This is a genomic window from Acerihabitans sp. (genome assembly GCF_036398755.1).
GTDB lineage: Bacteria > Pseudomonadota > Gammaproteobacteria > Enterobacterales > Enterobacteriaceae > Acerihabitans.
This window is the reverse complement of sequence record NZ_DASWOM010000087.1, coordinates 1-115,343: the sequence shown is the minus strand read 5'-3', so window position 1 is coordinate 115,343 and position 115,343 is coordinate 1. Positions and strand designations below refer to the sequence as shown.

Below are 115,343 nucleotides of genomic sequence, written 5' to 3'. Positions count from 1 at the left end.
CCGGCGCCGACAGGACCAGCTCGGCCTCCAGCAGCCGATCCCTGCGCCTGACGGCCAGTTCCGCCAATGACCGGGCGCCCTCCAGGGCGCAGAGATTGTGCAGCAGGCGCCGCAGCCCGGGATAATCCGTGGTTACCGCCAACTGCCAGCGGTCTGAAACGCGCTCCCGGTCGCCGGCGGCGCCCAGCGTCCGCCAGGTGATTTTTCCCGCCCGACCGGGATGGATAACGGCGATAAAGGCGGCCGGATCCCGGCGCAGTGTTTCGCCCGCCGCGATAGAGCCGCGCAAGCGCCGGGTATCCGCCTCCAGGCGTTGCCGGGCGGGTAAACCGGCATGCGCCCGCTCCAGCCCGATAACCGCGCTTTTGCAACGGCCGATATCCTGACGCAGCATCTCCAGCGCCACCTGCCCCGGGCGCACAATCAGCAACGCGCCCAGCGCGACATAAACGCCCACCATGACCTGCGCCAGCGCCAGCGTGCGCCAAGGATGCTCCATACCGCGCCCGAACCAGGCATTAATGTAAGCCATCGTTCGCCACCCCGGCGGGCCACGCCGTCTGCAAATCAAAGCTGAAGCGACCGTTTTCCAGCTGATCAATCTGTCGCCAGCGCACGGGAGCAAACAGCGGATGCCGCGCCAGCCGGCGGTCCACCGTACTGATATGCTCATAGCGCTCGCTGCAACCGCTCAAGTGCAATTCCCCGTCGCGCAGCCGTAGCCGGGTCAACCACAGCCCCGGCGGCAGCAGGACCGGCAATTGCTCAAACAGCAGCCGATAGCGCTGGTTGGCGGCGCCGGCCTGGCGCTGGAGCCCCAGCGCGCGTTCCAGGCGCTGCCGCCGCGCCAGCAGAAGATCCATCCGCAGCCGCAGGCCGAGAGCCTGCTTTTCCCGCTGTTGCCACTGCGTGAGGCGCGCGCCCAGTTCGCCGCGCTGTTCATATGCGCGCCGCGCCAGGAAGCCCATCAGGCCGGAGGCCAGCAGCAGCTCGGTCGCAAGCAGCAGCGCCACCAGCCTTGCGCGCCGCTGCCGGCGAAGGCGCCGCCAGGGCAAAAGGTTGACCTGGCACATCATTCATCTCCACGGCGCACGGCCAGGCCGCCCGCGATGGCAAACGCCGCCGGCCAGGACGGTATCGGGGGATGCGCCTGCCACAGGGCGGCAAACGGCGACCACGGCAGCACGTCCGCCGGCGGCGCGCAGGTGTCGTCGCTGCTGAAATAGGCCGGCTCCCCCCTGCCGCAGGCGTCAGGATAGCGCTGGTCGATAAGCCCGCGCGCCGCCGGCAGCGCCGCGGCCTCGCCGGCGGCGATCATGCCGAACTCCAGGGGACGCGCCAGCGGCGAAACCCACTGCCATCCCATCGACGAGGCGTGGATCAGCAGCCGATCGCGCGCCAGCCCAGCGGCGTTTGCCATGCAGCGCAGGGCGCTGGGTGCGATATCCAGCACGTCGGGAGCCAGCCCGGCGCGCTCAAGGCAGGATAGCCACAGCGCCACGGTCGCCTGCCGGGCGGCGGTCACCAGCAGGGTGCCGGGCGCCCGCGGATCGTCGCGGTAGTCGAGCAGCAGCTTGTCGTGGCCGGCGGGAAAATGACGGCGGGCCTGCGCGGTGATATACCACTCCCGTTCCGGCTCGCCAAGGCGGTGATCCGGCGCGGCCATGCGCCGGTGCAGAAATCCGGCCGACGGCAAACAAACTCGTAACGAAATGCGTCCGGGCAACTGCCGGCGCCAGGTTGCCAACAGCCGGTCCAGGCCGGCCGGCGGCGCGCCTTCCGCCTCGCCCGGCGATGCTTCAGGCATGGGCTGCTGCCACCACTGGCGCAATTGCCAGCCCTGGCGCCGCCGCCGCACCGCCAGCGCTCTCGCGGTGCCATTTTCAAACGCCAACCCCACCTGCCAGATGCGAAAATCCATGTTTATCGAGCTCCTTCTCATTCGTTATCGTCCGTCATTAAAAGTACGTATCCAACGTGCTGGCTTACCTTTATACTAGCGCGCGGTTGTTTATAAACTGCCCAAATGACATGAAATGGGAAATCTCAGGTGAAGTTCGTAAAATATTTATTAATCTTTGCAGTGTGTTGCATTCTGTTGGGAGCAGCCTCGATATTTGGCATGTACAAATACATCGAGCCGCAACTGCCTGACGTCGCCACGCTGAAAGACATCCGGCTGCAGACCCCTATGCAGGTATACAGCGCGGACGGTGAGCTGATAGCGCAGTTCGGGGAAAAACGCCGTATCCCCCTGAAGCTGCAGCAGATACCGCCGGAACTGGTCCATGCTTTCGTGGCTACCGAAGACAGCCGCTTCTATGAGCACCATGGGGTTGACCCGGTGGGCATCATGCGCGCCGCCTCCATCGCGCTGATGTCCGGCCATGCGTCGCAAGGCGCCAGTACCATCACGCAACAGCTGGCGCGCAATTTCTTCCTCAGCCCGGAACGGACGCTGATCCGCAAAATCAAAGAAGCCTTCCTGGCCATCCGCATCGAACAGCTGCTGACGAAAGATGAGATTATCGAGCTGTATCTCAACAAGATTTATCTTGGTTACCGCGCTTATGGCGTTGGCGCGGCCGCGCAGGTCTATTTTGGTAAGAATGTCGACCAATTGACCCTGAGCGAAATGGCGGTGATAGCCGGGCTGCCGAAGGCGCCCTCGACCTTTAACCCGCTTTATTCCCACGATCGGGCGCTGGCGCGGCGTAATTTTGTGCTGTCGCGCATGCTGGACGAAAATTTCATTACCCGCGAACAGTTCGAACAGGCACGCGACACCGATCTGGTAGCCAACTATCACGCCCCGCAAATCGCATTTTCGGCCCCTTATGTCTCTGAAATGGTGCGTCAGGACATGATGAAACGCTACGGTGAAAATGCCTACACCGATGGTTATAAGGTCTATACCACCATCACCAGAAAACTACAGCTGGCGGCGCAGGACGCCGTGCGCAACAACGTGCTCGATTACGATATCCGCCACGGCTATCGCGGGCCAAGCAACGTGCTGTGGAAAGTGGGTGAAATGGCCTGGGACCCGAAACATATTGTCGACACCTTGAAAGCGTTGCCGGTTTACGGCCCGCTGTTCCCGGCGGTGGTCACGCAAGCCGACGCCGAACAGGCCACCGTCCTGATGGCGGACGGCAGCAGCGTCGCCCTGCCGATGGCAGGCGTGCGCTGGGCGCGCTTGTTTAAAACCGATACGCTGCAAGGCCCCCTGCCCCGAAAGGTATCGGACGTCATTCATCCCGGCCAGCAAATCTGGGTGCGCAAGGTAGGCGACATCTGGTGGCTGGCGCAGGTGCCCGACGTCAACTCGGCGCTGGTGTCCCTTAATCCGCAGGACGGCGCGGTCAAGGCGCTGGTCGGCGGATTCGATTTCAACCAGAGCAAATTCAACCGCGTGACCCAGTCATTGCGCCAGGTCGGCTCCAATATCAAGCCGTTCCTGTATACCGCCGCCATGGATAAAGGGCTGACCCTGGCCACCATCCTCAATGATGTGCCGATTTCCCGTTGGGATGCCGGCGCCGGTTCGGACTGGCGGCCCAAGAACTCGCCGCCGACCTATGACGGGCCGATCCGCCTGCGCCAGGGGCTGGGACAGTCGAAAAACGTGATGATGGTGCGCGCCATGCGCGCCATGGGCGTTGATTATGCCGCCGAATACCTGCTGCGCTTTGGTTTTCCGGCGCAGAATATCGTGCATACCGAATCCCTGGCGCTGGGCTCGGCGTCGTTCACCCCGCTGCAAATGGTACGCGGCTACTCGGTGCTCTCCAACGGCGGTTACCTGGTCGATCCCTACCTTATCACCCGCATCGAGGACGAAGCCGGCCATGCCGTGTTTGAAGCCAAACCGAAAGTAGTCTGCGATACCTGCGACCTGCCGGTGATTTACGGCGATACCAACAAATCCGCCGTCTTGTCCGACGACAGCATGGAAAATGTCGCCGTGTCGCGCCAGCCCGATAATAACGCCGCCGTGCCGATGCCCAGGCTGGAAACCGTTTCCCCCGCCCAGCAGGCCGCGGACGGCAACCAGCTCTATGCGCCGCACGTCATCAGCACGCCGCTGGCGTTTCTCATCCATGACGCGCTAAACAGCAACATCTTTGGCGAACCCGGCTGGATGGGCACCGGCTGGCGCGCGGGCAAAGATTTGAAGCGTCACGACATCGGCGGCAAGACCGGTACCACCAACGACTCCAAGGACGCCTGGTTCTCCGGCTACGGACCACAAACCGTTACCACCGTATGGATTGGCTTTGACGATCACCGCCGCAACCTGGGCCGGGCCACGGCGTCGGGCGCCATCAGCGATCAGATTTCCGGCGGCGAAGGCGGCGCCAAAAGCGCCCAGCCGGCCTGGGATGACTTTATGAAGGTGGCGCTGGAAGGCATACCGGAGCAAAAAGTCACGCCTCCGCCGGGCATTGTCACCGTCAGTATCGATAAAAGCAGCGGCAAACTCTCCGACGGCGGCGGCAACAGTCGCGATGAATACTTTATCGACGGTACCCAGCCGAAGGACCGGGTAGTACACGAAGTGGGCACCGTGGTGACCGACAACGGCGGCGAATCGCACGAACTGTTCTGACTATGGGGGCCAGCCGCGCAGGGCCCGCCATCACTGAACCTAAAGCAGGCGTGTTCAAGGAAGATTTGCGCAGGTCACCCGATATCACCGGGCCGTTATTTTCGCACCAGCCAAGCATGGGCCAGGAACAGCGCGCTGACATTGCGCGCCTCGCGAAAATCAGGCTCGTTCAGCAACTCCATCATACGATCGATCGGCCAACGCACCTGCGGCAGCGGCTCGGGCTCGTCGCCCTCGCGCCGCTGCGCATACAGATCCCGCGCCACCACAATATTCATTTTGCTGGAGAAATACGATGGCGCCATGGTCAGCTTGGTTAAAATATCCATGCGCCGCGCGCCGAAACCCACTTCCTCCATCAACTCCCGGTTGGCCGCCTCCAGGATCTCCTCGCCGGGGTCAATCAATCCCTTGGGAAACCCCAGCTCGTAATCCTCTATGCCTACCGCATATTCCCGAATCAACACCAGATGGTCATCGATTATCGGCACAATCATCACCGCTTCCCGATCGGAGGGCTGCATTCTTTCATAAATCCGCCGCGCTCCGTTGCTGAACTCGAGGTCGACGGTTTCAACGTTAAACAACCGGGAGCGCGCGACGGTTTCAACTTTATGAATTTTTGGTTTTTGCGGATGCTTATCCATAATGGTCCCGAGCTGACAAAATACTTATCACAGCATAACCGCGTATACGCGGAAACAACAGGGTAAGGCCGCCACGTTGACGCCCCGACCCTGGCGGCGACATCATCGGCTCACCGGACAGACGCCGCCCGCGTGCATATTTACCGCGATTCAAAGGCGAATCCGCCAGCGCCACGCCGGGTTAACAGAACGCAATTAGTTATAGCATGGCAAGTAAAAGAAAAGAATTGGGATTAAAATAGGAAAATACCGATATGTTGATAAAGGATGGATTGGTACCCTGTCGCTAGCATTGATAGTTGTCACGTTTTTTCTGCGCGGCGCATCAGTCAAACAATCGAATGTTTCGTTTCTCTATGACGAGCGTGGCGCCACGTCGCTTGCCGGGTGCGTATCATATTATCGATGTATCGTCACTTTTCCGTGTTTCGATGGGGATGGCATGAGCACAATAGTCATTGTATTGGCCTTACTGTTGACCTGTGCGATCGCGTTAGCCGGCTACCGGGCCTACCGCCGGCGCCACATCCCCGCGTCGATGAAGCACATGCCGCTGCTGCAGCCCTTGCCGCGAAAACTCACGCCGCAGGAACGCGAGGCCGTTGAGCACTATTACCAGCTCAATACCCATCTGCAGTACAGCCTGCCGCTGGCCTCGCCCCCGGTGCCGGTAGCGGAAACCCTGGCGTTAACCCCGCAAAGCGAAAATATTTATGCGGTAACCCACGCCATTACCCGATATGGGCTGGCCACCGACGCGCCCCATAAGTGGCGCTACTTCCTTGACAGTACCGAGGTGCATCTTCCCCCGCTCTGGGAGCAGTATATTGCCGACGATAACCATGTCGAGCTGATAAAGACCGCCGGTATTCCCCTGGTGATTGCGCTCAACGGCCACTCGTTGGTGGATTACATGTCCGCCGCCCCGCAGGCCGACAGCGCGCCGCTGGTGGTACCGAACTCGTCCATGCGCGAGCAGGAAACCGAACAGGTCGAATTGCTGAATATCCGCAAGGAAACCCCCGAGGAATATGCCCTCGGCCGACCCCGGGGCATCTATGAAGCCGGCTTATTAAGCGTGGCGCTGTTATTGCTGTTTACCAGCCTGCTGGCGCCGGTACTGGCGGTGCCCTGGCTGGTGGCCGTCGCCGGAGTGCTGATTGCCTGGGGCGCCTGGCGGCGGTTGCGCCGTCCCTGGGCCGGGGCGCTGCGGGACGTACACTGCCTGCGCGGCACGCCCAAGCGCTGGGGCCTGTTCGGGGAATCCGACCAAAGCCGCATCAGCGCAATCTCGCTCGGCATTATCGACCTGAGCTACCCCCCCCACTGGCTGCCTTTTATCGGCCACGACATGGGTAAAAAGACCGATGTCGACATCTATGTCAACCGACAGGTGGTGCGGCAGGGTAAATACCTTTCCCTGCACGATGAAGTGCGGCATTTCCCGCTCCAGCGCTTTGGCGGCAATCTGGTATTACTGTGCAGCTCGGTCCTGATCCTCTGCCTGCTGCTGGTATACGTGCCGCTGACCCTGCCGCTGACGCTAAGCACCGCCTGGTTAAAAGGCGCGCAGGATATCCAGGCGGCGGATGTCAATACGCTATCGGGGGCGCAGCTGCGCATTGGCGATACGCTGCGCGCCCAAGGCTCGGGCATGTGCTACGTCAATACCTCCCTGCCCGCGGACATCCGGGACCCGTTTGCGCCTTTCGACTGCTCCAGCATTTATTGGAATAACGCCGAACCCTTGCCTTTGCCGGAGTCCGACACGGTGGACAAGGCGATACTGTTGCTCAATACCGTCAACGCCCAACTGCATCCCGAGCAGGCTACCGACCCCAAGATCAATCCCGGCCTGGCGACCGCCATCCAGAAATCCGGCATGATACTATTGGATGATTTTGCGGATATCGTATTGAAAACGCAGGACCTGTGCCATAACGACAGCGCCTGCAGCCGTCTCAAGGCCGCGCTGGTCAACCTGGCCAACGGCCGGGATTGGCCGACGCTTGTGAAACGGGCGCGCTCCGGCACCCTTAAAGGCGTCAACGTCCTGCTGCGCCCGGTTAGCGCGGAAACGCTGCAAAATCTGGTGACCAGCGCCACCTCGTCCATTTTCACCGGCGAGACACGCCTGGCGACCAATGCCCTTAACAGCCCTTCCCCGGGCGGATTCCTCATTCACAGCGATGAGGGAAAACTGCTGGTGGACCACCCGTTGCCGGCCACTCCTTTAAATGATTATACCGGGCTGGCGCAATGGCGTGAACTACAGCGCCTTTCCACCCTGCTGTTGCATACCCCTTTCCGCGCCCAAGGGGTCATTACCAATATCAGCGTCGACGCCAACGGCACCCGCCATATCTCACTGCACAGCGAACCCGATGTCATCACGGTCTGGCGCTACCTTGGCACCAGCGTGCTGCTCTTCATGTTGATTGTCATCGCCTTGGTCAACGCCATAATGCTAAGCCGGCGCCTGGCCAAAAGCCGGCACCGCACCCAGGATATACAGCGTTATTATGAAAGCTGTTTCAATCCCAACCTGCCCACCGTCGCGTTAAAATCGCTGCGCTAACCCTTAACCCGCGGGGTCCCGGTTTTAACGGCGCGGCGCGCGCATGGAATTTGCATGTCACCCGCCAACCACTGGTATAATAACCAAAGGTATCCTGACACCCGCGGCATACCGGCGCGGCATCCACCAGGCGGACCGGGCGGCGATTATACCGTCCCCGGCCGGCACACAGGAGGCACGATGAAAAACCAGGACAAGGACCAGGGTGGGCGGGACGAAGCCGTCCGGCTCGATAAATGGCTCTGGGCGGCCCGTTTTTACAAAACCCGCGCCATCGCCCGCGAGATGGTGGATGGCGGCAAGGTCCATTACAACGGACAGCGCACCAAACCCGGCAAAATCATGGAGAGCGGCGCGGAGGTCACCCTGCGCCAGGGTGATGACGAACGTACCGTGGTGGTGCTCGCGCTGACGGTACAGCGCCGGCCCGCCAGCGAAGCGCAACTGTTCTACCAGGAAACGGCGCAAAGCGTGGCCAAACGCGAAAAGCTGGCCGCCGCGCGCAGAATCAATGCCCAGAACGTGACCCACCCGGACCGGCGACCGGATAAAAAAGAACGCCGCAACCTGATAAAATTCAAATACGGCGAGTCGGGAGAATAAACCCGCCGCCCCGGCAAGAGAGAGGATTATGACCATACAAGACCAGCTGCACCGTTATCTATTTGAAGATTATGCCGTGCGCGGTGAACTGGTTTCATTGCATGATACCTACCGGCAGGTCCTGGCACAGCATGATTACCCGCCCGGCGTCAAAAACCTGCTGGGTGAAATGCTGGTGGCCACCAGCCTGCTGACCGCCACGCTTAAATTCAACGGCGAGATAACCATGCAATTGCAGGGCGACGGGCCGCTGGGCATGGCGGTGATTAATGGCGACCACCGGCAGAATATGCGCGGCACGGCGCGGATAAAAGGCGACATCGCCGAAAACAGTACGCTCAGGCAAATGGTCGGCAACGGCTACCTGGTCATCACGCTGACCCCGGACGAAGGCGAGCGTTACCAGGGCGTGGTGGGTCTGGAGGGAGAGCATCTTGCCGACTGCCTGGAAAATTACTTCCTGCAGTCGGAACAGCTGCTGACCCGCCTGTTTATCCGCACCGGCGAGGTAAACGGCCAGGTCGCCGCCGCCGGCATGCTGCTCCAGGTGTTGCCCGCGGGCGACGCCAGCCGCGACGACTTTGACCATCTGGCGCAGTTGACCGCCACGGTCAAGACGGAGGAACTGCTCACCCTGCCGGCGGATGAAGTGTTATATCGCCTCTATCATCAGGATAAGGTGTCGCTTTTTCCACCGCAGGACGTGCATTTTCTTTGCACCTGCTCCCGGCAGCGCTGTGCTGACGCGTTGCTGACGCTGCCGGAGCATGAGCTTGACGACATGCTCGATCAGGACGAAAACATCGATATGCATTGTGATTTCTGCGGCAGCCATTATGTGTTCACCGCCGGGGATGTGGCGGCGATAAAGTCAGGCCGCGCCGGCCCTGAGACACAATTACACTAATACCGCCGCCGGCGGTTAAAAAACAAATATACTTGCCGATGTTAGCGCATGCTGAAGCTTTATTTATGCGTCAGCTCCCATATTGGTGTAAAAATTGCTGACGTAGGTTATTTCATGACCCACCTCTCGGTGAACCACCCGGTAAACCTTACAATCGCTACAGGTAATAATTTAAAGCTAAGGAGTCGTCTTATGGCAAGTCATGGTATCAACGCGCAAGACCTGGTCGGCTATGGCATTACTAACTGTAGCGAGGTGATTTACAACCCGGATTTTGCATTATTGTTCCAGGAAGAAACCGCAGGTTCCCTGCAAGGATTTGAGCGCGGCACCGTCACCAGCACCGGGGCCGTGGCCGTCGATACCGGTGTCTTTACCGGCCGATCGCCGAAGGACAAATACCTGGTGCGCGACGACGTCACGCGCGATACCTTATGGTGGTCGGATCAGGGCAAAGGCAACAACGACAATCATCCGCTCAGCCAGGAGACCTGGAGCCAGCTTAAGCAATTAGTCGGTAATCAACTGTCCGGCAAACGCCTGTTTATCGTTGACGCATTTTGCGGCGCCAACGAAAACAGCCGGTTAAAAGTGCGCTTTATTACCGAAGTGGCCTGGCAGGCGCATTTCGTCAAAAACATGTTTATCCGTCCGTCCGATGAAGAACTGATCGGATTCAAACCTGACTTTGTGGTCATGAACGGGGCCAAGTGCACCAATCCGGACTGGCAACAGCAGGGCATGCACTCGGAAAACTTTATCGCCTTCAACCTCACGGAGCGCATGCAGTTGATAGGCGGCACCTGGTACGGCGGCGAAATGAAGAAGGGCATGTTCTCGATCATGAACTACCTGCTGCCGCTAAAGGGCATCGCCTCCATGCATTGCTCGGCCAACGTCGGCGTCGACGACGATGTCGCCGTCTTCTTCGGTCTCTCGGGTACCGGAAAAACCACGCTCTCCACCGATCCGCTGCGCCGGCTTATCGGCGACGACGAACACGGCTGGGATGACGACGGGGTATTCAACTTCGAGGGCGGCTGCTACGCCAAGACCATACATTTGTCGCCAGAGGCCGAGCCGGAAATTTTCCACGCCATCCGCCGCGACGCGCTGCTGGAGAACGTAGTGGTCAGGGCCGACGGCAGCGTGGACTTTGACGACGGCAGCAAAACCGAAAATACCCGCGTGTCCTACCCAATCTACCATATCGACAATATTGTCAAACCGGTATCGAAAGCGGGCCATGCCTCAAAGGTCATCTTCCTGACAGCCGACGCCTTCGGCGTGCTGCCGCCGGTGGCCAGGCTGACCGTGGAACAGGCGCAATACCATTTCCTCTCCGGTTTTACCGCCAAGCTCGCCGGCACCGAACGCGGCATTACCGCGCCGACCCCCACCTTCTCGGCCTGCTTCGGCGCGGCGTTCCTGTCGCTGCACCCGACCCAGTACGCCGAGGTGCTGGCCAAACGCATGAACGCCGCCGGCGCCAAGGCCTATCTGGTCAATACCGGCTGGAACGGCACGGGCAAACGCATTTCCATCAAGGATACCCGGGCGATTATCAACGCCATCCTGAGCGGCGATATCGACGACGCGGAAACCATCACGCTGCCGGTATTCAACCTGGCGGTGCCGATGGCGCTGGCCGGCGTCGACAGCCATATACTCGATCCGCGCCAAACCTACGCCGAACCGGGACTGTGGCAAGAAAAAGCCGAGGATCTGGCTAAACGTTTTATCACCAACTTCGACAAATACACCGACACACCGGCAGGCAAGGCGCTGGTTAAAGCGGGACCGGCGCTCTAAGCACGGTAGGCCCGCCGACGCCGGACTTGAACCGGCGTTAACCTGCAAACGGAATGCCCCCGAAACCGGGGGCATTTTTTTGGCCGCTATGGGCGCTCACGCGCCGCGATCATGCCGTCTTGCGTGCCGAGGCCCCGGCAGGAACGTCATGGGTACTCACCGGCAACGGCAGATAAGCCCGAATGCGCAGGCCGCCGCGCTCGCTGACGCCGATATCCAGCGCGCCGTCGTGGGCATCGACAATCCGCTGCACGATAGCCAGGCCAAGCCCGGTGCCGCTGGTGCTGCGGGCGCTATCGCCGCGCACGAACGGCTGGAACAAATATTTTAGCTGTGAAGGCTCAATGCCCGGTCCGTCGTCCTCCACCTCAAACCAGACCCGATGCGTGTCCCGACCGCTGTTCACCCGGATCCAGCCGTTACCGTACCGGGCGGCGTTAACCACCATATTCACCGCCGCCCGTTTAATCGACAATGGATTGACGTTAACCACCAGCTCCTCATCGAACAGGGCGGTTTCAATAATACGCTCATAACCGCTTTCGGCCGCCACCACTTCCGCCAGAATGCCGTTCAGATCCGCAAGCTCAGTCTGCATCTCCTGCCCGGTGCGTAGATAATCGATAAATTGCTCGATGATGGCGTTACATTCTTCGATATCTTTATTGATAGACTCGGCCAGATAGCCGTCCCCGGCGCTCATCATCTCCGTGGCCAGCCGGATACGCGTCAACGGCGTGCGCAAATCGTGGCTGACGCCGGCCATCAGCAAGGTACGATCGTCGGCCAGCATCTTCACGCCGGAGGTCATCTGGTTAAAGGCCCGGGTCACCGAACGCACCTCCGAGGCGCCGTATTCGCGCAGCGGCGGCGGGATAATGCCTTTACCCACCTGCAGCGCGGCGTGCTCCAGGTCCACCAGCGGACGGTTTTGCATGCGGATAAACAACCAGGCGCCGCCTATCGCCAGCAGCATAATGGCCAGGGTATAGCGGAATAACGGCGAAAAATCGCCCTGATGGATTTCAGTTAACGGAATGCGCACCCAAATATCCGGCGACAGCCAGGTCTTAAGCCACACCACCGGAGAATTCTTGGTCACCTCCACGCGCACGTCGGTGGGTCCGCCAAGCTGCTGCGCCATCTGCTGGCTCAGGAATTCATAATGTTGCGCCCAACGCAGACCGCTGTCCTCGGCCGCCGCATTGGTATAAAGGGAAATGCCCAACTCCCGGTAAATCTCGCGCCGGAACGCCGGCGGGACTTCCAGCAATGTACCGTCCTCAAGCTGCAGACGATCGGTCATCAGCATGCGCACTTCGTACGCCAGCACTTTATTAAATTGTTGCAGGCTGGGTAATATCGCGAAGTTCAGTACCACAAGATAGGTCGTCACCAGGCTGACAAACAGCAGGGTAACGATCAACAGCAAACTCCGTGCAAAAGAACTGCGCGGAGAGAAGCGCCATCGCCTCATGCTTTACTGCCGTCCGGCACGAATACGTATCCCAAACCCCAAACGGTCTGGATATAACGCGGATGGGCGGGATCTTCCTCGACCATGCGGCGCAAACGGGAAATCTGCACGTCAATGGAGCGCTCCATGGCGCTGTATTCGCGGCCCCTGGCCAGGTTCATCAGCTTATCGCGCGAGAGCGGCTCGCGGGGATGGCTGACCAGCGCCTTCAGCACCGCGAATTCACCGCTGGTCAGCGGCATCGGCTCATCCTCGCGAAACATCTCGCGGGTGCCGAGGTTGAGCTTGAACTTACCGAAGGCGATAATCGCCTCTTCCTGCGAAGGCGCGCCCGGCAGCTCATTGGCCTGGCGCCTGAGCACCGCGCGGATACGCGCCAGCAGTTCGCGGGGATTAAAGGGTTTGGGAATATAGTCGTCCGCGCCGATTTCCAGTCCGACAATCCGATCCACCTCCTCGCCTTTGGCCGTAACCATAATGATCGGCATCGGATTGCTCTGGCTGCGCAGACGGCGGCAAATGGACAGTCCGTCCTCGCCTGGCAGCATCAGGTCCAGGACCATCAGGTGAAAGGATTCGCGCGTCAGTAGGCGATCCATCTGCTCGGCGTTGGCGACGCTGCGCACCTGGAACCCCTGCTCGGTTAAATAACGCTCCAGCAGTGCCCTTAAACGCATATCGTCGTCGACGACCAAAATCTTGTAATTCTCTTGCATTGTTCTCTCTCCCAAAGGCGATACGCCCGTAAGCGTATTGTTCAGAAACCTGTAAGGCACTGACAGCGGTTTCAGGTGTATATTCTAAGCAAAATTGTTACAAAGCATATGGAAATACGTAGTTATCCACACTTACGCCAAAAAAAAGCGCTTTATGACGATTATTGCCGGCCTTTACCGGTATTTATCCACAATTGCCGGCGTGACGATAATTAAACCGCCCGGGCAGGATGATTGTTCACTCTAGTCCCGGCAAAGTAAACCTTAGCGGGCTTATATTGCGCATATTTCATTTATTTCTCCAACGCCGCCTGATAGGAAATGTTATTCACATACCAGGTTTTCAGGCCGGTGGGCGTGGCGACCACCGCCTCGTCGTCCACCGCTTTTTTGATTAAGGCCCGCGCCATGGGCGAATCAATGGAAATATAGGATTTATGCTTGAAGATCTCATCCGGTCCGACTATCCGAAAGCGCAGTTGCTCGCCCTGCTCATTTTCCACCTCCACCCAGGCGCCGAAAAATACCCGGCCTTCCTGCTGCGGCGAATAATCCACCACCCGCGCTTCCTTCAGCACCCGGCGCAAATAGCGTACCCGGCGATCGATTTCACGCAGGATTTTTTTGTTGTAATGATAATCGGCATTTTCGCTGCGATCGCCAAGACTGGCGGCCCAGGAAACCTTTTCCGTGATTTCGGGCCGATAGCGCTTCCAAAGATGATCTAGCTCTTCCTGCAGTTCCTGATAGCCCTGACGGGTAATTAAATTGGTTTTCATCTGGACCGTTTAGCCAAAGTTAGAAGCCGGACAGGTGAAATATACCATAGTCCGCCGCCTCGCGGCGCGGCGCCGGCGCCCATGGCCGCATTCCCGACGCGGCTTGTTGAACAAACCGGCAATTTTCGCCGCTTACCTCCCGCGCATAGGTCAGATAACTGGCATTTTGGCGAAGCAATACGTATAACTGTCCACTGCATAAGTAACCCATAACGTGATGACGACCAAAACAGAATGATGAATGATCCTTTGAATCGCCTTATTGCCGCCGAGCTGAAAGCCCGCCCAGAGCAGGTCGACGCCGCTATCCGCCTGCTGGATGAAGGCAACACCGTGCCTTTTATCTCGCGCTATCGTAAAGAGGTGACCGGCGGGCTGGACGATACCCAGCTGCGCCAGTTGGAAACCCGTCTCGGCTACCTGCGCGAGCTTGAAGAACGGCGTCAGACCATTCTCAAAGCCATCGACGATCAGGGCAAGCTGAGCGAACAGCTGGCGACGGCCATCAACGGCACGCTGAACAAAACCGAGCTCGAAGATCTCTACCTGCCCTATAAGCTTAAACGCCGCACCCGCGGGCAAATCGCCCTGGAAGCCGGCCTCGAGCCGTTGGCCGAGACCTTATGGCAAGATGCCAGCCGGCCGCCGGAAGACGTGGCGGCGGCCTATGTCAACGCCGAAAACGGCGTGGCCGATGTCAAGGCGGCTTTGGACGGCGCGCGCTATATCCTGATGGAACGTTTTGCCGAAGACGCCGCGCTGTTGGCGAAAATACGCCATTATCTGTGGAAAAACGCCCATCTGGCGGCAAGCGTCATCACCGGTAAAGAAGAAGAAGGCGCCAAGTTCCGCGATTATTTTGCCCACCATGAGCCGCTGGCGCAGGTGCCCTCCCATCGCGCGCTCGCCATGTTCCGCGGCCGTAACGAAGGCATTTTGCAACTGTCCCTGAACGCCGATCCCCACACCGACGAGCCGCCGCGTGAAAGCCATTGCGAGCAGATGATTATCGATCATCTGCAGGTGCGCCTCAATCAGGCGCCGGGCGACGCCTGGCGCCGGGCGGTGATCAACTGGACCTGGCGCATCAAGATCCTGCTGCATCTGGAGACCGAACTGATGGGCAGCATCCGCGAAAAGGCCGAGGAAGAGGCCATCCAGGTGTTCGCCCGTAATATGCACGACCTGATGATGGCGGCGCCGGCGGGCCTGCGCCCGACCATGGGCCTGGATCCGGGGCTGCGCACCGGCGTGAAGGTCGCGGTGGTGGACGCCACCGGCAAACTGGTGGCCACCGATACCATCTATCCTCATACCGGCCAGACGGCAAAAGCCGTGGCGGCGGTGGCGGCCCTGTGCCTGAAGCATCAGGTGGAGCTGGTGGCCATCGGCAACGGCACCGCATCGCGGGAGACCGAACGCTTTTTTGCCCAGGTCAAGGAGCAGTTCCCCAAGGTTACCGCGCAGAAGGTGATCGTCAGCGAGGCCGGCGCGTCGGTCTATTCCGCCTCGGAGCTGGCGGCGCTGGAATTTCCCGACCTTGACGTATCGCTGCGCGGCGCGGTGTCCATCGCCCGCCGTTTGCAAGACCCGCTGGCGGAGCTGGTCAAGATCGATCCCAAATCCATCGGCGTCGGCCAGTATCAACACGACGTCAGCCAAAGCCTGCTGGCGAAAAAGCTCGATACGGTGGTCGAAGACTGTGTGAACGCCGTCGGCGTGGATCTGAATACCGCGTCCGTGCCGCTGCTGACCCGGGTGGCGGGGCTGACGCGCATGATGGCGCAGAATATCGTCAACTGGCGCGACGAAAACGGCCGCTTCCGCGATCGCAACCAACTGCTGAAAGTCGGCCGGCTCGGGCCTAAAGCCTTTGAGCAATGCGCCGGATTCCTACGCATCAACCATGGCGACAATCCGCTGGACGCCTCCACGGTGCATCCGGAGAGCTATCCGGTGGTCGAGCGCATCCTCAAGGCCACCGAGCTGTCGCTGGACGCCCTGTTGGGCAACGCCGGCGCGCTGCGCGCCATCGACCCGGTGCGTTTTACCGATGAACGCGTCGGCCTGCCCACCGTGACCGATATTATCCGGGAACTGGAAAAACCGGGACGCGATCCGCGGCCGGAATTCAAGACCGCCACCTTCGCCGAGGGTGTGGAAACCCTGCAGGATTTAACGCTGGGCATGATATTGGAAGGCACCGTCACCAATGTGACCAACTTCGGCGCGTTTGTGGATATCGGCGTGCATCAGGACGGCCTGGTGCATATCTCCTCGCTCTCGGCGAGCTTTGTCGAGGACCCGCATAAAGTGGTCAAGGCCGGGGATATCGTTAAAGTGAAGGTGATGGACGTGGATTTGCCGCGCAAGCGTATCGCCCTGACCATGCGCCTGGACGAGCAGCCGGGCGAAACCGCAAGCCGTCGCGACGGCGGCGATAAGCGGCGCGACGCGCCCGCGCGCCCGGCGGCCAAACCCCGCCCCGGCGGCCAGTCCGGCGCCGGCAACAGCGTGCTGGGCGATGCCCTGGCCGCAGCGCTCGGCAAAAAACGCTAGGGCCATCACCACGCGGTGCCGGTTATCGCTAACACGCCGGCACCGATTACGCCATGCGCAGCTTGCATGGCGGACCGCTCTTGGTTGGGATCATTATTTAACAATCTTATTTCATCCCGTCAATATTCGTTACCGGGTTCTGGGGTTAATAGCCTTTTGATATCACCAATTATTTAATGAATATATTATATTAATAATACATTAATATTATTTAAAAATAATTATGATTATTTAAATGCATCCAGCCCATCAGAGAAAAGCTATTTACGAATAATTTTCATTTGCCAATATAGGCTATTAATGTTAAAAAGAGACAATAATATAAAGCAAATTTACGGTTATTTGGCCCGATCTTGATTCCCGGCGCAATGCGAGACGAGAATAGTTAAAGAAGGTAATATGCATCTTTTACCCCACCACCATTATAAAATCATCGGCTATGCCGCAGAGATAAGCCCGGCATACCGGCAAAAACTATTGTCGCTGGGCATGCTGCCCGGTTCCTCATTTGAGGTCATCCGCCTGGCGCCGCTGGGCGACCCGATCCAAATAGAAACGCGCCGGGCGCAACTGGCGGTGCGCAGGAAAGACTTATCCCAGCTGAAACTGGCCGTCCAGGCCTGACCCGGCCGTCCGCCCCCCTGTCTTAACGCCAAGCGCGGTCCGCCCGACCCAGGGATCTTTGCTGTTTATGGATATTTACAGGCTATGAAAAAGCTCATCATGGGTTTAATCGGTAACCCGAACGCCGGCAAAACCACCTTGTTCAATCAATTAACCGGCGCGCGCCAGCGCGTCGGCAATTGGGCCGGCGTGACGGTTGAACGCAAAGAGGGCTTTTTTATCAGCGCGGGTCACCAGGTTAGTGTCATTGATTTGCCAGGCACCTATTCATTGACCACCCTGTCGCGCCAGTCCTCGCTTGACGAGCAAATCGCCTGCCGGTTTATATCCGCAGGGGAAGCCGATGTGCTGGTCAATGTGGTCGATGCCTCCAATCTTGAGCGCAACCTGTACCTGACCATGCAGATCCTGGAGCTGGGCATTCCCTGTATCGTGGCGCTGAACATGCTGGATATCGCCGAAAGCCAGCGGGTGGTGATTGACATCCCCATGCTGTCCCGGAGGCTCGGTTGTCCGGTGGTGGCGCTGGTTTCCACCCGCGCCAGGGGAATCGGCGCGTTGAAACAGGCGATAATCCTGGGAACGCGGCCGCCGGAGGCGCCGTTCCAAACGGTTTATCCCGCAGCCATCCTGCGCGCGGTGCGGCAGCTTATGCCCCTGCTGCCTCCCGATCTGCCCATGGCCCGGCGCGGCTGGCTGGCGCTGCAACTGCTGGAGGGAGACATTTACGCCCGCGCCCGCTTCAGCGCCGCTGACAATCCGCTAAACCGGATGACGGAACAGCTTGCCGGGGATCCGTCGCTGCTGATCGCCGATGCCCGGTATCGCGGCATCGCCGAGATCTGCTCCGCGGTCAGCAACAGCCATCTGACGGCGGCAAACGCCATGACCGCCAGGCTCGACGCCCTGTTGCTCAACCGCTGGCTCGGGGTGCCCATCTTCTTTTTCGTCATGTACCTGATGTTCCTGCTGGCCATTAACGTCGGCGGCGCGCTGCAGCCGCTGTTTGACATCGGCTCCGCCGCCCTGTGTATCGACGGCATCCAATGGCTCGGCCACACGCTGGCTTTGCCGCGCTTTCTGACGGTGTTCCTGGCCCAGGGCGTCGGCGGGGGCATTAATACGGTGCTGCCGCTGATTCCGCAAATCGGCATGATGTACCTGTTCCTCTCCTTTTTGGAAGATTCGGGTTATATGGCGCGCGCGGCGTTTGTCATGGACCGGATGATGCAGGCGCTCGGGCTGCCGGGGAAATCATTCGTGCCGCTGATTGTCGGCTTCGGCTGCAACGTTCCCTCGGTGATGGGGGCGCGCACGCTGGACGCCCATCGCGAACGCCTGATCACCATCATGATGGCGCCCTTTATGTCCTGCGGCGCGCGGCTGGCGATTTTCGCGGTCTTTGCGGCGGCGTTTTTCGGCCAGGAGGGCGCGACGGTGGTCTTTTCGCTTTATCTGCTCGGCATCGTCGTCGCGGTGCTGACCGGACTGATGCTGAAATACACCATTATGCGCGGCGAGGCCATGCCGTTTATTATGGAGCTGCCGGTTTACCACGTGCCGCATGTTAAAAGCCTGCTGTTGCAAACCTGGCAAAAACTGCAGGGATTTGTGCTGCGCGCGGGCAAGGTAATTATCGTCGCCAGCATGTTTATCGGCGCGCTCAACGGTTTTTCGCTGCGCGGCGCGGCGGTGGGTGATATCAACGACTCGGCGCTGGCGTCGGTCAGTAAAGCGCTGACGCCGCTGCTGGCGCCGATGGGCGCGCATGCCGATAACTGGCAGGCCACGGTGGGCCTGGTGGCCGGCGCCATGGCCAAGGAAGTGGTGGTCGGCACGTTGAATACCCTTTACACCGCCGAACATCTCGCCGCCTCGCCCTTCGAGCCGCAGGATTTTGATCTGGCGGCGGAGCTGACCCGCGCGCTGACCGAAACGTGGCGCAACCTGAAAGACACCTTCAGCGTCAGCGTGCTGGCCAACCCGATCGAGGCCAGCAAAGGCGACGGCGAGATGAACGGCGGTTCCATGGGCGTCATGGCCGGCAAATTCGGCACCCCGGTTGCCGCCTACAGTTACCTGATTTTTGTGCTGCTCTATGTTCCCTGCGTATCGGTCATGGGCGCCATCGCCCGGGAAAGCAGCCGGGGCTGGATGGCCCTGTCCATCGTTTGGGGCGTTAACGTCGCTTATTCCCTGTCCACCCTGTTTTACCAGGCGGCGACGTTCAGCGCGCACCCGGCTTACAGCGCGATCTGTATGGGCATGGTCCTGCTGTTCAACCTGCTGTTTATCGCGGCGCTTTATCTGACGCGCCGCTATTTTGCGGTTGGCTTGCCTTTGGCCGGCGAGCGGCTCCGCCGCCCCGCCGCATCCGGGTGCCGGCGCTGTCCCCAGGACGGTAAATGCCACACGCCGTTATACCGGCCGAACGCGCCGAATACCAAGCCGCCCGCCGACGCGGGTTGCCGGCGCGCGCCATCACGGGATTAACGGCGTCCGGCGCGTACACCGGGCCGGCGCCACCCCGCCTTCAGCGCCCTCCGGTATCGGACTGCTCCGCAAATGAGAATTCCCCTTTTCCGCCGCCACGGGGCCGCCGTGGCCATAACCCACTGTTAATTCGTTTGTTTATCGGCGCGGCGCTGGCGATATAGCCCCGCAGGCTGTCTAACGGATAAGGAACAGGGTTTGCGCTTTTCTTGCAAATGGCTACATTGACAACATGGCGTCAACGCCACGGTCATGCTGTTTCAGGACGTCGTCACTTTTACAAGGTGCCATGATGGAAGCCATTACCCGGTTACTTGCAGAGATTTACCCCTCATCCCTTACCCAGGCGCAGCTGGACACCATCAAGAGCAAAATCAGCTTTGCCAAGTCGACGCAACAGCAGCCGCGAAAATTACACTGGGATGAGCAGGACGTCGTGCTGATAACCTATGCCGATCAGTTTATGGCGGCGGAACAGCCCACCCTGGCGACCCTTACCACCTTTTTTGAACAATGGCTCCAGTCTACGTTTAACCTGGTGCATCTTTTACCGTTTTATCCCTATTCCTCCGACGATGGCTTTTCGGTTATCGACTACCACCAGGTCAACCCCATTGTCGGCAGTTGGCAACATATCAGCCGGCTTAATCAGTCCACCCGGCTGATGTTCGATTTCGTCTGCAATCATATTTCCGCGCACAGTACATGGCTTGCCGGCTACCGGGAACAGCAGACGGGTTTTGAGAATTTTTTCATCAATGTGCCCCCCGCCACCGATCTAACCAGCGTGACCCGTCCGCGCACCTCGCCGCTGTTAACGCCCTTTACCATGAAGAAGGAGGGTGAAACCCGCTATTTGTGGACCACCTTTAGCGCCGATCAGGTGGATCTTAATTTTGCCGATCCCAATGTACTGATAAGCATCATCGGGGTGTTGCTGCATTATCTGACGCAGGGAGCGGATTATATTCGCCTCGACGCGGTGGGTTATCTGTGGAAGGAAATCGGCACCCGATGCATCCACCTGCCCAAGACCCATTTGCTGGTCAAGCTGATGCGCGCTATCGTTAACGAAGTGGCGCCCGGCACGGTTATCATCACCGAGACCAATGTGCCGCATAAGGACAATATCAGCTACTTCGGCAATGGCCAGGATGAAGCGCAGATGGTGTATCAGTTCCCTCTGCCTCCCCTGGTGCTGCACGCCATCCACAATGGCAGCAGCCGCGCCTTGCGCCAGTGGGCGGCAACGCTTGATATCCGCAATCATCACATCACGTTTTTTAATTTCCTGGCCTCCCACGACGGCGTTGGCATGAATCCGGTGCGCGGCATCCTGCCGGAAGTGGAGATCAACAGCCTGGTGCGCGATCTGGAATCCGAAGGGGCGCTGGTGTCGTATAAACAAAATACCGACGGCACCACCAGTCCGTATGAAATCAACGTGACCTTTCTCGACGCCCTGAACCGCCGCCAGGACACCGACGATACGCGCCTGGCGCGTTTTTTGCTGGCGCACGCGATTTTACTGGCGTTTCCCGGCGTGCCGGCGGTCTATATCCAAAGCATCCTGGGATCGCGCAATGATTACGAAGGGGTAAAGGCGGCCGGTTATAACCGCGCGGTAAACCGGGAAAAATATCCGCTGAAGGCTATTGAAGCGGCCCTTGCCGACGAAACCTCACTGCGCTCGCGGGTGTTTCATCACTTAAGCGATCTGATCCAACGGCGCCGGGGACAGCCGGCCTTTCATCCGGACGCCGCCATGGAAGTGCTGGAATGGGATAACGCGCTGTTTGCCTTTTACCGGCGCGCCGCCCGGCAGGCTATTTTGTGCGTTTTTAACCTTGGCGGCAAAAGCATGGCCTGCACTTTACCGCCGGGACGCTACCGGGACGTGGTAAATTATCGGTTATTGACGGGCGATACTCCGCTTGACCTGGCGCCGTATCAATTTTTCTGGCTGGAAACCCTCGCCTGATCCACGCCGCCGGTTTCGCAGCAGCCCGTTCCCCACTCTTTTTCCCCGCCGGGATGGGACCCCTGTCATGATCGATAACGATATCACCTTCCGTAAGCTGGAGATTTTCCTGGCATTTATGGATAAGCGCAATATCAGCCGCACCGCCGACCTGCTGGGATTAAGCACGGTCAGCGTCCATCGCGCCCTGCATACCCTGGAAGAAGGCGTGCGCTGCCCGTTGTTTATCCATCAGGGACGTAATCTTACGCCGCTGCCCGCCGCCGAGACCCTGGCCGAGTATGCCCGCGAGGTCTCGGATCTGATGCGCAAGGGTATCGACGAAACCCGTAAATGCGGCGGCATCGGCCAGGGCCGGCTGAAGCTTGGCACCATGTATTCACTGACGCTTGATACCATTCCCCGGCTGATTATGGGTTTGAAACTGCGCCGGCCGGAACTGGAGCTGGAGCTGCTGATGGGGTCCAACCAGGATCTGCTGGCGAAGCTTGAGGATCAGCAACTGGACGCCATCCTGATTTCGGTCAGCGACACGCAGATCGATCCGGCCCGTTTTGAGACCCTGCCGCTGTTTATTGATGATATCTATCTCGCCGCTCCCGCGTCGTCCCGCCTTTATGTCGAGGGGCCGGCGGATTTGCGCGATTTCAAAGACGAAAAATTCGTTTCGCTCACCGAAGGATTCGCCACCTATCACGGTTTCCAGGAGGCGTTTCATATCGCCGGATTCGAGCCGCATATCGTAACCCGGGTCAATGATATTTTCTCGATGATTAACCTGGTGCAGGCGGGGGTAGGCCATACCCTGCTGCCGGGCCGCATGAAGCGCATTTATGAACACTCGGTGCGCCTGATGGCGCTGGCGTCGCCCTATCAAATGCGCCAGACCATCGCCCTGGTGTTTGCCCGCAGCCGCGAGCACGACCCCGATATGCTGGCGCTGGTGGCGGAAGGACGCATGTATGCGCTCGACCATGGCGGCACCGCTTAGCGGCGCGTCAGCCGCCCGGCCAGCGCCGCTATCAGCGACAGGGGATTCTGGCTGAAGGCAATGGCCTCGCCCTGTTCCATCACGCGTTTGGTCAGGCCGGTCAGCACCGCGCCCGGCGGCATTTCCACCGCCAGGCGCACGTCGCGCTCATAGGCGCTGACCATGGCGTCGCGCCAGTGTACCGGCCGCGCCATATTCAGCGCCAGATCCTCGGCGATACGTTCCGGTTGCCACAACACGCGACCGGTGCTGCCGCTCAGGTAGGCGATATCCGGACGCCGGAGCCTGACCCCGGCCATGGCCTCGGCAAGCTTTAGCGCCGGTTCGCCAAGCAGTGCGCAGTGCGACGGCACGCTGACCGCCAGGCGTCGGGTGCGCGCCGCGCCCTGTTCACGGCACAGGGCGCAGGTTTGCGCCATGGCCGCCTCGCTTCCCGCAATGACAAACTGGTCTTCGGCGTTGAGATTGGCCAGGAACACCGGATTATCCGGCCGATGTACCAGGGCGATAATGCGCTCAAGCTGCGGCTGGAGCAGTCCGCTGATGGCCGACAGGCCGTAGCCGTGGGGATAGGCCCGCTCCATCAGCTCACCGCGCAGGGCCACCAGCCGCAGTCCGGCATCAAACTCCAGCGCCCCGGCGCTGACCGCCGCCGGGAAGGCGCCGATGGAAAGCCCGCTGGTAAAATCCACCCGCACGCCGGCGCGCAGGATTTGCCGGGCGTAAACCACGCCCGCGATAAACAGGCAAATCTGTACGGCGCGCGTGGCGCGCAGCGCGTCCGCGCTGTCGAGGTCAAGCACCGGTTCGCCCAGGATGGCCGACGCGCTATCCAGCATACGGCGCGTGTCGTCATCCATGGGCAGGTGGTGCAGCATGCCGGGGACCTGCGGCCCCTGGCCGGGAAACGTCAGTAAAATTTTCATAGGCCGTTATACTCCGGTTGGGTGCTGATGGCCGGTTTCCCAGGGATCATCCGTCAGTTCGGGGCCGCGCGCGGTCTTTACCATCACCCTGCCGCCGCGCAGCCATTCCAGCAGCGCGCAGCCGCCGCGCGGGGTTTCCAGTTGGATATCCGCCCGGCAGGGCATCGACGGCAATATTTTCAGCAGCGCGGCGAAGTCCCCGGCCGCCACCGGATGAGGGCAACGTATCAGCAGATCCAGATCGCTGTCCGGCCGGCTGACGGGCAATCCGCTGGCCAGCATATAACCGCAACTGCCGGTAACGCCCCAGGTCCAGGGCCAGTCCGCCGCCGCCAGCAGGCGCAGCGCGCGCATCACCGGCAATGCCTGCGCGCCGGCGGGCAGGCCGGGTGATAAGCGGGCGAAAAGCGCCTCCGGCGTGGCGATGCGGCTGATGGCCTCTGCCGGTATCCAGGCCGCGGCGCGTTGCGACCGTCCCACCCCGCGCAGGCCGACCGGCACCAGCCCGCTCGGGCAGCTGTCGCGGCGCACCACCAGCGGCAGCGCCGCCGGCCATGGCGCCGCCGCCCAGTCGGGCACGGCCTGGCGCCAGATAAGCCGCCGCGGGCTATCAATCCATAACAGGTCGTGCGGCCGGGGCATCGGCATGGTCCCGCTCCCGCCGGCTACAGACCGGCGCTTAATGAAATAAACAGCGGCAGGGTCAGGATACAGAGGACGGAGCTGATTAATAACGTCGCCTCGGCATCCGGCGACTGTACGCCGAACCGGTTGCCGAACACGATGCCGAAAAAGCCCGCCGACAACGCCACCATCAGCACCGCGGTAACCGCCACCGTGCCGGTAATGCCGAACAGATACAGCAGTCCCAAGGTAATAAACGGCTGCACCAGGTTTTTGGTCACGCACGACAGCAATACCGGCGCGTTAATCTTTAATTGGCGCGCGGACAGGATCACCCCGGTCAGAAACAGCGCCGAGGCGGTGGCGGCCAGGCCCAGGGGCTTGATAGACGCCAGCACGATGTCCGGCATTTTTACCCCGACGGCCGAAAGCAACACGCCCAGCAGCGGGCCCCAGACGATGGGTTTGGTCACCGAGCGCCACATCAGCACCGGCAGCAGCATCAGCGTGGATTTCTGGTTTTCGCCGCCGGCGCGCGCCTTTTCCCGTTCAAGGATCAGCAGGCAGAACGGCGTCATCAACACCGAGCCGCAGGCGATGGAGACCGCCACCGACAGCGAGGTGCCGGGGGTTTCACCCAGCACGCTGCCTAAAATCGGCAGGCCCAGCGCGGCGTAGTTCGGCAGGGCCACCGTCAGGGTTAATACCGCGGCATCCTGTGGTGATTTCTTAAAGCCCAGCGTACAGATAAAATACAGCGCGGCGTAGGCAATCCACATGGACAGCACCAGCAGCAGGATCAGCGGCGACTGCGAGATAATGCCGTGCCAGGAGGTCTGCACCGTGGCGCTGAACAGCGCGGCGGGTAAGGCAAAGTCCATCACGAATACGTTAAGCAAGGAAACGTTGGAGTTCACCACCATTTTCGCTTTGCCGGCATAATAGCCCAGCAGCATGATCACGAAGATCGGCGCCAGGGCGTGAATAATAATATAGGTCATATAACCGCCTGAAATTAAGCAATAAAATACAAATTCAGCACCGGCGCGATGTGATTTTTATGGTACGTTCCCCCGCCGTCGGCGCGCGTCGGACCGGGACAGCGCCAACGCTATCCCGGACCCGCGCCGGACGGCGGGGAACGGCAGGTGTTACCGGTGCTGGTTCGGCACTACCATTCCTGGCGCATGCGTTCCCTGACAAGCGAAGAGCTGTGCCGGTTTTCCGCGCCCTGCCGGTGGCCCAGGCCCGTGCCCCGCTCCCGCGCCCGGTTGATGGCCTGGCAGAGCGCGGCGCGCACTTGGGCCAGCTCGTCATCGCCGGCCTTATCGGCATCACGGATATCCATCAGTTGAGCCAGCAGGCCCAGGGTGGCGTAGTTTTTAATGTCGTAGGCCATCGGCGGGATGGTCCGGGCCAGTTTTTCCAGCGCCTCCACCGAGCGCAGGGTGATGCGGGCGGCGGACTCCTTGCCCATGGCGTGTACCATTACCGCCGGATCGTTAAACGCGATCATTTCATTGGCCTGATAGCCGTGAGCCAGGAAAGCGCCGGACATGGCTTTACCGACAATTAGCGCAATCACCGGGTGACCGGCCAGGCGCGCCTGGGCATACGCCGCGGCGGCTCCCGCCAGCGCCTGGTGGATGCCGAAGGCTTCCTCACGGCGGCCGTAGGCCTGGCTGGGCACATCCACCACCGCCACGATGGCGCGTTTAACGGCATTATCCTTATCTTCGCGGACGGCCTCGTCTACCACCTCGGCCAGCGTCCAGCCTTCCAGTAAGCCGACCTCGCCGCGCGCCGCGCGCGGGTAGTGATTAGCGGCATCGGGCACCACGGCGATATAGCGCACCGGACCCTGGTTTAATATGCCGTCGGCGACGTTAACCGAGGCGCATTGTCCCTGACGCTTGCGCGCGCCGTCGGCCAGCAGGGAGAACCAATAATCCCCCCGGCTCAGATAGGTGCTGTTCATACGCGATCCTCCCGGGTAAACAGCGCCAGAACCTGCTGTTTATCCACTTGTTTGCGGGTATCGAATTGATTGAGCCGGTCCAGATAGGCAAGGTAGTCGTCGGTACGCAGCCGAGCGGGCACGCCCTGGCGCAGGAACGCCAGCGTGGCCTGTTTCACCTCGGCCAGGGAATCCGCCGCCAGCGCGTCGACAAAACCGGCCTGGTAACGCGTTTCGCCGCCGGTGAGGCTCCAGATAAACGGCCGATCGCGGGAATCGTATTCCTCAATACCGGCCTCCTGCTCAATGACCTGCGGCCCGTTCAGGCCCAGCCTGGCCTCGCGCGTGACGATAAGCCGGCTGCACAGCGCGGCGGCGATCGACATGCCGCCAAAGCAGCCCACGGTGCCGGCCACGATGCCGATAACCGGCGTATAGCGGCGCAAATCAACGATCGCGGCATGGATATCGGCGATGGCCGCCAGGCCCAGGTTGGCCTCCTGCAGGCGCACGCCGCCGGTTTCCAGCATCAACACCGCCTGGGTGGCTATGCCGTTGCGGTTATCCTCGGCCGCCAGCTCCAGGGCCGCGGCCATTTTAGCGCCGGACACCTCGCCCATGCTGCCGCCCTGGAACGCGCCCTCAATCGCCACCACCACGGTGGGTTTGCCCTCAATGGTCCCCTTGGCCACCACCATGCCGTCGTCCGCCTGCGGAACGATGCCCTGCGGCTCAAGCCACGGCGAGGTAATGTGCTCATACGGGCCCAGCAGCTCGCGAAAGCTGCCCTGGTCGAGCATGGCGCGGGCGCGCTGCCGGGCGCCCAACTCAATGAAACTGATGCGTTCAGACATGGCTGGCCTCCTCGAAAACCTGTTCGATTCTAAGACGGGCCACGCCCGGCGTGGCGCCAAAATCATTAATGTCCAGGCGTCCGGACGGGAGGGCGTGCGCATTGCCGACCCGTTCGAACAGGTGTTGCCAACGCTGTCCGCCGCCGTCCACCGATGTGGTGATGATAACGCGCAGCGACCGATCCGCGGCCGGCTGATATATCGCCTCCAGATCGCCGGAGCCCACCACGCCGGCCAGTGCCTTGGCGGGTAAGGCGTCACCGGCCGGAAAATGCAGTTCGATTCGTTCCATAACATCCTCTTGATGATGTAGATGATCAGGCGCTAACCCAATCGAGGAAAAAAGTGGCCGCCAGCAGGTCGGCCGCGCCGCCCGGCGAGGCATTGTCCGCCAGCATGCGCCGTTCAAGCGCCGCCAGCGCAGCTCGCCCGGCCGGATGACCGGTGCCGCCCGCCGCCAATACCGCCGCCGCGCCCTGGTGCATGGCGGTAAGCGCCGCCATGCCTCCCCGGTTCAGCACGCAGGTATCGGTCAGGGTGGTCATGATGGCCATGAGCGCGTCCAGCCGGGCGTGCGGTTCTTCCGCGCCGGCCAGCCGGCTGCGCCGCAGCTGCGGCAACGCCCGCCGTGTCACATGGGGAAACCCGTCGATGGCCTCCTCGCGCGCGCCGGGGACCTGATAACGTCGCGTGGCCCGTTGGCCTTTGCTGAAGCTTTTCGGCTGGGCGGTATCGGGCAGAACGGCCAGCAGCGCCGCACGGGCGGCGATGTCAGCCGCCGGGCCGCGTCCGCCCAGCATGGCGCAGGCGCTGACCAGTAACCCCAGCGCCCAGATGGCGCCGCGGTGGGTATTGACGCCGCCGGTGGCGCTCATCATATGCTGTTCGCCCAGCCGCCCCAGCCGGCCTATCTCCTGGCGCAACGCTATATCGGCCGGGCGCCGCCAACAGTGCAGCGCCAGACGGTAAAACGTCGGCCGCAGGCTGCGCGCCGAGCGTTCCATCAGCGCCAGGCTCAAATCCTGATGCGCTCCGGGGCCGCGGCTGTCCACCAGACCCGGCTTCGGACTGAGCCGCGCTTCCTCGATTAACGCCGAGACGGCGAGCGTCGCGAGGCAAGCGGCGCGCGCCTCGGCCTCGGCCGGCTGGCTTAAGGGCAAGGCTTTCATTACCAGCTCCGGAATTTAGCCGGCGGTTGATACAAGCCGCCGGACCATTCAACCAGATCGGCAATGCTGCCGGCGGCCAACAGGGAACGGCTGGCATCGGAACGCCGGATGCCCATATCTTCCGGGTACACCACCAGTTCGCGCTTACGCAGATCGGCCACCCGTTTAGCGTCGACACCCAGGCCGATATCGGTAATGCCCGCCACCGCCGCCACCATGGCGCGGCGTTCCTCCATCGAGCGCGCGCGGTAGAGATAGGCAATACCCTCTTCGGTCAGCACATGAGTGACGTCCTGGCCGTAGATCATCACCGGCGCCAGCGGCATGCCCGCCCCTTTACCCACGTCCACCGCCTCGAGTTTTTCCACAAAGGAGGGTTTGGCGCCGGCCTGGTAGGTTTCCACCATCTGCACCACCAGCTTGCGGCCGGGCAGCATCGGGTCCGGCTCTTCAATCATATCGAGCCAGGCCGGGGTGGCATGGCGCCGTCCGTGAGGATCGTGGCCCATATTCGGCGCGCCGCCGAAGCCGGACAGCCGTCCGCGGGTCACGGTGGACGAGTTGGCCAGCCCGTCGATTTGCAGGGTGGAGCCGATAAACATGTCCACCGCGTATTGACCGGCTAATTGGCAAAAGGCGCGATTGGAACGCATCGAGCCGTCGGCCCCGGTGAAAAAGACGTCCGGACGGGCGCGGATATACTCCTCCATGCCCAGCTCGCCGCCAAAGCAGTGCACCGTGTCCACCCAGCCGCTTTCAATGGCCGGGATAAGCGTCGGATGTGGGTTCAGGGTCCAGTGACGGCAGATTTTGCCTTTCAGCCCCAGCCGTTCGCCGTACGTCGGCAGCAGCAGCTCAATGGCCGCGGTATTAAAACCGATACCGTGGTTGAGGGACTGCACCTGGTGTTTGGCATAGATGCCTTTGATGGCCATCATCGCCATCAGCACATGCACCGGCTTGATTAAGCGCGGGTCGCGGGTAAACAGCGGTTCGATAAAGAACGGCCGGTCCGCCACCACCACAAAATCAACCCAGGAGCCGGGGATATCGACGCGCGGCAAATCGGTTTCGTCATCCACCAGTTCATTGACCTGGGCGATGACGATGCCGTCCTTAAACGCCGTCGCTTCCACCAGCGCCGGCGTGTCCTCGGTGCTGGCGCCGGTATACAGATTGCCTTTGCGGTCGGCCTTGAACCCGGCGATGAGCGCCACATTCGGCACCAAATCGACGAACAGGCGGGCATAAAGCTCGATATAGGTATGAATAGCGCCGATTTCCAGCTGCCCGTCTTCCAGCAATTGGGAAATACGCAGGCTTTGCGAACCGGAAAAGGCGAAATCCAGTTTGCGCGCAATGCCTTGTTCAAACAGATCCAAATGCTCCGGCAGGCTGACGCTTGGCATGATCATATGTAAATCGTGGATCTTTTGCGGGCTGACTTTCGCCAGCATGCGGGATAAAAAGTCCGCCTGCTTCTGGTTGTTACCTTCCAGCACCACCCGATCGCCGGGCAGGATCAGCGCTTCAAGAATGGCGGTAATATTGGCGGTGGGAAGCACTTTGCCGTCGGCAACGGCGCGGACTTGCTCAAGCCGGCGTTTTTTTTCACTACGGCGGGTATCCCAGACTCTGGCGGACGCTTGATGAAGCGGCATTATAGACCTCCGAGGTTCATAAACTGTCGCAAGATGGGACAGTGGTCATAAACGGTGAAGGGAGTGTAAGACGGGCATAAGGGGGCATCAATTAACCCCGGCGGTGAATCATTAGCCTAAGGCTAATGAACCCGGCATGCGGTCCCGGGGCGCAAACAGGTAAAAAAAATCCGGTATCGCATGTAAATCGATACCGGATTAATCGGGGAAGGTATTCTGCCGGGCCAATATCCAGGCGTCAGCCTTTATTTATACACATCGGCGGTGGCGCTGAATTTGCCATGTTGACGACCGGCGATGATGACATAATATTTACCGCCTTTTTCATCCGCCCGTTTGGAGAGTATGGCCTTGACGTCCATCGGCGCGGTGGCCTTGGCGGTGGTATGCACGGTGCCTATTTTCTCGTAGCCTTTTTCCTTGACTTCCTGCGGAGTAATTTCTTCCGCCGCCATGGCGCTTAGGGTTAAAAGCAGGCCGGCCAGCATCATTGCCATAGAGGTTATATTCTTCATCGGTAATCCTTAATAATTTTCTGCGGTGATACGTGCCAATAACTATAGAAGATTATTTTTAAATACCCGTTTAAACCCTGGACACGAAGTTATTAACCGCCGGCAAAATCGATAATATATTGGCAAAACAGGTCCGGATGGGAAATAAAAGGCGCGTGAGCCGCCTTGGGCATGACCACGCCGCGGCTGCGCGGCCAGCGCTGGTCCAGCAGGGCCGCCGCCCGGCGCGGCACCAGCCCGTCCAGATAGCCGTACAGGCGCAGCAGCGGCAGATCGAACGCGTCAAGGGATGCGCGCAAATCCGCGGTGCGCAGGATGTCCAATCCGCCGGTCAATACCGACACCGGCGGCAGCGGGTGAGCCAGCACCACCTGTTTCAACCGGCGGGCATCCTGGCGGGCGGAGTCGGTGCCCAGGGTTTGCAAGGCCAGGAAACGCTCCACCGTGCGGTGAAAATCCTGGCCCAGCTGCAGCCCGAAACCGGTCAGCACCTCGGGTTTGATGCCCGGCCAGTCGCCGTCGGCGCTGAACCTTGGCGAGGAGGCGACGGTAATCAGGCCGGCGACCCGCTCCGGCTGCGCCAGCGCCACCTCCGCCGCCACCAGCCCGCCCAGCGACCAGCCAAGCCACCACGCGCGCTCCGGCGCCCTTGCGGCCACTTCCCGCGCCATTTCACCCAGGGACAACGGCCCATAACCCTGGCTGCGGCCGTAGCCGGGCAAATCCACCAGATGCAGGCGAAAATGCGGCGACAGCCGCGCTTCTATGCAAGACCAGACGCCGGCGTTCAGGCCCCATCCATGCAGCAGCACAAGATCAACAGAACCGCTGCCGAGGGTGTGCCAATAGAGTGATGTCATCAGTTATAGTTCCAGGTACCCAGGTTATGGAAGACCCCCATGCTAACAATCAACGCCCTTTGTTGGCTATGCCAACAGCCATTATGGTTCAGCCACCAGGGAATCTGCCGCTGCTGCGCCGGGAACCTGCTTGACCTGCGCGAAACCTGCTGTCCGCGCTGTGGGCTGCCGGCCGGCAACCGCAGGTCGATCTGCGGACGCTGCCGCTTAAACACGCCGCCGTGGGACTCGCTGCTGTATGTCACTGATTACCGGCCGCCGCTGAGCCAACTGGTGAAGAAACTCAAGTACCAGGGCGGCACCGGGCTTGCGCGCGTGCTCGCCCGCCTGCTGGTGCTGCGCTTTCGCGAAGAACGCCACCTGTTCGGGCGCCATAAGCCCGATCTTGTACTAAACGTGCCTTTGCATGCTTACCGGCACTGGCGCAGAGGCTATAATCAAGCAGATCTTCTCGCCCGCCCCGTGGCGCGCTGGCTGGGCGTTGAATACCTTAGCCTGGGGCTGGAGCGCATCCGCGCCGTGGCGCCGCAGCAGACCCTGCACGCGGGCGCCCGCCGGCACAATCTGCGCGGCGCTTTTGCCTGCCATGCCGATGTGGCCGGCAAGACCGTGGCGCTGGTGGACGACGTGGTCACCACCGGCAGCACCATGGACGAAATTACCCATCTCCTGCTGGCCCGACGGGCCAGGGCGGTGCAGGTCTGGTCAGTTTGCCGGACCTTGTAGTGCTCAGGTTAATGGGAGTATTATAACCGACTAGATTAGTCAACTATTGAGTGAATGATATGATCCGGATTACCGATGCTGCCCAGGAACATTTTGCAAAATTGCTGGCCAATCAGGAAGCTGGCACCCAGATTCGTGTATTTGTCATCAATCCAGGCACGCCGAACGCGGAATGCGGCGTGTCATATTGCCCACCCGACGCGGTGGAGACCACCGATACCGAGCTGAAGTTCGACAAAATCAACGCCTATGTCGACGCGCTCAGCGCGCCCTACCTGGTGGACGCGGAAATCGATTTTGTCACCGACAAGCTGGGTTCGCAGCTGACGCTCAAAGCGCCGAACGCCAAGATGCGTAAAGTGTCCGATGACGCGCCGCTGATTGAACGGGTGGAATATGTACTGCAATCACAAATCAACCCGCAGCTGGCAGGCCACGGCGGCCAGGTGTCACTGATGGAAATCACCGACGACAACCTGGCTATCCTGCAGTTCGGCGGCGGCTGTAACGGCTGCTCCATGGTCGATTACACCCTGAAGGAAGGCATTGAAAAAGAGCTGCTGGAAAAATTCCCCGAGCTGAAGGGCGTGCGCGACCTTACCGAACACCAGCGCGGCGAGCACTCGTTCTATTAATGCCGGCGCGGCCCCGGCCTTGTCGTGAATCACCGGCCCGCGCCGACGGGCCGCCTCTCTTGGCCGGGACCGCCTAAACCATCCCCTTGCGCAAGCGGTCTACCTCTTTCAGCAGGCGCATCACGGTGGGATCGTCGAACATGTCGGCCACCTCGCGCGTCAGCTTGCGCCGCCAGTTGGGATATTGATCGGTGGTGCCGGGCACATTGACCGGCAGCGCCATATCCAGCCAATCCTCGGGCTGTAGACCCAGCAGCGCCGAGTTGCTGCGCGCCAGATAGCGATGCAAGCCCCGGTTCAGCAACGGCGACATGACCACCCGGGCGGCATTGGCGCTCATTTTCGCCGGCACGCATTTCCAGGCATGCAGGGCATCCAGCAACGCCTGGCGCGCCGTTTGGCGATCCTCGAGCAAGTGCTGGTATACCTCCGGCTCCGGATATATGTTGAGCTCCCGCCCCAGCCGCAGATCCTCCTGCTGCCAGAACCCGCGCAGGGTGGCCAGATCGTGGGTGGTCAACGTGGCCATCGCCTGCGCCACATAGTCATCCGGCGGACGGAAATGAGTGTCATCGGTGCGTTCGAACAACAATACCTTATAAGAATACACCCCGGCGGCCTGTAGTTTACCGGTAATCTCGGGAGGCACGGTCCCCAGGTCCTCGCCGATAACCATGCACTGCTGACGGTGGCTTTCCAGCGCCAGCACCGCCAGCAAATCGTCCACCGGATAATTAACGTAGGCGCCATGCTGCGCGGTCTGCCCGCGCGGGATCCACCACAGTCGTAGCAACGACATGACATGATCGATACGCAACGCGCCGCAGTGGCGCATATTGGCGCGCAGCATGGCGATAAACGGCTCATAGGCCCTGGCAATCATGACGTTCGGATCTTGGGGCGGCAGGCACCAGTTCTGGCCCTGCGGACCCAGCTTATCGGGCGGCGCCCCGACCGAGGCCGCCAGACAGTATAACGTGCGATCGCTCCAGGTCTCCATGCCGCCCTCGCTCACGCCGACCGCCAGATCGCGATACAGGCCGATGGGCATATCCAGGCGCCGGCTCAGACGAAAACAGGCATCGAACTGGCGCGCGGCCTGCCATTGCAGATAGCTGAAAAACAGGATTTCGTTTTGGTGCCGTTGGCAAAATTCCCGCACCGCGGCGCCGTCGGCCTGCTGATACTCCTGCGGCCACTGCTGCCAGCCCGCCGAGGGATGGCCCTCGCGGGTCAGGAAACGATGCAGCGCATCGAAGGTGGCCTGCAGGCGCAGGCTGTCGCCGCCGTCGTCGACAAAAGCGGCAAACGCCTGTCGATCGGCATCATCGGGCGCGCGGGTATTGAACTGCGCATAAGCATAGGTCAGGGCGGCCAGTTTGCACTCCGTCACCTGCGGATAATCCACCAGCTCTTCGGCGCGCAGGGCGGCAAGCCTTTGCTGGGTCCCCGGCAACGCCAGCCACTCCTGCGCCGCCCGGCTTTGCTGAAAATCCTCCAGCGCGCCGACATCGATATACAGGATATTGAGCCAGCGCCGGGAGGACGGGCTGTAGGGGCTGGCCCAGCCGGGCGCGGCGGGATACAGCGCATGAATGGGATTCAAACCGACAAAGGCGCCGCCGTGGCGCGCGGTGCCCTCGATCATCAGGGCCAGATCGCTGAAGTCGCCGATGCCCCAGTTATGCCGCGATCGCAGGGTATAAAGCTGCACGGTGGCGCCCCAAAGCTTATGCCCCGCCAGCAGCGCCGGCGGCTCATAACAGCGCGGCGGCGCCACGATAAGCCGGCACGACCATTGACCGACGCCGGCGCGCAGGGTAAGCCGGTGATAGCCGAGCGGCAGCGCGTCGGGCAGCGTCACCCGGCTATCGGCGGTTACGCCCTGATGGCGCCGGCCCGATTCCTCGGTCAGCTCCCACTCGCCCGCCGCCGCGGGCGCCACCGGCAGCGGCGTCATATGGCCGAGCCTGACCACCCAAACCGGCGGCAGCGGCGCCGTGCGTGCGCTATCGTCGCTCAGCCCCGCCATGGCGTCCAGCAGTTGCCGTTTGGTTTCCTGACTGATGATTTTGCGCTGTCCCCAGGCATCAACATATTCCGGAATAATACCCGCCCGCCCGGCGGCGTGATCCAATACCTTGGGCTCCATCAAAGCTCCTTAACGTTTTGCTTGCCAGATGCGTTGCTGATAATCGCGAACCGACCGGTCCGAACTGAAGAAACCCACCCGGGCGGTATTCAGCACCGCGCTGCGCGTCCAGTCGTCCGGACGGCGGAACAAGGCCTCCACCCGCCGCTGCGCCTCGCAGTAAGCGGCGAAATCCGCCAACACCAGGTAGGGATCGCCGCCATCCCGCAGGCTGTGCAGCAACGGCTCGAACGCATGTTTATGCTTATGGCTGAAAACACCGCTGCCCAACTCGGTTAACAGGCCTTTCAGCGCTTTATCCTTTTTCAGGTACTGAACCGGTTTATAGCCTCCGGCCAGCAGCGCTTTTACCTGCGGATCGGTCAGGCCGAAAATAAAAATATTCTCCTCGCCGACCTGTTCGGCAATTTCCACATTGGCGCCGTCCATCGTGCCGATGGTCAGGGCGCCGTTGAGCGCCAGCTTCATATTGCCGGTACCCGACGCTTCCTTGCCGGCGGTGGAGATCTGTTCCGATAAATCCGCCGCCGGGATCATCCACTCCGCCACCGATACCCGGTAATCGGGCAGGAAGATCACCTTAAGCCGATCGTTTATCCTAGGATCGCTATTGATCTTCTCCGCCACCTGATTAATGGCGTAAATGATATTTTTCGCCAGGGCATAGCCCGGCGCGGCCTTGGCGCCAAATAAAAACACGCGCGGCACCATTTCAAGCGCCGGATTATCGCGCAGCTGGCGATACAGCGACAGGATATGCAGCAGATTCAGGTGCTGGCGTTTATATTCATGCAGCCGCTTGATCTGGACGTCGAACAACGCTTCGGGGTTAACGGTGACGTCGGTCAATTGTTTGATTTTCGCCGCCAGATGATGCTTATTGTCGCGCTTGATCTGCTGGAAGCGCTGGCGGAAATCCGCCTGGTCCGCATAAGGCTCTAGCTCTTTAAGCTTTTCCAGCCGGGTTACCCAGCCCTTGCCGATGGTATCGTCGATAAGTTTCGCCAGGGCGGGGTTGCACTGCTTTAACCAGCGGCGCGGGGTAATGCCGTTGGTGACGTTATGGAATTTTTCCGGCCACAGTTGAAAATATTCGGGAAACAGATCGGTTTTCACCAGTTCGGAATGCAGGGCGGCCACGCCGTTGACCGCAAAACCGCACACCACGCACAGGTTGGCCATGCGCACCTGTTTATCATAAATCACCGCCACCTTCGGCCAGATGTCTTTATCATCCGGCCAGCGCCGCCGCACCACAGGCTTAAGTTCGCGGTCTATCTGCCTGATAATGGCGAAATGCCGCGGCAGCAGCTCGCGCACCAGCTTTTCGTCCCAGCGCTCCAGCGCCTCCGGCATCAGGGTATGGTTGGTATAAGCAAAGGTGCGCGAGGTGACCGCCCAGGCTTCTTGCCAGGAAAGCTGATGTTCGTCAAGCAGCACGCGCAGCATTTCAGGAATGGCGATGGTGGGGTGGGTATCGTTGAGCTGGATAACTTCGTAATCCGGCAGGCTCTGGATCGTCCGGCCCGCCAAATGGTGACGGCGCAGGATATCGGCTACCGCGCAGGCGCATTGGAAATATTGCTGCATCAGGCGCAGCCGTTTGCCTTCCGGGTGATTATCGTTGGGATACAGCACCTTGGTCAGCTTGGCGGCGTCGATGCCGGCCTGCTCCGCCTTAAGAAATTTTCCGTCGTTAAACAGCGCCAGGTCAAACGGATGGGGATGGCTGGCCTGCCACAGGCGCAACGGCAGGATAACGCCGTTTTCATACCCCACCACCGGCAGGTCCCAGGCCTCGCCGTTGAGGGTAAACGCCGGCTGCCAACTCACCCCGCCCTGCTCGTCTTTCACCAATGCGCCGCCCAGGCCCACCCGCACCGTGAGCGCCGGGTTATGCCTGAACCAGGGATAGCTTTCCCGGTGCCAGTCATCCGGCGTTTCGCATTGCCTGCCGTCGGCAAAATGCTGGCGAAACAGGCCGTACTGATAGTCCAGGCCGTAGCCGGTGGCATCTTGTCCCACCGTCGCCATGGAGTCCAGGTAGCAGGCCGCCAGACGCCCCAGTCCGCCGTTGCCCAATGCCGGGTCGATTTCCTGTTCCAGCAGGTCGGTTAACGCAATATCGTAGCCCGCCAGCACCTTGTTGACCGTATCGTACCAGCCCAGGTTAATCAGGTTGTTGCCGGTCAAACGCCCCATCAGGAATTCCATCGACAGATAGTTGACGTGCCGGGCGTTTTTTTTGACCTGCCGGGGCGCGGGCCCGCGGGCGATTAATTCATTCACCGCCGCGCTGACCGCGTGCCACCATTGATAGGGGGTCATTTCCCGCGCGTCCTGCAGGCCCAAACGTTGCCACTGACGGTCCAGGGCTGATTGAAAGGCGACTTTATCAAGTTTGATTTTTGGCATAAAACGTCTCTATCCTGTTGATAAGTTGGTCAACGCCGCAAACGCCCACCAGCCTGGGCGGACGGTCATATTCATCGGATATCGCTACCGGGCGGCCACCGTGGGGAACGGTGGACCCAAGTTATAAGTTATCGTAAAACAACGGGGTTTGTATGTTGTTGATCAAAGAATAGTCAAGGGTGTTGAAAAGCGGTGCGCCGGTAAAACATTTAACTTAATCAGCGAAGACAGACCCTGGCGGGCGCGGCCGGGTAAAGCCGCCGCCCTCCCGTTGGCCAGCCTGGCGGAATGGCGTCATCCGGGCGCGTCAGCAAAGCTCCAGCTTAACCTCGGACTGCTCGATAATGCTCATCACGCTCGGCGGCGGCAGCTCATCGGTAAACAGGAAGTCCACCAGCGACATTTTGCCCAGGTTGACCATGGCGTTACGGCCGAATTTGGAATGATCGGTGACCAGCATGACGCAGCGGGAGTTGTCGATAATCGCCCGTTTGGTGCGCATTTCATGATAATCGAACTCCAGCAGCGATCCGTCCATATCAATACCGCTGATGCCGAGGATGCCGTAATCCAGGCGGAACTGGGAAATAAAATCCAGCGTGGCCTCGCCCATGATGCCGCCGTCGCGGGTGCGCACCTCGCCGCCGGCCAGGATCAGGCGAAAATCCTCCTTGGCGGTCAGCAGCGTGGCGACATTAAGGTTATTGGTCACCACCCGCAGGTTTTTGTGGTTCAGCAGGGCGTGGGCCACCGCCTCGGGAGTAGTGCCGATATCGATGAACAGCGTGGCGCCGTCCGGTATCTGGCTGGCCACCCGCTGGGCGATGCGCGCTTTCTCCGCCGACCACATGATCTTGCGATCCTGGTAAGCCGTATTCACCGAGCTGGACGGCAACGCCGCGCCGCCATGATGACGATGAATTTTATTATGCTCGGCCAAATCATTCAGGTCGCGCCGGATGGTCTGCGGGCTGACCGAAAAATGCTCCACCAACTCTTCAGTACTGACATAACCCTGCTGCCGAACCAAATCAATAATGGCATCATGCCGCTGCGTTTGCTTCACGTTGAATCCTCTGCCGCCTGAACCCTACCGCCGGCGACCGGTCGCGGTCGTATGGCGCGTATCCCAGAAAGCGATTGATAATCCGATGACCAGCCCCGCCACATGGGCGGCATTGGCCATGGCGATACCGAAAATATCGAAATAACCGGCGATAAGCCACAGCAGGGCAAATACAATCACGCCGCGCGGCATCATCAGCGGGCCGTCGGGATTTTTCTCGCCATACCACCAGACATAGCCCATCAAGGCATACACCACGCCGGAAAGACCGCCGAACAGGGCGCCGCTGAAGTGGGACTGCACCACGCCGCTGACCACCGCCGATACCAGGGTCAACACCAAAAGTGTCGTCACGCCGCGATATTTTTCCACCGCGCCGGCGAGATACCACCACCACACTATATTGAACAATAAATGCAGCAGCGAAAAATGCAACAAAATATGGCTTACCCAGCGCCACAACTGCATATAGCGGGACGGACCGGAGGGAAACGCCAGCCAGACCATGACGACATCGTCGCCGAGAATGTTCATTAAAATAAACACCAGCACGCAACCGAGCAATATGCTGATGGTCACCGGCCCCGCCTGGTTGCGCAAAGCCGGCAGCCAGGCGGTACGCTGGTATTGAAACCGGTCCCGGTCGGCGCTGCCGGTGCGCCAGCTCGCCGCCTGGTAACGCGGGTGCGCCGGGTCGAGCAGGAAGATCTCCAGCGCGGCCTCGACCCGCGCCAACGCCTCGTCATCCGCAAGCCATAGCTCGGCTATCCTGCCTTGCTGCTGCATTTCCATCGTCACGCCCTGGGTTTTCATATAATCGATAAAAGCCTGGGCAAGGCGGGCATTGGATAAGGTCGTTACACGGATCATAGCGTTGGGGCGAGTCCTTTATTCATGATAAACCGGCGCCGGCACTCCCGGCGGCATAATATTGGCATAACGCGGGCGGCACGCGCGGCAACGGCGTAATCACCTGATTACAATCATAACATGATCCCGGCGGCTTCCCCTAAACGGCATCAAGGCCTTGGCGTTTTTCACCACCGGAAGAAAGGAAAAGGATTGTTAAGCAGAGGAACAGTATCCGCTCGTGGGAATGGAAAATCGCGAGCGCGTCACAATCGGCGCACCGGCGATTGTCTCCGGTAGAAAAAAGCGTCCCGGGCGGGGGGCAACGCCGGCACGCGGGCCGGGTCAGCCTGCGGTCGGCGCGTCCACGTCTGCGGGAAACGCTTTTTGCCAGGCGTCAAAACCGCCGTCTATACTATAGGCGGCATCAAAACCCTGTTGCAGCAGATATTGCGCCGCGCCTTTGCTGCTGTTGCCGTGATAGCACATCACCATCACCGGCTGGCTCAGGTCGGTTTGTTGCACAAAAACGCCCAAGGTTTCGTTGGTCAGGTGAATCGCGCCAGGCGCATGGCCGACGGCAAAACTCTGCGGATCGCGGATATCCACCAATATCGCGTCGCCCTGCCGCCAGCGTTCGTACGCCTGTTCCACGCTTATTGCCTCGAATTGTTCCATCGCTTGCGTCGCCTCGCTTGTTAACGTCTATTCCACATAATGTAAACATAAATTGTTAGCTGCGTCACGCGTAGACGTTTTTTTCAGCACGGTTCTTGGCGTTGATGTTGGTTTTCGATTACAATTATGAGCGAAAACGAAAATAAAAGAACTGTAACGAGCATCCGGAGGAAGGTAACGTGGAAACCAAAGACTTGATCGTGATCGGCGGCGGCATTAACGGTGCCGGCATCGCGGCTGACGCAGCCGGACGCGGTTTATCCGTACTGCTGCTGGAGGCGGAGGATCTGGCCTGCGCAACCTCTTCCGCCAGTTCAAAACTTATTCATGGCGGCCTGCGCTATCTCGAGCATTATGAGTTCCGCTTGGTCAGCGAAGCGCTGGCGGAACGCGAGGTATTGTTAAAAATGGCGCCGCATATCGCCTTCCCGATGCGTTTTCGCCTGCCGCACCGTCCGCATCTGCGCCCGGCCTGGATGATCCGCATCGGGCTGTTTATGTACGATCACCTGGGCAAACGCACCAGCCTGCCGGCCAGCAAAGGGTTGCGTTTTGGCGCGGATTCAATCCTCAAACCCTCCATCGTGCGCGGTTTTGAATATTCCGACTGCTGGGTGGACGATGCCCGGCTGGTGGTGCTCAACGCGCAGGAAGTGGTGGCCAAGGGCGGCGAGGTACGCACCCGGACCAAGGTCACCCGCGCCTGGCGTGAAAATGGCCTGTGGACGGTGGAAGCGCTGGACGCCATTACCGGGGAGACCCTGAGCTGGCAGGCCAAAGGCCTGGCCAACGCCACCGGCCCGTGGGTAAAGGAATTTATCGACGACAGCCTTAAATTGCCCTCCCAGTACGGTATACGCCTGATCAAAGGCAGCCATATCGTGGTGCCGCGTGTCCATAACGGCCAATATGCCTATATCCTGCAAAACGAAGACCACCGCATCGTGTTCGTCATCCCCTGGATGGACGAATTCTCCATTATCGGCACCACCGACGTGGAATACCACGGCGATCCGAAAGCGGTGCATATCGACGACGGCGAGACCGATTATCTGCTCAACGTGTATAACGCCCATTTCAAGAAACCGCTCAGCCGCGCGGACATCGTCTGGTCCTATTCCGGCGTGCGCCCGCTGTGCGATGACGAGTCCGATTCGCCGCAGGCGGTTACGCGCGACTATACCCTGTCGGTCACCGACGATCACGGCAAGGCTCCCCTGCTGTCGGTGTTCGGCGGCAAGCTGACCACCTACCGCAAACTGGCGGAACACGCGCTGGATAAATTACACAAGTATTATCCCAACGCCAAACACGCCTGGACCAAAGGCGTGGTGCTGCCGGGAGGCGATTTCAACGGCGACCGCGACGACTACGCCGCCCAGCTGCGGCGTAAATATGCCTTTCTGAGCGAAAGCCTGGCGCGCCGCTACAGCCGCACCTACGGCAGCCAAAGCGAGCACATCCTCAAGGGTGCGTCCGCGCTCGCCGAGCTTGGCGAGCATTTCGGCCACGAACTGTATGAAGCGGAGCTGCATTACCTGGTGGAAAAAGAATGGGTGGTGACCCTCGACGACGCCATCTGGCGCCGTACCAAGCTGGGTATGTGGCTGGACGAGGCCGAAAAACAGCATGTGGGCGAATGGCTCGACCAGCACGCCAAGCGAGACAGGAAACTTTCGCTGGCGTCTTGATTTTGCGGCTACAGTAACTTTCCCCCAGAGGGCGATTTAAAAAATCGCCCTCTGTTTTATTCTAAATGAGGGTCATATTACCGCGCCGGCTATAGCTCCCAATGCGGTGGCTGATACCATGGACGTCGGTCCCGGCGAGTGAACCGTATATCATCGTTTTAACCGGGTTTATTCTATCAAAATAGCCTTATCGTGCATTTAATAGGGTAAATCGGAATAACTCATACAAAAAAAGCCGCGCAAAACGCGGCTTGGTATATTTCGATATGAGTAACAGGCCAAAATCGCCAGGCGTTACCCTACAAGCGGATAGGCTTCACATGCCAAATTTCATCGGCATATTCCTGTATCGTCCGGTCCGATGAAAAATAGCCCATACTGGCTATATTCATCACCGTACGCCGCGTCCACTCCTCCGGCTGAAGGTAAAGCTGGTCCACCCGATCCTGGGTATCGACATAGCTGCGATAATCCGCCAGCAGCTGATAATAATCGCCAAAATTCACCAGCGTATCGAACAGATTACGGTAGCGATTGGCATCGCCCGGGCTGAACACGCCGGTGGCGATTTGGGTCAGGGCCTGGTTGAGCTCGGCATCCTGCTCAAAAAACGCCCGCGGGTTATAACCGTCGCGGCGCAGCGCCTCCACCTCCTCGGCGGTATTGCCGAAGATAAAGATATTCTCCTCGCCCATGCGGCTGCCCATTTCGATATTGGCGCCGTCCAGGGTGCCGATGGTCAGCGCGCCGTTAAGCGCGAACTTCATATTACTGGTGCCGGAGGCTTCGGTGCCCGCGAGCGAGATTTGTTCCGACAAATCCGCCGCCGGAATGATCAGCTGCGCCAGGCTGACGCTGTAGTTGGGAATAAACACCACTTTCAGGCGGTTCAAGACCTGCGGATCGCTGTTGATCACCGTCGCCACATCGTTGATTAAATGAATAATCTGTTTGGCCATATGATAGGCGGAGGCCGCTTTGCCAGCGAAAATATTCACCCGCGGCACCCAATCGGCGTCCGGATCCTGTTTAATCCGGTTGTAACGGGTAATGATATGCAGCACATTCATCAGTTGGCGTTTATATTCATGGATACGCTTGATTTGCACATCAAATAACGCCGCCGGATCGACCACCAGGTTAAGCTCTTTGGCCATATAAATCGCCAGCGCCCTTTTATTTTCCAGCTTGGCTTTTTGCACGTCCTGGATAAACGCCGGGAAATCAGTATGGGATTTGATTTCCTCCAGTTGGCTTAAGTCGGTGCGCCACATCTGGCCGATGGTGTTGTCCAGCACCGCCGACAGCGGCCGGTTAGCCAGCGCCAGCCAGCGGCGGGGGGTAACGCCGTTGGTTTTATTGCAAAATTTATCGGGATAGATGCGGGCGAAATCGGCAAACAGCGATTGCACCATCAGGTCCGAATGCAGTTCGGACACGCCGTTGACCTTGTGGCTGGCAATCACCGCCAGCCAGGCCATGCGCACCATGCGCCCGTCGTGTTCGTCAATGATGGATACGCGCGACAGCAGATCGCTGTCGCCGGGGAACCGCTCCTGCACGCCGTTAAGAAAATGATCGTTGATTTCGAAAATGATTTGCAGCTGGCGCGGCAGGATTTTGCCCAGCATATCCACCGGCCACCGCTCCAGCGCTTCGCTCATCAGGGTATGGTTGGTGTAGGAGAACACCTTGCCGACCACATCCCAAGCCTGTTGCCAGGTGAATTTATGTTCGTCGATCAGCAGCCGCATCAGCTCGGGAATGGACAGGACCGGATGGGTATCGTTAAGATGCACCGCGATTTTATCCACCAGGTTGTCGAAGGTCTGGTGCATCATCCAATGGCGGGTGAGAATATCCTGCATGGTGGCCGAGACTAAAAAGTATTCCTGGCGCAGGCGCAATTCGCGGCCTGAATAGGTGGAATCATCCGGGTACAGCACCCTGGAAACATTTTCAGAATAGTTTTTATCTTCCACGGCGGCGAAATAATCGCCCTGGTTGAACTTGCCCAGGTTGATTTCATTACTGGCCTGGGCGCTCCACAGCCTTAAGGTATTGGTGGCGTCGGTATCGAAACCGGGAATAATCTGGTCATAGGCGCAGGCCAGCACTTCCTCGGTCTCCACCCAACGGGTTTTCGCCCCCTCCTGCTGTACCCGGCCGCCGAAACGCACCTTATAGCGGGTCGAGTGGCGGGGAAATTCCCAGGGATTACCGTATTCCAGCCAGTAATCCGGCGACTCCGCCTGCTGGCCATTGATAATATTCTGCTTGAACATGCCGTATTCATAACGAATGCCATAGCCCCGTCCCGGCAGCGCCAGCGTCGCCATCGAATCAAGGAAACAGGCCGCCAGCCTCCCCAGGCCTCCGTTGCCCAGCCCCGGGTCATTTTCCTCCTGCAACAGGTCGTCGAGCTCAAAGCCCATATCATCCAGGGCGGCTTTGGTGTCGTCGTAAATCCCCATCGCCAGCAGCGCATTGGACAGCGTGCGCCCGAGCAGAAATTCCATCGACAGGTAATACACCTGGCGCACGTCCTGCGACAGCTGGGCGCGATTGGAGCGCAGCCAGCGCTCCACCATGCGGTCCCGAACCGCCAGCAGCGTCGCATTCAGCCACTCATGTTTATTGGCGGCGGACGGGTCTTTACCGATGGTGAACATCAGCTTATACGCGATTGAATGTTTCAGCGCCTCAACGCTGAGGGTGGGTGACGCATAAATAAACGGAGAGTTCATGGCATTCATTCCCAATCAGTGGATATCTACAAGCGTTGATAAAGAGACTGATAAGCCCGGGCGGCGACATGCCAACTGAAATCCAAACCCATCGCCTGACGCTGGACATAACGCCACAGGGCAGGCCTTGACCATAACACAAAAGCGCGGCGAATGGCCCGCTGCAACGCGCTGGCGGTAGCATCCTCGAACACGAACCCGCTGGCGATGCCGTCGGACAGATTCTCAAGCGAACTGTCGGTCACCGTATCCGCCAACCCGCCGGTGCGACGTACCAGCGGCAGGGTGCCGTATTTAAGGCCGTAAAGCTGCGTCAGGCCGCAGGGCTCGAAGCGGCTCGGCACCATAATCACGTCCGCGCCGCCGATAATGCGATGGGAAAACGCCTCGTGATACCCCAACTGTACCCCCACCTGGCTGGGATATTCCGCCGCCGCCGCCAGGAAACCCTGTTGCAGATTGGCGTCGCCGGCGCCCAGCAGCGTCAGCTGGCCGCCCTGATCCAGCAGGTCCGGCAGGACTTCCAGCACCAGGTCCAGCCCCTTCTGGCTGGTCAGGCGGCTGACCACGGCGAACAGCGGCACCTTTTCATCCACCGTCAGTCCCATGGCGGTTTGCAGATGGCGCTTATTGTTGACTTTCGCCTCCAGCACATCCCGGTTGTAGCGCGTGGACAGCATGGCGTCATGGGTGGGGTTCCAGATAGCGTCGTCCACGCCGTTGAGAATACCGGTAAGCCGCCCCTGGGACTGCAGCGATGCCAATAATCCCTCCATACCGTAGCCGTAGGCCGGCTGGGTGATTTCCCGCGCATAGGTGGGGCTGACGGTGGTGACGTGATCGGCATAGAACAGCCCGGCTTTCAGATAGGAAATCTGGCCGAAAAACTCCATGCCGTAGGTCTGGAAATAGTCGTCCGGCAGGCCCAGTTCCGGCATATGGCGGGCGTTGAACAACCCCTGGTAGGCCAGGTTATGCACGGTAAACACCGATTTCGCCGGCCGTCCCTTGGCCGCCAGATAGGCGCAGGTCAGCCCGGCGTGCCAGTCATGGGCCTGGACGATATCCGGTTGCCAGGCCCGATCCAGCCCGCCGGCCATTTCAGCCCCGACCCAGCCCAATAGCGCAAACCGCAGGTAGTTATCCATATAGGCATACTGATCCTGGTCATGGTATGGACTGCCGGGACGATCGTAGAGATCGGGCGCATCGATAAGATAGATGCCCACGCCATTGAAGCGGCCGTATAACAGCGTGACGCGGCGTGAAAACACGTCGAATTCGTTGACCACGCGGGTATCCGGGATACCTTTGCGCAAGTCTGGAAACGCCGGCAACAACACCCGGACGTCATCCCCTTCCACAATCTGAGCCGCGGGTAACGCCCCGACCACATCTGCCAGTCCCCCGGTTTTCAACAAGGGAAACAGTTCAGAACACACATGTAAAACCTGCATTATCGCTCCCGTTAAGGCTTATTATTTTTGACTGTATGGCTACAGGTCTTCCTAATTGACGTTTGCCAACATCTTTCGTGTTACCAGTACGATTCCTTCCTCAGAGCGATAGAATCGTCGTTCATCGTCCGCGGCGTTTTCACCGATCACCATGCCTTCAGGTATTTCGCAGGCGCGGTCGATAATGCACCGTCGCAGCCGGCAAGAGCGTCCCACGATCACATCGGGTAAAATCACCGCGCCGTCCAGCGTGCAGAACGAATTGACGCGCACGCGGGGAAACAGCACCGAATGCGTGACATGCGCGCCGGACAGGATGCAACCGCCGGAGACCAGTGAGTTCAGGGTGACGCCGTGATTACCGGCGCGGTCCTGGACAAATTTGGCCGGCGGCAACGGTTCCATATGCGTGCGTATCGGCCAGTTTTGATCGTACATATCCAGTTCCGGGGTTACCGAAGCCAGGTCCAGGTTCGCGCGCCAGTACGCGTCCAGCGTGCCGACGTCGCGCCAATAGGGCGGGGTCTCGTCATCTTCCGCGGAAGAGACGCAGGAAAGGGTAAAGGGATGCGCCCAGGCTTCGCCCAGGGCGGTAATCTTCGGAATGATATCCTTGCCGAAGTCGTGATTGGATCCTTCGGTGCGCATGTCCTCTTCCAGCAGGGCAAACAGGTAGTCGGCATCAAACACGTAGATGCCCATGCTGGCCAGCGCCAAATCCGGGAAGCCGGGCATGGCCGGCGGTTCAGGCGGTTTTTCGACAAAGTCCAGCACCCGGTATTCATCATCGACCGCCATCACGCCAAAGTCCCTGCCCTCCAGGCGCGGCACCGGCAGGCAGGCCACGGTGCATTTGGCGCCCTTTTCCACATGATCGATAAGCAGGCGGGAGTAATCCATTTTATAAATATGATCGCCGGCCAGGATCACGATGTATTTGGCGCGATAGCGCCGGATGATATCCAGGTTTTGCGATACGGCGTCCGCCGTGCCGCGATACCAGTGCTCGGTGGCAAAACGCTGCTGCGCCGGCAGCAGATCGACAAATTCGTTCATCTCCTCGTTGAGGAAAGACCAGCCGCGCTGGATATGCTGCACCAGGGTATGGGACTGGTATTGGGTGATGACGCCTATCCGGCGGATACCCGAATTCAGGCAGTTGGAGAGCGCGAAATCAATGATACGGAATTTACCGCCAAAATGGACCGCGGGCTTGGCTCGCTTGGCCGTCAGATCTTTTAACCGCGAACCGCGCCCGCCCGCCAGGATTAGCGCAACGGACTGGATCGGCAATTGTCTGGCCAGCATCACCGGGTCACTACCTTCATACCTAACCATCGCCGACTCCTTATTATTGTTTTACCAGCACATTAACCGTACGGGGCGCCACCGGTAAGCGGCGCTCCGGTCCCGGTTGCCATGGGCGTTGAAACGGTGCCGTCAGCGCCCAACTCCCTTCAGGTAAGGTCATTTCACAGGCTTTTGTAGTGGCGTTGATCACAAACAGGTAATCTTGTGACAGACGTATTTGCAATCGATGCTCGCCCCGCTCCCACTCCTGCGGGTCCAGCGCCTTGCCGTGCTCGTTCAGCCATTCGACCGTTTGCGGGTCGTTTTCCCGCCACCAGCGGTTTTCCGTGAGGGCGGGAATAGCTTGGCGCAGGCGGATAAGTCCGGCGGTATACCCTATCAATCCGCTATCCGCGCGTTGCCAGTCCAGCCAGGTCAGCGCATTGTCCTGGCAATAGGCATTATTATTGCCCTGCTGACTATGGCCGAATTCGTCCCCGGCCAGCAGCATCGGCGTACCTTGCGACAGCAACAGCGTCGCCAGCAGCGCGCGCTGGCTGGCGTTGCGTCGTTCCCGGATGTCCAGCCCGGCGTCCAGTCCTTCAAAACCGTGGTTATCGCTATGGTTATCCCAGGCGCCGTCGCGATTGTCCTCGCCATTGGCCTGGTTATGTTTTTCGCCAAAGCTGACCAGGTCGCGCAAGGTAAAACCATCATGGGCGGTCAGCATATTGACCGTGGCGCAGGGTAAGCGCCCCGCGCGGTCAAACAGGTCGCTGGAGGCGGCGAAGCGGCGGGCGAACGCCCCGGGCGCCAGGTCGCCGCGCAGCCAGAAACGGCGCGTCTCGTCGCGAAAACGGTCGTTCCATTCGGCGAACGGCGGCGGGAAAGCGCCGACCTGATAGCCGCCGGGGCCGATATCCCAGGGTTCGGCGATAAGTTTGCAGCCGTTCAGCGCCGGATGTTCGCGCAACGCCGCGAATAAGCGCGCTGCGGCGCTGAATTCAGGCGTGCGCCCCAGCACCGTGCCTAAATCAAAACGAAAGCCGTCGACGTGGCACGCCTGCCGCCAAAAGCGCAGGCAGTCCAGCACCCAGGCGGTGACATCGGGGTTATCGAGGCGCAGCGTATTGCCGCAACCGGTCCAGTTTTGATAATCCCCGCCCTCGTCGAGCCAATACCAGCCGGGGTTGTCAATGCCACGCATCGATAACACCGGGCCGCTCAGGTCCAGCTCGGCGCTGTGGTTGAACACCATGTCCAGGATGACTTCAATGCCCGCCTGGTGCAGGGCCGCGACCATGGCGCGGAATTCATCCAGCGCCGACAGGCCCTGGCGGCCGCTGGCGTAATCCGGTTCCACCGCAAAGGGCGCCAGTACGTTGTAGCCCCAGTAATTGCGCAGCCCCAGGCGTTGCAAACGCGGTTCATCCGCGTGCTGCTGCACCGGCAGCAGTTCAATGGCGGTAATGCCCAGCTCACGCAAATAGGCGATCATCACCGGATGGGCCAAGCCGGCGTAGGTGCCGCGCAGTCCCTCGGGAATACCGGGATGCAGCCGGGTCAGGCCGCGCACATGGGCTTCGTAAATCACCGTCTTGCCCCAGGGCGTCGCCGGCGGCTTATCGTCCCCCCAGTCATAGCGCTCATCCACCACCAGGCTTTTCGGCGCCGCCCCGGCGCTGTCGGCCCCGTTAAGCGTGGCGCCGGGGTCATACAACGACGGATGGTCGCCTACCGCGCCGTCCAGAGCGCGGGCGCAGGGATCGATCAGCAGTTTGGCGGGATTAAAGCGCAGGCCTTTTTCCGGCTCAAACGCGCCGTATACCCGATAGCCATAGCGCTGGCCGGGTTTGGCGCCCGCCAGGTAGCCATGCCAACGATTACCGCTACGCCCCGTCAGCTCGACCTGCCTTTCATTGCCATTCGCGTCAAACAGGCATAACACCACGCGTTCGGCATGGGCTGAATACAGGCTGAAGTTAACGCCATTGCCGTCAAAACTGGCCCCCATCGGGTCGGCGGAACCTGCGGGCAGTGTCTCCATTAACTCTCCCGTACCAGGAAGATCGTCGCCAGAGGCGGCACGGTCAGCAATAGCGAGTGTTCCCGATGATGGCAGGGAATATTTTCGCTGTGCAGCTCGCCGCTGTTGCCCATGTTGCTGCCGTTGTAGTAATGGGAATCGGTATTAAGCACCTCGCGCCAGCGCCCGGGAGACGGGATGCCGATGCGATAGCCCGGCCGCGGCACCGGGGTAAAGTTGCTGACCACGATCATTTCGCCGCCGCTGGCGTCGCGGCGCAGGAAAGCGAACACCGAGTTTTCGCTGTCGTCCGCCACCAGCCATTCAAATCCGTTATAGCGATAATCCACTTCATAGAGCGGCGCGTGGCTGCGGTAGCAATGGTTTAAATCGCGCACCAGCCGCTGCACGCCGCTGTGCATACCGTCCGGGTCGTCCAGCAGATGCCAGTCGAGACTCATGTCATGGTTCCACTCGCGCAGCTGGGCGAACTCATTGCCCATAAACAGCAGCTTTTTGCCGGGATGTCCCCACATAAAGCCGTAATAAGCGCGCACATTGGCGAATTTCTGCCACATATCGCCGGGCATGCGATTAAGTATGGAATGTTTGCCGTGCACCACTTCATCATGGGACAGCGGCAGCACGAAGTTCTCGCTGTAGGCGTATACCATGCTGAACGTCATCTGGTGGTGATGGTATTTGCGGTGCACCGGATCGAGCTGCATATAGTCCAGCGTGTCGTTCATCCAGCCCATATTCCATTTGTAATGGAACCCCAGGCCGCCGTTTTCCGGCGGCGCGGTGACGCCGGAAAACGACGTGGATTCCTCGGCCACGGTGATGGCGCCATCGCGCTGGGTGCCGACGGTATGGTTGGTATAGCGCAGGAAGGCTATCGCCTCGAGGTTTTCGTTGCCGCCATAATGGTTAGGCACCCACTGACCCGCCGGACGGCTGTAGTCCCGGTAGATCATCGAGGCCACCGCGTCGACGCGCAAACCGTCGATGCCGTACCTTTCCAGCCAGAACAGGGCGTTGCCCGCCAGGAAGTTGCGCACCTCGTTGCGGCCGTAGTTATAGATTAGCGTGTTCCAATCCTGGTGCAGGCCTTCGCGCGGGTCGGCGTATTCATATAAAGAGGTACCGTCAAATTTCGCCAGGCCGAATTCGTCGCCGGGAAAATGACCGGGCACCCAGTCGAGCAGTACGTTAATGCCCGCCCGGTGGGCGGCGTCAATCAATACCCGGAAATCCTCCGGCGTGCCGAACCGGCGGGTGGGCGCGTAGATGCCGAGCGGCTGGTAGCCCCAACTGCCGTCAAAGGGATGCTCGTTGATCGGCAGTAGTTCAATATGGGTAAAACCCATATATTTGACATAACCGACCAGTTGCTCCGCCAGCTCCAGGTAACTCAGCCAGAAATTATCGTCGGCATGGCGCCGCCAGGATCCCAGATGCACTTCATAGATGGAAATCGGCTGGTTAAAGGTATTGGCCGCGTTCCTGGCCTCATCCGTCGCCACCACCGGCGGCAAACCACGGGTCAGGGAGGCGGTTTCCGGGCGCATTTGCGCCTCGAACGCATAGGGGTCGGCTTTTAGGCGCGTTTCTCCGTTGCAATCGATAATTTCATATTTATACAGTTGCCCAATGGTCACGGACGGCAGAAAGAGTTCCCAAATGCCGTTTTCGCGCCGCTGGCGCATGGGATGCCGGCGGCCGTCCCAATAATTAAACTCGCCCACCACCGATACGCGCTGGGCATTGGGCGCCCACACGGCAAAACGGATCCCCGCCACGCCATCAAGCTCGTCGGGATGCGCGCCGAGACGTTCATAAGGGCGAAGATGCGTGCCTTCCGCCAGCAGCCAGCTGTCGATATCCTGTAATAGCGGCCCGAAACGATACGGGTCTTCGATAATGTAGGTATGTTCATGCCAGGTGACGGCTAATTGATAGGTAAAGGGTTTTTTACGCCGGCCTAATTGCGCCATAAACAGACCACGGGCGTCTTCGCAGGTTAATTCTGTGACCTTGCGCCCATTTTTTTTATCAATAAGCGTTACCGCGCTGGCGTCCGGTAATAACGCGCGCACCACCAGCCCTTCGCTGGTCTGATGCATGCCTAATAATGAAAATGGATCGGCATAACGGCCGGAAACCAATGCTGTAATGACCTCATGGTCGGGAAATCCTGACATGGCGTTATTCCTTTGATTACTCCATGAAATAAATGAATATTTCCAAAAAAAATTACCAAATGTTTAAACCACCCCATGGTTTCGTTAAGGCACGGCCCCCACGACGGCAGAGCCGGCGCGGGGGCATGGAAACGGTGCAGAGATCCCAGGAAGCATTGATTAGATCTTGTGCGTAATCATAGATCTCACAATAATAAGCATAGACAAAGGTTTAAAAGAAAGAATAACCCAAATGATGAAAAATTTAATTATTCAATAAGCTATTGAAAAACTTTGAGTTAGAAAAAAAGATTCTCATATTAATCATGGTAATATGAAAATAAGGCATTGCGAAAAAGTTAAAAAAGTGAAATTTTTAAACTTAATAATTTTGTTTTATGTTAACGCGGGGAAATAGCGGTAGTGGTCGACGCCCATCCGTCCGTGAACGGACAGGCATTTTTGTCGCAAGTGTCTTATCAGGCCAAAAAGCGCAGCATGCGCCGCAATGGTTCCGCCGCACCCCACAACAATTGATCGCCCACGGTAAACGCGGAAAGGTATTCCGGCCCCATGTTAAGTTTACGCAGCCGTCCGACCGGCGTGTTTAAGGTCCCGGTGACGGCGGCAGGCGTTAATTCCCGCATCGATAGCTCACGATCGTTGGGCACCACCTTGACCCAGTCGTTGTGGGTGGCCAGCATTTGCTCGATTTCAGGCAGCCCGACGTTGCGTTTCAATTTGAGGGTAAACGCCTGGCTATGGCAACGCAGCGCGCCGACGCGCACGCACAGGCCGTCCACCGGAATCACCCGGCTGGTGTTCAGGATTTTATTGGTTTCGGCCTGGCCCTTCCACTCTTCACGGCTTTGGCCGTTGTCGAGCTGCTTGTCTATCCACGGGATCAGGCTGCCGGCCAGCGGCACGCCGAAGTTATCGACAGGCAGCGTGCCGCTGCGGGTTAGCGTGGTCACTTTACGTTCAATATCCAAAATGGCCGAGGCGGGATCCTGCAACTCTTTAGCCACCACATTATGCAGTTGGCCCATTTGCACCAGCAGTTCGCGCATATGACGCGCACCGCCGCCGGAAGCGGCCTGATAGGTGGCGACGGAGACCCAGTCCACCAGATCGTGGGCGAACAGGCCGCCCAGCGACATCAGCATCAGGCTGACGGTGCAGTTGCCGCCGACAAAGGTTTTGACGCCGTCGTTCAGGCCTTGCTGGATCACCGCCTGGTTCACCGGGTCCAGGATGATGATGGCGTCGTCCTGCATGCGCAGCGACGAGGCCGCGTCGATCCAATATCCCTGCCAGCCGATTTCCTTGAGCTTGGGGTAGATTTCGTTGGTATAATCGCCGCCCTGGCAGGTAACGATAATATCCAGGGCGCTGAGCGCGTCCAGATCAAAGGCATCCTGCAACGTCCCCTGCTGCCCGCCGAATACCGGCGCGGCCTGGCCATGTTGGGAGGTTGAGAAGAATACCGGACGGATGGCGTCAAAATCGCGTTCCTGGTTCATGCGTTGCATGAGCACCGAACCGACCATACCGCGCCAGCCAATAAAACCAACGTTTTTCATGTTAACTGTCCTGCCTTGGAGGGTGACAAAGGATATTCAGGCATAAGCCGCGGCATCAACGCGCAGGCTATACAATGACCACCTTACAAAATGTGGTCGAATAGCTGCAAGCGAAATTAATCGATAAGGAAAACTTTTTCAGCAGCGATGCTAATAATCATCCCGGATGGAGGCGTCAGGGGAAAAAAAACTGGAAAAAAGAGGCAATAATGACTGAAATGATTTCGGCAACCGTGTTGCTGTTTTTAATTATGGATCCGCTGGGCAATTTACCGATTTTTATGTCGGTATTAAAACACCTTGAACCGAAACGGCGCCGCGCGATTGTGATCCGCGAGCTGCTGATCGCTTTATTGCTGATGCTGCTGTTTTTGTTTGCCGGGGAAAAGATCCTTTCTTTTCTTAACCTGCGTTCAGAAACCGTGTCGATCTCCGGCGGCATCATTATGTTCCTGATTGCCATTAAAATGATTTTTCCGTCGCAGGAGGGCAACAGCAGCGGATTGCCGGCCGGCGAAGAGCCCTTCCTGGTGCCGCTGGCCATTCCGCTGGTGGCCGGGCCGTCGATTCTTGCCACCCTGATGCTGTTGTCGCATCAATTTCCGCACCAGATTAATCATCTGGTGGTGGCATTGCTGATAGCCTGGGGGATGTCGGTATTTATCCTGATGCAATCGTCGCTGTTTATCCGCTTGTTGGGCGACAAGGGCGTCAACGCGCTGGAAAGGCTGATGGGTCTGCTGCTGGTGATGCTGTCCACGCAAATGTTCCTGGATGGCGTGCGGGTCTATTTGCGCAGTTAGCGACGTGACTCTCCACGATGATTATCTGCTGTGATTGCAGCCCAGGTCCAGTGTTGGGGATTTTCGCGCCAGCCACCTTATTCCACGCCAGATGCGTGTCATAGAATGGCTTCCAGCCCCTTATCGGCGATGACATTAAGCAGCTTGAGGGCCGGCCCGGCGGGACGGGTATCGCCCTGTTCCCATTTGCGCACGGTCGAGGCCGTGGTATTTAGGTGATGTGCAAATACCGGCTGACTAAAATTCAGACTGTCGCGCAGGCGCTTAATATCAATAGCGCTGAACTCCCGCACCTCGGTTGGGCAGATGGCGTCGAACTCGCGCATCGTCACCTTGCTGATGGCGCCTGCTTTATGCAGCGCGGCTAAATCGCCGCGCAAAGATTCAGTTATCTTGCTCACCGCAAAATACCTCCTGTAGCACGCCGGATTCAAGTGCTTTCACTACGTTTTCGGCTAAGAGATCCAAAAATACACTGCCGGCAAACTGCAGCGCCCTTTTTTCGTCCAGAGTAATGTTAGCTTTATCGTTTTTCGGAAACCCATGCAGAAATATATAACGACTGCCGGCCCGCGCCGAAAGGAGGGTGCGATAGCCACCGCTCTTGCCGCCGCCTGGACGCGCTACCCGCTTCTTAAAAAGCAATCCCCCCCGGTCCGCGTCAATCAGACCGCGTTGCATCTCCGCAACTGCCTTGCATAAGGCGGCATCAGGTAACTTTTCACCAGCTTGCCACCGCGCAAACTCCCTGCGCTTAAGAATGCTCATGTCATCTCACTCCAGAAGTGTACCCCTAACGGGCATGATTTGCCACTTTTTTTTACTCTGCCCGGTGTGCTGATATAGCGCTATAGTGGGTGGTAGGGATCATGGCGCACGTCCGATAGCCCAGGGCGATGGTCAAGTTTAACCGTTTTATCGTGAGGCTTGCATCGCGCTTCGTCGGGTTTGAAATGGAAATGCGATGCTCGTTAGGGTTAGCGTGAAACGATAGTTTTGTGAAATAAAAAAAGGGCCGCTGGATGCGCCCCTTCGGTTGCTGGCAAACCGGTGCTTAGGCTTGCCGCGGGGAGGATGGGTAAAGAGAGTTTACGAAATTGCCATATTCATCAGCAGGCAACCCGCCAGGCCGCAGACCGAAATAATGGTTTCCAGCGCCGACCAGGATTTGATGGTTTCCAGAATGGTCAGGTTGAAATATTCCTTGAACAGCCAAAAGCCCGGATCGTTAACGTGGGAGAAAATCACGCTGCCCGACCCGACGGCAATCACCATCAGTTCCGGGCTGGCGCCGGTGGTGGCAATCAGCGGCGCGGCGATGCCGCCGGCGGTGATGGCGGCAACCGTGGCGGAACCGAGGGCGATACGCAGCACGGCGGCGATGGTCCAGGCCAGCAGCAATGGTGAAACAGAGCTGCCTTCCATCAGCGAGGCAATATAATTACCGACGCCGCTGTCCACCAGGACCTGCTTAAATGCGCCGCCGCCGCCGATAATCAACAGGATCATGGCGATAATCTTGATGGAATCGCTGATGGTTTCCATTACCTGATCCACGCTACGGCCACGATTGATGCCGAAGGTGAAGATGGCGATAAGCACGGAAATCAGGGTTGCCATGATCGGATCGCCAAAAAATTCGGCGTAAGGCAGGATGGGATGCCCGGCCGGCAACGCCATCTCGGCCACGGCGCGCAGCGCCATCAGCACCACGGGGACCAGCGCGGTCCAAACGCTGACCGCGAAGCTCGGCATTTCTTTTTCGGTAAAGATTTTCGGATTGTACAAGCCTTCCGGCACCGGCTTATCAATCCCTTTCAGGAACCGGCTGTATACCGGTCCGGCCAGGATCACCGTGGGCACCGCCAGAATGGCGCCGTACAGCAGGGTCTTGCCCATATCCGCATGGAAGATGGTGGCGATGGCGGTCGGCCCCGGATGCGGCGGCAGAAAACCATGGGTTACCGATAACGCGGCCGCCATCGGCACGCCGACATACAGCAGCGGAATGCGCGCCGTCGCCGCCAGGCTGAAAACCAGCGGCAGCATCAGCACAAAACCGATTTCATAAAACAGGGCAAAACCCACGGTAAAACCGGTGACCACCACCGCCCATTGGATATTCTGTTTGCCGAACTTATCAATCAGCGTGGTGGCGATACGCTGCGCGCCGCCGCAATCCGCCAGCAGTTTTCCCAGCATGGCGCCAAAACCGATGATCAACGCCAGGCTGCCCAAGGTACCGCCGACCCCGTTCTTGATGGAAACCAGTACCTTGCTGACCGGCATACCCTCAAGCACGCCGACAATCAGCGCCACCAGAATTAGAGCAATAAAACCATTCAGTTTGAAACGAATCATCAGCAACAGCAGCAACGCCACGCCGATAGCAACGATAAAGAGCGGCATAAAAAGTCCTCAATGGCTTTTTCCCGGCAAGCATATGAAATGCCCTGCCTTCGAATAGTTATGCGTTTGGGTTAGTGATGCGCAAGACGGAGAAATCCCCGGCCAACCGTAAGAGCATAGTGTGTATCGCAATGTTACCGGTATCATGATACGGGTAACATCGGGATAAGGAATCCACCCGGCGGACAAAATTAACGTTTTGGGAGGTAGATCATAATTATGATGAGATAAAATGACGCAACGATGAATTAGCGGGGCGCAAAAACGCGATTAACACGAAAGTTTAAATACTATCGCCGGGCAAAAGCGTGAAACCGACATCGGTCTTCAGCGGGTCGACCGTCTCGCCACGCAGGCGGGCCAGGAGTTTTTCAGCGCTCAGGCGGCCCATTTCCTCGCGGGGGGTGAGTACGCTTGCCAGCCGGGGCCGCATCGCCTGGCCGACATCGTGACCGTGGAAACCGGCGATCGCCATATCCTCGGGGATACGCAGCCCCTGGCGCTGGCATTCAAACACCGCGCCGATGGCCAGGTCATCGTTGGTGCAGATAATACTGTCCATCGCGGGATATTCGCGCCGGGCCTGGCGCAGCAGCTCGGCGCCGGTGGAATAAGAAGACGATTCGGTAATCATCACGCTATGGGTCGGCAAGCCCTGTTCTTTCATGGCCTGCTCATAGCCGCGCTGTTTGATAATCGTACGCTCATCCAGGCGGGCGCCGAAATACACCACGTGACGATGACCGCGCGAAATGATATGCAGGGTCATTTGCCGCGCCGCCTCGAAGTTGTCGAACCCTACGGCGATATCCAGGCAGGGAGAAACGCTGTCCATAATCTCCACCACCGGGATGCCGGCCACTTCAATCATCTTCAGGGTACGCGGGGTATGGGTGCGCTCGGCTAGAATCAGGCCGTCGATGTTATAGCTCAGCAGCGAGGTCAGGCGTAATTCTTCGGTTTCGGGCTGGTAGCCGTAATGGGCCAGCATGGTCTGGTAGCCATGGGCGTCGGTAACCGTTTCGATGCCGCGCAGCACTTCGGCGAATACCTGGTTGGTCAGGGAAGGCAGCAACACGCCGATGGCCCGGCTGGTAGCATTGGAAAGGATATCCGGCGCCCGGTTGGGAATATAGCCCAGCTCATCAAGGGAGTGGGCGATTTTGAGCTGCAATGCCTCCGAAACCAGCGCCGGATTGCGCAGATAGCGGCTGACCGTCATTTTAGTGACGCCGACTTTATCGGCAACATCCTGAAGTCCCGGTCTTTTTTTCTTGATTGGCGACATGACGGCTCCTACCTGGAATGGACGGAGTTTAGCAAAAAAATGACGCGTCGAGTATGTTTATCCACAGGCGTAGCCGGCCGAGGGCAAAAATAAAGCGGGCCGAAGCCCGCTTACGGTGGATTAAACGCGATCAAACCGGCGGCAGGTCGAAAATCAGGATTTCGCTATCCCGCCCCGCCTTGAGGGTCAAGGCGGCTTCGTCCCAAACGGCTAGCGCATCGCTGGCGCCGGCCTGTTGGCCATTGATATCCAGTTCTCCGCGCACCACCTGGATCCAGACGCGCCGTCCCGGCGCCACCGCCAGCGTTTCCTGCTGGCCGCCGGTCAACGCCCAGCGCGACAGGGTCATATCCTGGAACACCTTTAGCGAACCGTCGCGCGCATCCGGCGACAGCACCAGTTGCCGGCCCTGCGGGGCGTCAAAGCGGCGCTGTTCATAACGCGGCGCCAGGCCGGTCTGCTGCGGGATAATCCAGATTTGGTATAAATGCAGCGCCTTGTCGTCACGACCGTTATATTCCGAATGACGGACCCCGGTGCCGGCGCTCATGATCTGGAATTCCCCGGCATGGATTTGTTCTTTATTGCCCATGCTGTCCTGATGCTCAACGGTTCCGTCCAGCACATAGGTCAGGATTTCCATATCCTTATGCGGATGGGTTCCAAAACCCTTGCCCTGGGCGATGCGGTCTTCGTTTATCACCCGCAGCGCGGAAAAGCCCATGTATTTGGCGTCATAATAGTCGGCAAAAGAAAATGTGTGCCAGCTATCAAGCCAACCATGGTTGGCGTGGCCGCGGTCATTGGCTGCTCTTAAGAAAATCATGTTCAAGTCTCCTCAACGTTTTTTTCTAGTCTAGACCTACGCTGGGAATATAAAAGGGTAAAAAACTCATCGCTCTGTTCAAAAAAATTGAATGTATATGGCGGCCTGATTCAGCAGTTTTGCGGGTAGGATATCACCGCGGGATGAAGGGGATAATGCCGGCGCCGGGCCGGCTTAAAAAATACGGTAAACCTTGTGACGCCATGTCGTGCGTTGGCGATTATCGCCACCATCGGGGCCGGTAACCTGAAAATAGGATGACAATGCTCATTATCATTCTTGATTGTAAAAATTTTCCTACAAATACATGGTGCGCAGAAAACGCGGCACCGATTCATCCGCGTTCGAGCCTATAATCTCCAGCTCCGGCAGCAAATCCTTCAGGCGCTGCTGCGAATTTTTCATGATGCAGCCCTTGCCGGCCATGGCGAGCATCTCTTTGTCATTCATGCCGTCGCCAAATGAAATACAGTCGGCCAGATCAAACCCCAGCGTCTTCGCCACCTGATCCAGCGCATGACCCTTGGAGACGCCGCCGGCCATCACTTCCAGGCATACCGGCAGCGAAAAGCTGACGTTGACCCGATCGCCCCAGCGCGCGTTCAGCGCATTTTCCAGCGCCACCAGCCGCTCATGATTATCGCTGGTGTAATACACCTTGCAGATACCGTCCGTGGGCAGCATGCCCGGTTCGAACAGCTGGTAGTTAAATTCGGACTCGCGGAAAAAATCCTGTTGGTCCAGCCGGTTACGGTTCATATACCAATCATCGCGACGATAGACGTTGGTCAGGATATCCGGATCGTCATGGACCAGGCCGAACAGATCGGCGGCGATATCCTCATCCACGTCCTGGGCAAAAATCATCTCGCCGGCGGGATTATGCACCCGCGCGCCGTTGGAGGTGATCATGTAAGCGGAAATGCCGAGGCCGTCGCGAATCTGGGAAACATCGATATGATGACGGCCGGTGGCGAAGACAAAGTTGATGCCCCGGGCGGTCAGCAGTTTCAAGGTTTCCTTGGTGTAAGGTCTGAGGGTATGGTCCGGAGCCAGTAGGGTACCGTCAAGATCGGAAGCAACAACTTGATACATAGCCTTAATTAAACCTCTGGTGTTATCGGCGGCAGGGCACCGCCGGAAATGGTATGATAACGGCCAAAAAACCTGACAATCCTGTCCAGCGCTTCGGCGCGCAGTGCGTCTTTTTCAAACAGGATCTCATGCCTGGCGCCCTCGATCCTGACGGGTTTACCGTCCTCGCACGGATGACCCGCCGCCGCCATGGCCTGGCAAAAAATTTCGTGGCTGCGGTTATCGACAATCCGGTCTTCCCCGGCCTGCAGCAGCAATACCGGCGTGGTGATGGCCGAGGCTTTGGCCAGCACGTCATGCCCCGCCAACACCCCCTCCCGGACCCAATGGTACGTTGGGCCGCCGACCCGCAATTCGGGATCGTCGGCATAAAAACGCAAGCTGCGGCGATAGCGCTGGCCGCTATGCGTCAGCATATTGAGCATAAAGGGCAGGGGCCGCCACTGGCCGGTGCCGATGGCATAATAATCGCGCATGGCCGGGCGCTGCTCGGTCCACTCCAGGATTTGCCAGGCCAGCCAATGCGGCATCGGCAGGCGGATGCCGAACATGGGGGCGCAGAGCACCGCGGCGTCGCAGGCGTCCGGCGTCGCCGCCAGAAACAGGGCCAGAATCGCCCCGCCCATGGAGTGCGCCAGGGCAAAACGGCGTTTATAATGACCCGGAGCGACATACCGCCGCCAAAACTCGGAAAAATCGCTGACGTAATCGCCGAACTGCAGCACATGCCCGCGATGGCTATCCTCAAGCAGGCGGCCGGAACGTCCCTGGCCGCGGTGATCGATAATCATCACGTCGTAGCCGCAGTGAAAAAGATCGTAGGCCACTTCGGGGTATTTTACGTAGCTTTCAATGCGCCCGGTGCTGATGACGATGACCTTATCGTGCCGGGGCGAACGCAGACGGACAAAACGAATCGGCATGCCCTGCGCCCCGACAAACTCGCCCTCTTCCCGTTGATGCCAGAAATCCAGTAACGGACCGGTGGAAAAGGCGGCAAACTGTTGTTCGCGGTTTAACCAATTTTTTTTATGTACCGACACCACCTGCGCTACTCCTGGCAAAACACGGGGCGACACGACTGCCCGGCGCGCTGGAAAGTCATTGCCGTCCTGGCGGGGAAAAGGCTACTCTACCCTATCAACATATTGTGACATAAAAACAACATTTCAGGGAGCGCAATTAATGACCTGGGACTGGTGGCTGACCTATCTGCTCACGACCACCCTGTTAAGCCTGTCGCCCGGCTCGGGGGCGATTAACACCATGAGCACCGGCATCAGCCACGGTTATCGCGGGGCGGTGGCGTCCATCGCCGGCCTGCAGGTCGGGCTGGCCACGCATATCGTGCTGGTGGGCATCGGATTGGGGGCATTGTTCGCCCATTCGCTGCTGGCGTTTGAAATTCTCAAATGGCTGGGGGTGGCTTATCTGATCTGGCTTGGCATCCAGCAATGGCGTTCCGCCGGCAGCTTGAGCCTGGATGTCGCGGGGGCCGCCCTGCTGTCCAGGCGGCGGTTATTTCAACGGGCGGTTTTTGTTAACCTGACCAACCCTAAAAGCATCGTCTTCCTGGCGGCGCTGTTCCCGCAGTTCGTGCTGCCGCACCAACCGCAGGCCTCCCAGTACCTGGTGCTGGGCGTCACCACCCTGGCGGTGGATATCATCGTGATGATAGGCTACGCGACATTGGCGACCCGCCTGGCGCATTGGCTTAAGGGTCCGCGCCAGCTGCGCCGGCTCAACCGCGCATTCGGATCGCTGTTTATCATGGTCGGCGCGCTGCTGGCTAGCGCGAAATAATCAGGCTGATGCCGAAACCGGCAAAAAATACGCCCGCCACGCCGTCAATCCAGCGCGCCAGGCGCTGATAGCCGCGACGCATGGCCGGCAGGGCAAACACCACCGCCACCACGCTGAACCACATCAGGGTTTCACTGATAATCAGGATAAACAAGCCCCAGCGCGCCCCGGCCGGCACGTTGTCGCCGACAAACAGCGAGAACACGCTGCCGAAGTAGATGACCGCCTTGGGATTGGCCAGGTTGGTCAGCAGGCCGCGCACAAAGGTGCGGCCTGAACGGGATAGCGCGGCGGCGGGATGCTCGCCCGTTTGCGGGGCGGCCGGCCGCCGGGCCGCGCGCAGCAGTTGCCATCCCATCCAGCACAGGTAGAGTCCGCCGCCGACCGTAATAACGCTGTGCAGCCATTTCATTTTCAGCAACAGCAGGTGCAACCCCATCAGCGCCACGGCGGCCCATACCGCCACGCCAAGGCTTATCCCGAGCACGCCCATCATGGCGTCGCGGCGCGATCGGCTGGCCGCGGTCTGGGAGATAAAGAAAAAATCCGGCCCCGGACTCATCAGGGCAATCAGATGCACCATGGCTACGGTAACAAACAAGACTAACATCGTTGGTCACTCCTGATAACGATTACAGCGGATCTTCATCCACCAAATGCTCGCGGATCACGGTAAGGAACGGCATTCCAAAGCGATCCAGTTTACGATTGCCGACGCCGTTCACCCGCAGCAGGTCCCCGGGCGTTACCGGCAGTTGTTCGGCCATTTCCAGCAGCGTCGCGTCGTTGAACACCACGTATGGCGGCACGTTGGCGTCATCCGCCAGGGATTTGCGCAGCTTGCGCAGCTTGGCGAACAGCTGGCGGTCATAATTGCCGCCGTAGGTCTTGGGCGCGGAGTGCTTGGCTTTCAGGTTGGGCAGGCGCGGCTCGGCCAACATCAGCGGCACTTCGCCGCGCAATACCGGGCGCGCCGACTCGGTCAGCTGCAGCGCCGAATGCTGGGTAATATTCTGGCTGACCAGCCCAAGATGGATAAGCTGGCGCAGCACGCTGACCCAGTGCTCGTTGGTGCGATCGCGGCCGATACCGTACACCGGCAGTTTATCATGGGCATAGTCGCGAATGCGCTGGTTATTGGCGCCGCGCAGCACCTCGACGATATACCCCATGCCGAAACGCTGGCCCACCCGGTAGATACAGGACAGCGCCTTGCGCGCTTCCTCCAGCCCGTCGTAGCGCTTGGGGGGATCAAGGCAAATATCGCAGTTGCCGCAGGGCTGCTGGCGCCCTTCGCCGAAATAATTGAGCAACACCAGGCGGCGGCAGGTTTGCGCCTCGGCGAACGCGCCCATGGCGTTAAGCTTATGGCGCTCGATATCCTGCTGCTCCCCGGGCGCCTTCTCTTCAAGACAGCGGCGCAGCCAGGCCATATCCGCCGGATCGTAAAATAAAATGGCCTCCGCGGGCAGGCCGTCGCGGCCGGCGCGGCCGGTTTCCTGATAATAGGACTCGATATTGCGCGGGATATCAAAATGCAGGACAAAACGCACGTTGGGCTTGTTGATGCCCATGCCGAAGGCGACGGTGGCCACCACCACCTGCAGGTCATCGCGCTGGAACGCCTCCTGCACCTGCCCGCGCCGCTCGTTGCTCAGGCCGGCATGATAAGCGTCGGCGCTGACCCCGCGGCTTTGCAGGCGCGCGCTGACGTCTTCCACCTTGGAACGGCTGCCGCAGTATATGATGCCGCATTTGCCGCGCTGGCCCTGCACATAGTGCCAAAGCTGCTCAAAGGGTTTGTATTTTTCCACCAGGGTATAGCGGATATTGGGGCGGTCGAAACTGCTGATCTGGATAAGCGGGTCGCGCAGATCCAGCAGGCGCACGATATCCAGCCGGGTGGTGTCGTCCGCCGTGGCGGTCAGCGCGATAAACGGCAGGCCGGGAAAATGCCGCTTGATTTGCCCGAGGGTACGGTATTCCGGGCGGAAATCATGCCCCCACTGCGAGATGCAATGCGCCTCGTCCACCGCAATCATCGCCGGATGCCATGTGAGCAGTTGCTCCAGCATATTATCCATCATCAGGCGTTCCGGCGCGATGTAGAGCAGCTTGATGCGGCCATCGCGGCAGCCGGTCATCACCTCGTGCTGCTGCTCGCGGGTTTGCGTTGAATTCAGGCATCCCGCGGCCACACCGTAGGCCAGCAGTTGATCCACCTGGTCCTTCATCAGCGAAATCAGGGGCGACACCACGATAGTCAGCCCATCCATCACCAGCGCCGGGATCTGGTAGCACAAGGATTTACCGCCGCCGGTCGGCATGACCGCCAGGCAATCCCTGCCGTTCATCACGGCGTTAATCAGCGCTTGCTGACCCGGGCGGAACTGCTGGTAGCCGAAGGTATCATGCAGTACCTGCTCCGCCAGCGCTTCCCGATCTATTACAGCCACCGTCGACACATCTTCCCCAACTTATTACGTTCAGGCGCCGGACATTCCGGCGCCTGTAATGATACCTGCCGGCTTACATAAAGTCGTTAAGCATAAAGCCGACCCCGACTCGGGTTTGCCGATGATCGTAATCAATGAGCGACTCGCCGTAACCGCTGAAGACCTGCGTATAGAAGCGCACATGGCGGGAAACGGGATAGCTCCAGCCCAGTTGGCCGCTGCCGTAGCCGCTGTTCCAGTTATAGTGGCTTTCAACGCTGAACACGCTTTCGCCCCAGGCGTAGCCGATCTTCAGGCGATAATACCCCAGATATTTGGTGATATCCGGATTGTCGTTGGTATTGCCGAAGGTAAACCAGGGTTTCACTTCCACCTGCCAGTTGCCGTTTTGCGCCATCAGGCGGGTATAGGCGCGGTCCCAGCTGCGCGAGGTGGGATCGGATCTGCCGTTGGACTGGTGATTGACGCCGACTTCCACGTCGCGCAGCGTCCAGCCGGCAAAATCATAATCCGTTGCCCAGCCGAGAAACAGCTGGGGCTCATAATTCGTTTCACGAAACGGCGACGATTCGGCGGTATTGGAGATTTGCCAAAATGAATGCTGGGTGTAGGACGCGCCCAATACGGAATTATCCCCGGCGATGCCGCGCCACAGCGGGAAGCCCAGGCTCAGCTGGAAGTCCAGCTCATCACGCCGGGCGTTATCGGCCCAGTCATAGGATTTGATGGCTTCCTTGTTGATGTCGCTGGTATAGGTGTACATCACGTAATTGCTTTCATACGGATACAGCACGAAAGCATTATCATGCTCCTGCAGCATATTGGCGATAATACTGCCCCTGACGGCCGGCGCGTCGTGAACTTTTACCACCGTAGCTTCTTGTGCAGACACGAACGTCGATGATCCTAAAAAGAGAACCGCGGCCCCCAACAGCTTACGCATATATTTTTCTCCGAAAGTGCGCAATCCAAGAACGCATGCAAGCGGATCATTTTACACACTATCATCTATTTCTTTTAGCAAATTACTTACTATTCGCACGCATGCCTAAGCGATCGCTTACCAAGAATGCCCGGGTTGCCACACTTGCGCCGGCACTTTATCCTGTCGGCGCCGCCAAGGCCGGCGCGCTTATCCGCAGGTGAATAAGTCATAGCTTTCGCTTATAATGGCCCGCTAATTTTGCGTAACCAGGTTAACCCATGAATGAAACATCCACGCGCCGGGGCGTGCTATGCGCGCTTGGCGCGTATCTGATCTGGGGCTTGGCGCCGGCGTATTTCAAGCTTATCCAACAGGTCCCCGCCACGGAGATACTGACCCACCGCATTATCTGGTCGGTATTTTTTATGCTGGCGTTGCTGACGGCATGCCGCAAATGGCGGCAGGTGCGCGAGGTGTTCCGCCGCCCCAAGGCGTTGCTGCTGCTCGGCGTGACCTCGTTGCTGGTGGGGAGTAATTGGCTGCTGTATATCTGGGCGGTCAATCATCACCATATGCTGGAAGCCAGCCTGGGCTATTTTATTAATCCGCTGGTGAATATTTTGCTGGGCATGGTCTTTCTCGGCGAGCGCTTTCGTAAACTGCAGTGGCTGGCGGTGGGCCTGGCGATGTGCGGCGTGCTGATACAGTTGTGGAAGTTTGGCTCGCTGCCCTGGATAGCCCTGGGCCTGGCCTTCAGCTTTGCGTTTTACGGCCTGTTGCGCAAAAAACTGGGCGTCGACCCGCAGACCGGCATGCTGATTGAAACGCTCTGGCTGCTGCCGGCCGGGGCCTGGTATCTGTTCGTCTTCACCGACAGTCCCACCAGCCATTTAACCGCTAATCCATGGCAGCTCAATATGCTGTTGGTGGCGGCGGGCATCATCACCACCATACCGCTATTACTGTTTGCCGCCGCGGCCAACAGCCTGCGCCTGTCGACGCTGGGCTTTTTCCAGTATCTCGGCCCGACCCTGATGTTCCTGCTGGCGGTGGTGTTTTATGATGAGGCGATGACGGAGGACAAGCTATTCGCCTTTGGGTTTATCTGGCTGGCGCTGGCGGTATTTATCTTTGACGCGGCGATCGCGCAGCAAAAATCACGGCATGCGCGGCACCGCGTGGCGTGAGATAAAGCGCGCCATGGCCGGGCCGAGCAATAGAATCGAGAACAGCCGCAGGCTTTGCATCGCCATGACAAAACCGATATCGGCGTGGCTGCCCGCGGCGATAATCGCCACGGTATCCAGCCCGCCGGGGCTGGTGGCGAGATAGGCGGTCAGCAGATCCACCGGCAGCAGCAGCGTCAGCACCCAGGCCATCAAACCGCATAACAGGATTAACCCCACAATGGACGCCACCATCTGCGGCAGCGTTTTCAGCGCCAGCATCACGATGGCGGGAGTAAAGCGCAGCCCGACGGTCCAGCCGATGAACGCATAGGCCAGCGCCAGCAGCCATTCCGGCACCTGCATGGTCAAGGTGCCGGTGATGTGCAGGGCGGCGCCGGCCACCATCGGAATCAGCAGCGCGCCGGCGGGGATATGCAGTTTGCGTCCCAGCCAGGCGCCGGCGACGGCGATGCCCAGGGTGGCGGCAAACCGGTAATCCAGCGCGGGAAACCACGTCACGTCAGCCGGCGCAACGCCCTGTTCCCCCATGCTGATATGCGCCACCAGAGCGGCGGCGGCCGCGACAAACAGCACGCGCAGATACTGCATAAACGCCACCAGCCGGACATCGGCGCCAAATTCGCCGGCCATGGCCACCATCGCCGACGCCCCGCCCGGAGACGCGCCCCAGGCCCCGGTAGGCCCCGGCAGGCTGCTGAACCGCACCAGCAGCCAGCCCGAGAGGCCGCTGGCCAACAGGGTCAGCGCCAGCACAATCAGCACCAGCAGCCAGTCGGAGATAAGTACATGCAGGATGGTGGGCGAAAGGGTCAAGGCTATCATGCAGCCGAGGACAGCCTGGCAGCCGACAAAAATACGCGGGGAGATATCAATGGCGGCGCCGCTCAGCGCCATGACCACCCCAACCAGCATCGGCCCCATCAGCAGGGCGGCCGGGAAATGGAAATATTGCAGGATAAACCCCAGTAACAGCGAGCAAACCAGTAACACTGTCCATTGGGCGGCAAGCGGCAAATGTTTCATCGGCAACGTTCGTTGGCAACCTTTTTCAGGTACGCTAAAGCAGGATGTTTTAGCCAGGCCATCCTGTTTTATCATATTCGCCCGCTGGGGCAATCATTTATCGTACAATAGTATCCGGTTAATCGCGGCCGCTAAAGCCAGTTTTTGCGCTTAAAATACAGATAAGGCGCCAATCCCGCCAGGATCATCAGCCCGATGGCGCCGGGATAGCCAAACGACCATTTCAGCTCGGGCATAAAGGTAAAATTCATGCCGTAGCTGGAGGCCACAAGCGTGGGGGGCAGAAAGACCACCGAGACCACCGAGAAGATTTTGATGATGCGGTTTTGCTCGATATTGATAAACCCCATCGCCGCCTGCATGAGAAAGTTCACCTTCTGGAACAGCGATTCATTATGGGGCAGCAGGGACTCGATATCGCGCAGGATTTCACGCGCCTGCTCCAGCTGGCCTGACGGCAGCCGCGCCTTGCGCACCAGGAAGTTAAGGGCGCGCTGGGTATCCATCAGGCACAGGCGGACCTTCCAGCCGACGTCCTCCAGCTCCGCCAGGGTGGAAAGCGCTTCGTCGTACTCGTCGCCCTGGTGCCCTTCCATAATCACCAGGCTCAAGGCTTCCAGGTCGCTGTAGATATTTTCTATTTCATCGGCCAACTGCTCGATTTTGGTTTCAAACAGATCCAGCAGCAGCTCGTAGGCGTTGCCGTCGGTCAACGTCTGGCTGCGGGCGCGCATGCGATAGAGGCGAAACGCCGGCAGTTCACGCTCGCGCAGGGTATAGAGGCGCCCGTCGCGGATGGTGAACGCCACCGTGGCGTTGCCGGCGTGATCTTCCGCGTCCTCGTAAAAAAAGAAGGAGTGGATATGCAAGCCGTCTTCGTCTTCGAAAAAACGCGCCGACGCTTCGATATCTTCCAAATCCAGCCGGGTGGCCAGGCTTTGGCCCAGTTCGTCCTGCACCCGGTCCCGTTCATCGTTGCCGGGCTCAATCAAATCCACCCAGACGGAATCAGCTAACCTGTCGGCATCATCCAGCTCAAGGCGGGATAAGCGGTTGTGGTCTAATTTGAACGCGTTAAGCATACGCCATAGCTTCCTTAGCGGTGACAATCGGGAAACGCACTAGAAAGCAGAAACCGGGGGTGAGAATGTCACCGGCAAGTTTCAGACCATCACAGATCTGACTCAGAGCGACACATAAACGCGAGTCGCTGACAACCACTGAGGCCATCAGCAATAGGGATAGCCTTAGTGGGGGTACCTGATAAACAGATTATCGAGCCAGTATCTACTGGGGGCGTCCAAGGCGTAATCCTCTAATCATAATAGTGCGCGCATGTTACGCCGAGATGAAAAAGACTGTCAATACACAAGCGGCGCAAAACTGTATATTTCGCGTACGATCGCTTTATTTAATCGCTAACCGCCCGTGAACGGCCCGGTTGGCCGAAACCGGGCGGATCATACCGTCTCAAGGCGGGCGTAAGCCGCCACCAGCCACTTGATGCCCTGGCCCTGGAAGGCAATCTGCAGCCGGCTGTGCTCGCCGCTGCCCTCGAGGTTGATGACCGTGCCTTCGCCGAACTTGTGATGGCGAACCCGCTGCCCCAGCGCGAATCCGCTGTCGTTTTCGCTCAGGGGTGTACCCATGCGCTGGTGGCTGGCCGGCCGGGTGACGCTGGCGCGCAGCCGCACCTCTTCTATGCACTCCTCGGGCAGTTCGCCGACAAACCGCGACGGCCGGTGAAACGCCTCTTTGCCATACAGCCGGCGGGTTTCCGCGTAGGTGATGGTCAGTTTTTCCATGGCGCGGGTGACGCCCACGTAGGCCAGGCGGCGTTCTTCCTCCAGCCGGCCGCCCTCGTCCAGGGACATCTGGCTGGGAAACATGCCCTCCTCCATGCCGACGATAAACACCTGGCGGAACTCCAGACCCTTGGCGGAATGCAGGGTCATCAGCTGCACCGCGTCCTGGTTGGCATTGGCCTGCCCTTCCCCCGCCTCCAGGGCGGCGTGGGATAAAAACGCCTGCAGCGGCATCATATCCTGGTCTTCATCCTGGTAGCTGTATTGCCGCGTGGCGGTGACCAGTTCCTCCAGGTTTTCGATGCGCGCCTGCCCCTTCTCGCCCTTCTCCTGCTCATACATGATCCACAGTCCCGAGTTCCTGATGACCCGGTCGGTTTGCACGTGCAGCGGCAGGTCGACGGTTTCCTGCGCCAGGGCGTCCACCAGTTCGATAAAGCGTTGCATCGCCGACGCGGCGCGCCCGGCCAGCACCCGTTCGCGCAATAGCTCGCGGGTCGCCTGCCATAAGGTCAACTGCCGATCGCGGGCCGCCTGGCGCACCACGTCCAGCGTGCGGTCGCCGATGCCCCGCGTCGGGGTATTGACCACGCGCTCGAAGGCCGCGTCGTCATTGCGATTGGCCACCAGACGCAGGTACGCCAGCGCGTCCTTGATTTCCTGGCGTTCAAAAAAGCGCTGGCCGCCGTAAATACGATAAGGCATGGCGCTTTGCAGCAGCGCCTCTTCCAGCACGCGGGACTGGGCGTTGCTGCGATACAGGATGGCGCTGTCGCTAAGCGCATTTCCCGTTTCCTGCCAGGTGCGGATGCGGTTAACCACAAACCGGGCCTCGTCCAGCTCGTTAAACGCGCAGTAGACCGAAATCGGCTCGCCCTCGGCGTCCTCGGTCCAGAGATTTTTACCCAGCCGTCCGCCGTTATGGGCGATCAGGGCATTGGCCGCCTTGAGGATATTGCTGGTGGAGCGGTAGTTCTGCTCCAGGCGCACGGTATGGGCGCCGGGGAAATCATCCAGGAAACGCTGGATGTTCTCCACCTGCGCGCCGCGCCAGCCGTAAATCGACTGATCGTCGTCGCCGACAATCATGACGTTGCCGCTGTCGCCGGCCAGCATCCTGATCCAGGCATACTGGATGCGGTTGGTATCCTGGAATTCGTCCACCAGGATATTGGTGAAACGTTCGCGGTAATGCCTGAGAATATGGGGTTTGTTCAGCCACAGCTCGTGGGCGCGCAGCAGGAGTTCGGCGAAGTCCACCAGCCCCGCGCGATCGCAGGCTTCCTGGTAAGCCTGGTAGATGCGCAGCCAGGTGGCCTCCACGGGGTTTCCGTAGCTTTCCACATGCTGGGGGCGCAGGCCTTCGTCTTTTTTGCCGCCGATATACCACATGGCCTGGCGCGGCGGCCACTGTTTCTCGTCGATATTGAGCGCGCGGATAATACGTTTGAGCAGCCGCAGCTGGTCTTCGCTGTCGAGAATCTGGAAATCCTGCGGCAGGTTGGCATCCATGTGATGGGCGCGCAGCAGGCGGTGCGCCAGGCCGTGGAAGGTGCCGATCCACATGCCGCCCTGGGCGGTGCCGATCAGATGTTCGATGCGATGGCGCATTTCCGCCGCCGCCTTGTTGGTAAAGGTCACCGACAGGATAGAGTAAGGCGAGCAGTTCTCCACCGACAGCAGCCAGGCGATGCGGTGCACCAGGACGCGCGTTTTGCCGCTGCCCGCGCCCGCAAGAACCAGCAGGTTGCCGCGCGGCGCCGCTACGGCTTCGCGCTGTTTGTCGTTCAGGCTGTTGAGCAGATCGGAAACGTCCATAGATGGCCCTTTTATCCGGCGTTAGTATACTGGTTATTTATACAGACATATTGAGGATTATAACAAGGCTGTCAGGGAAGCCAACTGCGAAATTTCAATATGCGGCAACAAACGGGCATCCGGCGCCTGGAAAAAATCGCCGCCGCGGTCGTTCACCCAGCACGCCTGCAGGCCCGAACAAACGGCGCCGGTGATATCGGCGGTTAAATCATCGCCGACATGCAGGATGCTGTGCGGCGGTACCGCCAGCTTTTGCGCCGCGACATGATACATATCCCGGAAGGGTTTGGCGCGTCCGTCGGGTCCGGCGCGCAGCACAAATTTAAAATAACCGCCTAGGCCGCAGGCTGCGGGGGACGCGTTGCCATTGGTAATGGCCACCAGCGGCCAGCGTTCGGCCAAGGCGCTTAAGGTGCGGTGGGTGGCGTCGGGCACGTCGATATCGCTGCGCCAGCGGGCAAAGCTTTCCATAAAAGCGTCCGCGCCGGCCCGGGCCGCGCCCGCGTCCAGCCCCCGGTCGCGCAGGGTCAGCTCGACCGCGCGCCAGCGCCATTGGCTGACGTCATGGTAAATATCCGGTTCGCGCTGGCGCAGCTCGGCCCGTATGCGCTGGAAATGGTCGGTGTCGAGGTTTTTCAGCGCCGGATGATACCGTTGCAGGAAAAGCGTCGACTCGCGCTCGGTACGGGCGATAACCGGGCGGTTATCATATAGGGTGTCGTCTAAATCGAAGGTGATTGCGCGGATCTCACCCAGGGGGCGATAAAAATGCATCAGCTTTTACCTCGTTTGGCTCGTGGATGCGCCGCATCGTAAACCAACGCCAGGTGCTGGAAATCCAGATGGGTGTAAATCTGGGTGGTGGACAAATTGGCATGGCCGAGCAGTTCCTGTACCGCGCGCAGGTTGCCGCTTGATTCCAGCATATGGGTGGCAAACGAATGGCGCAGCTTATGCGGATGGACATGGCTCTCCAGCCCCTGCTTGACGCCCCATTCGGCAAAGCGCTTTTGCACGTTGCGCATGGAAATGCGCTTACCGGTCCTGGCGACGAAAACCGCATTATCCTCGGGGGTGAACAGGGGGCGCCGCGCCAGCCAGTGTTCCAGCCAGGTGATTGCGGCCTTTCCCAGGGGCAGCTGGCGTTCTTTATTGCCCTTGCCCACCACCCGGACTTCACCGGCGGCCAGATCGATATGGCCAAGGTCCAGGTTGACCAGTTCGGCCAAACGCAGGCCGTCGCCATACATCAGTTCCAGCATGGCGCGATCCCGCACCGCCAGCGGATCGTCGGTATTGATGTCCAGCAGGCGGCTTACCTCGTCCACGTCCATGTTTTTCGGCAGATGACGGCCGCCGCGCGGCGCCGGGACGCCTTTGGCCGGATTGGCTTTCAGCTCGCCGCGACCGACCAGCCAGTCGAGGAAGCTGCGCAGCGCCGACAGCCGCAGCGCCAGGCTGGCGGCCTGCAGTCCCCGACGTTTGCTGCGGGTGGTCATCGCGCGGACATGGCTTACCTCAAGCGCCCGCCAGTCGGCCAGGCCTAACTCGTCGGCTATCGCCATCAGGGCGGTTAACTGGTGATCATAACTGGATTGGGTCAGCGGACTGAGCTGCCGTTCCACCCGCAGGTAACGCAAAAACGCATCCACCTCCGGGCGCAGCGGCGAGACCGGGGTGATCATGAACGTCCGACCCAGCGCGCCAGCAGGCCGGGCAGCAGGATGGCGAGCTGTTGCAACAGCACCGTGCCCATGCCGGGCTGGTAATGCTGGTTGTCGCGGCTGGTAAAGGTCAACACGCCCAGATCGCCGTTTTCCCCCATCAGGGAAATAGCCACCGAACCCACCTGTCTGGCCTGCGGCAGCAGTTGCAGCAGTTCGGGGCCGTTCAGGCTCCCCAGGTAATGGTTGCCCTGCCCCAGCCGCTGGATGCGCAGGGGTTCAAACGCGGTGCGGGAAATACCCAGGTGGGTGAAATCCGACGGCGCGCCGATATACCATTTATCGGTGAACAGCCTGACATGCGCCCCGGACAAGCCCAGGCCGCGCGCCCAGTGCTGCAGGCGGTTAAGCATATCCAGCAGGCTGTCGGCGGCCGCCAGATCGGACTGGAGATACAGCAGGCGATTGAACAGCCGTTCGTTGGCGCCCGCCTGCTCCATCAACAGGGTAATCTCTTCCTCCAGCAGGCGAATATGATTACGCTGGCGGGCCAGTTGCCACTCCAACAGGGAAACGCTGCCCCGGTTGACATGGGGCACGCGCATCTGTTCGACCTGGCAGGCGTTGCGGATAAAAAAATCCGGGTTATCCAGCAGGAATTGCGCCACCGTACCGTCGTCCAGCCGCGCCGCCTGGTCCAGTTGTTCCCCGAGTTGCTTCATAGATGTATAAATCCGTCGTAGATGTGGGTTGCCGGCCCGGTCATATACAGCGGATTGCCCGGCCCTTTCCAGCTGATGTCCAACGTACCGCCCGGCAGATCGACGCTGACGCGCTCGGCCAGCAACGCCTGCTGAATGCCGACAGCCACAGCCGCGCAGGCGCCGCTGCCGCAGGCCCGGGTTTCCCCGGCGCCGCGCTCGAAGACCCGCAGGCGGATATGCTGCGGGTCAATCACCTGCATAAAGCCGATATTGGCCCGTTCGGGGAAACGCTCATGGTTTTCAAGCAGCGGTCCAAGCGTCGCCACCGGCGCGGTGTCGATATCATCGACCGTAATCACGCAGTGGGGATTGCCCATGGACACCACGCCGAACAGCACGGTTTGCTCCGCCACCCGCATGATATAGGTCTTCTCCGCCCTGGTGGCGCGAAAAGGCACGGTCTGCGGGTCAAAATCAGGTTCACCCATATTGACCCTTACCATCTCGTCGTCGGTAATGGTTAATATCATGCGGCCGGTTTGGGTGCTGACATGTATTTCACGTTTATTGGTTAAACTTTTCATCCGCACGAAACGGGCAAAACACCGCGCGCCGTTGCCGCATTGCGCCACTTCACCGCCGTCGGCGTTGAATATACGGTAATGAAAATCCAGTTCCGGGTCGTAGGGCGGCTCCACTACCAGCAATTGGTCGAACCCGACGCCGTAATGCCGGTCCGCCAGGCGACGGATCAGCTCCGGCGAAAAGTAGACGTTTTGCGTCACGGCATCCACGACCATAAAGTCGTTTCCCAGACCGTGCATTTTGGAAAACTGCATAATTCACTCCGCTGAGTAACCCTACGCGCAGCATAGCGCGTCTCTAAGGCCGATGCGACTGAATCGCGGTTACGGTTGCGCCGCGGCGGACGAGGTCGTCGCGCCGCCGGGGTTCGCGGTTTGCGCCGGGGTTTGCGTCGCCGTCCTGGCGGGCTTGGGCTTGGCGGCGGCCTTATCGGACGGCGGGTAATACAGCGGACCTTTCAGCCCGCATCCGTTCAATCCCAGAACTAAAAACGCCAGGGCCATAAGGCGTAAAGGGTTTTTCATGCGATTAGCTACCTGTTATTCATGCTTTCAGGCTAACTATCATCGCAGCTAGATGCTGAAAAGCAATAGGAATCGATTGCCGCCGCCGCGGGGCGCCGCGGGAGGGGGCCGGCGATTCTCTGACGCCGCGGCTAGTTTAACCGGGCCTGCTGCTGCTGCGACGACGCGTCATGCTCATAGGATGGCGCGCATAAATGGGACAGAACGCTGCTGCGAAACGGCACCACCTGGATACGGCCGTCCAGCTGCACAATCTGGTAGAACTGCGGCAGGTTGAAGTTGATAAAGCTCGAGCCATAGGTAAAACGGTCGTGGGACGACGAATAAAAACGGCTCACATCGCGCACCAGTTCTTCCTTGCTGCCTTCGCAATGGTGATAGGCCTCGACCCGGTTGGTCTCGTCCAGGATATAAATATTAAAGCCCTGGTCGTCGGCGCTGTCTTCAAAAAAGAACTGGATTATGCCTTCGCTGGCAAAGCCGTCCACCACCGGCGGTAAATGTATTTTTTCCGTTTCCATCTGGATCGACAGGCCGTGCAGCTTATTGTTGGAAATGGCGCCATAAAACTCAATGGCGTTTTCCAGCTTTTGCACCGAAACGCTCAGGCGTTCAAAAAACAGTCCCCAGGTCTGGCCGGCCACCCGCACCGCTTTGAAACGCGCCGGATCCTGGCGGGTGCTGGAAAGACGCAGTTCGATGCAATCCGCCACCAGCTGCTGCACCCGGGTACGGATAAGCCCCCGCAGATGCTGGCTGTAGCAGAAGACTTCCACCGTATCGGGCGGCGCGGCGTCCTGGTGCATTTTACCGAGGATGGTTTTCAGCGCTTCCAGTACCGCCTGCTCGCCGCTGAAATGCAGGGTGCGCACTTCATTCCAGGAGTTGCGGTACAGCAGGTCGATGCTGCCCACCAGGCACTCCTGCTGCTGGCCGAAGCTGAACACGTCCAGCTTGCGGAAATCAAAATGCACCACCTGGTTGCGGAACACGGCGGTCGGATCGTGTTCCAGGTTGACAATGATCGCCAGATGGCGGATTTCACAAGGGCTGTAGAGCGCCTTGGGCGTCGGCGCGGGCACCCGCAGCGGGAAATTGCGCGACACATCCGCCACCAGTTCCTGCAGCCGGGGCAGATCGCATAAATCGCTGCCCTTGATGTGCAACTGGGTTTTTTCGGTCAGCAGGCCGTTAAACCAGGCCCAGGCCACCAGCTTGTTCAGATAGCGGTTATATTCCAGCGGCTGGTGGCTGATAATGGATTCCATCGCCGGCGACTGGTTGTAAAGATACCAGCCGGCCCGGTTGGCCCGCCCCTGCGGCACATGAATAAAGGTGAGATTCGGTTCGGAGAGATCGGGTGAGATCTGCGGGTTAATCAGCGTGACCTTGCCCGGCAATGCTTCAAACGCCGCGTAAAGTTTGCGGGTCAGCACGCCGATATCCTGCGGGCTGGCGCTGACGCTCAGGTTGTTGCGGCGCGCAAAGCGGATCAGGTTACGGTAGCTTTGCATCATGGCGTCGAGCAATTCGTTATGCGCTTCGCGCACCTGGCCGATTTTCCAGTTGGCGCGATCGTCGAGCATACTCAGCCGCGCTTCGTCCCAACCCCATTCCTTGACCTGCTGGCTGAGGATCTCGCGGCGCCAGACGACGCTTTCGGGGGTCAGCGATAATTTTTCGCAGACCTTCAGGTAGAAACAGCGCCGGACCAGATCCAACCGCGTGGTGTCGTTAATCTGCGTCAGGTAGTGGGTAACGCGTTCCAGCATCATGCAATAGGGGTCGAGGCCGTAGGAAACGATCTCGCCGTCGTGCAAATGCTGCTTGATGGTCATGGCCAACAGCTGGGTATGGGGATATTCCCAGGAGTAGGCTTCCAGCAGCAGGGTCTTGAGCACCGCTTTATACGGCGAGTCGATGCTTTTATACAGTTGCCACAGGCTGGCGCCGAAATACTCTTCGGCGGACAGCGTGCCAAGCCCGCCCAGATCCAGCCATTCATTGGGGGTCAGCGCGCCGCGGGCGTAAAGCGACATGACGTAATCGTCATAGTGTTCTTCTTCATCGCCCGGCACCATATTCCACAAAATGCGTTTGCCGGCCATGCGCACCGCGGTGCGATAGAATTCATCCAAGAGCAGGATATGCTGGGTCGAGCCGCAGTCCTCATCGCCCAGGCTACCGCTTTCGTTATGGCGGAAGCGGTTTTCATCGATCAGGAAAAAATTGACGTCCACGCCCTTGGTGCCCGCCCATTTTTCCAGCAGGGCGCATTTACGCTGCAGCTGGGAACGTTCTTCGTTATCAAGCCACGACTGGTGGCATACCCAGATATCCAGGTCGGAATTGGCGTTCTGACCGATGGACGACGTGCTGCCCATGGAATAAACCCCGGTGATCGGCCGTTCGCCGCTGGCGGGGGTCACCATCGGCTGCGCCGACTGGCGCTCGATATCGGCTATCCAGGCGGTTTGGTTTTCATCGGACGTGTAGAAGCAAACGCCGCACGGAACGTTACCTTCTAGGTAACCCGGAAGCATTGGATGATGATAATGTAATAAGGTTGGCAGCAGACTGTAGACTTGCTGAAAGGCCGGCCCCATGGCCGCCAAAGCCCGATCCACCCGTAGTTGGTTGATCGCGTCCAGTCTCTGTTTCAATGTCTCGATATAGAAGTACAAGACGTCTCGCCTGGTTATCCCGGTGCCTAAGAGCCTGTTTCCATACCCGGCCGGGTCTAGTTTTGGAAATTTAGCGGCCGGTAATTGCTGGAAACGTGATCAATTTAACACCTTGCTGTTTGACCGTAAAGAAAGTTAAGCTACCTCTCAATTATAACACTTTTCCCCGCGGCGACCTTTTATTCCCTGATATCAGCATTTCACCCGACGCCGCCACCTCCGGATCCTGATAACTTACAGCGTTTTACTATCGATGGTAGAATGATCAAGAAATGTGAGAAACGGTAACCCAGAATGCAAAATAGCCTGATACGCATCGCCACCCGCCAAAGCCCGCTGGCGCTATGGCAAGCACAGTATGTTCAACGTCAGCTCATGGTACACCATCCCGCTTTACGGGTTGAACTGGTGCCGTTGATCACCCGCGGCGATATCCTGCTGGACACGCCGCTGGCCAAACTGGGCGGCAAGGGACTGTTTATCAAGGAGCTGGAGCGCGCCCTGATTGAGGATCGCGCCGATATCGCCGTGCACTCACTGAAGGATGTCCCGGTCGCCTTCCCCGACGGCCTGGGGCTGGTGACGATTTGCGAACGCGACGACCCCCGCGACGCCTTTGTCTCCCCGGCGTACGCCAGCCTGGACGACCTGCCGCCGGGCGCCGTGGTGGGCACCTCAAGCCTGCGTCGGCAATGCCAGGTGCGGGAAAGGCGGCCGGATTTGATTATCCGCGATCTGCGCGGCAACGTGGGCACCCGCCTGGCCAAACTGGACCGTGGCGAATACGATGCGGTGATCCTGGCGGTGGCCGGGCTAAAGCGCTTGGATCTTGGCGATCGCATCCGCACGAGGCTTGAACCCGAGCTGTGCCTGCCCGCCGTCGGCCAGGGCGCGGTCGGCGTGGAATGCCGGCTGGACGATAGCCGCACCCGCGAGCTGCTGGCGCCGTTGCATCACCAGGCCACCGCCTTGCGCGTCAGCGCCGAACGCGCCATGAACGCCCGCCTTGACGGCGGCTGCCAGGTTCCCATCGGCAGCTACGCCGAGATCCGTGGCGACCAGCTCTGGCTGCGCGCCCTGGTGGGCAGCCCCGACGGCAGCCGGGTTATCCGCGCCGAAAACAGCGCCCCCCTGGACCAGGCCGAGAGTTTGGGCGTCCTGCTGGCGGAGGAATTGCTCAGACAGGGTGCGCAAGAGATTTTAGAGCAGGTCTATGCGGCTGAAAATCAGGATTCGCCGCGATGAGTATCCTGGTGACCCGCCCGTCGCCCGCCGGCGAAGAACTGGTTAATCGCCTGCGCGCGCGCGGACGGTCCGCCTGGCACCTGCCGCTGATTGATTTCGCCCCCGGAAGCGAACTGGCGCAACTGCCCGCGCGCCTGGCGGCGCTGAGGCCGGGGGATTTGGTGTTTATCGTGTCGAAACACGCGGTCAATTACGCCAGTCCGTTTCTCTCGCGCCTGGGCCTTTCCTGGCCGGACACGCTGAAATACCATGCCGTCGGCCGCACCAGCGGACTGCTGCTGCACACCGCCTCCGGCCTGCCGGTGGACTATCCCCACGACGGCGAAAGCAGCGACCATTTGCTGCGCCTGGCGTCGCTACAGCACGTCGCCGGGCTGCGGGCGCTTATCCTGCGCGGCAACGGCGGGCGGGAAGTGCTGGAGGAAACGTTGCGCCAACGCGGCGCCGAGGTGGGTTACTGTGAATGCTATCAGCGCAGCCCGGTGCATTACGACGGCGAGCAACAAAGCCGCCGCTGCCTGCGGCTGGGTATCAATACTTTGATCATTACCAGCGGCGAAATGTTACAACAATTCTATACTTTAATTCCTGAGTACTATCGCGTCTCATGGCTGTTGCAATGCCGGCTGGTCGTGGTGAGTGAACGAATCGGGGCTTTAGCCCGCCAATTGGGCTGGACGGACATCGTCGTAGCAAACGCGGCAGACAACGATGCGCTTATGCGTGTGCTGCTCTAAATCTAATCATGGGATAGGCCAATATGACGGAACACACTACTCCAACCACTCCGCGGGAAGAGGCATCCAGAGCGGCGGATACAGCCAAGCCCTCGTCATCCGCGCCCGGCGACACGGCGGCGGGAAGCGCCAAGACCAAACCCCTGAACGGAGCGGCGTTGGCCCCCGGCGGCAAAGCGCCCATCGGCGTGATCCTGGCGGCCATCGCCATTATCCTGGCCCTGCTGCTGGCCGCCGCGCTCTATCTCTACGGCGCCCGGCAGGCGAAAACGCAAAGCGCGCTCAATCAACAGCTGCAATCGCGCATTGAGGCCTTGCAGCAGGAGCAGCGCCAGCAGTTGCAGCGGCAGCAGCAGGCCCAATCGGCGTTGCAGCAGCAGGGCCAGGCGCTCGGCGCCGTACAGCAGCAAGGGGCCGTTCAGGCCGGGCAGCTGAGCGAACTGCGCGATAAAGTCGCCACCATCTCCGGCTCCGATGCCAATACCTGGCTGTTGGCCCAGGCGGATTTCCTGGTCAAGCAGGCCGGGCGTAAACTGTGGAGCGATCAGGATATCGTCACCGCCGGCGCGCTGCTGAAAAGCGCCGACGCCAGCCTGGCGGATATGAACGATCCCAGCCTGATGAACGTACGTCGCGCCATTACCGAGGATATTGCCGCCCTTTCCGGCGTCGGCCAGGTGGATTTCGACGGGATTATTCTGAAAGTGAACCAATTGTCAAACCAGGTGGATAACCTGCGCCTGGCCGACAACGACAGCGACGAATCCCCCATGGACAGCGACGGCGGCAGCGAGCTGTCAAGCTCGGTGCGCGAGTGGCGGCAAAACCTCAGTAAGAGCTGGCACAATTTCGTTAACGACTTTATCAGCATCCGCCGTCGCGATAGCAGCGCCGAGCCGCTGCTGGCGCCAAACCAGGATATCTACCTGCGGGAAAATATCCGCTCGCGCCTGCTGGTCGCGGCGCAAGCGGTGCCGCGTCACCAGAATGAAGTCTACCGGCAATCCCTGGAAAGCGTCTCCACCTGGGTGCGCGCCTATTTCGACGCCGATGACGCCAATACCCGCGCCTTTCTCAGCGAGCTGGACGACCTGAGCCAGCAGAATATCACCATGAATGTGCCGGCGCAGTTAAGCAGCCAGCCGCTGCTGGAAAAACTGGTGCAAACGCGCGTGCGCAATCTGCTGGCGCAGCCGTCGGCCGCGGCCGACGCGCCCACCGCCGCACCCGCCGCTCAGGGAGAATAAACGATGCTACGCGTATTGTTGCTGTTCATCCTGCTGATCGCCGGGATAGTCATCGGGCCGATTATCGCCGGACATCAGGGTTATGTGCTGATCCAGACCGATAACTACAATATCGAAACCAGCGTCACCGGCCTGGCCATCATCCTGATAGTGGCGCTGGTGGCGCTGTTTATCGTGGAGTGGGTTTTGCGGCGTATTTTCCGTACCGGCGCGCGCACCCGCCGCTGGTTCCGGGTGCGTAAAAACCACCGCGCCCGCAAACATACCAAAGCAGCGCTGATGAAGCTGGCGGAAGGCGATTACCGGCAGGTGGAAAAACTACTGACCCGCAACGCCGATCACGCCGATCAGCCGGTGGTCAATTACCTGCTGGCCGCCGAGGCGGCGCAGCAGCGGGGCGACGATATCCGCGCCAACCAGCATCTGGAGCGGGCCATGGAGGCGGCGGATAACGATCAGCTGCCGGTGGACATCACCCGGGTGCGCATCCAGCTGGCGCGCAACGAAAACCACGCCGCCCGCCACGGCGCCGATGCCTTGCTGGAAATCGCCCCGCGCCATCCGGAAGTGCTGCGCCTCGCCGAGCAGGCGTTTATCCGTACCCGCGCCTGGCAGGCGCTGCTGGATATCCTGCCGGCCATGCGCAAGGTGCGGGTCTATGATGAGAACAAAATCCTGGCGCTGGAGCACCAGGCCTATAGCGGGCTCATGGACCAGATCATGGAAAACGAGGGCAGCGACGGGCTAAATGCCTGGTGGCGTAATCAGAGCCGGCACGCCCGTAATGATACCCACCTGCAGCTGGCGCTGGCGGAGCATTTAATCGTTTGCAACGACCATGAAACCGCCCAGGAGATTATCGTCAAGGGGCTGAAGAACCATTATGACGAGCAACTGCTGTTATTACTGCCGCGTCTGAAAACCGGCGATCCCGAGCAACTGGAAAAAGCGCTGCGCCAGCAGGTGAAGCAGCAGGGCGCGACGCCGTTGCTAAACAGCACCCTGGGGCAGTTACTGATGAAGCGCGGGGAATGGCAGGCCGCCGCCGACGCCTTCCGCGCCGCGCTGGCCCAGCGACCGGACGCCCATGACTATGCCTGGCTGGCCGATGTGCTCGATCGCCTGCGTCTGCCGGAAGACGCCGCGCAGATGCGTCAGGAATCCATCAACCTGTCGCTGCAGTCCCCACAGCAGGCGCCTTCCGCGCCGCAACCGTAATACTATCGAGCCGGCGGGCGGGATGTTATCCCGGCCCGCCGACATCCGCGTTTATCTCTTTCCCCGTCGGGTCTATGACGACCGTTGTTCATCGCCTTCAGCGTTAAATCGATGCGCGGTTGATATCGGCATCATCCCTCAGGCAACCAGTGGCGAATGTCGGCCTTACCGGCATAACCGGTATTGGGATCATCACCCGCAAAGTCCCGCAGGGCATCCGCGATCCCGGATACGTCGACCCCTGATAATGAATGCCTGATTTCCCGCATCATGCGTAACTTGATGTCGGCATAGCGGTCATCGATACTTTTCAACATCGTCAGCAGGCTATTGCCCGGCAGGTTGGTTAAATGATCGAAATAAAAGTTTAGGTTGTAGTCATCCCAGACCGGGGGCAGTGTCAGCAAGGGACCTGCGGGCGGGAACTGGCCCAGATAGGCGTTTTTCAGATTGGCGCCCCTGAAGTTCATCATGTCAACGCCATGCGTGAAAATTCCGTTCAGGTTGGCGCTCTCAAAGTCGGCGCCATAAAACAGAGTGCCCTCCACCTTGGCGCCTTCCAGCCTGGCGCCAGCCAGTTTAGCGCCGCACAGGGTAGCATTATTCAGGATCGTATGACTCAGGTCGGCGTTGCTCAGGTCACGTCCGGACAGGTCGACGTTACTCAGGTCCAGTCTTCCCTCATTATCCGGGGTGACCAACGGGAGCGGCAGATTAAACCGCTGGCACATTATCAACCCCGTGCTGATACGTGAGAAGTTAGCTTTATCGACCGAACAGGTGGTTCTGTCCTTGCCCTTGCACACTTCAACCTTGACCAGGTTTTTATCAGCACCGTTTTCTTCCGCAAGCGTGAAAGTGATGCTATGCCCATTAAAATCAACTATAAGCGTCGGCGGGATGCTGATTCCTGCTGGTGAGGCCTTATCAAGCGCGATCGCAATTTCTTTAACAAGCAAATCATATTGCTTATTTAGATTTTTTTGCACATAGCCGAAGGTAAAAAAATCAACCACATGTTCCAGCATACCCTGGAGACGTGTCGCCTCGTTTCTCGCCTGTTCGGTACCGATACCCGAAATATATCCCGCCATCATACCCAAACGCTCAATATCACCCGCCATATTTACCCCTTATTTGAAAACCTTACACCATTTAATTGCGAATTAAACTTGAGGGGAAAATTTAGCATTGATAATAATTATCACGCTTTCAAAAAACGTCTATGGTGGTTGACGGCTATACACAGGGGCGCAGACGCAACGGGTAAAAAAAAACACTTGCCATCGCGGCAAGTGTTTAACAAGGTCAGGTCATAAGACAACAGTTTGGCGCCTCACTCAACGTTTTGTCCGAAAATTCTGATGAGGGACTCATCAAGGAGCTGGACAATAGGCGCCACAAGTTTGGCTCTGCGTCATTCCGGGGTTTATGAGGCGTAAACGCGAACATAAGAGAGTGGAATGAGCATCTACAGGGGGAATGTTGCAGTTTGCGTGCCAAGACAGGTGTTGCAGCAAAGTTTTCCTTTTTATCGCCCCTGCGGAGCATAAGCCATAGCCCGGCAAACGTTATCCATTCCGCGTCCGCGCCGCGAATAAAGATATCAGCGCACTGATAAATATAAAATTAAATCGATGGCAACCGCCTGCCGGCCCGCCGCTTACGCGAAGATAATTCCCGCCTGCCGGGCAGATGATAACCGGCGGGCCACGCCCAGCCCGGGGATTCCGCCGGCGGACAATGTTACCCCTGGGCGACACAATTAGGCTGAATTAATTATTTATAGGTAGTTCAATTGGTTATATGTCTCCATATCGAGACAGATAAGAGGAGATACGCTGTCAGCGGCATAACCGACCGTCCGAACTGACGATGTTCGGTTTACCGCTATTTTCTGAACTGAATAACCTAACGCCGCTGTTGGCGAATATTTAAGGCGATAGCTAGATATATAATGACTTCTCTCCCATCGGCCGGGTTTTAAACCGCCGGTGCAGCCATAGATATTGGCCGGGGGCTTTCATGATTTCAGTTTCAATTACCCGGTTAACGTAATTGGCCGCCGCCAGGCTGTCGTCGTAGGGGAAGTTTTGCAGCTCCGGCGAAATAATTAATTGGTAGCCCATACGGTCGGGCTTGCGGATCACCACCGCGCTGACCAGCTTCGGCCGGGCCAGCTTGGCGATGGTAAAGGTGCCGTTGGTGGTGGCGGTCCGATCGACGCCGAAAAACGGCACAAATACGCTGCCTTTCGGGCCGTTATCCTGATCGGGAGCAAACCAGACCACGCCGCCGCGTTTTAGCGTATGCACCATGCAGACCAGTTTTTTCCGGCTGACCAGGGAATTGCCCGAGCGGGAACGGCCCCATTTTTGCACCAGCTCCATAATTTTGCTGTTATGGGGACGGTACATGACGGTCATGGGTTTGCAATGGCCTAAAATACGGAAATGCAGTTCCAGCGTCATAAAATGCACGCCGATAACGATAACGCCATTTTTTTCCCCTGAGGGCGCATCCAGGTTTTCCAGGCCGACCACGTCAATCCATTTTTTTATGCGCCGATCCGACCAAAACCACGCCATACCGGTTTCCATCAGTCCCATGCCGAGGGATGAAAAATTATCGGCGAGTTTTAGTCTGATTTGTTCGGGTTCGACGGCGGGAAAGCTCAGCTCCAGATTACGTTTGGCGATGGAGACGCGCCTTTTTAAAAAACGCATGGACAGCAGGCCCATACGGCCGCCGAGGCGCAGTAACAGCGGGTAGGGCAGTTGCACCAGTAAATACAGCACGCCAAGACCCAGCCAGAGTAACCAGTATCTGGGATGCATATAACTTAACGGCAATAGCCAACGTTGGATCATAGAAATTGTTCCGCAGCACGGGACGGCGTCGATAATTAGGTTTGGGTAATAACCAGAGTTATTACTTTCTGCGATGAGCTTAACCGGGAAATAAATTCTCGCCGAAAGAGTGCATTAAAAGGTATTTAATTTAAAAAAACAGGCTTTTCAGCCGGTTCACCTAGCGCCAAAAGAAAAAATACCCGCTTAATGCTAACCGTTTTATTTTACATAAAAAAGACAACCTAGCACGTACCGTCACGTTTAAACAGCCCGGCAAGCGGCTGATATAATTATTTCCTCTGACCTCAGCTTACTCAGACACCGGCGATGAAACAAAATTCATTAACCGCTTTAATCCATTCAACTTGCATATGTTTAAAAAAATAATGAAGAAAAACCGCGGCCGGTAACAAAATGCCGGGCGTCCCGCGGCCGCTTACCGCCCGGCGCAAGGGGGCGGGGTTACCCCGGCATCGACAGGACGCCGTCACCCCTGCCCTCCCTTAGTCAGGCCGATACCGTCCGCGCAAGCTGCTCGCCCAAACCCTCAACGCCCAAACGCATGGTCTGCCCGGGACGCAGGAATATCGCCTCCGGCTTATGTCCCATGCCCACTCCCGGCGGCGTGCCGGTGGCGATGATATCCCCGGGCCGGAGGCTCATAAAACGGCTCAGGTAGCTGATAATATGCCTGACGCCGAAAATCATGGTGCCGGTATTGCCGTTTTGGTAGCGCGTGCCATCCACTTCCAGCCACAGGTTCAGCGCCTGGGGGTCGGCGATTTCATCCGCCGTTACCAGCCAGGGGCCGATGGGGCCGAAGGTATCGCAGCCTTTGCCTTTGTCCCAGGTGCCGCCGCGTTCGATTTGCCATTCCCGTTCGGAGACATCGTTCACGACGCAATAACCGGCCACATGGCTCATGGCATCGCTCTCGTCGATGTAGCGCCCGCCCTGGCCGATAACCACGCCCAGTTCCACTTCCCAATCGGTTTTATGCGACTGGCGGGGGATCTGTACATCGTCATTGGGGCCGTTGATGGCGCTGACCCATTTATTGAACACAATCGGTTCCTTGGGGATGGGCGCGCCGGTTTCCGCCGCATGGTCCGCGTAGTTCAGGCCGATGCAGACAAACTTACCGACCTGGCCGACGCACGGACCCAGCCGCGGCTGGCCCTCGACCAGCGGCAGTTGCGCGGGATCCAGGGCGCGTAATGCCTCAAGCGCGGCGGGTAGCAGGGCGGTCCCGCCGATATCGTTGATATGTCCGGACAGGCTCCGTATGCGGCCCTGATTATCCAGAATGCCGGGGCGTTCCTCGCCGGGCAGGCCATAGCGCAATAATTTCATCACCAACTCCCGTTTTTTTTAATTGAACGGGTGAAAATATATGCTCCATAACCGCCGCCTGCCATCAAAACCACCGGGCATACCGCAAATACATGAGTAAGATCACTTTACCGTGGGTTGTGCCTTGGGCCGGAACAATATGGTAACGTAGCGTGATTATGGCGGATCATTTTACGATCGTTTTCAAAGGACAGCGCGAATTAGGCTAAACGGTTAAACCGGATTGAAACATGCTTAATATAACGTTTTTTCCCCGGATAATACCTTGATTTATTCTTGCGTTCGATTATGCTCATGGCGTTTCATTCTCCGGGGAATAATCAAAATTTAGTTATAAAATAGTTTTTCCTGATGCACAATACTCTGGTCAATAACCCAAACCCCTTATTATCTTTAGCGCTGGCCGTAATAAAGTAGCCCCGGCGGCCGGTTCTGTGCGTTATTAATTCCAAATATATTCTAAAAAATGACTCACCTTGCATACTCCAGGGAAGGTTTCATGAACATAAAACTGTTGTTGGTTGACGATCATGAACTGATCATTAACGGCATTAAATCTTTGCTTCAGCCCTATCCGCGTTATCAGATTGCCGGCCAGGTGGATAACGGACTTGAGGTCTACGGCCTTTGCGGCGAGACCAACCCGGATATCGTGATACTTGATTTGGGATTGCCGGGCATGGACGGGCAGGATGTGGTGGCGCAATTGCTCAGGCGCTGGCCCGCCATGCGCATTATCGTTCTCACCGCCAGGCAGGGTGAGCATCATGCCGCCAGGGTGCTGCGCCTGGGCGCCCTGGGCTTTGTGCTGAAAGGCAGTCCCCCGCGCAGGCTGCTGACCGCGTTGCAATCGGTTTTTAACCGCAAGCGCTATATTGACCCGGCCCTGGACCACTTTCGCGTTTTCCAGCTGATGAACGACAGCGGCCATCATCCCTTGTCCCTGACGCTGAGGGAACGCCAGGTACTTAAACAAATCGCCGAGGGCGCCGGCAACCAGACCATTGCCGGCAACTTATCCATCAGCCCGAAGACGGTCGAAACCCATCGTTTGAACATCATGCGCAAACTTGACGTGCATAAAGCCATTGATTTGGTGCACTGGTCGCACCGACTGGGTTTGGTGGAATACGGCTAGGTCAGTAATCCGGCGGCGATCTCAGGGAATTACCTGATGTTTTAGGGTCGCCGTATAGCTATGATGGCAATAACGGGATAAAGCCATCACCTGGCTGGTAAAAATAAGTGCTTTAGACATTAAGCCTTGGCGCCTTACCGTCGATCTCACGCATTAAGGAACAACATGCCAGACTGGATAAAGGTCCATACGCCGTTAAGCGGTAGCGCCGAAAGTGAACTGGTATTTAAACGGCTGACCGGACGGGAATCATTATCAGCTTTATACCGGTTTAGCGCGGAATTCCTTAGTACGCATAACGATTTAGACATTAATGCATTATTGGGTCAGGATATGACCTTTGAAATAACGCTTATTGATGGTGGATGTCGTTATTTGCATGGCCATATTACCCGCATCGATTTTAACGGCTACGAGCTGCTGAATGAAAAATATAAGCTCTATACCTTCACGCTGCATCCCGCGCTGTGGTACCTGACGCAAAATCGCGATTGCCGCGTCTGGCAGGAGAAAACCCTGCCGGAGATTATTACCCATGTCCTGGCCGACCATAATATTGCCTGTGAAAACCGGCTGACCAGCGCCTATCATTTATATCCCTACATTGTGCAATATCGCGAAAGCACTTTCGATTTTCTGAGCCGGCTGATGGAGCACGAGGGAATTTATTATTATTTTCACCATCATGACCGCGGCCATACCCTGGTGCTGGCCGACGCCCCGCAGGCGCATCAACCGTTTCCCGGCTATGAGGAGATGGTTTACCGGCAGCCGGGTTGCGGTCTTAACGCCCATATTGAAGCCATTCACCGCTGGACCTTATCCCACCAAATCACCCCCAGGCTGTGCAGCATGGATGACTATGATTTTCGGCAACCCCGCGCCCATCTAGGGCAAACCCGTCAAAACCGCGCCTCTTTCGCCGCCAGTAAAAGTGAAATTTACGATTGGCCGGGCGGATATGGCGATAATGGGCATGGACACTTTCTGGCGCAGATCCGCCAACAGGAGTTCGCCTCCCGGCAATGCCGGGTCTCGGGCCAGGCCACGGCGCGCGGCATGGCGCCCGGCCGCACCTTCCGGTTACGTCAATGTCCGCGTCCGCAGGATGAGCAATGTTATCTGGTCACCGCTGTCGATTACAGTATCCAGGATAACCGCCATCTGGCCGATGACTCCCGGTTGGCGCCCGGATCCGACGCCGCCATGGCCGAATTCAGCGTGGATTTCACCGTGATACCGGCCCATGTCTCCTGGCGCCCGCCCCGCGACACCCCCTGGCCGAAAACCCAGGGACCGCAAACCGCCGAGGTGGCCGGCCCGCCCGGCAAAAGCATCTGGACCGATAAATACGGCCGCGTAAAGCTTAAGTTCCGCTGGGACCGGCACGGCGCGGGCGATGATACCGATTCCTGTTGGGTACGGGTATCAAGCCACTGGGCCGGCTGGAAATATGGCGGCGTGCAGGTGCCGCGCGTCGGCGAAGAGGTGATCGTGGATTTTATCAATGGCGATCCCGACCGCCCCATAATCACCGGGCGGGTATACAACGAGGATGCCCTGCCGCCCTGGGATCTGCCGGCCGCCGCCGCCCGCATGGGCTTTATGAGCCGCAGTAGGGATGGCGGCGCGGGCAACGCAAGCTATTGGTTTATGGAGGACGCGCCAGGGCGCGAGTCGTTCAGCCTGCATGCCGAGCGCGATATGATCATCTCGGTCGAACACGACCAGCACATCAGCGTCGACGGCTGCCTGGCGCAGGAGATAAAAGGCCAAAGCCGGTTTATCCACCAAGGCCCCTGCGCCACCTTTAAATTTAAACCCGATATACAGACCTTTCACTTGGGCAAAACCAGCCTGATTACCGCCGGCGGCAGGGCGGACGCCGTCACCGGCGGCGAGTACCGCCAGGTGACCGGACACGCGGCGCAGATTGTCAGCGGCAGCCTGACCCAGCATGCCGGCGACAATATCAGCCATCACGCTCTGAATGACCTGATGTTTGATGCCGGCAATAAAATCCTGTTCGGCCGGACGCTCAGTCCCGGCGCGCAGGCGACCGATTATCCGAGCCCGGCGCAGGCCGCCCTGGCGGCGGCCCGGCCCGCGACCGCCCGGGAGCTGGAGGATCGCCGCCGGGCCGAGCGGCAATGCCTGCGCCCGGATCCCACCCGGGTGGAATATACCAAAGGGGTGGAAACCACCATCAGCGGCGTGGACCGACAAACCATCACCGGCGATCAGCGGGTGGAGATAAAAGGCGACGCGCGCCGCCATATCCACGGGCGGTTTGACGGGCATGTCAACCAGGATGTGGCCCTGCGCGCCGATGGCGACATCAGCGTCAACGGCGGCAACGAGGTACTGGTCTCAGCAAAAAAACTGGTGCGGAAAATCGAGGGAAGCAGCGAAACCCATGCCGGTAATGCGCTTAACATCGCCGGCTCCGCCGAAACCATAAATAACATGCGCTTTTCCATGGCGAAAATGGCGGTCGCCACCGACGAGGTGTTAACCTCCAGCACCCGGCTGAACCTGGCCACCACCGCGGTGCGGGTCGAGACGGTGGGCGTTAACATCGGCCAGGGCCAGTTGGATATCCGCACCACGCTGCTGAGTCTGCACACCAGCGCCATCACTATTTTTATCTGAGCCGATCGCCATGAAGATCATTAAACCGCTGCGCCTGGGCGTACTGCACCGGCCCTGGCGCTGGCAGGGTCAAAACCGGTTAGGCGTGTCCGTTCTGGCGCTGGCCGATATGGGGCCGGCCCCCCGGCTGCGTCCCGAACCCGAGCTATGGCAACTGGCGGCGGCGGAACTGGCCGGCGACGGCGGTTTGCTGGATCTGGCCATTCCCAAGGCCTGCGCGGAATTCCTGGCCACGGGTTATGCCTATACCCGGCACCAGCGGCAAAACAATGCTTGTATGGTCAAGATCCAGGTGGCGGAGCTGGAAAAAAGCCTGACGGCGTTCGGTGAACGTTTCTGGGTCGGCGGGCGCCCCACCGAGGCGCTGCCGTTCGCCAGGCTGCGACTGGACTGGGAAAACGCCTTCGGCGGCGAAAACGATGCCGGCAACCCGCGCGGCCTGGGCGCGCATCCCCTAGAACGCAACGGCGTCCTGTGCCATCCGCTGGCCCGTATCGAACCGGAGGCGGGGTATGGCGCGGCGCGGCGCGCGATAAAACCCGACTGTTTCGGCCCGCTGGATTTTTGCCTGCCGGGGCACTTCAGCCGTATTGGCAAAAACTACGATCAACGCTGGCTGGAGCAGGATTACCCCGGTTTTGCCCGCGATATCGACTGGCACGTATTTAACCGGGCCGGATGCGATCAGCGGTGGCCGCGGTCGCCGTCATTACCCTTGGGCGCGCCCTGGCGTATCTGGAATATGCATCCGGAGCAACCGCTGCAGCAGGGGGTGCTGCCCGACTGGCGCGCCCGGTGTTTTATTACCCGCGCCGGCGGCGCAGGCGCGGTTGCCGGCGATAGATACCGGCGTGACATCACCAGCGCCGCCGGCTCGCCGACGCTTGAAGAGCTCAGCCTGCGCGCCACCACCCTGTGGTTTTTCCCTCATCTGGAACAGATGGTGCTGATTTGGCAGGGCGATTGCGCGATTCATGAAGACGATGCGCTGGATATCGACAATATGCTGGTCGCGCTCGAAACCGCGGGAGAAAGCCGTCCCCTGGCGCATTATCAGGACGTTTTCCTGGCCCGCGGCCAAAAATCCACCGCCGCCGCCCATGCCCTGCGTGAACAGGATTTGGTTACGCAAAGCCTGATAGGCCCGTGGCTGGATACCTGCCCCCGTCCCCAGGAAGGGCCGCTGGCGGCCAATCTGGCGCGCCGGGAAGCGGACCTGCGCGAAAAGCATCGCCACCCCTTGGGACCGGAAACGCCGGACGGGCCGGAAAATAGCGCTGAACCGGGCAGCAGCGGTCATGGCCGTGACGCCGGCCTGGGTACCCGCGATCGCGCCAGCGCCGATAGCCTTGGCAGGTGCGCACGGCAACCCGGGCCGCTGCCCGGCGAACTGCCGCAATTCATGGCGCGCCTTGAGGGGCAGGCGGCGGCGATGCAACGGCGGGCGCTGGAAAAAGCCGCCGCCCTGGGCGCCGATACGACGGATTTCGTGGACGCCGCCGGGTTGGACGCCGCCGTCCACGCCCCGCGGGATACCGGCGCCGGGCCGGCGCACTACCACCGTATGCTGGCGTTGCTTGGGCGGCGGGAAGCGGGTTCCACCGGCGCCGGACCTTCTGTTGATACGCCCGAGACGCGCCTGGCCCTGCACCAGATGTATCGGCTGTCCGCCGATACCCGCGCTGCGGCCCCGCCGCAGGACGCGCAGCAAACCACAACGCTGCGCCGTCGCCTCCAGGCGCTGCTGGCGCAAACACGCGATCTCGCCGGCATGGATCTGACCGGCGCCGACCTGCGCAATCTGGACTTACGCGGCGTGAATTTAAAACAGGCCCTATTGGAAAGCGCCAGGCTGGATAACTGCCTGCTTGACGGCGCCGATCTCAGCGAGGCCATGCTGGCGCACGCCTCGCTGGTAAACACTTCCCTGCGCGACGCCCGCCTTAACGAAACCTGCCTGACCGGCGCCCGCTGCCAGTCCGCTGAATTTTCAGGAGCGCGCCTGGCCGGGGTGATGGTCACGCGGGCGGAGTTTACCGACTGTTGTTTTAACCAGGCGCATCTCAGCGGGCTGCTGTTTCACCTGACCCGGCTTAACCGCTGTAGCTTCAGCCGCGCTACCCTGGAAAACAGCACGTTTCTTGAGCCCGATGCCGCCGGGCTTGATTTCAGCCGCTGCCGCCTGGAAAAGGTGGTTTTCAATAACGGACGGCTCGACGCCGCCTGTTTTTACGCGGCGCAGCTGTCGGGCTGCGCGTTTATTACCATGGCGTTGGATGAGTCACAGTTTCAGGAAGCGGGCCTGGACAGCTGTGTTTTTACCGGCGGCGCCCATGCCAGGGGCGCATCGTTCAAGCGCGCGCGGCTTAAAAGCTGCAACTTCCGGCAAACGCCGCTCGAGCGGGCGGATTTTTCACGGGTACGGGCCGAAAACTGCGATTTCAGCGGCGCCGGGCTTACGGATTCGCGCCTGGACGGCATCAACGCCGGCGGCTGCCTGTTTATCCGCGCCGACCTGAGCCGCGCATCGCTGAACCGCGCCGACCTGATGGGCGCCCTGCTGCAAAAATCCCGGCTTGGCGGCGCCGACCTGCGGGGCGCCAACCTGTTTCGCGCCGATTTGTCGCTTGCGGCCATAGATCACCACACCCGCCTGCAGGGCGCCTATACGCACCAATGCAAAACCCTGCCGCGCGCGCAGGAGCCGACCTCATGATCCCCCTTACGGCGCGGGAGCTGCAACAACGGATCGACCGGGGCGAAGCCGTGGAGTCGGTGACGCTTTGCGAGGAACAGCTTGCCGGCGTCAGGCTGTGCGGCGCGGTATTCAGCCATGTGGTTTTCAGCGGGGCGGATTTACGCCGGCGCCGGTTGGAAGATACGCTGTTTGATCACTGCCGGCTGGAGCGGGCGGACTTCAGCGGGGGGGCGATAAAGGACTGCCGGTTTAACCACTGCGCGCTGCCCGCGGCTGATTTCAGCGGGTGCGACATCAGCGGCAGCCTGTTTAATCATTGCCTGCTGATGGAAAGCCGCTTTGGCGCCGGCGACATCGCATCCACCCAGTTTCTGGAGAGCCCGCTGACCGGCGCGGTGTTTGATCGGTGCGCGCTGTACCGGGTTACGCTGTTTAAAACGCCGTTGCATCAGGCCCGGCTGCGACATTGCCAGGCCACCCTGACCACGCTGTTCGGTATCGACCTTACCGCCACGGTGTTCGGCCAAAGCCATTTTGACCGCGCAATCTTTGTCGGCTGCGACCATCGCAATAACGACTATCGGCGCCAGAGCTTTATCGCCTGCCAATTTACCGACAACGCCATGGATAACGTCGATTTCAGCCACGCCATTCTTACCCGCAGCTGTTTTAAGGGCGCCTCGCTGGCCGCGGCCCGTTTTGAACACGCCCACTGCGCCCAGGCACTGTTTATCGACGGCAATCTGGCGCGGGCGCGGTGCCGCCACGGTCATTTTGATCAGGGTCAGTTTATCGGCGCCGATCTGCGCCAGGCCGATTTTTCCCACGCCAGCCTGGAGCAGGCCCTGCTGCATCGCGCCCTGGCCGGACTATGCCGGTTCGCCGGCTGCAATCTGGCCTATGCGGATTTTTGCGGCGCCGACCTCCAGGGCGCCGACCTGCGGCAGGCGCGCTTTTTGCGCACCCGCCTGCACCGCTCCCGGCAAACGGCGGCGCTGTTTTCCACCCGCAAGGGACTGCTGGAGGCCGATGAGGCTCTCCATGCCGCCGAAGAATGGAGCCTGCGGCGGCCACCGTTCACCTCAGCCACGACTTAGGGCAAGTTATGATCAATCGACAGACATTCAGCGACACCATTTCCTCACCACCCGGCCAGGCCGTAGGCCGGGTGGTTAACGTCCTGCCGGACGGCTGCTATATCGTGCGCCATGAACAGCGTGGCTGGCAGTGCCGCCTGGCCGCCAGTTGCCTGCTCACGCCGCAGCCGGGCGACGAGGTGTTGATTGCCGGCAATCAGGCGCAGCTATGGCTGCTGGCGGTACTGGACCGTGCGGATACGCTGTCGCCCTGGTCACTGGCGGTGGCCGGCGACCTGGATATCGCCGCCCGGGGGACGCTGACCCTGCGGGGGACCAAACGGCTGGCATTGCTCGCCCCTACGCTTGATATCGGCGCGGACCGGGGGGAATGCCGCATCGGGCGGCTGCGCTACCAGGGCGAATCGCTGTCGGCCCGGGTCGATGCCTGCTGTATCGTCGGCAAACGTCTGGAATCGGTATGGCGCACCCTGGTGCAGATAAGCCGCAGGTGGCTGCGCAAAGTGACGCACACGGAGCATGCCAGGATCGGCCAGTTGGATTACCTGGCCGCCGATTATGCCCGCATCCACAGCCGGAACCTGATGATCACCGCCGACGCCGTCACCAAAATCGATGCGGAACACATACATATGGGCTGATCCGGCCATCGCCGGAAACGGGAGCGAAAATGCGCGATAAGATAAACCATCGGGCGGGGGGAACCGCCGGCGGGCAGGGTATTGCGACCGGCGGCCGGCAACAGGCCGCGCCCGTGCTTTGGGAGCGGCTTTCCGATGACGACCCGGACAATCCGGACGACATCCCGCAGGATATGGCCGGTCTGCGGGACATGCTGAAGCGATCGGTACTAACCAACCTGCAGGCGCTGCTTAACTGCACCCGTTTCGCCTCCCGCGACGAGCTGGCGCGCTGGCCGCAGGTGTATGCCAGTACGCTGAATTTCGGCCTGCCGCCGATGGCCGGCAAGGTGTGCTCCGAAATAGCCTGGCACGACATCGAACGCGCCATTGCCAGGGCGATAACCTGCTTTGAGCCGCGCATTATTTCCCCGGAGCTAAGCATTGATTACGTCGGCGATAACGACGGACTGGCGTCGCATAACCTGCTGTCGTTTATTATCCAGGGACGCCTTTGGGGGTCGCCGGCGCCGGTGGATTTCAGGTTTACCAGCCGCGTGGATCTGGAAAACGGCCATTTTGAACTGAGTGATAAGGGATAACCAATGGATAGCCGGCTACTGGACTATTACAATCGGGAATTGGCCTGGCTGCGGGAAATGGGAACGGAGTTCGCCGAACAGTATCCCAAGGTCGCCGGACGCCTGGGCCTGCGCGGCGCCGAACCGGCCGATCCCTATGTCGAGCGGTTGCTGGAAGGGGTTGCCTTCCTGACCGCGCGCGTCCAGTTGAAAATGGATGCGGAATTTCCGCGTTTCTCGCGGCAACTGCTGGACATGCTGCATCCCAACTATCTGGCCGCCACCCCCTCGATGGCCATTGTGGAACTGAGGCCGGACGTTGCGAAAGGGGATATCAGCCAGGGATTTCGCGTGCCGCCCGGCACGGTGATGGACAGTCGGGAGCTTAAGTCCCGCGGCGTCACCTGCCGCTACCGCACCGCTCATGAGGTCGATCTTCAGCCGCTGCGCATCGAGCAGGTGGCGCTGGGCGGCATTCCGGCCGAGATCTTGCCCGGCGCCCTGGGACTGGACGGCAGCGCCTGCGCATTGCGCATCAGGCTTTCCTGTGTCGGTCCGGTGACGCTCGGTGAAATGCGTTGCGATCGGCTGATGTTTTACCTCAGCGGCGGGGATATCCCGGCCCGGCAACTGCTGGAGCTGATGATGCAGCATACGCAAACGGTGCTGGCGCAGACCGGCGGCGATTCGGCCCTGCGCCTGAACCTGGGCCGGGAGGCGCTGCGCCATGAAGGTCTTGACGCCGATCAGGCCATGCTGCCGCAGGATCTGCGCAGCCTGGACGCCTTTCGCCTGCTGCAGGAATATTTTTCTTTTCCCGCCCGGCTACAGTTTTTCAGCCTGCGGGGTTTGCAACCGCTGCTCGACCGCGCCGGCAAACAGCAACAGCTGGAGATTATCCTGTTGCTGGACCAGGCCGCGCCCGAACTGGAGCGGCAGGTCGACCGGCGACATCTGGCGCTGCACTGCACGCCGGTGGTCAATCTGTTCCCCCGCACCGCTGAACGCATTATCCTCAATGAACGCCGGACTGAATATCCGGTTATCGTCGATACCCTGCATCCGCTGGATTATGAGGTCCACTCGGTCACGCAACTGCACGGCTACGGCAGCAAAGGCGAAAACGGCTACCGGCGGGTATTCAGGCCGGTGTACGATCGCCATAATGAAGAAGGGCCTGACGGACCGGGCTGGTTTTCCCTGCGCCGGGAGCAGCGCTCCCGGCCGCCGGCCGCCGACCCGTTAATCCCCTGTACCGGCTCGGGCGGTTCACTGGCCTTTATTTCCCTGGCCGACGAGCGGCATCCACCCTGGGGGGCGGATCTGGCGTATTTAAGCGCCGAGGTGCTGTGCTGCAATCGCGACCTGCCGTTCACGCTGTTGCGCCAGGATCGGCAATTCGTGATCCGCGATTCCCTGCCGGTGCAACAGGTGTTATTACATAATGGCCCAAGCAGCCCCATCCCGGCGCTGGCGGAAAGCGAGTCCTGCTGGCCGTTGATTAACCAGCTGCGGCTCAACTATTTCAGCCTGATGGATAACCCGGATGGCGGAACGGCCCTGCGTCAGTTATTAGACTTCCATGCGCGCCGGGCCGATATTACCGTCAGGCAGCAAATCGCCGGTATTCGCCAGTGCCAGTTCCTTCCCTGCCACCGGATAATGGCGCGGCCGGCGCTGGCCGCACGCGGCCTCAGCGCGCGGATTAGCGTCGACGAGCAGGCGTTTTCCGGCCTGAGCCCCTGGCTGCTGGGCAGCGTGCTGGCGCGGCTGTTCACGCGGCTGGCCACGGTTAACAGCTTTAGCGAAACCACGCTTTGCTCGATGCAACGCGGCGCCATCGGCTATTGGCCGCCGCGCCCGGGAGCCTCGAGGCTGTTATGAAAATCTACCGCGTCCATCCCCGCCCCGCCCCAGGCCGGCTGAGCCCGTGTTCGCGCCAGCGGCCGGTTGTCCCGCGCGCGCCCGTCGATGATAGCGCCGGCCATCGCTGGACCCCGCGCGAGCGCCGACCCTGGGACTATGATCTGTTCCAACTGCTGCGCCGCGTGGATGCGCGGGAGGGGCTGCGCTACGCGCTGGGACGCGCGCCGCTGCCGCGCGACGAGCCGCTGCGCCTGGGACAACGTCCCTCCCTTGGCTTCGCCGCCGCCGGTATCGCCGCTATTGTCCCGGCGAGCGGCGCGCAATGGCGGCGGGTGGAGATCAACGGCTTCGGCCTGTTCGGCCCCAACGGTCCCCTGCCCCTGCATATGACCGAAGAGGTCTATCAACGCCGGCGACCCGGCCAGCAATCCGCGCTGACGGCCTTTGCCGATCTGTTTCACCATCGGTTGATCACGCTGTTTTACCGCGCCTGGGCCGACGCCCAGCACTGTGTCTCGTTCGATCGGCCGGACAACCGGCGTTTTGATCGCTATGCCGCCTGCCTGCTGGGCATGGCCCAGCCCGCCGCGCGGGTCGGCGCGCCGGACGCCCAGGCACGTTATTATATGGCCGGACATTTAACCCGGGGTCCCCGCTGCGCCGAGGGGCTGCGTTCACTTATCCGACATTATTTCGCCGTGCCGGCCGGGATTCGGGAAAATCTGTTCCACTGGCTGGCGCTGCCCGCCAACGCCCGGTTACGGCTGCATACCGGCCACCGTGGCGTCCGCCTGGGCGAAACGTCTTGCCTGGGCCTGGCCGCGCCGGATATCCAGTCCCGTTTCGCCGTCGATATCGGCCCACTGCCGTGGCGGCAATACCGCCGTTTTTTATCCGCCGGGGGCGGCGGCACGCTTGACCGGTTGCGCGACTGGATTCGCCAATATGCCGGGGTGGAATTTTCCTGGGAAGTGCGGGTGATCCTGGCGCGCGAGGGATATCGCGGCTGTGAGCTGGGGGTTGACCAGCCGCTGGGACAGGGCAGTTGGCTGGGATATAACCTGCCCTCGGCCCATCGCGATGATTTTGTTTATCGTCCCGATGAGCCGATAGTCGGTTAATCCTCGCCGGCGGCGTTTGCCATTTCCCGGCGATAGACCGGCAAAAAGGACTGGGTAAACAAGGCGCCGGTATCGCTTTGCCGCGGCGCGCCGAGACAGGCGGCCAGCGCCGCCAGCATCGCCCGCCGCTGGGCCGGCGTCGTCTCGCCCATGGCGATATCCGCCGGCGCGCCGGCGGGATGTTCCGGCGCCGCCGGCGCGTCCTCCGCCCGTACCGGCGGGAACAACCGCAGCGGATCGGTTTCCCCGGCGCCCCGCGATCCAACGGGCGCGGCATCCGCCGGTGCCGTTATCCCGCCGGATGCGAAGGGCGCGTCAAAAAGCGCCGCCAATACCCGGTCGATATCATTTTCCCTGACCGCGGCGCCGGGAAATTCGTGGAGAAAACTCTCCCAGGTCTCTTCAGCGCGGCGATCGTCGATCAATATGTCGTTATTTAAATTTGACTTGTGCAGCGGCATTTTTCTTCACATCCCAACCAAATTCCACTTTCGCGCTCAGGGCGCCGGTATTTAACTGCTCACCGCAGGTCACACCCACGATGGACGGTGAAAAGCGATACAGCACCGCCATGGCGCCGGGCGCCACCGCGTGGCCCTCGCCCATGCCGGTACCGGCATGGGGGACGATTTCCACCGCGCTGAGCATCACGTCCTGCATTTTTATCAGCAGGTAGTCCTCGCTGGACTCGGCCGCCTTTCTCAGTCCCAGTGTCACCACGGGCAGATGCGTGCCCTCGACGCATTTTTTCATCATGGTCGGCATGGCTTTATCAATGCGCGCCAGCACCTCCAGCTCCCGCACCACCGCCTTGCCGATGCCGCCGCCGCCGCCGACGCTGTTTTCCGTGGGCTGGACTATTTGCCAGCGAAAATGCTGCACGTCGATCCAGTCTTTATGCTCCTCGTCCTTGGCTTCGCCTTTAACGCTGTCTACTTGCAGATAAATGCTATTGTTCATAACGGAAGGTCCTTACCGATTCGAAAATACATCTTAACTGCCGCCCTGCTTCAGCGACGGCAGTTTGGACACCAGGCGCAGCGACACCGTCAGGCCCTCCAGTTGGTAATGGGGACGCAGGAAAAATTTCGCCTGATAATAACCGGGATTGTCCGCCTGCTCGTTGACCTGAACTTCGGCCGCCGCCAGCGGACGGCGCGCTTTGGTTTGCTGCGATGAGTTAACCGGATCGCCATCGACATAATTTATGATCCAATTATTCAGCCACAGCTCCATATCACCGCGGGTCTGGAAGGACCCCACCTTGTCGCGCACGATGCATTTCAGGTAATGAGCAAAACGGCAGCAGGCAAACAGGTAAGGCAGCCGCGCGGCCAGATTGGCGTTGGCGCTGGCGTCGGGGTCGCTGTACTCCGCCGGCTTTTGCAGCGATTGGGCGCCGATAAACGCCGCAAAATCCGAGTTTTTACGGTACACCAGCGGCATGAAGCCGTTTTTAGCCAGTTCGGCCTCGCGCCGATCGCTGATGGCGATTTCCGTTGGGCATTTCAAATCCACCCCGCCGTCGTCGGTCGGGAACCTATGGCATAATAAATTATCCACCGCGCCGCCCGACTCCACGCCGCGTATGGAGGTACACCAGCCGTATTCCTGGAATGAACGGTTGATATTCACCGCCATGGCATACGCGGCGTTCATCCAGGTGAAATTGGCATGGGTTTCCCCGTCGGTCTGTTCTTCAAACGCAAAGGCGTCGACGGGATTGCCGTCCATTCCGTAAGGCAATCGCGCCAGCAGGCGCGGCAGCACCAGGCCAAGGTAGCGGGCATCCTCCGATTCCCTCAGCATGCGCCAGGCGGCGTATTCGGTATTCTGTACGATTTTGCTCAAATCGCGCGGATTGGACAGTTCCTGCCACGTTGCCATCTGCATGACCCCGGGCGACGCGCCGCTGATAAAAGGACAATGGGCGGCGGAGGCGATAAGCGACAGCTCGCGTAACAGCTCCACATCCTGCGGGCTGTGGTCAAAATAGAAATCGCCGACGATGCAGCCCAGCGGCTCGCCGCCGAACTGGCCGTATTCTTCTTCATAGACGCGTTTAAAGATTGGGCTTTGATCCCAACTGGCGCCTTTATAGCGCTTGAGCGTCAGTCCCAGTTCTTTTTTGCTCAGGTTCATGACGCGGATTTTCAGCATGTCGCTGCTGGCGGTATTGGCCACCAGATAGTGCAGCCCGCGCCAGGCGCCTTCCAGCCGCTGGAACTCGGGATGATGAAGGATGATATTGATCTGCCGCGACAGGCTTTCATCAATAAGCGCAATCAGGCCCTGGATGGTACTGAAGGCGTCTTTGGACAACGTGACCTGATTGGCCAGCGCCTGCTGCGCCATGGCCCTGACCGCGACTTCAAGGACGGCGCGCGCTTCTTCCGTCTTGGGGCGGAACTGCTCATCAATCACCGCGCCGATGGCCGGCGGCAAAATGCGTCCGACCGCCCCGGGCTCGTACATCGGCGAGTAGGGTAGTATATCCTGGCCGCCGGCGCGGGCCGACGTGCCGGCCAGGCCCCGCAGCAGGGTAGTGTCTTTCAGCACCGAGGCCATCAGCTCCTCGGCGCCATGTTTGCCATCCATATAGGAAAGCAGGTTGGACAGCTGGATATGCGCCTCCAGCAGCGCGTTCAGCGGTTCCACCCGGCGTGCTATCGCATCCGGCAAAAAATCGTCCATCTCGTTAAAGGTGAGCGACAGCGCCAGGTCGTCCCCGCCGCTAAGGGTATTTTCCACCCGGATGGCGATGCCCGGCCTGAACGATTTCATCCGCTCATTGAAATTATCCATATCGATATAAAGGAATTTTCTTTCGTCGATACGTACCGCAGGTTCCTCCGCCCCGCCGCTTAAATCCGCCATGACGCCCATGGCAAACGGCAGCTGTACCGTGCGCTCGGCGCCGTACAACTCCACTTCATACTCAATTTGCACCCGCGGGGCGCGTTGGCGGGCGATGGATTTTTGTCCACTGTGTGCTTCTTTCATCTTGATTGCTCCTTAGTGTTTTCGCAGCCGAAAAAATGCTCCAATTGGGCTGCCGCCTCCGGCGCCAGATTGCGCACTATCGCCATAAAGTCCTGGCTCATTAAGCGCTGGATACGCGCTATCATTAACGGCGCCGGATGGCTGGACTCATAACGCCGGAAATAGTTTTTCACCTGTTCCAGCGCCTGATAGGCGTCGTCGCGGGTGAGGATTTCCCCCTCTCGCCGGGACGACGGTGTTGCCGCCGCGCCGTTATCCAACACGGCGCGGCGGGGAAACAAGGGATCTTCGGCCGGTGCGGCAGTCGGCGGCGGCGCGGTATCCTGGGCCGCCGGCGCCCGCGACATGGCGCCCAGGACGGACAATACCCCGGGCATGTCCGGCAGCGCCGTTTCGCCCAAATGCTCGCGCAGCAGGCTGAACATCCGCTCCAGGGCGGCGCGAATCTCCGCGATATCCCGCGCATGAGACGCCAGTCCGCGTACCAGGGCGGCGGACAGCGCCGATCCCATGGCAGGCTCCGTCTTCGCCATGCCGTCAAGGGCGGCGGCGGCATCCGCAAACGACAGACAATGGCCCGCGTCGCGCACGAACCGGCTGCGGCGCAGCAGTTTCGCCAGTTCAAAGTCATCGCCCAGTTCGCGCAGCACATTAATGCGCATCAGCGGATCGGCCTCACCCTCCAGCGCCAACGGCGGCAGCAGCGTCAGCCAATACCGCTCGAGCGCTTCGCCCATCAGCATGATGCCGTCGGCATAGCCCGACACGCCGCGCAGGGCGGTCCAGGATTGGGACAGCAGCAGCATCACGCGCAAATCCTTGCTGCGCGCCAGGAGATCGAGGGCCTGCTGTTCCACCCGCCGCCAGTCCGGCTCCTGCGCCGGGATCAGCACCTCGCCGAACTGTTGTTCCGCTTTGCCGCGCGCCAGTTGGTGAAGCTGCATAAAGGCCAGATCGTATTCCAGGTTCTCGCCGCAGGGCGCGTCGGCGCTGACCGGCGTCAGCAGGGCATGGATATTCATAGCGGCTCCGGTTGCGCGGCACAGCTGAAGTCCGGCAGGGTAAAGGGGTTGCGCACGTTATCCGGCACAACATCCAGCGTCAGGTCGCGGCCCGCCAGGGTGAAGGTAACGCGCCGCGCGCCGTCGTTACCCTTGCGCCGGCTTTTGCCGCAGTCCAGCAGGCGGTGCAGCGCCCAGTGTCCCCGCTTTTCCAGCGTGGCGGTGCTGCCGTCGGCCAGGCTGGCGGTCAGCTGCGCTTTACCCGTACGTCCGGTGCCCGGCCAGTTCAGGTGATAGGCAATCGACGGACCGTGGTTGTAGCTGAGCGTCTGTCCGTCGATATTGAGCGACAGGCTGAGAATACCGTTGTCCATGGCCAGCGGACGCAGGGTGAAGGAAAAGGAGGGTCGGGTCGCCCCCGGCGGAAAAAACGCGTCGCCGATAGCACGGGCGGCGCCGAAGAATTGCAGCAGTGCCTCCCCGGACGCGCCATCGCCGGCGTCGAACCAGGGCAAGAACTGCCAGCGGCCGCCGCCGGCCGCCACATGGTCCGCCAGATGCCGCCGCCAGAAGCGATCGGACAGGCCCGTTTCCGGCGCAAACAGACGCGCCAGTTCGTCCGGACTGACATCCACCGCGCTCCGCGGCGATAAAGGATAACGGCCGTCGGCGACCTGGCGGCAATACGCCCCGACCTGGCTATCGAACAGCCGCTGCAGCCGTTGCCGCGCCTGGATACGGGAATCCTGTCCGGCGCCCTCGGCCAGCTCAAGTATCAGGCGGCGCAACGGCTGCGGCAAACGTAGGGCATCCGCCCGCAAACGGGACAAGGTTTCGCCCGGCGCCGGCGGCGCGTCGCCGCTGTTTTGCAACGCCACCAGATAACGATACAGGCTGCCAAGCTGGGTGAGGATATCGTCAAAGGCGATGGCGGCGCTGTTTTCGCCGCGCGGTCGGGACAACGCGATAAGATCCCGGTAGTGGTTTCTTACCGTCAGTTCGGCCCCCTCGCCGTCCTCCTGTTCCCGTCGGGGAAACATATTGCCCAACAGCCCGCGGGTGCGGGCGCCCAACTGCCGGCCGAGATCCGGCGGCGACGCTTCCTCGTCGCCCGGCGGCGATAAGGCGAGAATGGGGCCGATGCGCGTCACCAGGCGGCGCAGGGGCGAATGCTCGCCGGACAGGACGCGCGCGCTGTTGATGCGCCGGTTGAGGTCCGGCGCCGGCATCAGGACGATGTCGCCGAGAAAGTTATCCCAGCGGGTTATAAACTCGTTCATATACCTTTGGCGCACGTTGGCGGCCAGTTCGTCCTCTCGCGGCGATTCAGTCTGGTTCAGCACCCAGCGGTCCTCATCCTGTAACCTCTCCAGGGTCGCGGCGATCCCGGGGGCAAAACCCTGCCAATACCCCTCGGGGGTAAACAGGCCGGGGAGCGTGGCCGTGGCCGGGAGGCCGCTTGTGCGCATCAGTTCATGCTCCGCCGGGGCGCCCGCCAGGTCGATAAGGCTGACGGCCTTGAACCGGCTGTCCTGGACAAGCTGTTGTTTAAGACGCTGGTATGCGCGCTGGGACAACGTGCGCTGCCTGACGGCGGACCGCGCCGCCTCGACCAGGCGCGGGTCTTTGTCGTAGGGCGACGCCAGCGGCGCGTCGGTTATCAACCGCGCGAGATGCCGGCGCAGTTGCTCATTCCCGGCGCTGTCCAACTCTGACGCGCCCGGCATCGCCGGCAGGGTCATCAGCACCCACGACAGTAAAAAAACACCGTCGTAATGCTGCGGCTCATACAGCATTTGATAGGCTTTCAGCGCCTGGTAAGTGAAATCCGTCTCACCGGCATCCGCCCGGGCCAGCACCGCGCCGAGCTGTTGCGCCACCAGGGGCAGCAGCACGCGCTTCAGGGCGTGCCGATAGACCAGTTCGCCGGCGCTGTGCAGGATCCGGCCCCGGTACAGGCCCATTCGATGGTCCAGCGGGGGGCGGCGGTAATCGAAGATATCGCCTTCCCCCCAGACGCCCAGGCCGTTAAAGAAAGGCAGTACCTGGCCCAGCCCGGGTTCGGGCGCGCGCAGGATGGCGTCGCTGAGGTGTTCCAGCGCCTGGGTGCGCACCTGTACCCGGGCCAGGTAGCGGAGATTATTATGGTAGCTGGCGATGCCAATGCTCCCCGCCGCCAGCAGCAACGCCGACAACAGGCCGTAGCCTGCGATGAGGCCCAACCGCCGGCGGTAGACGGCCCAGCGGCGCGTGCCCGCCAGATCGCCTTCGGCCAGGATCACGTCCCGGAACAACGCCTTGAGGAAATAGCTTTGCGGCGTCGGCGCGGTCTCATGAGCGGGAGATGCATCCGCCGGCGTAAAGCGGTAGTCGAACGGATCATCCGGCCCCCCGGCCGGCGCGCCGGCGGCCGGCCCGGTTTTCTGGTTGGCGCTGGTAAACCAGATGCCCCGTGGCGCCGGGACAGGGCCTTCGGGAAAGGAGGCAAAAATAATCTCGAGGTAACGCAGCAGCGGCTGGCGCAGCGCGGCAACGGCCTGGGGCAGGACCAGGCATCCGGCACGCAGCCTGGGGTCCGGCTCCGCCAGCAGCGTATCCGCCAACGCGTCGTTTAACCGGCGCAGCAACCGGTCGAAAGCTTGCCCAAAGGCGTCCGGCAGCGAAAATCCGTCTCCGGATCCGTCCTGCCAGGGGAAATCCATGCCCCAGGCCTGTTCCAGCTCAGGTCCGTCGAAACGACCGAAGTACTGGCTGAACCCCGTCAGGCGATCGGTCTTGGTGATCATGATATACACCGGCAGCGCGATATGAAGCTGCCGACGCAGTTCCAACAGACGCCGGCGCAATAATCCGGCCTGCCGATAGTGCTCATCCCGCGAGGGCTGCAGCAGATCCTGCGCGCTGATCGCCAGCACCACGCCGTTAAGCGGCCGGTGGGCGCGGTAGCGTTTGAGCAACGCCAGCATCTGTTGCCAGCGGCTGTCGCCGTCGGCCAGAAAGCTGCCGCAGGGACTTATCATCACGCCCTGGGCGGCGAAATACCAGTCGCAGCGGCCCGGCACGGCCGCCGCGCCGGCGTCAATCGGCCGGGATTCGAGAAAATCCAGCCCCGCGTGTTGCAAGGCCTTGGACTTGCCGCTGCCCTCGGCGCCCAGCACCAGATACCACGGCAGTTGATGCAAATAGGCGCGCCCCCAGCCCGGCAACCCGTATTTTTTCAGGCCGCCGCTATGGCCATGATGCCGTTTCAGTATCCTGGCCGCGCGTTTGAATCCCGCGGCCAGCGTCGTTTCATCCACCGCGGACGGCGGCCGCTCCGCCGGCGTCAATTGCCGGCGCAGGCCGCGCCGGAAGCGGGCCTGGCGCAGCGAGGACCGAAGCCGCAACAGCAGCCATAACGCCGCCACCGCGCCGATAACCTGATATCGCGCGGTCTCGGACGCCAGGGGATGCAGCCCGCCGACGGCAAGCCGGGGACCCATGAACCAGACCGCCAGGCTACATGCCGCCGCCGCGAAAACGCCGCGCCATACTCCGCCGCCATACAGCGCCCCAATCGCCTTTAACATGTTGGTGCTCTCCGCATCATTGGATGTCGCCGCCGGCCAGGGTAAATACGATATCGACGCGTCGGTTAAGGGCGCGATTTTCCGGCGTGGTATTCGGCACCAGCGGCGTCTGGCCGGCGGCGCTTTGCGCCACCACCCGCCCCGGCTGGCCCAACGCCTGGCGCAGCATCAGGGCGACGGTTTCGGCGCGCGCCAGCGCCAGCGCGTGGTTGGAGGCAAACGCCTGGCCATGGATCGGCTGGTTATCGCTATGTCCCCGCACCGTTACCACGCCGTCGGTCTGCGCCAGATACCTTGCAATAAGGCGGATAACCTCTTGGTATGACGGGTCAAGACGGGCTGAGGCGGAGGCGAACAGGTCGCCGCCGCGCAGCGTGATAATCCCCTGCTCATCCCGCAGGGACACCGCCACGCGATGAGCGGCAATATCCGCCGCCAGGGCCTGCATCAGCTCCGCCAGCGACATCCCCGCCACCGGCGGGGGCGCTTTGGGCAACGGCAGGCTGAACAGCATGTTTTGCACCCGGCCGGCGGCCGCGTCCAGCCGGTGGTTAAGGACGATATACAGCGAACACAGCAGCATGCCGCCCAGCAGGGCGTAGAGCGGCGGCGCCAGCCGCCCCCTGGATGCCCGCCGCGACGCGGGTTGTTCCGCGCGCGGTTCACTCAGGGAATGGGCGTACTCGCCCCTGACGCCCCGAATCTGCCGCGCCAGCCGCTGGGTCAGGATTTCCAGCCGGTAAATGCCGTTTTCCATGACGCGATAGCGCCCGCCGAAGCCCAATAGCAAGCAGAAATAGAGCAGCTCAAGCAGATCGATATGCTGCTCGGGCTGTTGCAGCAATGTCGCCATCAGCTGGAAAAACTTCTCGCCGCCGTTGGTTTCATTATGAAACGCCACCAACAGGCCGTTGCCCGCCCAGAGACTGCCTTGCCCCCAGGAGGTCAGCGCCACCGCTTCGTCCAGGGCGGTACACAGACAGTAACGCGCGCCGATGACCAGGTTATAGCCCAGACCCGCCTCCTGGCAGGCCTGCTCGAAGCGGCGCACTTCATCGATCATCCGCAGCCGTAGCGCCCCGGGTTCCACGGGCGGCGGCGCGTAGCGAAAATGCGCCAAGGCGTTCAGCAGGGGATCGGCCGCCGCCAGCAGCCGGTTGGGTTGCGCGCGGCGCATGGGATCCGGGCTGGTCATGGCTGTGGGCCGCCCGGCGGCGATTGGCGTCTTATGGCCCATAACGCGATATCCAGCCGGGCGAACTCGTCGGTCAGGTAGAGGGCAAAGACGCCGGTTTTCGCCAACTGCGGCCATAATGCGCCGCCATTTTCCAGGGCAAAGCAACTGGCGTTCGCACGGCAAGACAACTGGCGTGGCGCCTGCGCCAGGGGCCGCAAGGGAATGCCCGGCAATTGCAGTTGCACCACGTCGCGGATCCGGCACGCCGGCGCAATCTTGATCTGCGCCAGGAACGCGTTGCTTTGCGCCCCGGACTCCAGTCCCGCCACCACCAGCACAAATTCGAACCTGTCCGGCATCTCTTTATCCGGCAGGGTGGCCACGGTCAGGCCCGGCATTTTCTCGGTCAGCGGCAGGGAAATGGCGCTGTCTTCAAGCGCGATGAACAGTCCCTGGCGCAGCAGCGACATCAGGGCGTGAAAACAGCCGCCGATATCCTCATGATCATAAACCGGAATGTCGCCTTCAAAGGCATGCGGCGCACGATATACCGCCAGTTCCAGCGCAAACGGCAGCCATGCGGCGAACAACCGTTCGGGATGCGCGCCCGGGGCGCGCATCAGGTGATCCACCCCGGCGCTGAACCGATGGATAAGCGCCTGCAGCATCAGGTCCGCCGCCATATCCCGCCCCTCGTCGCGCTGCTGCAGGCGGCGGCCCAGCCGCAGGCGGCGCTGTTGCAGCAATCCCGCAAGTTCCCGCGCGCATTCCCGCAGCGCCGGGTTGGCGCGGCTGTCCAGCAGGGGGGGAATGTAGCCGGTGTCCAGTAACACGCAGCCGTCCCGATCCTTTTCCCGCACCCGTACCGCGCCCATGGCTATCCATTCGCCGTTAAGCTCATTTTCCGGCAGCAGACGCAGGCGCAGCCTGCCGCACTGTATCTTCGCGCCGCCCACGGAAAGCGCGTTGACATCATTGACTTCTTTTTCAAAGGCCAGGTGACGGGCGAGCGAATCGGCCGTCTCGCTAAAAATGACCGCGTCCCGCCCCACCCGACGTACCGGCAGCGCCAGTACGATGGTTAATCCGGCGCAGCCGGCGCGGATATCAAGCGCCGCCGGCGCGTCGCAGGCGTCGGCAAAATCGAACAGTGTGCCGTCCGGCAGGATGCCGCTGCCGGCGGCCAGCGCCACCTTGCCCAGCGCCAGCAGGCTTTCATCCACCCGCAGGGTGGAAAACCCCCAGCGGTAAAGGCCTTCGCGCAGGTCCCACTGGCGCTGCTCCAGATAGGCTTCGGCCTGCTGAAAATGATGAGGACGCAAGAACATCCCCTCAACCCACAGCACTTTATGGTTATTTTTCATCATTCATTTCCTGCAAACCGTCTGTCGTGATGGCAACCCGGATCGCACGGGGCGGCGGCGGCCGGAGCATAGCCCATAGCGATGGCGCGGGGCGCGGCGGCAGGGGCACTAACAGCCGCCAGCGTTTATGGGCAAGATCCTGGTACTCGGCAAACATGCCCAGGTAACGGACGCCGCCGGCCCCCGCCAGCGGCAAGGAATGGAACGTATCGCCGGGCAGCAGGAAAATTTGCTCGCCGGCATGCAACTGCCCGCGCAGCGTGGTGTGCGCGTCATGCTGCAGATCCTCATAGCCGGCCGACAAAAAACGGCTGGGATCGGTGAGCTGAAGTAGGGTTATTTTTAACGGCGATCCGTTATTCACCCGGCCGCGGACAATCAACGCCAGACGATCGTCGCCACCCTCCCCGTCCGGCGTTTTTCCTGCCGGCGCGCAGGCGGTGATACAGATGATTAACGCCAGAATGCCGGGTAAACGGCGCAGGAAAAACAGTGGGGGCATAAAAAGAGTCCTGTTACCGGCCGAGGTTATAATCCGAGCATCATGATTTTCAACTGGCTGGGAAGCAGCCGCATACCCACCATATTGGTGCCGTTCTGCAGGCTTAGGCTGGTCATGCGGGTAGCGGGAGAGCCTTTGATCAGGGTGGTAAACGCGCCGGTCAGATGACGCGAGGCGCCCATTACCGTGCCCGACATCACCCCCAGGTTAATTCCGGCGTTGTCGCCGAAGCTGGCATAGGTCAGGGTCGCCATATTGTGCGCGGGCAGTCCGCCGAACAGGATGGTATAGGTATGCGGCGTCGCCATGCAGCCCAGCGCCATATTGGGATAAGGAACCGGCACGGGAAGCGGCATCGGCGTCAGGCAGACGTCGGGAAACGCCAAATCCAGGCCGAATAACTGACAATTAGCAAACATATCCCTTTCCCTTCCCCGGCGGCGACAGGCCCAAAACATTGGCAATAACGCTACCAAATAAATGCCAAAACCCTCTACGGCGTTTACCTGATTTTATGTTCAACCGTTGTCTTGCCGGCGCGCGCGATGCCCGGCGCTTCACCCGCACGCCACGTTAACGCCGCCGTCACGGCGCCGCCTGGTGTGAAACGCAGGCAAATGGCGTTTGTTCCGTGGTATCGTTTAACCGTCGCGTCAGCCGTGGAGTCATATCCTGATGATTAACCTGCTTGCCGTTTCCGGCTATCGCTCGCTACGTAACCTGGTGGTGGAGCTGGGGCAAATCACCGTGATAACCGGGCCTAACGGCACAGGCAAATCCAGTATCTACCGCGCGCTGAATCTCCTGGCCGATATCGCCCAGGACCGTATCGTGCAGTCGCTGGCGGTCGACGGCGGCCTGGCATCCACGCTGTGGGCCGGCCCGGAAACCTTTTCGCGCGCGATGATAAGCGGCACCCTTGCGGTACAAGGATCCCAGTCCCGGCAGGCGCCGGTCAGCCTGAAGCTGGGGTTTTCCGGTGATACCTTTGGTTACGCCATGGATTTGGGTTTGCCGGAGAAGCGCAATCTGCCCCCGGATAAAGCGATGTTTTTTCGCGATCCGCATATCAAAAGCGAAGTGGTCTGGCATGGCCCGTTGTATAGCAAAAGCGCGGCCCTGGCGGATCGCCATGGACCCGCGGTGCGGGTGCGCGATGATCGCGGCGTCTGGCAAACCCCGTTCCAGCATCTGGCGGTATTCGATAGTATGATGACGCACTGTATCGATCCGCTTAATGCGCCGGAGCTGATGATGCTGCGGGAAACCATGCGTGGCTGGCGTTTTTACGATCATCTGCGCACCGACCGCGAATCCCCGGCGCGCCGGCCGCAGATAGGCACCTATACGCCGGTGCTGTCCGGGGACGGCGCCGACCTGGCCGCCGCCATCCAGACCATTTATGAAATCGGCTTTGCCGAGGATTTGCGCGAGACTATCCAGGACGCCTTCCCCGGCGCCGCCCTGCTCGTCACGCAAAACGACGGTTATCTGGAGCTGCGTATGACGCAGGATGGGCTGCTGCGCCCCTTGAAGGCCGCGGAGCTGTCGGACGGCACGCTGCGCTTTTTACTGTTGGCGGCGGCGCTGCATTCGCCGCGCCCGCCCGAGCTGATGATCCTTAATGAACCGGAAACCAGCCTGCATCCCGAGCTGTTGCCGGCCCTGGCGCGCTTGATTACCGCCGCGGGGCGACGCACGCAGATCGTGATTGTTTCCCATGCGCCGGCCCTGGTTGACGCGTTGCGCGCGGCATCGTCAATCACGCCCATCGTGCTGCAAAAACGGCTGGGGGAAACGCTGATCGCGGAGGACGATGAGCCGTTATGGCATTGGCCGGCGCGCTGAGAAACAAGCCGGTCCATTTAAAATCCGCGTCGGGTTTCAACCGCCGCGGCGGCAGGTAACCGGCGACACCGCCCATAGCAAACCGGATACCGACAGGCATGCGCCAAACAACCAGATGCTAACGACAAAATATTTCATTTCCTTGCCGACCTCTTTTTTATGATAGCGATATAATTTGCATCCTGGCCCGGCCGCCATTCAGCGCTAGTGCGCCAGAAGATTTTTATTTCCTGGCCCGGACTCCAGATAAATATCAGCGCCGGAAATGCTCCAGACAACATTTCTTTTATTTATTTGTTCATAACCCATTTTTTCATACAGCCACGGAGCATAGGTGGCTAGTAGCATAATACGTCTTGACGCCGACATTAACGGCTGCTCCAGCCAGCGGCTCATCAACCAACGGCCCAGGCCGGCGCCACGATATTCCGGCATGATAAACACATCACACAGATAGCTGAAAGTGGCAAACTCAGTGATGATTCAGTATTCCTGGTTGGTTTGCCGCTATGCGGCGTGCCGAATATAAGATAAGAATAGCAGCTGGAATATAAAGATTTTTATAAAAAATACTGCGGGAATTTAATTTTCCCGGAATGAAATTCTCACTACGGGCTGTTATCCCAATAAAAACAGACCTCAACCAGAGTGGCATATTAAATATTTATAATAATCGCCTGCCGGCTCCTTGAGATCAATTATTTATTTCGTTCCTGGCCGGCTATTTTTATAAAATTTTTACACCCGGCGCCGGTAATTTTACATTAACTTTTCAGACAAAAATTTACACTCGCCCTACCTGAGAATTTCCTCTGGAGGTGCACTGTGAGTATGGCTCTGATAACCGGCATCGTGCTGGTGTTTTTACTGTTGGGCTATTTGATTTATGCCCTGATCAACGCGGAGGAATTCTGATGGCTTCCAGCGCTTTTTTGCTGATATTCAGCTACATGGCCGTATTGCTTATCCTGGCGCGTCCCCTGGGGCAAGGGTTGACCCGATTGATCCACGACCGTCCGGCCCCCGGTTTCGCCGGTATCGAACGCCGGTTATGGCGGCTGTGCGGGGTGTATAAACAGGATATGGGCTGGCGCGGCTACCTGCTGGCCATTTTATTATTCAACCTGCTCGGCATTATCGTGCTGCTGGCAATATTGATGCTGCAGGACCGCCTGCCGTTGAATCCGCAGCATCTGCCGGCCCTGTCCTGGCACCTGGCGCTGAATACCGCCATCAGTTTTGTCACCAACACTAACTGGCAGTCTTATGCCGGCGAAAGCACCATGAGCTATTTCAGCCAAATGGTGGGTTTGACGGTGCAAAACTTCCTGTCGGCGGCAACCGGCATCGCCGTGGCGTTTGCGCTGATACGCGGCTTCGCCAACCGTACGGTGGCGACACTCGGCAACGCCTGGCGCGATATGGCGCGCATCACGTTGTATGTGCTGCTGCCGCTTTCGCTGCTGATAGCATTGGTCAGCATCAGCCAGGGCACCCTGCAAAATTTCAGCGATTATCTTAGCCTGTCGACGCTTGAGGGCGCGAAACAGACGTTGCCGATGGGCCCGGTGGCCTCGCAGGAAGCGATAAAAATGCTCGGCACCAACGGCGGCGGCTTCTTTAACGTCAACTCCGCCCATCCGTTTGAAAACCCGAATTACATTACCAATTTCATCCAGATGATCGCCATCTTCCTGATCCCGGCGGCGCTGTGTTTTGCCTTCGGCAACGCGGTGCGCGATCGGCGCCAGGGCCACGCCCTGCTGTGGGCCATGTCGCTGATGTTTGTCGCCGCGGTAGCGGTGGTGATGTGGGCGGAGCTTAACGGCAACCCGCACTTGCTGCAATTAGGCGCGGACAGCGCCATCAATATGGAAGGCAAGGAAACCCGTTTCGGCATCCTTAATTCCAGCCTGTTTGCGGTCATCACCACCGCGGCCTCCTGCGGCGCGGTTAACGCCATGCATGATTCCTTTACCGCGCTGGGCGGCATGATGCCGATGTGGCTGATGCAAATCGGCGAGGTGATATTCGGCGGCGTCGGCTCGGGGCTGTACGGCATGCTGCTGTTTGTACTGCTGGCGGTATTTATCGCCGGCCTGATGATCGGCCGCACACCGGAATACCTGGGTAAGAAAATCGACGTGTGGGAAATGAAAATGACCGCCATCGCGATCCTTGTCACCCCCGCCCTGTCGCTGCTGGGCACCGCGCTCGCCATGATGACCGAGGCCGGGCGCGCCGGGATATTCAACCCCGGCACCCATGGCTTTAGCGAAGTGCTGTACGCCGTATCCTCCGCCGCCAATAACAACGGCAGCGCCTTCGCCGGCCTCGGCGCCAATACCCCGTTCTGGAACCTGTTGCTGGCGGTCGCCATGCTGTTGGGCCGCTTCGCGGTGATTGTGCCGGTGATGGCCATTGCCGGCTCGCTGGCGATAAAGAAGGTGCAGCCGGTCGGCAGCGGCACCTTGCCCACGCACGGTCCGCTGTTTATTGCCCTGGTCATCGGCTCGGTGCTGTTGGTCGGCGCGCTTAACTTTATCCCCGCACTGGCGCTTGGCCCGGTGGCGGAACATTTGCAACTGCTTGGTCATTAATCGCGGGAGTTTGAAGCCATGAGTCGTCAACAAAAAGCGCTGTTTGACGCAGCGCTGATGCGCGTCGCCCTTACGGATGCGTTTAAAAAGCTGGATCCTCGCGTGCAGTACCGCAATCCGGTGATGTTTGTCGTTTACCTGGGCAGCATCCTCACCCTGCTGCTGGCCGTATTTATGGCGGCGGGCATGACCGAGGGGAGCGCCGGTTTTACCGCCCATATATCCCTCTGGCTGTGGTTTACCGTACTGTTCGCCAATTTTGCCGAGGCGTTGGCCGAAGGGCGCAGTAAAGCCCAGGCGGAAAGCCTGAAGGGCGTAAAAAAAACCAGCTGGGCGAAAAAACTTGCCGAGCCGCGTTACGGCGCCGCAACCCAAAAAGTGGCCGCCGACGCGCTGCGCAAGGGCGATGTGGTGCTGGCCGAGGCGGGAGATATTATTCCCTGCGACGGCGAAGTCATCGAAGGGGGCGCATCGGTGGATGAAAGCGCCATTACCGGTGAGTCGGCGCCGGTTATCCGTGAGTCGGGCGGCGACTTCGCCTCGGTAACCGGCGGCACGCGCATCTTGTCCGACTGGCTGGTGATAAAATGCAGCGCCAACCCCGGCGAAACCTTCCTGGACCGGATGATTGCCATGGTGGAGGGAGCCAAGCGGCGTAAAACGCCTAATGAAATCGCCCTGACCATCCTGCTGGTGGCGCTGACCATTGTCTTCCTGCTGGCGACGGCGACGCTGTATCCGTTCTCGGCCTGGGGCGGTGCGCCGGTCAGCGTTACGGTGCTGGTGGCCCTGCTGGTTTGCCTTATCCCCACCACCATCGGCGGCCTGCTCTCGGCCATCGGCGTGGCAGGGATGAGCAGGATGCTGGCGGCGAATGTTATCGCCACCAGCGGGCGCGCGGTGGAGGCGGCGGGCGATATCGACGTCCTGCTGCTGGATAAAACCGGCACCATTACCCTGGGCAACCGCCAGGCCACCCGCTTCATGCCGGCGCCGGGCGTCAGTGAGGAACTGCTGGCGGACGCGGCGCAGCTGGCGTCGCTTGCCGATGAAACGCCGGAAGGTCGCAGTATCGTGGTATTGGCCAAGCAAAAATTCAACCTGCGCGAGCGTAATCTCCAAAGCCTGGACGCGACCTTTATCCCGTTCTCGGCCCAGACGCGCATGAGCGGCGTGAATATACAGCAGCGCATGATCCGTAAAGGGGCGGTGGATTCCATTCGCCGTCATATCGACAGCAACGGCGGCCGCTTCCCCGTCGAGGTCAACGGCCTGGTGGAAGAGGTGGCGCGCACCGGCGGCACGCCGCTGGTGGTGGCGGAGGATGCGCGGGTTTTGGGCGTGGTGGCCCTGAAGGACATCGTTAAAGGCGGCATAAAAGAACGTTTTGCCGAATTGCGCAAAATGGGCATCAAGACGGTGATGGTGACCGGCGATAATCCGCTGACCGCCGCCGCCATTGCCGCCGAAGCCGGGGTGGATGATTTTCTCTCCGAAGCGACGCCCGAGGCCAAGCTGGCGTTAATCCGCCAATACCAGGCCGAAGGACGGCTGGTGGCCATGACCGGCGACGGTACCAACGATGCGCCCGCACTGGCGCAGGCGGATGTGGCGGTGGCGATGAACTCCGGCACCCAGGCGGCGAAAGAGGCCGGCAATATGGTGGACCTGGATTCCAACCCCACCAAACTTTTGGAAGTGGTGCATATCGGTAAACAGATGCTGATGACGCGCGGGTCGCTGACCACCTTTAGCATCGCCAACGACGTCGCCAAATATTTCGCCATTATCCCGGCCGCGTTTGCGGTGACCTATCCGCAGCTGGACCGGCTTAACGTGATGCATCTGCACTCGCCCGGCTCCGCCATATTATCGGCGGTGATATTCAACGCCCTGGTGATCGTCTTCCTGATCCCGCTGGCGCTGAATGGGGTAAGTTATCGCCCCATGGGGGCCGCCGCCCTGCTGCGCCGCAACCTGTGGATCTACGGTATGGGCGGGCTGCTGATACCTTTTATCGGCATTAAACTGATTGATTTGATTTTGACCGTTTTAGGTCTGGGCTAAGAGGAACCATCATGAGCCAATTACGTCCCGCCTTGATTTTACTGGTGCTGCTGACGCTTATCACCGGCGTTGTATATCCTTTGTTAACCACCCAGCTGGCGCAGTGGTGGTTTCCCGTGCAAGCTAATGGTTCATTGCTGGACATCGGCGGTGAGGCGCGGGGGTCCGCGCTTATCGGCCAGACGTTTACCCGGCCGGACTATTTCCAGGGTCGACCGTCGGCCACCGGGGATACGCCCTATAATCCACTGGCCTCGTCGGGCAGCAATATGGCCGCCAGTAATCCGGCGCTGGACGAGGCGGTAAAACAGCGCGTGACGGCGCTGCGCGCGGCCAATCCGAAGGCCGACGGCCCAATCCCGGTGGATCTGGTGACGGCTTCGGCCAGCGGCCTGGATGCGGATATTTCGCCGCAGGCCGCCCTGTGGCAGGTGCCGCGGGTCGCGGCAACGCGTAAACTGCCCCAGGAGCAGGTGCGCCGGTTGGTTGAACAACAGACGTTGCGGCCTTTGCTGGGTTTTCTCGGCGAACCGACGGTAAACGTACTGAAACTTAACCTGGCGTTGGATAATGTTCCCAACCCTTAAGGACCCGTCATGAGCGACGATGAACCCCAGCGCCCCGATCCGGACGCGTTATTACTCCAGGTCAACCATAAACAGCGCGGCAGGCTGAAAATCTATTTTGGCGCCTGCGCCGGCGTGGGCAAAACCTGGTCGATGCTCACCGAGGCCCGCCGCCTGCGGGCGCAGGGGCTCGACGTGCTGGTGGGTGTGGTGGAAACTCATGGCCGGGCGGAAACCGAGGCCCTGCTGGCGGGCCTGGGCATATTGCCCCGTCGGCCCACCGGCCGGCACCACCACCGGGAATTCGATCTGGACGCGGCGCTGGCGCGCCAGCCCGCGGTGATCCTGATGGACGAACTGGCGCATACCAATGCGCGCGGCTCTCGTCATCCGAAGCGCTGGCAAGATGTTGAAGAATTGCTTGATGCCGGCATCGATGTGCTCACCACCATCAATGTCCAGCATTTGGAAAGCCTGAACGACGTGGTCAGCGGCGTCACCGGCATCCGGGTACGGGAAACGGTGCCGGATCCGTTTTTCGATTCAGCCGATGAAGTGGTGCTGGTGGATCTGCCCCCCGACGATCTGCGCCAGCGGTTGAAAGAGGGAAAGGTGTATATCGGCGATCGCGCCGAGCGGGCCATCGAGAATTTTTTCCGCAAAGGCAATCTGTTTGCCCTGCGCGAACTGGCCCTGCGCCGTACCGCCGATCGGGTGGACGACCAGATGCGGGTCTGGCGCGACGCCCTTGGAGGCGAGGATAAAGTATGGCACAC

At 59.9% G+C, this 115,343-nt stretch carries 92 protein-coding genes and 2 pseudogenes (1 of these 94 running past the window's edge); 34 read left to right on the top strand and 60 right to left on the bottom strand.

From position 1 onward, the window contains the following. The 3 genes in view from VGC33_RS14815 to pilM are tightly spaced (each overlapping or abutting the next) and all read right to left on the bottom strand, a layout consistent with a single transcriptional unit that may run on beyond the window. On the bottom strand, positions 1–532 hold the 5' portion of the coding sequence (locus tag VGC33_RS14815) for a hypothetical protein (protein ID WP_331121533.1). The gene continues 146 nt to the left of window position 1, outside the view; 532 of the gene's 678 nt are visible here — the first part of the coding sequence; it begins with the start codon at positions 530–532; its stop codon lies off the left edge, out of view. Further along, positions 519–1,076, bottom strand: a complete 558-nt coding sequence (locus tag VGC33_RS14810; protein WP_331121532.1) for a PilN domain-containing protein — start codon at positions 1,074–1,076, stop codon at positions 519–521. Before VGC33_RS14810 ends, VGC33_RS14815 begins: the two co-directional genes overlap by 14 nt. Beyond that, positions 1,073–1,921: a pilus assembly protein PilM gene (gene pilM / locus VGC33_RS14805; protein WP_331121531.1), complete on the bottom strand. Its 849-nt coding sequence runs from the start codon at positions 1,919–1,921 to the stop codon at positions 1,073–1,075. Before pilM ends, VGC33_RS14810 begins: the two co-directional genes overlap by 4 nt. A gap of 129 nt (positions 1,922–2,050) precedes the next feature. Here pilM and mrcA point away from each other — a divergent pair, with 129 nt between their 5' ends. Beyond that, positions 2,051–4,612 (top strand): peptidoglycan glycosyltransferase/peptidoglycan DD-transpeptidase MrcA, encoded by a 2,562-nt coding sequence (gene mrcA / locus VGC33_RS14800; RefSeq protein WP_331121530.1) that lies wholly within the window; start codon positions 2,051–2,053, stop codon positions 4,610–4,612. Between the two features lie 95 nt (positions 4,613–4,707). Here mrcA and nudE read toward each other — a convergent pair whose 3' ends face one another. Then, entirely contained in the window at positions 4,708–5,259 is a 552-nt protein-coding gene (nudE, locus tag VGC33_RS14795; protein ID WP_331121529.1) for an ADP compounds hydrolase NudE, read from the bottom strand. Positions 5,260–5,701: 442 nt separating this feature from the next. On the opposite strand from nudE, the gene VGC33_RS14790 reads away from it, so the two are divergent. The 4 genes from VGC33_RS14790 (at position 5,702) to pckA (ending at position 11,159) form a co-directional block, all read left to right on the top strand. Then, positions 5,702–7,837 carry an IgaA/UmoB family intracellular growth attenuator gene (locus VGC33_RS14790; RefSeq protein WP_331121528.1) on the top strand — a complete coding sequence of 712 codons (2,136 nt, stop codon included), beginning with the start codon at positions 5,702–5,704 and terminating at the stop codon, positions 7,835–7,837. Between the two features lie 180 nt (positions 7,838–8,017). Continuing rightward, positions 8,018–8,440 (top strand): ribosome-associated heat shock protein Hsp15, encoded by a 423-nt coding sequence (hslR, locus tag VGC33_RS14785; protein WP_331121527.1) that lies wholly within the window; start codon positions 8,018–8,020, stop codon positions 8,438–8,440. Between the two features lie 28 nt (positions 8,441–8,468). Continuing rightward, the gene (gene hslO / locus VGC33_RS14780) at positions 8,469–9,347 is read left to right on the top strand and encodes an Hsp33 family molecular chaperone HslO (RefSeq protein WP_331121526.1); all 879 of its coding nucleotides are present in this window, start codon (positions 8,469–8,471) and stop codon (positions 9,345–9,347) included. 192 nt (positions 9,348–9,539) lie between these two features. Further along, on the top strand, positions 9,540–11,159 hold the full coding sequence (gene pckA / locus VGC33_RS14775) for a phosphoenolpyruvate carboxykinase (ATP) (protein WP_331121525.1): 1,620 nt from the start codon (positions 9,540–9,542) through the stop codon (positions 11,157–11,159). A gap of 109 nt (positions 11,160–11,268) precedes the next feature. On the opposite strand, the gene envZ is transcribed toward pckA, so the two are convergent. From envZ to greB, 3 genes are all read right to left on the bottom strand, one after another. Further along, complete coding sequence (gene envZ / locus VGC33_RS14770) at positions 11,269–12,636, bottom strand: two-component system sensor histidine kinase EnvZ (RefSeq protein WP_331121524.1); 1,368 nt, start codon at positions 12,634–12,636, stop codon at positions 11,269–11,271. Continuing rightward, a complete protein-coding gene (gene ompR / locus VGC33_RS14765; RefSeq protein WP_003853014.1) occupies positions 12,633–13,352 on the bottom strand; it encodes an osmolarity response regulator transcription factor OmpR in 720 nt (239 codons plus the stop codon). Before ompR ends, envZ begins: the two co-directional genes overlap by 4 nt. Positions 13,353–13,645: 293 nt before the next feature. Then, a complete protein-coding gene (gene greB / locus VGC33_RS14760) occupies positions 13,646–14,131 on the bottom strand; it encodes a transcription elongation factor GreB (RefSeq protein ID WP_331121523.1) in 486 nt (161 codons plus the stop codon). A 237-nt stretch (positions 14,132–14,368) separates the two neighbouring features. Here greB and VGC33_RS14755 point away from each other — a divergent pair, with 237 nt between their 5' ends. From VGC33_RS14755 to VGC33_RS14735, 5 genes and pseudogenes are all read left to right on the top strand, one after another. Next, a complete protein-coding gene (locus VGC33_RS14755) occupies positions 14,369–16,690 on the top strand; it encodes a Tex family protein (RefSeq protein ID WP_331121522.1) in 2,322 nt (773 codons plus the stop codon). A 399-nt stretch (positions 16,691–17,089) separates the two neighbouring features. Next, entirely contained in the window at positions 17,090–17,314 is a 225-nt protein-coding gene (feoA, locus tag VGC33_RS14750) for a ferrous iron transporter A (RefSeq protein ID WP_331121521.1), read from the top strand. 84 nt (positions 17,315–17,398) lie between these two features. Further along, a pseudogene (gene feoB, locus VGC33_RS14745) lies at positions 17,399–19,726 on the top strand (Fe(2+) transporter permease subunit FeoB); the annotation flags it as partial. A gap of 373 nt (positions 19,727–20,099) precedes the next feature. Next, positions 20,100–21,788: an alpha-amylase family glycosyl hydrolase gene (locus VGC33_RS14740; RefSeq protein ID WP_331121519.1), complete on the top strand. Its 1,689-nt coding sequence runs from the start codon at positions 20,100–20,102 to the stop codon at positions 21,786–21,788. A gap of 67 nt (positions 21,789–21,855) precedes the next feature. Continuing rightward, a complete protein-coding gene (locus VGC33_RS14735; protein WP_331121518.1) occupies positions 21,856–22,779 on the top strand; it encodes a LysR family transcriptional regulator in 924 nt (307 codons plus the stop codon). Here VGC33_RS14735 and mdcH read toward each other — a convergent pair. The 10 genes from mdcH to bioH all read right to left on the bottom strand — a co-directional run bounded on the left by mdcH (position 22,776) and on the right by bioH (position 31,345). After that, positions 22,776–23,705 (bottom strand): malonate decarboxylase subunit epsilon, encoded by a 930-nt coding sequence (gene mdcH, locus VGC33_RS14730; RefSeq protein ID WP_331121517.1) that lies wholly within the window; start codon positions 23,703–23,705, stop codon positions 22,776–22,778. The two genes, VGC33_RS14735 and mdcH, sit on opposite strands and share 4 nt — an antisense overlap. A 6-nt stretch (positions 23,706–23,711) precedes the next feature. After that, positions 23,712–24,353, bottom strand: a complete 642-nt coding sequence (locus VGC33_RS14725; RefSeq protein WP_331121516.1) for a malonate decarboxylase holo-ACP synthase — start codon at positions 24,351–24,353, stop codon at positions 23,712–23,714. A 17-nt stretch (positions 24,354–24,370) separates the two neighbouring features. Continuing rightward, the gene (locus VGC33_RS14720; RefSeq protein ID WP_331121515.1) at positions 24,371–25,330 is read right to left on the bottom strand and encodes an AEC family transporter; all 960 of its coding nucleotides are present in this window, start codon (positions 25,328–25,330) and stop codon (positions 24,371–24,373) included. Positions 25,331–25,500: 170 nt separating this feature from the next. Then, positions 25,501–26,307 (bottom strand): biotin-independent malonate decarboxylase subunit gamma, encoded by an 807-nt coding sequence (gene mdcE / locus VGC33_RS14715; RefSeq protein ID WP_331121514.1) that lies wholly within the window; start codon positions 26,305–26,307, stop codon positions 25,501–25,503. After that, a complete protein-coding gene (locus VGC33_RS14710) occupies positions 26,304–27,140 on the bottom strand; it encodes a biotin-independent malonate decarboxylase subunit beta (protein WP_331121513.1) in 837 nt (278 codons plus the stop codon). The genes mdcE and VGC33_RS14710 overlap by 4 nt, the downstream gene beginning before the upstream one ends. Continuing rightward, a complete protein-coding gene (gene mdcC / locus VGC33_RS14705; RefSeq protein ID WP_331121512.1) occupies positions 27,133–27,432 on the bottom strand; it encodes a malonate decarboxylase acyl carrier protein in 300 nt (99 codons plus the stop codon). Before mdcC ends, VGC33_RS14710 begins: the two co-directional genes overlap by 8 nt. A gap of 25 nt (positions 27,433–27,457) precedes the next feature. Further along, positions 27,458–28,309, bottom strand: a complete 852-nt coding sequence (locus VGC33_RS14700) for a triphosphoribosyl-dephospho-CoA synthase (RefSeq protein WP_331121511.1) — start codon at positions 28,307–28,309, stop codon at positions 27,458–27,460. Next, on the bottom strand, positions 28,309–29,970 hold the full coding sequence (mdcA, locus tag VGC33_RS14695; RefSeq protein ID WP_331121510.1) for a malonate decarboxylase subunit alpha: 1,662 nt from the start codon (positions 29,968–29,970) through the stop codon (positions 28,309–28,311). The genes VGC33_RS14700 and mdcA overlap by 1 nt, the downstream gene beginning before the upstream one ends. Positions 29,971–30,215: 245 nt before the next feature. Then, positions 30,216–30,485, bottom strand: coding sequence for a YdgH/BhsA/McbA family protein (locus VGC33_RS14690; protein ID WP_331121509.1), 270 nt, complete (start codon positions 30,483–30,485; stop codon positions 30,216–30,218). A 92-nt stretch (positions 30,486–30,577) separates the two neighbouring features. Next, complete coding sequence (bioH, locus tag VGC33_RS14685; protein WP_331121508.1) at positions 30,578–31,345, bottom strand: pimeloyl-ACP methyl ester esterase BioH; 768 nt, start codon at positions 31,343–31,345, stop codon at positions 30,578–30,580. 39 nt (positions 31,346–31,384) lie between these two features. Between bioH and VGC33_RS14680 the strand changes: the two genes are divergently transcribed. Beyond that, positions 31,385–32,071 carry a phosphoribosyltransferase family protein gene (locus tag VGC33_RS14680; RefSeq protein ID WP_331121507.1) on the top strand — a complete coding sequence of 229 codons (687 nt, stop codon included), beginning with the start codon at positions 31,385–31,387 and terminating at the stop codon, positions 32,069–32,071. A 59-nt stretch (positions 32,072–32,130) separates the two neighbouring features. Further along, positions 32,131–32,706, top strand: coding sequence for a Fe-S biogenesis protein NfuA (gene nfuA, locus VGC33_RS14675; RefSeq protein WP_331121506.1), 576 nt, complete (start codon positions 32,131–32,133; stop codon positions 32,704–32,706). Between the two features lie 73 nt (positions 32,707–32,779). On the opposite strand, the gene malQ is transcribed toward nfuA, so the two are convergent. From malQ to glpE, 5 genes are all read right to left on the bottom strand, one after another. Then, positions 32,780–34,858, bottom strand: a complete 2,079-nt coding sequence (gene malQ, locus VGC33_RS14670; RefSeq protein WP_331121505.1) for a 4-alpha-glucanotransferase — start codon at positions 34,856–34,858, stop codon at positions 32,780–32,782. A gap of 9 nt (positions 34,859–34,867) precedes the next feature. Continuing rightward, a complete protein-coding gene (gene malP / locus VGC33_RS14665; protein WP_331121504.1) occupies positions 34,868–37,273 on the bottom strand; it encodes a maltodextrin phosphorylase in 2,406 nt (801 codons plus the stop codon). 307 nt (positions 37,274–37,580) lie between these two features. After that, the gene (locus tag VGC33_RS14660; RefSeq protein WP_331121503.1) at positions 37,581–38,339 is read right to left on the bottom strand and encodes a DeoR/GlpR family transcriptional regulator; all 759 of its coding nucleotides are present in this window, start codon (positions 38,337–38,339) and stop codon (positions 37,581–37,583) included. A 24-nt stretch (positions 38,340–38,363) separates the two neighbouring features. Continuing rightward, the gene (glpG, locus tag VGC33_RS14655; protein ID WP_331121502.1) at positions 38,364–39,209 is read right to left on the bottom strand and encodes a rhomboid family intramembrane serine protease GlpG; all 846 of its coding nucleotides are present in this window, start codon (positions 39,207–39,209) and stop codon (positions 38,364–38,366) included. 324 nt (positions 39,210–39,533) lie between these two features. After that, complete coding sequence (glpE, locus tag VGC33_RS14650; RefSeq protein ID WP_331121501.1) at positions 39,534–39,866, bottom strand: thiosulfate sulfurtransferase GlpE; 333 nt, start codon at positions 39,864–39,866, stop codon at positions 39,534–39,536. A gap of 179 nt (positions 39,867–40,045) precedes the next feature. Between glpE and glpD the strand changes: the two genes are divergently transcribed. Continuing rightward, entirely contained in the window at positions 40,046–41,557 is a 1,512-nt protein-coding gene (gene glpD / locus VGC33_RS14645) for a glycerol-3-phosphate dehydrogenase (RefSeq protein ID WP_331121500.1), read from the top strand. Positions 41,558–41,856: 299 nt separating this feature from the next. Here the strand turns inward: glpD and glgP are convergent, their stop codons facing one another. The 6 genes from glgP to asd all read right to left on the bottom strand — a co-directional run bounded on the left by glgP (position 41,857) and on the right by asd (position 52,843). After that, positions 41,857–44,304, bottom strand: a complete 2,448-nt coding sequence (gene glgP / locus VGC33_RS14640) for a glycogen phosphorylase (RefSeq protein WP_331121499.1) — start codon at positions 44,302–44,304, stop codon at positions 41,857–41,859. A 26-nt stretch (positions 44,305–44,330) separates the two neighbouring features. Then, positions 44,331–45,761, bottom strand: a complete 1,431-nt coding sequence (glgA, locus tag VGC33_RS14635; RefSeq protein ID WP_331121498.1) for a glycogen synthase GlgA — start codon at positions 45,759–45,761, stop codon at positions 44,331–44,333. 51 nt (positions 45,762–45,812) lie between these two features. After that, the gene (gene glgC / locus VGC33_RS14630) at positions 45,813–47,099 is read right to left on the bottom strand and encodes a glucose-1-phosphate adenylyltransferase (RefSeq protein WP_331121497.1); all 1,287 of its coding nucleotides are present in this window, start codon (positions 47,097–47,099) and stop codon (positions 45,813–45,815) included. A 13-nt stretch (positions 47,100–47,112) separates the two neighbouring features. After that, complete coding sequence (glgX, locus tag VGC33_RS14625) at positions 47,113–49,098, bottom strand: glycogen debranching protein GlgX (protein WP_331121496.1); 1,986 nt, start codon at positions 49,096–49,098, stop codon at positions 47,113–47,115. Further along, a complete protein-coding gene (gene glgB / locus VGC33_RS14620; protein WP_331121495.1) occupies positions 49,098–51,281 on the bottom strand; it encodes a 1,4-alpha-glucan branching enzyme in 2,184 nt (727 codons plus the stop codon). The genes glgX and glgB overlap by 1 nt, the downstream gene beginning before the upstream one ends. A 458-nt stretch (positions 51,282–51,739) precedes the next feature. After that, positions 51,740–52,843 carry an aspartate-semialdehyde dehydrogenase gene (asd, locus tag VGC33_RS14615; protein WP_331121494.1) on the bottom strand — a complete coding sequence of 368 codons (1,104 nt, stop codon included), beginning with the start codon at positions 52,841–52,843 and terminating at the stop codon, positions 51,740–51,742. A 209-nt stretch (positions 52,844–53,052) separates the two neighbouring features. On the opposite strand from asd, the gene VGC33_RS14610 reads away from it, so the two are divergent. Continuing rightward, positions 53,053–53,646 (top strand): YhgN family NAAT transporter, encoded by a 594-nt coding sequence (locus VGC33_RS14610; RefSeq protein ID WP_331121493.1) that lies wholly within the window; start codon positions 53,053–53,055, stop codon positions 53,644–53,646. 98 nt (positions 53,647–53,744) lie between these two features. On the opposite strand, the gene relB is transcribed toward VGC33_RS14610, so the two are convergent. The 7 genes from relB to pldB form a co-directional block, all read right to left on the bottom strand. Beyond that, positions 53,745–54,047 carry a type II toxin-antitoxin system RelB family anti-toxin transcriptional regulator gene (relB, locus tag VGC33_RS14605; RefSeq protein ID WP_331121492.1) on the bottom strand — a complete coding sequence of 101 codons (303 nt, stop codon included), beginning with the start codon at positions 54,045–54,047 and terminating at the stop codon, positions 53,745–53,747. Beyond that, positions 54,031–54,414: a type II toxin-antitoxin system RelE/ParE family toxin gene (locus tag VGC33_RS14600; RefSeq protein WP_331121491.1), complete on the bottom strand. Its 384-nt coding sequence runs from the start codon at positions 54,412–54,414 to the stop codon at positions 54,031–54,033. The genes relB and VGC33_RS14600 overlap by 17 nt, the downstream gene beginning before the upstream one ends. A 321-nt stretch (positions 54,415–54,735) precedes the next feature. Further along, positions 54,736–56,055 (bottom strand): gluconate transporter, encoded by a 1,320-nt coding sequence (gene gntT, locus VGC33_RS14595; RefSeq protein WP_331121490.1) that lies wholly within the window; start codon positions 56,053–56,055, stop codon positions 54,736–54,738. Between the two features lie 283 nt (positions 56,056–56,338). Continuing rightward, positions 56,339–57,334 carry a gluconate operon transcriptional repressor GntR gene (gene gntR / locus VGC33_RS14590; RefSeq protein ID WP_331121540.1) on the bottom strand — a complete coding sequence of 332 codons (996 nt, stop codon included), beginning with the start codon at positions 57,332–57,334 and terminating at the stop codon, positions 56,339–56,341. 139 nt (positions 57,335–57,473) lie between these two features. Then, positions 57,474–58,169: a pirin family protein gene (locus tag VGC33_RS14585; RefSeq protein WP_331121489.1), complete on the bottom strand. Its 696-nt coding sequence runs from the start codon at positions 58,167–58,169 to the stop codon at positions 57,474–57,476. A gap of 297 nt (positions 58,170–58,466) precedes the next feature. Beyond that, complete coding sequence (yigL, locus tag VGC33_RS14580) at positions 58,467–59,264, bottom strand: sugar/pyridoxal phosphate phosphatase YigL (protein WP_331121488.1); 798 nt, start codon at positions 59,262–59,264, stop codon at positions 58,467–58,469. 8 nt (positions 59,265–59,272) lie between these two features. After that, positions 59,273–60,307, bottom strand: coding sequence for a lysophospholipase L2 (pldB, locus tag VGC33_RS14575; RefSeq protein WP_331121539.1), 1,035 nt, complete (start codon positions 60,305–60,307; stop codon positions 59,273–59,275). Positions 60,308–60,449: 142 nt separating this feature from the next. Here pldB and rhtB point away from each other — a divergent pair, with 142 nt between their 5' ends. Further along, on the top strand, positions 60,450–61,067 hold the full coding sequence (rhtB, locus tag VGC33_RS14570; protein ID WP_331121487.1) for a homoserine/homoserine lactone efflux protein: 618 nt from the start codon (positions 60,450–60,452) through the stop codon (positions 61,065–61,067). Here rhtB and rhtC read toward each other — a convergent pair. The 3 genes from rhtC to pldA all read right to left on the bottom strand — a co-directional run bounded on the left by rhtC (position 61,054) and on the right by pldA (position 64,466). Further along, on the bottom strand, positions 61,054–61,677 hold the full coding sequence (gene rhtC / locus VGC33_RS14565; RefSeq protein WP_331121486.1) for a threonine export protein RhtC: 624 nt from the start codon (positions 61,675–61,677) through the stop codon (positions 61,054–61,056). The two genes, rhtB and rhtC, sit on opposite strands and share 14 nt — an antisense overlap. A gap of 22 nt (positions 61,678–61,699) precedes the next feature. Next, entirely contained in the window at positions 61,700–63,532 is a 1,833-nt protein-coding gene (recQ, locus tag VGC33_RS14560) for an ATP-dependent DNA helicase RecQ (protein WP_331121485.1), read from the bottom strand. A gap of 64 nt (positions 63,533–63,596) precedes the next feature. Next, a complete protein-coding gene (gene pldA, locus VGC33_RS14555) occupies positions 63,597–64,466 on the bottom strand; it encodes a phospholipase A (RefSeq protein WP_331121484.1) in 870 nt (289 codons plus the stop codon). 260 nt (positions 64,467–64,726) lie between these two features. Here pldA and rarD point away from each other — a divergent pair, with 260 nt between their 5' ends. Beyond that, entirely contained in the window at positions 64,727–65,635 is a 909-nt protein-coding gene (gene rarD / locus VGC33_RS14550) for an EamA family transporter RarD (protein ID WP_331121483.1), read from the top strand. Here rarD and VGC33_RS14545 read toward each other — a convergent pair. The 9 genes from VGC33_RS14545 to VGC33_RS14505 form a co-directional block, all read right to left on the bottom strand. Further along, the gene (locus VGC33_RS14545) at positions 65,606–66,661 is read right to left on the bottom strand and encodes an AbrB family protein (RefSeq protein ID WP_331121538.1); all 1,056 of its coding nucleotides are present in this window, start codon (positions 66,659–66,661) and stop codon (positions 65,606–65,608) included. The genes rarD and VGC33_RS14545 overlap by 30 nt on opposite strands. A 131-nt stretch (positions 66,662–66,792) precedes the next feature. Continuing rightward, entirely contained in the window at positions 66,793–67,743 is a 951-nt protein-coding gene (corA, locus tag VGC33_RS14540) for a magnesium/cobalt transporter CorA (protein ID WP_331121482.1), read from the bottom strand. A 378-nt stretch (positions 67,744–68,121) separates the two neighbouring features. Then, complete coding sequence (gene uvrD, locus VGC33_RS14535) at positions 68,122–70,284, bottom strand: DNA helicase II (RefSeq protein ID WP_331121481.1); 2,163 nt, start codon at positions 70,282–70,284, stop codon at positions 68,122–68,124. Positions 70,285–70,341: 57 nt separating this feature from the next. After that, the gene (gene yigB, locus VGC33_RS14530; RefSeq protein WP_331121480.1) at positions 70,342–71,058 is read right to left on the bottom strand and encodes a 5-amino-6-(5-phospho-D-ribitylamino)uracil phosphatase YigB; all 717 of its coding nucleotides are present in this window, start codon (positions 71,056–71,058) and stop codon (positions 70,342–70,344) included. Then, positions 71,058–71,969 carry a tyrosine recombinase XerC gene (gene xerC / locus VGC33_RS14525; RefSeq protein ID WP_331121479.1) on the bottom strand — a complete coding sequence of 304 codons (912 nt, stop codon included), beginning with the start codon at positions 71,967–71,969 and terminating at the stop codon, positions 71,058–71,060. The genes yigB and xerC overlap by 1 nt, the downstream gene beginning before the upstream one ends. Then, positions 71,966–72,670, bottom strand: coding sequence for a DUF484 domain-containing protein (locus tag VGC33_RS14520; RefSeq protein ID WP_331121478.1), 705 nt, complete (start codon positions 72,668–72,670; stop codon positions 71,966–71,968). Before VGC33_RS14520 ends, xerC begins: the two co-directional genes overlap by 4 nt. Beyond that, positions 72,667–73,491 (bottom strand): diaminopimelate epimerase, encoded by an 825-nt coding sequence (gene dapF / locus VGC33_RS14515; protein WP_331121477.1) that lies wholly within the window; start codon positions 73,489–73,491, stop codon positions 72,667–72,669. Before dapF ends, VGC33_RS14520 begins: the two co-directional genes overlap by 4 nt. A 69-nt stretch (positions 73,492–73,560) precedes the next feature. Beyond that, positions 73,561–73,761 carry an LPS translocon maturation chaperone LptM gene (gene lptM / locus VGC33_RS14510; RefSeq protein ID WP_331121476.1) on the bottom strand — a complete coding sequence of 67 codons (201 nt, stop codon included), beginning with the start codon at positions 73,759–73,761 and terminating at the stop codon, positions 73,561–73,563. A gap of 131 nt (positions 73,762–73,892) precedes the next feature. Beyond that, the gene (locus VGC33_RS14505; protein WP_331121475.1) at positions 73,893–76,445 is read right to left on the bottom strand and encodes a class I adenylate cyclase; all 2,553 of its coding nucleotides are present in this window, start codon (positions 76,443–76,445) and stop codon (positions 73,893–73,895) included. 294 nt (positions 76,446–76,739) lie between these two features. Here VGC33_RS14505 and hemC point away from each other — a divergent pair, with 294 nt between their 5' ends. From hemC to hemY, 4 genes are read left to right on the top strand one after another with little or no spacing between them, the layout of a single operon-like run. Beyond that, on the top strand, positions 76,740–77,690 hold the full coding sequence (gene hemC / locus VGC33_RS14500) for a hydroxymethylbilane synthase (protein WP_331121474.1): 951 nt from the start codon (positions 76,740–76,742) through the stop codon (positions 77,688–77,690). Next, entirely contained in the window at positions 77,687–78,427 is a 741-nt protein-coding gene (gene hemD / locus VGC33_RS14495; protein WP_331121473.1) for a uroporphyrinogen-III synthase, read from the top strand. Before hemC ends, hemD begins: the two co-directional genes overlap by 4 nt. A 23-nt stretch (positions 78,428–78,450) precedes the next feature. Continuing rightward, a complete protein-coding gene (gene hemX / locus VGC33_RS14490) occupies positions 78,451–79,674 on the top strand; it encodes a uroporphyrinogen-III C-methyltransferase (RefSeq protein WP_331121472.1) in 1,224 nt (407 codons plus the stop codon). 3 nt (positions 79,675–79,677) lie between these two features. Next, positions 79,678–80,892 carry a protoheme IX biogenesis protein HemY gene (hemY, locus tag VGC33_RS14485; protein ID WP_331121471.1) on the top strand — a complete coding sequence of 405 codons (1,215 nt, stop codon included), beginning with the start codon at positions 79,678–79,680 and terminating at the stop codon, positions 80,890–80,892. Between the two features lie 131 nt (positions 80,893–81,023). On the opposite strand, the gene VGC33_RS14480 is transcribed toward hemY, so the two are convergent. From VGC33_RS14480 to VGC33_RS14470, 3 genes are all read right to left on the bottom strand, one after another. Next, positions 81,024–82,016, bottom strand: a complete 993-nt coding sequence (locus VGC33_RS14480) for a pentapeptide repeat-containing protein (RefSeq protein ID WP_331121470.1) — start codon at positions 82,014–82,016, stop codon at positions 81,024–81,026. 822 nt (positions 82,017–82,838) lie between these two features. Then, on the bottom strand, positions 82,839–83,762 hold the full coding sequence (gene lpxL / locus VGC33_RS14475) for an LpxL/LpxP family Kdo(2)-lipid IV(A) lauroyl/palmitoleoyl acyltransferase (protein ID WP_331121469.1): 924 nt from the start codon (positions 83,760–83,762) through the stop codon (positions 82,839–82,841). Between the two features lie 489 nt (positions 83,763–84,251). Next, positions 84,252–85,097 (bottom strand): fumarylacetoacetate hydrolase family protein, encoded by an 846-nt coding sequence (locus VGC33_RS14470; RefSeq protein WP_331121468.1) that lies wholly within the window; start codon positions 85,095–85,097, stop codon positions 84,252–84,254. A 499-nt stretch (positions 85,098–85,596) separates the two neighbouring features. Here VGC33_RS14470 and VGC33_RS14465 point away from each other — a divergent pair, with 499 nt between their 5' ends. From VGC33_RS14465 to tssG, 8 genes are all read left to right on the top strand, one after another. After that, positions 85,597–86,235, top strand: coding sequence for a two component system response regulator (locus tag VGC33_RS14465; protein ID WP_331121467.1), 639 nt, complete (start codon positions 85,597–85,599; stop codon positions 86,233–86,235). 165 nt (positions 86,236–86,400) lie between these two features. Further along, a complete protein-coding gene (gene tssI, locus VGC33_RS14460; protein ID WP_331121466.1) occupies positions 86,401–88,887 on the top strand; it encodes a type VI secretion system Vgr family protein in 2,487 nt (828 codons plus the stop codon). 10 nt (positions 88,888–88,897) lie between these two features. Then, positions 88,898–91,603: a DUF2169 family type VI secretion system accessory protein gene (locus VGC33_RS14455; RefSeq protein WP_331121465.1), complete on the top strand. Its 2,706-nt coding sequence runs from the start codon at positions 88,898–88,900 to the stop codon at positions 91,601–91,603. After that, on the top strand, positions 91,600–92,682 hold the full coding sequence (locus tag VGC33_RS14450; protein ID WP_331121464.1) for a pentapeptide repeat-containing protein: 1,083 nt from the start codon (positions 91,600–91,602) through the stop codon (positions 92,680–92,682). Before VGC33_RS14455 ends, VGC33_RS14450 begins: the two co-directional genes overlap by 4 nt. Positions 92,683–92,690: 8 nt before the next feature. Then, positions 92,691–93,323, top strand: coding sequence for a DUF3540 domain-containing protein (locus tag VGC33_RS14445; protein ID WP_331121463.1), 633 nt, complete (start codon positions 92,691–92,693; stop codon positions 93,321–93,323). Positions 93,324–93,352: 29 nt separating this feature from the next. Next, positions 93,353–93,904, top strand: coding sequence for a type VI secretion system baseplate subunit TssE (tssE, locus tag VGC33_RS14440; protein ID WP_331121462.1), 552 nt, complete (start codon positions 93,353–93,355; stop codon positions 93,902–93,904). 3 nt (positions 93,905–93,907) lie between these two features. After that, on the top strand, positions 93,908–95,767 hold the full coding sequence (gene tssF / locus VGC33_RS14435) for a type VI secretion system baseplate subunit TssF (RefSeq protein ID WP_331121461.1): 1,860 nt from the start codon (positions 93,908–93,910) through the stop codon (positions 95,765–95,767). Continuing rightward, complete coding sequence (gene tssG, locus VGC33_RS14430; RefSeq protein WP_331121460.1) at positions 95,764–96,870, top strand: type VI secretion system baseplate subunit TssG; 1,107 nt, start codon at positions 95,764–95,766, stop codon at positions 96,868–96,870. The genes tssF and tssG overlap by 4 nt, the downstream gene beginning before the upstream one ends. Here the strand turns inward: tssG and VGC33_RS14425 are convergent. From VGC33_RS14425 to VGC33_RS14380, 9 genes are read right to left on the bottom strand one after another with little or no spacing between them, the layout of a single operon-like run. Continuing rightward, positions 96,867–97,295, bottom strand: a complete 429-nt coding sequence (locus VGC33_RS14425; protein WP_331121459.1) for a hypothetical protein — start codon at positions 97,293–97,295, stop codon at positions 96,867–96,869. The genes tssG and VGC33_RS14425 overlap by 4 nt on opposite strands. Positions 97,296–97,302: 7 nt before the next feature. Continuing rightward, on the bottom strand, positions 97,303–97,830 hold the full coding sequence (locus tag VGC33_RS14420) for an Hcp family type VI secretion system effector (protein WP_331121458.1): 528 nt from the start codon (positions 97,828–97,830) through the stop codon (positions 97,303–97,305). A 33-nt stretch (positions 97,831–97,863) separates the two neighbouring features. Then, positions 97,864–99,873 (bottom strand): type VI secretion system contractile sheath large subunit, encoded by a 2,010-nt coding sequence (gene tssC / locus VGC33_RS14415; RefSeq protein ID WP_414636937.1) that lies wholly within the window; start codon positions 99,871–99,873, stop codon positions 97,864–97,866. Then, positions 99,870–100,895 (bottom strand): type VI secretion system protein TssA, encoded by a 1,026-nt coding sequence (gene tssA, locus VGC33_RS14405; protein WP_331121457.1) that lies wholly within the window; start codon positions 100,893–100,895, stop codon positions 99,870–99,872. The genes tssC and tssA overlap by 4 nt, the downstream gene beginning before the upstream one ends. Next, the gene (gene tssM, locus VGC33_RS14400) at positions 100,892–104,443 is read right to left on the bottom strand and encodes a type VI secretion system membrane subunit TssM (protein ID WP_331121456.1); all 3,552 of its coding nucleotides are present in this window, start codon (positions 104,441–104,443) and stop codon (positions 100,892–100,894) included. Before tssM ends, tssA begins: the two co-directional genes overlap by 4 nt. A gap of 16 nt (positions 104,444–104,459) precedes the next feature. Further along, entirely contained in the window at positions 104,460–105,638 is a 1,179-nt protein-coding gene (gene icmH / locus VGC33_RS14395) for a type IVB secretion system protein IcmH/DotU (RefSeq protein WP_331121455.1), read from the bottom strand. Beyond that, positions 105,635–106,984, bottom strand: a complete 1,350-nt coding sequence (gene tssK / locus VGC33_RS14390; RefSeq protein WP_331121454.1) for a type VI secretion system baseplate subunit TssK — start codon at positions 106,982–106,984, stop codon at positions 105,635–105,637. Before tssK ends, icmH begins: the two co-directional genes overlap by 4 nt. Then, positions 106,974–107,486, bottom strand: coding sequence for a type VI secretion system lipoprotein TssJ (gene tssJ / locus VGC33_RS14385; RefSeq protein WP_331121453.1), 513 nt, complete (start codon positions 107,484–107,486; stop codon positions 106,974–106,976). The genes tssK and tssJ overlap by 11 nt, the downstream gene beginning before the upstream one ends. A 26-nt stretch (positions 107,487–107,512) precedes the next feature. Further along, on the bottom strand, positions 107,513–107,905 hold the full coding sequence (locus tag VGC33_RS14380; RefSeq protein WP_331121452.1) for a DUF4150 domain-containing protein: 393 nt from the start codon (positions 107,903–107,905) through the stop codon (positions 107,513–107,515). A 256-nt stretch (positions 107,906–108,161) separates the two neighbouring features. Between VGC33_RS14380 and VGC33_RS14375 the strand changes: the two genes are divergently transcribed. Next, positions 108,162–109,334 (top strand): AAA family ATPase, encoded by a 1,173-nt coding sequence (locus VGC33_RS14375; protein ID WP_331121451.1) that lies wholly within the window; start codon positions 108,162–108,164, stop codon positions 109,332–109,334. A gap of 204 nt (positions 109,335–109,538) precedes the next feature. Here the strand turns inward: VGC33_RS14375 and VGC33_RS14370 are convergent, their stop codons facing one another. Next, on the bottom strand, positions 109,539–109,787 hold the full coding sequence (locus VGC33_RS14370; protein WP_331121536.1) for a GNAT family N-acetyltransferase: 249 nt from the start codon (positions 109,785–109,787) through the stop codon (positions 109,539–109,541). 372 nt (positions 109,788–110,159) lie between these two features. Here VGC33_RS14370 and kdpF point away from each other — a divergent pair, with 372 nt between their 5' ends. The 5 genes and pseudogenes from kdpF to VGC33_RS14345 all read left to right on the top strand — a co-directional run. Beyond that, a complete protein-coding gene (gene kdpF, locus VGC33_RS14365; RefSeq protein WP_331121450.1) occupies positions 110,160–110,249 on the top strand; it encodes a K(+)-transporting ATPase subunit F in 90 nt (29 codons plus the stop codon). Beyond that, positions 110,249–111,934 carry a potassium-transporting ATPase subunit KdpA gene (gene kdpA, locus VGC33_RS14360; protein WP_331121449.1) on the top strand — a complete coding sequence of 562 codons (1,686 nt, stop codon included), beginning with the start codon at positions 110,249–110,251 and terminating at the stop codon, positions 111,932–111,934. Before kdpF ends, kdpA begins: the two co-directional genes overlap by 1 nt. Before the next feature lie 18 nt (positions 111,935–111,952). Next, positions 111,953–114,001, top strand: coding sequence for a potassium-transporting ATPase subunit KdpB (gene kdpB, locus VGC33_RS14355; protein ID WP_331121448.1), 2,049 nt, complete (start codon positions 111,953–111,955; stop codon positions 113,999–114,001). A gap of 11 nt (positions 114,002–114,012) precedes the next feature. Next, positions 114,013–114,588 carry a potassium-transporting ATPase subunit KdpC gene (kdpC, locus tag VGC33_RS14350; protein ID WP_331121447.1) on the top strand — a complete coding sequence of 192 codons (576 nt, stop codon included), beginning with the start codon at positions 114,013–114,015 and terminating at the stop codon, positions 114,586–114,588. A 9-nt stretch (positions 114,589–114,597) separates the two neighbouring features. Further along, positions 114,598–115,343: pseudogene (locus VGC33_RS14345) on the top strand (two-component system sensor histidine kinase KdbD); the annotation flags it as partial.

Bases quoted from the DNA above. Each gene is read 5' to 3' on its own strand.
- VGC33_RS14375 (WP_331121451.1), top strand. From the start codon at position 108,162: ATGATTAACCTGCTTGCCGTTTCCGGCTATCGCTCGCTACGTAACCTG.
- VGC33_RS14790 (WP_331121528.1), top strand. From the start codon at position 5,702: ATGAGCACAATAGTCATTGTATTGGCCTTACTGTTGACCTGTGCGATC.
- VGC33_RS14700 (WP_331121511.1), bottom strand. From the start codon at position 28,309: ATGAAAGCCTTGCCCTTAAGCCAGCCGGCCGAGGCCGAGGCGCGCGCC.
- hemD (WP_331121473.1), top strand. From the start codon at position 77,687: ATGAGTATCCTGGTGACCCGCCCGTCGCCCGCCGGCGAAGAACTGGTT.
- xerC (WP_331121479.1), bottom strand. From the start codon at position 71,969: ATGATCACCCCGGTCTCGCCGCTGCGCCCGGAGGTGGATGCGTTTTTG.
- glpE (WP_331121501.1), bottom strand. From the start codon at position 39,866: ATGGAACAATTCGAGGCAATAAGCGTGGAACAGGCGTACGAACGCTGG.
- VGC33_RS14735 (WP_331121518.1), top strand. From the start codon at position 21,856: ATGATCGATAACGATATCACCTTCCGTAAGCTGGAGATTTTCCTGGCA.
- tssF (WP_331121461.1), top strand. From the start codon at position 93,908: ATGGATAGCCGGCTACTGGACTATTACAATCGGGAATTGGCCTGGCTG.
- rarD (WP_331121483.1), top strand. From the start codon at position 64,727: ATGAATGAAACATCCACGCGCCGGGGCGTGCTATGCGCGCTTGGCGCG.
- corA (WP_331121482.1), bottom strand. From the start codon at position 67,743: ATGCTTAACGCGTTCAAATTAGACCACAACCGCTTATCCCGCCTTGAG.
- uvrD (WP_331121481.1), bottom strand. From the start codon at position 70,284: ATGGACGTTTCCGATCTGCTCAACAGCCTGAACGACAAACAGCGCGAA.
- tssM (WP_331121456.1), bottom strand. From the start codon at position 104,443: ATGTTAAAGGCGATTGGGGCGCTGTATGGCGGCGGAGTATGGCGCGGC.
- glgX (WP_331121496.1), bottom strand. From the start codon at position 49,098: ATGGAGACACTGCCCGCAGGTTCCGCCGACCCGATGGGGGCCAGTTTT.
- asd (WP_331121494.1), bottom strand. From the start codon at position 52,843: ATGAAAAACGTTGGTTTTATTGGCTGGCGCGGTATGGTCGGTTCGGTG.
- rhtB (WP_331121487.1), top strand. From the start codon at position 60,450: ATGACCTGGGACTGGTGGCTGACCTATCTGCTCACGACCACCCTGTTA.
- mdcA (WP_331121510.1), bottom strand. From the start codon at position 29,970: ATGCCGCTTCATCAAGCGTCCGCCAGAGTCTGGGATACCCGCCGTAGT.
- VGC33_RS14420 (WP_331121458.1), bottom strand. From the start codon at position 97,830: ATGAACAATAGCATTTATCTGCAAGTAGACAGCGTTAAAGGCGAAGCC.
- hemC (WP_331121474.1), top strand. From the start codon at position 76,740: ATGCAAAATAGCCTGATACGCATCGCCACCCGCCAAAGCCCGCTGGCG.
- bioH (WP_331121508.1), bottom strand. From the start codon at position 31,345: ATGACATCACTCTATTGGCACACCCTCGGCAGCGGTTCTGTTGATCTT.
- kdpC (WP_331121447.1), top strand. From the start codon at position 114,013: ATGAGCCAATTACGTCCCGCCTTGATTTTACTGGTGCTGCTGACGCTT.
- nfuA (WP_331121506.1), top strand. From the start codon at position 32,131: ATGATCCGGATTACCGATGCTGCCCAGGAACATTTTGCAAAATTGCTG.
- nudE (WP_331121529.1), bottom strand. From the start codon at position 5,259: ATGGATAAGCATCCGCAAAAACCAAAAATTCATAAAGTTGAAACCGTC.
- VGC33_RS14610 (WP_331121493.1), top strand. From the start codon at position 53,053: ATGACTGAAATGATTTCGGCAACCGTGTTGCTGTTTTTAATTATGGAT.
- ompR (WP_003853014.1), bottom strand. From the start codon at position 13,352: ATGCAAGAGAATTACAAGATTTTGGTCGTCGACGACGATATGCGTTTA.
- tssG (WP_331121460.1), top strand. From the start codon at position 95,764: ATGAAAATCTACCGCGTCCATCCCCGCCCCGCCCCAGGCCGGCTGAGC.
- VGC33_RS14755 (WP_331121522.1), top strand. From the start codon at position 14,369: ATGAATGATCCTTTGAATCGCCTTATTGCCGCCGAGCTGAAAGCCCGC.
- dapF (WP_331121477.1), bottom strand. From the start codon at position 73,491: ATGCAGTTTTCCAAAATGCACGGTCTGGGAAACGACTTTATGGTCGTG.
- glgA (WP_331121498.1), bottom strand. From the start codon at position 45,761: ATGCAGGTTTTACATGTGTGTTCTGAACTGTTTCCCTTGTTGAAAACC.
- tssC (WP_414636937.1), bottom strand. From the start codon at position 99,873: ATGAAAGAAGCACACAGTGGACAAAAATCCATCGCCCGCCAACGCGCC.
- tssK (WP_331121454.1), bottom strand. From the start codon at position 106,984: ATGAAAAATAACCATAAAGTGCTGTGGGTTGAGGGGATGTTCTTGCGT.
- hslO (WP_331121526.1), top strand. From the start codon at position 8,469: ATGACCATACAAGACCAGCTGCACCGTTATCTATTTGAAGATTATGCC.
- glpG (WP_331121502.1), bottom strand. From the start codon at position 39,209: ATGATCCGTGTAACGACCTTATCCAATGCCCGCCTTGCCCAGGCTTTT.
- envZ (WP_331121524.1), bottom strand. From the start codon at position 12,636: ATGAGGCGATGGCGCTTCTCTCCGCGCAGTTCTTTTGCACGGAGTTTG.
- VGC33_RS14465 (WP_331121467.1), top strand. From the start codon at position 85,597: ATGAACATAAAACTGTTGTTGGTTGACGATCATGAACTGATCATTAAC.
- VGC33_RS14480 (WP_331121470.1), bottom strand. From the start codon at position 82,016: ATGGCGGGTGATATTGAGCGTTTGGGTATGATGGCGGGATATATTTCG.
- hslR (WP_331121527.1), top strand. From the start codon at position 8,018: ATGAAAAACCAGGACAAGGACCAGGGTGGGCGGGACGAAGCCGTCCGG.
- yigL (WP_331121488.1), bottom strand. From the start codon at position 59,264: ATGTATCAAGTTGTTGCTTCCGATCTTGACGGTACCCTACTGGCTCCG.
- VGC33_RS14445 (WP_331121463.1), top strand. From the start codon at position 92,691: ATGATCAATCGACAGACATTCAGCGACACCATTTCCTCACCACCCGGC.
- VGC33_RS14545 (WP_331121538.1), bottom strand. From the start codon at position 66,661: ATGAAACATTTGCCGCTTGCCGCCCAATGGACAGTGTTACTGGTTTGC.
- VGC33_RS14380 (WP_331121452.1), bottom strand. From the start codon at position 107,905: ATGTTTGCTAATTGTCAGTTATTCGGCCTGGATTTGGCGTTTCCCGAC.
- gntT (WP_331121490.1), bottom strand. From the start codon at position 56,055: ATGCCGCTCTTTATCGTTGCTATCGGCGTGGCGTTGCTGCTGTTGCTG.
- VGC33_RS14680 (WP_331121507.1), top strand. From the start codon at position 31,385: ATGCTAACAATCAACGCCCTTTGTTGGCTATGCCAACAGCCATTATGG.
- mdcE (WP_331121514.1), bottom strand. From the start codon at position 26,307: ATGAACAGCACCTATCTGAGCCGGGGGGATTATTGGTTCTCCCTGCTG.
- pckA (WP_331121525.1), top strand. From the start codon at position 9,540: ATGGCAAGTCATGGTATCAACGCGCAAGACCTGGTCGGCTATGGCATT.
- mdcC (WP_331121512.1), bottom strand. From the start codon at position 27,432: ATGGAACGAATCGAACTGCATTTTCCGGCCGGTGACGCCTTACCCGCC.
- lpxL (WP_331121469.1), bottom strand. From the start codon at position 83,762: ATGATCCAACGTTGGCTATTGCCGTTAAGTTATATGCATCCCAGATAC.
- glgB (WP_331121495.1), bottom strand. From the start codon at position 51,281: ATGTCAGGATTTCCCGACCATGAGGTCATTACAGCATTGGTTTCCGGC.
- VGC33_RS14720 (WP_331121515.1), bottom strand. From the start codon at position 25,330: ATGACCTATATTATTATTCACGCCCTGGCGCCGATCTTCGTGATCATG.
- VGC33_RS14520 (WP_331121478.1), bottom strand. From the start codon at position 72,670: ATGAAGCAACTCGGGGAACAACTGGACCAGGCGGCGCGGCTGGACGAC.
- tssJ (WP_331121453.1), bottom strand. From the start codon at position 107,486: ATGCCCCCACTGTTTTTCCTGCGCCGTTTACCCGGCATTCTGGCGTTA.
- rhtC (WP_331121486.1), bottom strand. From the start codon at position 61,677: ATGTTAGTCTTGTTTGTTACCGTAGCCATGGTGCATCTGATTGCCCTG.
- VGC33_RS14690 (WP_331121509.1), bottom strand. From the start codon at position 30,485: ATGAAGAATATAACCTCTATGGCAATGATGCTGGCCGGCCTGCTTTTA.
- VGC33_RS14450 (WP_331121464.1), top strand. From the start codon at position 91,600: ATGATCCCCCTTACGGCGCGGGAGCTGCAACAACGGATCGACCGGGGC.
- glgC (WP_331121497.1), bottom strand. From the start codon at position 47,099: ATGGTTAGGTATGAAGGTAGTGACCCGGTGATGCTGGCCAGACAATTG.
- greB (WP_331121523.1), bottom strand. From the start codon at position 14,131: ATGAAAACCAATTTAATTACCCGTCAGGGCTATCAGGAACTGCAGGAA.
- mdcH (WP_331121517.1), bottom strand. From the start codon at position 23,705: ATGAAAATTTTACTGACGTTTCCCGGCCAGGGGCCGCAGGTCCCCGGC.
- VGC33_RS14600 (WP_331121491.1), bottom strand. From the start codon at position 54,414: ATGAGCATTCTTAAGCGCAGGGAGTTTGCGCGGTGGCAAGCTGGTGAA.
- VGC33_RS14585 (WP_331121489.1), bottom strand. From the start codon at position 58,169: ATGATTTTCTTAAGAGCAGCCAATGACCGCGGCCACGCCAACCATGGT.
- pldA (WP_331121484.1), bottom strand. From the start codon at position 64,466: ATGCGTAAGCTGTTGGGGGCCGCGGTTCTCTTTTTAGGATCATCGACG.
- hemY (WP_331121471.1), top strand. From the start codon at position 79,678: ATGCTACGCGTATTGTTGCTGTTCATCCTGCTGATCGCCGGGATAGTC.
- icmH (WP_331121455.1), bottom strand. From the start codon at position 105,638: ATGACCAGCCCGGATCCCATGCGCCGCGCGCAACCCAACCGGCTGCTG.
- malQ (WP_331121505.1), bottom strand. From the start codon at position 34,858: ATGGAGCCCAAGGTATTGGATCACGCCGCCGGGCGGGCGGGTATTATT.
- lptM (WP_331121476.1), bottom strand. From the start codon at position 73,761: ATGAAAAACCCTTTACGCCTTATGGCCCTGGCGTTTTTAGTTCTGGGA.
- VGC33_RS14725 (WP_331121516.1), bottom strand. From the start codon at position 24,353: ATGCCGATGCCCCGGCCGCACGACCTGTTATGGATTGATAGCCCGCGG.
- VGC33_RS14810 (WP_331121532.1), bottom strand. From the start codon at position 1,076: ATGATGTGCCAGGTCAACCTTTTGCCCTGGCGGCGCCTTCGCCGGCAG.
- yigB (WP_331121480.1), bottom strand. From the start codon at position 71,058: ATGCATTTTTATCGCCCCCTGGGTGAGATCCGCGCAATCACCTTCGAT.
- malP (WP_331121504.1), bottom strand. From the start codon at position 37,273: ATGCCAAAAATCAAACTTGATAAAGTCGCCTTTCAATCAGCCCTGGAC.
- VGC33_RS14710 (WP_331121513.1), bottom strand. From the start codon at position 27,140: ATGTCTGAACGCATCAGTTTCATTGAGTTGGGCGCCCGGCAGCGCGCC.
- glgP (WP_331121499.1), bottom strand. From the start codon at position 44,304: ATGAACTCTCCGTTTATTTATGCGTCACCCACCCTCAGCGTTGAGGCG.
- feoA (WP_331121521.1), top strand. From the start codon at position 17,090: ATGCATCTTTTACCCCACCACCATTATAAAATCATCGGCTATGCCGCA.
- VGC33_RS14470 (WP_331121468.1), bottom strand. From the start codon at position 85,097: ATGAAATTATTGCGCTATGGCCTGCCCGGCGAGGAACGCCCCGGCATT.
- kdpA (WP_331121449.1), top strand. From the start codon at position 110,249: ATGGCTTCCAGCGCTTTTTTGCTGATATTCAGCTACATGGCCGTATTG.
- pilM (WP_331121531.1), bottom strand. From the start codon at position 1,921: ATGGATTTTCGCATCTGGCAGGTGGGGTTGGCGTTTGAAAATGGCACC.
- tssI (WP_331121466.1), top strand. From the start codon at position 86,401: ATGCCAGACTGGATAAAGGTCCATACGCCGTTAAGCGGTAGCGCCGAA.
- tssE (WP_331121462.1), top strand. From the start codon at position 93,353: ATGCGCGATAAGATAAACCATCGGGCGGGGGGAACCGCCGGCGGGCAG.
- tssA (WP_331121457.1), bottom strand. From the start codon at position 100,895: ATGAATATCCATGCCCTGCTGACGCCGGTCAGCGCCGACGCGCCCTGC.
- hemX (WP_331121472.1), top strand. From the start codon at position 78,451: ATGACGGAACACACTACTCCAACCACTCCGCGGGAAGAGGCATCCAGA.
- VGC33_RS14740 (WP_331121519.1), top strand. From the start codon at position 20,100: ATGGAAGCCATTACCCGGTTACTTGCAGAGATTTACCCCTCATCCCTT.
- VGC33_RS14455 (WP_331121465.1), top strand. From the start codon at position 88,898: ATGAAGATCATTAAACCGCTGCGCCTGGGCGTACTGCACCGGCCCTGG.
- kdpB (WP_331121448.1), top strand. From the start codon at position 111,953: ATGAGTCGTCAACAAAAAGCGCTGTTTGACGCAGCGCTGATGCGCGTC.